This window comes from Niallia yueguangensis (assembly GCF_052663115.1).
The window spans coordinates 115343-230685 of sequence record NZ_JBQTCX010000002.1; the positions used below are offsets into that span (position 1 = coordinate 115343).

The window sequence follows — 115343 nt, forward strand, 5'->3', positions numbered from 1 at the left end:
TTGAGATAAATAATACAATGTTTACGATTTATAACGATATTGATTTAAAGCAAGACATTGACACAGAAGATGTTAAAATTGAAATCAGCTATGACAATTGGAATTTTGACAAAGTGATTGAACAGCCTTGGACTTTTCATGTTGAAGTTTCACAGGCAAAGATATTAGCAGAGAAAAAAACGTTTGAAATGAATAAACCAATAAAGTTAAGTAATGGAGAAACGGTTATCATTCAAAAAGTAGTGACAACGCCAATTTCAACAACTGTTTATTATGATTTATCACAAAGTAAGAGTGAAGATATTTATTTTAACATCCAATCTGAGGAAGGAAAGGAAGAGGGACATAGGTCAGGTTTTACTTCTAATGATGTAGGTGCTGTGTCGGTCGTACGTTTTAATGGACTTTCACTTAAAGATAACAACTATTATTTAGTTCCTTTTGATTCTAACGGTAACAAGCTGAGCGAAGTATCTATTCCAATTAAGTAAATGATGAAGGCTATTGTATTTTATACCGTAGCCGAGGAAGAGAAAACTGTTATGATAATTAGGATTCTTTATAGCAGAAGAGATGGGCAGAATTTATTATAATATGAGTGCCTGAACCCGGTGCGGTAACACTTTAATAAGTTAATGTACTGGGACAGGCACTAGATTAAGGCACCCAATGGGTAGCTCTTTTTTCTTAAATCTCGTTAAAAACCTCTCTCATGAATATGTTAATAAGTGGAGCATTGAATGGATCTTCCACTTAAATCCTGAATACACATCCACGTTCGATACATTTGTTTTTCTAGGATGAAGGTGGATTCTGTTCTTAGGAGTTCCTGGCCGTTTTTAAAAACAATGATGGAGTGGTATTCTCTTGGTGTGGGTTTCGTTGGTTTTTGGATATGTTTTACATGGTGGTAGAAAATCCAACAGCAGTTAATCTGGCTTGGCGACTTGGTTGGGAAGGCGTAAATCTGCTTTGCTTCATCGATAGGAATAGGTAGTTTGTGTTTGGCTCCAAGGAGGTAGATGACATATACTCTGCGGCCTCTGTAGTCAGAGCCGCCTCTAATTGCTGCTTTTTGGATCAACTGCAGAGCTGTCTTTTTTACATACAGTTTTCGGTTTGTTTCGATTACGATTGTGTCGTATGCATGGTGGAACGCGGGAATTAGTGCCATTGTTTTTTCATTAATTTCATAATCGGATAAACTAGCGCTCATTGAATCATGCTCCTTTGTTTTATTTAATTTTTTCTTGTTGATATTTGTAGAATGTATGCCTGAAATGGATGGCGATCTTGAGGTGTAGTAAGTCCGTATAGATTCTCAGTTTTGAAAATTCAGAAAATAAAAGATGGATTAGTCCTCATTGTCATCTGATTTTTTCTTTCTTTTTAGTAAACTTTCAATAGGATCCAGCCGAAGTTCTATGCATAAAACAATAATCGTCAGAAAATATGGATTTGCTTGTCCCCGTTCAATTTTTCCTAAGTGGTTTGGTGTAATATTCACCCTTTCTGCAAGCTTTGTCAACGATAAATTTCTTTTCTTTCTAGCTGATCTCAGTGGATCCCCTGTGAATACATATTTTTTCACTATATCCTCCTCCTTTACCAATATTATCTAATGATAAAGTCATAATTTCTACATTCTAGTGGATTGAAATTGTTGACAATTTGTGAACAATTATACAAAAACAGGTCTTGAGACATAGTGATTTATTCTTAGTCAACCGTTGTCCCGATTTTAAGCAGAGAATTTTCTCGGTTTCTTGCAGTTTCTTGAGGGTTTTTTGGTTGTTGGCAGGGAGTTTTGGCTTTTTTCAGTACATTGATGGTACCTAGTAATAACAAGAAAAGCGCTTTTCTAGAAGGATAAGACAATGGAACTTGTTAGTTTTGAAAGTTTAGTAGAACAGTATACTCCGATAAGAAAAAAACTTCACCCTGCTCATGAAAGTCTTCTTTTCGTTTATTATGTTGCATATAGTGTAAAAAGGATAGAATCACAATCAAAGTGAACATTTCGCCATTTTCATTCTAGAGATGCTGCCATATGTGGATTTATTTTATGGGGTTGAAAAATGGTTAATTATTTAGGAAAGGATGTGTAGCAGCTAAATGGATTTAAATAAATTTATAAAAATATATCAAGAATTTTTACATGAATGTGAGCAAAAGGGATATATGAACGAGGTTCTAATTGAAGAATTTGGAAATTATCTCGTATCGATCAAAAATATGGATGGCATAGAAGTACAATTCTTTATTGAGTTGGATGTAGAAAATTCTGTGCAGCTTTATGATACAACTTATCAAACTAGGCTGAAGTATGGCGTGATAAGGAAAAAAGGTGAAGAAGAATCATTTTCGAAAAAAGTATTAGAGGCATTCCACCAGTGTTGGGCAAAACATTCACCGAAACGGAAATCGATCTTTATTCTTGGCTCTGTTAAACGATAAGGTTGTTTATAGGAAGGGAATCTGCGAGACTCCTGCGGAAAAACAGGCTGACAAGACCCCGAAGTGAGGTACGAACGAGGAGGCTTGCCAGTCTTTAAAACACTCCAAAATCAAAATCAGACAGACATTGTCTTCTTTTGCAGGGCATCAGAAAGGGCGCTGTAGGCGACAATCTTTCTTTTATATTGTTTAACGATATCTACACGGTCATTGTAGCGGAACACTAATACTATTATGTTTTTTCTGCCTTGTTTTGTGTTGATCATGATTGGAGTTCCGCCATTCTCAGGATGTAAATAGACATCTTCATTATAGCCTTTAAAGATCATATATTTTTCTAAAAAGGAAGCTTCGTTAAAGGAGTGGATCAGATTCCTTTTTTCTTCGCCTTTCAACTGTTTTCCATCAATGCTTATCGTACAATTTTCTTCGGTTAGTGTAGCATGTATGGCATATTTGCGGAGCAGCTTCTCCACAATACCTGTTGGTAGGCAGGTCATTAATACTTTAATTATGCATACAATCATGGTTGCAATAAAAACCGTCCAAGTCATTTTTCTTCATCCCCTATGATATATTAACATGTTATTAATATATCATAGGGGATGATACAGTAACAGGGATTTTACTAATTTTTGGTTACAGTGATGCCCAAAAATGCCTCAGAATTTGTTGAACATTAACAGCAACTTGATAAAATAAGTCTACTTTGTCTATAAGTATATTTTTTGCAAGAAAAAAAGGCTTTATATACAAGATTTCCATAATTTGTATATAAAGCCTTTTTTAAATACTTCTGTAAAAAGTCGATTTGTCACAAAAGCTCTTTCATTTCCTTCGTTAGCTCATTAAACCTCTTATCTAATTCTGCATACCTCTTGTCATTTGGCGTCATAAAGCTAAGTTATTAATTGGTTTCGTTATTTCTTTTTTATAAAATAAAAAGCAGTAATCGCTAGATATATAACTAGTGTTATGCTGGTGATGATTATTTTGGTTGTCATAATAACACCAACCAAAATGGCTAATAGGAAAATAATCGCGATAAGTGTCGTGATTGGAAATTTTCTTTTTTCCGTACTATGCTGTTTTATCCTTGATTTAAAATGAGCAGAAGCAATGATTAACCAAATGAAAAGAACAGTATATCCTAATGAACCCATTAAGTAATTAAATGTATTTTCCCCTGCAATAATAGAAATAAGTACACCGATATAAAGGGAAGAAGTACATAGTAAAATGGCATACGTTGGTACTTTTCTTATCGATAGTTTGCTGAATATCTTTGCAATGCTGCCATCTATTGCTTGTGTGTAAATAACGCGAGACGATGCATACAAACCTGAATTCATGGATGAAATAAGTGCTAATAAGATAACACCATTCATGATGTCAGCAGCGTAAGGAATGCCTAATAAATGAAAGACCGTAACAAATGGGCTTTCTGCTGCCTTATTTACTTGATTCCAAGGAATAAGGCTGACAATGATAAAAAATGGCAGTAGATAGAAAGTAACGATGCGTGTTAATGTACCGCGGGCAGCTTTCGGTATGACCTTTTCAGGGTTTTTCGTTTCTCCTAATGTCACGCCAATTAATTCTGTTCCACCATAAGAATAAATAACCACTAACATAGCTGTAACTAAACCGCCTATTCCATTAGGGAAGAAACCACCATGTTTGGTTAAATTAGATACACCAACTGCTTCATGGCTGCCGGTAGTAACAAACATTAAAAATAAACCTGCAATAATAAAAATAATAATGACACTGATTTTAAGAAGAGCTAGCCAATACTCTGTTTCTGCAAATATTTTTACAGATAATAAATTTACTACTGTAACAGCAACGGAAATAATTAAAGCCAATGCCCAAATAGGGTACTGTGGAAACCAGTATTGTAAAAAGATAGCAGCAACGATCGCTTCTGCAGCAATGTTTAATACCCACATTTTCCAATAAATCCAGTCTAAGAAATAAGCTGGGTACGATCCAATAGCAGGTTTGATCAGATCATGAAATGTTCTTGCTTGTCTATTTTTAATTGTCATATCAGAGATGCCCTGCATAATAAATAGCAAGATGAGGCCACCTAAGAGATAGGCAATTAATACAGCAGGACCAGCCATATCGACTGCTACACTGCTCCCTTTAAATAATCCTGCTCCGATTGCGCCGCCCAATGCCATCATCATAATATGTCGTGTTGTCATGGTACGGTTTAATGATTTGTTTTGTTCTGTACTCATTTTTTTCTCCTTCCAAATAAGAAAAGCGCAGGCGCCTTGCTCAGCCCCGAAGAAAAATGTTCATTTGACTCGAAAAGTGCTTTTTACTTTTAGATGCAAAGGGGTATTTTTCACAGGGGATAGGCGCCGGAGCTAGACATTCATCTAACTTCAGATATAAATTCTGATATTAAAATAAAAAAACACCGTCTCTTATCTTATATATAAATATATAAGATAAGAGACGATGAGATTTGACTTACCGCGGTACCACTCTTATTAATTCTAACGTATTAGAATTCAGCTTTGCTAGTACATGTAATTGTACTAAAACCTAGTAACGAAGGTTAATCGTTAAAGTAGTAAAAGATAAACAAAGCCTTTTATTTATCTTTTACTACTTTACCGCTCCTGAACAAGTTCAAAGTGTCATTGGACTGCGTTTCACCATCCCGCAGCTCTCTAAACCTAATGAATCAATCTTTTACTACTCCCACTCAACGCGTATCAATTATAATATTAAAATAATATTTTATTTATTGAGCCTTGTCAAGGTCACAGTTAACAAAAGGGTAAGGAAGTCTCTAACAAGAGAACAATCTTACCCTTAAGCTGCTTTAGCATCTATTTTTTTAAAGGTTGTTTTCCAAAATTTTGTTGTTTATAGTTGCGAAGAGACATGGTGGAATTGGCAGAACCAAGGGTAACGGTTGGAAAGCAACCATTCCAGATGGGAAAAAACATAGCTATACTGTCAGAGCAATGAATAAAGGTTCAGGTGGTAGAAGTAAGGCATACTATAAAGTTAGCCATACTAAATGGGGATCCTTTGATAGATATGGTAACATGATTAATGATAAAAGACGCACCCATGTAAATCAATCTAGAAAATCGTATAAGCAAATTAAACACATTCTTAGAGGAAGGAGATAAAATATTGGAACAGCGCGTTTTAAATGACTTTTGGGGTTGTGTATTAAGCGAGATACAATTTGATGTGTTAAATCACAAAATAACTTTAAAGCTAAAGGATGATAATATAATTAATGAAATTATATTTAAAGGAGTAGCAGCTTTTTTCTTCTTAAATGAAGAAGGAGAAAATCGTTTTTCATTTGGTGAATATGGAGGGTATTTAGAGTTAACCGAAATTAGTTATTTACCTAAAGGCATTGGAAAATTAGCTCTTGTGGATGTTAAAGAAGATAAAGAATGGGCACAAAACCAATATGCTAATGCTAATTTTTATATTTTAATTTGGAATTCCTCTCTATTTATTGAAGCAACAACAATAATAATAAATAATATTAAATATGACCTAAAAAAAATTAATACTAATTTCTCAGATGAGAATATGGGAAATACGGTTTCTAGCTTTAAAAAGTTTATAGAAAAATTTAATAAATAAAAAAAGGGCTGTCCGATAAGCTCCTAAAAAGTAAAAACAGCTAAAGAAAATTGATCCATTTTTCTTTTGTAGTTTTTTCATGAAAGTACCGAGGCGAATGCCTGCTACTTTCAGTAGATTGTGTGCTAATGCCACAGGAGGATATATAAATGGGTAAAACAGTTACTTTTTCAGTTGGTACAAAATATAAAGATTCAATGGAAACAGAAACATTCACTTTTGAGAAATTAGGTATTGACGAGGCTATGGATGATACAAAAGTAAAGAAAGTAATAGACGAGATTTTTCAAGCTTGGGTTTGGGATAAACTTAATGTTTCTTATAGTATAGTTATAGTGGAGAAAAACGCACAGAGTACAGATGATATTCAGTAACAAAAGAGAAAGTACTTATTTGATTAACGGGTGCCCATTACTTGAACAAGGCATCAAAAAATGATCATACCTTTGTAAACCAATATTTACATTGAATACATGTAAATAATGTGAGAATCATTGATATTCCAATAGTTCTCACATCGAAGTTAAGATAAACGCGGATTTACAACGCTTAGGAAATTACAATATCAAAAAGCCAAATTTCTCAGTATTAAAATTGAGAAATTTGGCTTTTTCGTTAATACAGAAAAGCGCTCGATTGCGGAATATGGCAAACCAAAACCTACTATTTCTGGACAAGCCAACGCGGTGATGTGACAAGCATTGTAGATAACACAGGAGTAGAAGTAGGTTCCTATACTTATGATGCATTCGGGAATGTCTTAAGTGAAGGTGGAACGATTGAGAAAGAGAATTCGATTCGGTATGCTAGTTATTATTATGACCAAGAAACGAAACATTATTTTTAAAAAGCTAGGTACTATGATCCAGCGAATGGTGATTTCCTAGCGTTAGACCCGCGAATAATTTTAAGAAGATGTCCTTAAATGCTCGTTATTCATATCACAAATACCAAGCAAATGGATGGAAAAGGTTGCCTGGATATGCCGAAGTGGGAAAATATAAGAACGGGTCAAAACTTTACCTTCCTAGAATAAGAAAAAATTATAGAAAATATGATGCTGCCGCATATAGTAAGGGGAAAAAAGGTAAAGAGCGTTATGTAGTACACCAAGGAAGATTTGATAAGAAGAGAATCTACTATTCGTCAACTAATTATAATTCATGGAAACGTATAAAGTGAGGTGGAATGAATGAAGTGGGTTGAGCTTACTGACCGAGAAGAAATAAAACTTTGGAAGAGTATCAATAAAAAATTAGGAGTAAATTATAAATATCGTGAATTTCATATTACTAACCCTACTATTCGGTGTCAAAAATATAAAATGATTCTTCCCCAAAATTTTGAAGCAATAGATAATTTTATAGAAGAGTATGAATCTATTATAAAACGTTTATTTTTACAGTTGACAGCACCAGACGAAAATATTTATGCATTAGAATTAAATAGCTCATGCTATCAATTGAACATGTATTCTAGTAACACATATGAAGGGGAAGAAGAATGGGTCGTACCTGTATATCTTGATGGAGAATTTTATATTTTCATTTCTAGTGAGATGGATTGGGGGATTGTTATTCATCCTGAGGAGCAATTTTTTGCATTTTTTGGTTCTCGTTTGATTGAGCAACTAGAACCTCTAGGATTAGTTCCTACCTATCTACAATTAATCAACGAGGAAATTAAATAATTCCCTTTCTTTTACCAAAACAAATAAGTTGCTCACAGGGATCCCCTTCTATGGTTTGATTTTTTTCGAAAAACAAATTTATAATCATTTCACATGAAAAATTGGAGAAGAAGTACTCAGCAGACTGAATACACGTAGACTCCTGTGGGAATTCGAGAAAGACGAGATTTAAGCAGAGCGAATGCGACGAGGAGGCTCGACGCTCGCCCACCGGAAAGCTAAGTGTATTCAGTCTGCGGGTTAAATAACAACAATCTATACGAAAACAGTCTTTTCTAAATATTATTTGTCAATTCTCCAAACGCCTCTTTGAGATATAAATTAAATTGGTCTAAGGTATTTGTTATATCGTAATGACGACTTTTAATACTTCCGCCTTTTGCAGTTATTTCATCAATCTTCACACGTTTAAAATTATAAACATCTTCTTTCCAAACATTTATTTGTGTAAGCTCTAAATCTAAGATTAACGATCCGTGTCCAACTACTGTGAATTCTAGACGATTGGAATCGAAACTAATGAAAATATGATCTGTTGCTCTTGCTATTTCTGATAATTCTTCTTCCAAATTTTTTATTATTTGCTTAAAATCTAAAAAAGCATTCTTGATTGCAGATTCATCTCTATAGATATTTTTTAAATTTAATACTAAATTACGAGAAGCCGACATATATATCCCCCTTTTTCTATGACTAATCCAATAAAAGGATAAATTTACTTCTGCTCTTATAAAACGGTTGATCATTCTCCCGTTTTACACTGTTCGCTTTATCTTTTTTCTTCACTATTTTCATTATGATTAAAAACAAGCAATCCAGCTCTTGTTAATTCATCCATATGAATTTCAGATAACTCTTCTAACAAACCCATTCCATATGCGGTCAATCTTATAAAAATACTGCGTTTGTCCTCCGGGTTTGGGAAACGGCTTACTAAATTCAGGTCCTCACACCGTCTGATAAGTTCCACACATGCATGAGACGTGATTTGCAAGCGCTCTGCAAGTTCTTTTGGCGTTGCGTACTCACGATCGGGAAATCCCATTATTGATAGCATAAGCTGATGATGCTGAGGGGTAAGCCCCTTTGCCCTTGCTGCATCCTCGCTGAATCGAATAAATTTGCGAATTCGATATCGAAAGAAAGCAAGTTGCTCATAAACCTCTTTAGGTAAGTTTTCCTTTTTCATGTCCAGTTCCTTTCGAATAACTAAATATTCCTAACTTCTAAATATCCTGCACTTTTTTATGTTAACTTATCTAACATTATATAATAATTTAAGTCGTAATACGATATATATTTTTTGCAAATTTAATAATATTTTGAACTCAAGTCCTGACCCCGGTATGATATACTTTTTTGAATGTTAATCAAACGTTTGTTTAAGAAATGGTCAATCCCGTTACTGGATAACGGAACAATCCGTTATATAAAGGGCCAACCATAACAAAAAATAAGGGAGAAAGTTATAATAAAACTTATTGTAACAATTTTCTGGATAAAAATGGAGAGGTTAATAGGTGTTTAGGAATATTCATAGAATGATAGCAGTACTTAGTAGTTTTTAAAATAGGCTATGTTAAAGCTCATTGTTGATTTTGGCACGATGTTGATTGGAGTGGAAGGCGTGAGACTCCTGCGGGAAAAGCGAGTCAGAGGGAGACCCCACAGGTGCACAGCGCCGAGGAGGCTCCCGGACCGCCCGCGGAAAGCGAACGCCTGGAACGGAAATCAACAGGCAAGTTTAACAGAGCCTTAAAATAAAGGAGATATAAAGCGATGACAGAAATCACATTTTTAGCTTCATCCAAACCATTTAAAATGCCTGATGAAATCGAAGAATACAATAATCGAACAGTATTTGAACGTGAGGAAGATTTTATATTCTTTACTGTTCATAAAATGGACGATTATTGGAAGAGAGAGGTGGAAGGTCTGTTTTCTTTTCCTTATATTTACGAGGTAAATGGAGTGGGGAACCGCTTATTTCTTACATATATTGAAAAGTATATGGAAATAGGAGATGTGTTTGAAATTTACAGTGTACCGAATCAACACGCATTCGAATATTACATGGAAACAATGCTAGCCAAACCAGAACCAATTGAAGTAAATGTGGGGAGTTATACGTACCGAGATATTTACGGTACATACCAATTAAATGCTAAAAAGTGGTTGGAGGAATTAAGCCATCGTAGGTATATTACGCATCATGGTATCACCACATTTGTAAAATATTGAAGGTAGGATAATAAATGGGTGCAATCTAAAGGGACGCCCTGAATTTTGTCGATGTTTGATAGGGTGTATGGGTAGTTGTTAGCAAATCATTATCGATCTTAATAAAATAAGCCTACTTTTTCTATAGAACTTGTTTATAGCATTCCATTTTTTGCATAAAAAAGCCTTTATATACAAGTTTTGTCTAAAACCTTGTATATAAAGGCTCAGAAATTAATAAAAATAATTTTTAACTTCCACAATGCTTTCCGTTAATATAATAAGATGACTCCGAGAATACAGTAAATACAACCTCTACTTCTGTAAGCCCAAAGTCCATTATGTATGTTGTAATCGCCTGAGCAAATTGATCACGAATTTCTTGTCCTCTTTCGAACCATTTAACCTCTATAAGAGGAAAAGCCTCTATTTCTTTCTCATCAAATACAAAAGTAGAATGTTGTAATTCCAACGTGAAGTTATCCGTACCGCATTCACAAATCGCTGCGAGTTCTTCTACTAATGGTCTACTAATATTTTTTAATTGTTGGGTAGTAATTCCACGAAACATAATATGTGGCAAGTTCATTCCTCCATTTTCTTCCTTTTAGTTTTCGTAAATTAATAAATTGTGCCTCATTTGACAGTTCTATTGTATGTTTTTTCGTATAGCAAAACAAACACTTTTAACGCACTGGGGGTCAGGGGGTCAGACCCAATGTCATCAATCTAAACTTCAAAAAACAGGAAAATAAGCAACTAAATAGGAAGTAAGGGTTTCCGTTCTGTTCTCCGAGGCTTACCGCTCGCTTTCCACGGGGCGAGCGCCGAGCCTCCTCGTCGCTTTGCTCCTGTGGGGTCTCGTCTGTCTCGCTAATCCCGTAGGAGTCGAGCGGACACCTCTCCAAACAAATGAGGTATTTCTTTTTAAAAAAGGGTATCCCATAATAGGATCATAAAAAATCAAATAATGAAAAAAATCAAGTATCTTTATGCTTGAATTCTAACTATTTCATGACATTTTTACAGTTTGCAATTTATGGAATATTAAGTTGATGACATTGGGGTTAGACCCTAAATTTATCGATTACTTATGCCCTATTGACATCATATATGACATATTTGAAAATAACCCGTATATAGCAGCTATTTGTTAAACATCATCAGACTAGAAGGTAGGAATAAAACGTGGGAAGAATAGAAAGAAGGCAGCAGCGAAATTCATCCAAGAGGATTTGGAGCAAGTTGAACTCAAAAAGTATGAAGATGAGGATTTTAGTGGCAGGTTCAGCCCTGGCTTTATGTTGTTTTCTCATACTTAATATATTAATTTGGACAAGTGATGTCAGTAAACTAGAAGATCCGGCTCCACAGCCAACTATTATTTATGATCAAAATGGTGCTGTGGCTAGTAAGATTGCTGTTTCTAATATAGAGGGAGTTAGTATAAAACAGATTCCAAAAGACATGATTCACGCTGTTATCGCAACAGAAGATCAGCGGTTTTACAAGCACGGAGGAATTAATTATATTGCAATTGCTCGGGCATTTACTCAAAACATAATAAGCAGTGATATTGTCGCAGGTGGAAGTACTATTACCCAGCAGTTGGCAAAAAATGCTTTCTTAACACAAGAACGTACGTATACACGAAAGTTTAAAGAACTTATTTTAACGAAAAAAATAGAACAAAGCTATTCTAAAGATGAAATTATGGAGCGGTATTTAAATCAGATTTATTTTGGCGAAGGAGCGTGGGGTATACAGCGTGCTGCACAAACGTATTTTGGCAAGGATGTGAGCGAATTAACGTTAGGTGAGTCGGCAATGCTCACAGGGTTGATTAAAGCACCTTCCATTCTGTCTCCATTTAAAGATATGGATAGATCAGTTGAACGGAGAGATCTTGTATTATCCTTAATGAAAAAGGAAGGCTATATCAGTCAAAATGATATGGAAAAGGCAAAGGAACAGTCTATTGTCTTAGAGGGAAAAAAGATAGATGACTATAGAGGCAAATACCCTTATTATGTAGACCATATTATAGAGGAAGCGATAAAAAAATATGGTCTTACAGAAAATGAGGTTCTTTCAGGTGGACTTCATATTTTTACAGAATTAAATCCTACCATACAAAATGTAGTGGAACAGGTGTATAAGGATGATGAGATGTTTCCTAAAGGCCAATCAGACCAGTTGATTCAAAGTGGGGCAATTTTCATGAACCCTGCAACAGGCGGAATCAATGCGCTTGTTGGAGGGAGAGGGGAACATAGTTTCCGAGGATTTAATCGTGCCACTCAACTAAAACGACAACCTGGGTCTACGATGAAACCGTTGGCAGTATATACTCCTGCTTTAGAACAAGGATACGAAATTTTTGATAGGCTGCAAGATTCACCTATTGATATTAACGGTTATCAACCAATGAACTATGATAGACAATTTCGTGGAGAAGTTACAATGTATGATGCTTTAATCCACTCCTATAACGTCCCGCCAGTATGGTTATTGCAGAGAATGGGATTAAATTACGGTACGAATGCAGTGGAGCGTTTCGGTATTCAATTAAAGGAAGAGGATTATACTCCAGGTTTAGCACTTGGTGGTTTGAGCGAAGGAGTATCGCCGTTATTAATGGCTCAAGCGTATTCTACATTCCCTAATAAAGGTGTAAGGGTAGAAGCACACGCTATTCAAAAAATGGAAGATGCAGATGGAGAGGTCATTGGAAAATGGCATAGTAATGCTACTAGAGTAACGGATCCTTCAGTCGCCCAGAAAATAACCTATATGCTTAAAGGTGTTGTGGAAGAAGGTACAGGGATGAACGCTCAAGTAAATGGCTTGGAAGTAGCCGGTAAAACAGGTTCAACAGAGCTTCCTTTTGCTAATGAAGCAGGATCAAAGGATCATTGGTTTGTCGGATATACTCCACAAATTGTTGGGGCAGTTTGGATGGGATATGATAAAACAGATGAAAATAATTATTTAGTGGGATCCAGCGGCTCTACTGTCACGAAAGTTTTTAAAGAAATTCTCACTAAGTCAATTACGGAATTATCCCAAAAAGAATTTGATTTATCGTCGCTAGAAAAACAGGTTAGAAACGAGTATAAGGAAGAGGAGAAAAAGAGGAAGGTAGAGGAAGAAGAAACCCAGCGTCAAGATCAAGAAGAAGATAAGAGTCAAAAAGAAGAAAAGAAAAAGAGAGAAGAAGATAAAAAGAGAGAGAAAGAAGATAAGAAAAAACAGAAGGAAGATAAAAAGATAGAGAAAGAAGATTAATTTGCTTGAACTGTATGGTGTATTCGATTACGTGGATAACGGGCTTGAATTAGATATTACTGCTAAACTTTCAAAAGGTAAGACAATCAACGGAGATATTACTACGCTATTAATGTCTCCTGGCAAAAAACTTGAATTTGTTTATGAAAACTTTGCTATGGAAAACTCTATCACCTTTACAGGTAAAAACTAAACAGCCCCTTCTTAGTATACTCAAGATTTTGGTACAGTGACGCCTCGAGATTGCCGAAGGATGTTCATCTGGAATTATAATTGTAATAAAGAGCTATTCTAGAATGAATGGAGACAAAAAGCACTCTCAAAGGGAATTACAACTTATAAAACCTTTAAAACGCCTAAGTGCCCCTACAAAAATACAATTGTTTTTTTGTGGCGCCTGACTCCAAAATCAAAATCAGACAGACATTGTCTTCTTTTGCAGGGCATCAGAATGGGCACTGTAGGCGATAATTTTACTTTTATATTGTTTAACGATATCTTAAGACAGTCTATTCCGTCACAAAAGCTCTTTAATTTGCCTCGTTAGCTCGTTAAAGCGCTTATCTAATTCTGCATAATCCTTGTCATTTGGCGTCATAAAGCTAAGCTTTCCTAACACTTCTTGTCTTTCTGTTTCCAGCTTTAAGCGTAATTCATCCTGGTTATCTCTTTTTAAGGATGCTTCGTTAGCCTGTTTTTGGATGCTATTGTTTGAAATAACGAGTTTGCTGCTTGTTGTTTTTTCGAGAAAATAGCGATCGTGGGAAACAACGATTAGTGTTCCGTTATATTGTGCTAACGTATCTTCCAATTGTTCACGTGACGGCAAGTCAAGGTGATTGGTCGGTTCGTCTAAAATGAGTACCTCTTTTTCTTCTAATATATACTCCATTAATTTACATTTTACTCGCTCGCCCATGCTCATATTTTGAATGGGTTGTGTCCAATGGGTTGCTGTAAATCCTAAATGCTTCATTAAAGTCTGGACTTTGCCTCGCGCCTCGAATGTTTCTTGATAAAAAAGCTGTTCAGGCTTTTGCTCAAGTGGCAGATCAAATACTTCTTGCGTTAAGTAGCCAACGTTTGCAGATGGTGACATCCAAACATCGCCTTCCGCTGTTTCCTGACCAACGATGATTTTTAATAGTGTCGTCTTGCCGCTGCCATTTGGCCCGATGATGGCAGCCTTCTCCCCGTGTTGAATCGTAAAATGGACATTTTTAAACAGTGTTCGTCCGTTAAAAGATTTTGCTAATTTTTTCACTTCTAAAAACCGTTTTCCTACTTTGTTTTTCGCTGTAATCGAAAATTGTACCGTATATTCTGACTCTACACGGTCCACCTTTGCTTTTTCCAGCTCTTTTTCCAGTCGCTTTTGTTTGGATTTTACTTGTGCATCCATACGCTTTGCTTTGACGCGGTAGTATTCTTTAACTCCTTCCTTTTTCGTCGATTGGGCATGGGCTTTTTTTGACCAGGAAGTAAGCTCCTTCATTTGGTTTTCGATCCGCTCCACCATTTTTTGCTGTTTTTCATATTCTCGCTGCTGAGAAAGTCGTTTCTGCTTGCGAACCTCCATATAACTAGAATAATTTCCTTTGTGTTCGATCAGCTTTTTATCTTCAATCGACCATATTTTCGTTGCAGCCATATCTAAAAAATAACGATCGTGGGAAACAAAAATAATCGTTCCTTGATAATTTTTCATATGTTGATGAAGGAGTTCGATGCTTTGCTCATCAAGATGATTGGTCGGTTCATCTAATAGTAAAAGGTCTGACTCTTGTGAAAAGCCTTTTGCAAGTCGTGCCTTCAGCTTTTCTCCACCGCTTAATTGTGAAAAATGATTCGTTGGGACATGCCATTTCTCCAATAATTGTGCTTCTAAAGGAGTCTTATTTTCGGAAGAATAAGATTCCGTTTCTTGTTCTACCATCACAACTTTTAAGTCTTGCTGCAGCGATTGTATTTGTCCTTGTGTGGGCTCTAAGTCCTTACTTATTAATTGCAGCAATGTCGATTTTCCAGCACCATTTTTGCCAATAACACCGATGATATCCCCTTGCTGAACACGAGCATTTACCTCTTCAAAAACACTATAGTCCATTATGTCATAGCTAATATTAGATAATTTTAAAAGTTCTTTCATATAAACAATCCCTCTCTTCAAGGGAGAATAAAAAATCCTCCCAATTTATTTGGAAGGATTAGCCGTACCTGTGCATCATCAAATAAGCTATTAATAACTCCAGACTGTCGACAAACGTTTTCGATCTGCCTAAAAAGTGTCATTTTTAGACATTGCCGACAATCCAACGCTATTTTAATAACTCCATCATTTACAGAAAATGGGCAGACTAATCCTATTTTGTATGATTTGAAATATGCCATTCCAAATTTAAAAAATAAGATTAGTTAATCATCGTCCACCCATCATCCCTTCTGCGTTTATTAACATTAGTATAACATGAATGCATCTGTAAAATAAAGGGTATAAGGGAGTATAAAAAGACAATATCGTCATTGCTATTAGTTATTACGCTCCATCAAAGTAAAGATATCTTTTTCAAAAGATAAGAAAGTATAAAATTTTCAACTTAGACGAGTGTCTAGCTCCAGCGCCCTATCGACTTCAACGCTTCCCTCACCTCGTCTACGATAAGTCAACATCGAATCGCTATGCTCTTCGTGTTTCCTTTATCTCTGTAAGGTACACAATCTAAAACCGCCACGTCCTGTGGCAACGATTGTGTGATCCACATCCTGTGGAACTCACCTTTTTTTGTCGATGAGCAAGGGCGCTTCCGCTTTTCTTAAAAGATAAGAAAGTATAAAATTTCGAACCTAGTTTAGTGTCTAGCTCCGGCGCATAGCTCTTGTGAAAAATAACCCCATGCCTCTAAAAGTAAAAAACACTTTTTGAGTCATGTGAACATTTTTCTTCAGAGCTGATCAAGGCGCCTGCGCTTTTCTTATTTTCCCATGTTTTCTTAGCAATAAACTTCACATTTTCTTCAATCCTCTGAACTCGTTCATCAAGCATATCAAAACGCTCTCTCATTTCCTGTTTCATTATGTCTTGGTTTTCACTAATTCTGCATGGCGATTCTTCATTTCAGTTTGTAATTCTTCACGGTTTTTCTTTATTTCTAATTGTAATTCGTTATAGTTTTTCTTCATTTCCAATTGTAACTCTTCATGGCTTTTCCTAAATTCCAATTGTAATTCTTTAATAGCTTGAAAAATTTGTTCCATTTTTATCAGCCTTTCTTATGGATATTTTACAATAGTTAGATGAAAAAAGAGTAATGTTTATGGTAGAGAAATATGAGGTACCTTCGAAGTATACAATTGATTATAAAACAACTGGCGTGTGTTTTGTAGTAAAAGATAAATTTGACAGTGGTCATAGGAACGCCACTGGGTTTTCCTCGAATATGCTAGAATATTAGAGACTAACGACTATAAATGATAAAAGAAAAAAGGAAGTGTAATATTTGTTATACCTATTAAAATTTATTTATGGCTTTTTACTTCCTCCGGGTTTATTTACTACATTGTTGCTATTGTTTAGTATTTGGTTATTTTATAAGAAAGTTTCCTACTATAAAATAATGCTGCTCATTACTTTCATCGTATATACTCTTTCCATTCCATTAACAGGTGATCTTTTAATAAGATCCTTAGAAAAAAAATATGAACAACCTAATGAAATGAATGGTGATGTCATTATCATGTTAGGTGCTGGTGCAGTTAGTGGAACACCAGATATGGACGGGATAGGACAGCTATCGGGATCTGCTGCTAACCGCTTAATAACCACAGCAAGGCTTTATCAATTGACGGGGTTGCCGATCATTGTTTCTGGTGGACAAGTTTTCGAAGATTCAGGCAATGAAGCAGAAATTGCCAAACGACAATTAGTAGGGTTAGGAGTGCCGTCAGAAAAGATTTATTTGGAGAATAAAAGCTTAAATACTACGGAAAATGCACAAAACTCCAAAAAAATATTGTTGGAAAAAGACTTCAAACGTCCTGTTTTAGTAACTTCAGCATTTCATATGGATAGGTCCGTTAAGAATTTTTCACAAATAGGAATAACCGTTCAACCGTATCCAACTGATTATTTAGCTAGTTCAACTATCAAATTATATGCAAACAAATTTGTTCCTTCTAACTTAACTAATGTTAATCTTGCTCTTAAAGAATATCTAGGTAAGTTAGCAATCGATACGAAGAGTTTTTTTTATTAGATAGAAAAGAGGTGGATGTTGGCGCCTAACTCCCAGTGTGTGACCATTAGATTAAATGATACGACATTACTGGGAATTGATTTATATCAATTGGAGCCTCTGCGAACATGAATCGTTCGTAATGGCGATTAGCTGAAGGTCGTTTAAGTCAACAAAAATAATCGTTGAAATCATAGTTTTAATCAAACGTTTGTTTAAATTCCATTGTTATTGGGAGTAATATTTATGGTAAAGACGTAATTTGCTGTTTTTTTTATGTTTTCTTTAGCCGTTTTTTAAGTTTGGACCGAAATTTGGGCATATTGGTCTTTTTTTCGCTTCAAGCATTCAGTTTTTGCTTTCGCTCCGCTTTTCTTTTTCCTGTAAGTTAAGTGTTACCTAGGAATAACAAGAAAAGCGCTTTTCGAGAAGGAAAAGACAATGGAACTTGCTAGTTTTGAAAGTTTAGTAGAACAGTATACTCCAATGATCCATCATATGATAAAAAACCTCTCCATTTATAAAAATAAGGAAGAATTTGTGCAGCTTGGCTTAATTAGTATTTGGGAAGCATCCCATACCTTTCAGCCAGAGAAAGGCAAATACAGCAGCTATCTTTACCGGCATATGTGGGGAAGATTTGTCGATGAATTAAAGAAACGGACAAAAGAGCAAGAACGATACGTTCATCCAGAAGAAGAATTTTGGTCCGTAATAGAAAGCCCCAGCCTGTATACAGAAGATGAATATATGATTAGACAACTATGCAAGCCATTAACAGACTGCCAAACCAAATGGGTCATCTATACGATTATCCATCAGATGACCATTAAAGAAATTGCCGAAAAAGAAAACGTCTCTCCCTCTGCAGTGAAATGGTGGAAGAAAGGGGCGGTTGAGAAGTTGAGGGTGATTTTGTAGAGAGGAAAACCTGTTGCAAGTTAAATGGTTCATACAAATCAAGTTTAAAAAGCCTGTTTTTCTATTTAAATATAGGAAAATAGGCTTTTTCGTTTTTATTTTACAAAACGAATCTAAGTGTAAAGGAAAGTGTGAAACTTTCTCAGCCGAGTGCAAATAGAACAAGTCCCGTGAATACGCTATAAGATAGACTAATAGAGGATGGGATGAGAGATGGATTTTCCAACACAAATAGCGATACAAAGAATAAAGCAGCCGCGATTGGACGTATATGTTCCAGTTGTACATGGTCTTAAGAATCAATCTGCTCAAACAGCGATCAATCAACAAATCATAAAAACGGTAAGGGAATTAATTCAAAAGCAAGGATATTACGAAAATCCACAAACCGAAATAACCGGTTTTTTTGAACTGAAAACGAATGAAAGAGGCATTTTGAGTTTAACCATCGAGCATTATTCTTATTCTGGTGGAGCACATGGAATGACGTATATTGTAGGATTAACTTTTAATGTACACACCGGTGAGAAATATAAACTCTCTGATTTGTTTAAACCGAACAGCCCGTATGTTGAGGTGCTTTCTAAAATAGTCGGCCAACAAATAAAGGAGCGTGACATTTTCATATTTGAGCCATTTAAAGCGATTAGTCCCAGTCAAGATTTTTATATTGCCGACAAGTCCCTCGTTCTTTATTACCAGCTATATGAATTAACGGCATATGCATATGGATTTCCTTACTTTCCTATTTCCATTTATGAGATTCAAGATATCGTTAGCGAAGAGGGACCATTGGGGAAAATGTTTTAATGGAGAAGTTGTCTTTTGGAGAAGGGCATTCTGTTAATAAACGTAAAGCAACTATTGAATTGATTGTCCAGGTAATCCTGCGCAGTCAATTGCTGATTCTGAGAAGATTTGAAGAGAGTATGATCAGCTTTTTTGTCGTAATTTGTCATAAAAGAAATACTTTTTATTGTAAAATATATAGTAAAATAGTTCTATAGGGGTATTTAATAAATATTCAAGGAAGTCGGGAGGAGGTTAGTGACAGATTAATCAAAAGATTGTTGCTTTTAGATAAACTGGATGGATGAGGGTAGAAGAGTTTGAGGAATTGCAATAGGAATATTTTGAGTAAAGGGATCAAACCCTTTATAAGATTTTTTATGAATAAACTAATGGGAGATGTTGATCAAATTGAATAATATTTTTAGAAAAGTATTTTTTACAATCATTACTTTGTTCATTTTCTTTATAATCAAACAAAATCATTTTGTTTATGCAGATGCTGCAGATGCAGCATTAATAAATGTTAACCAGAGGTATTCTGGAGAATTAACAAGCTTTGACGATACCGATTATTATAAAGTGATTTTAGAAGAAGATGGCAATGTTACTTTATCAATAAAACAAAAATCTGATACAACTTGGTATGGCAGCATTGAAAATAGCAATGGAGATGTTTACGAAGATATAAAAACTGATAGTAGTGGAATGGTATCTGAAGATGCTGTTACACAAGTAGGGTTGCCAAAAGGAACCTATTACATAAAAATAAATAATTATTATAATGCAGATGGTATACCATATGAATTTTCTGTGAATTTCACAAAAAGTAGTACATATGAAAAAGAAATGAACAATGATGTAACAAGTGCAAATGATATCCAAACATATCAAACGTATATTGGTAGTATCAATAATTATAATGATATGGACTTTTATAAATTTACTATTCCAAAGGATGGCAATGTTTCATTAGCTATTAAGAACAAGTTAGAATCGAGATGGGAGGGGCATATTCAAGATAGTCAAGGAAATATTTATGAGGAACTTAGTACAGATAACAGTGGATCAGTTGATGGAAATACGACTACCGAAGTAGGCTTGCCGCAAGGAACTTATTATATTAAAGTAGATTACTATTACTCAGCTGAGAACATTCCATATGAAATGAGTGTAGGTTATACCGAAAGCAATAATTATGAAAAAGAGAATAATAATAATGTTACAGCTGCAAATACTATTAACTTAAATCAATTATATAATGGCAGAATTAATAAATATAATGATAAGGATTTTTATACATTTACATTGCCGAGCGACGGAAATGTAGCATTATCACTAAAAAATATGCCTGGATCAAGTTGGACTGCTACTATTCAAAATAGTAAAGGAGAAACTTATCAAAACCTTAATTCAGATGATAGTGAGTTAGTAAAAGGAAATTCTGTCGTAAATACAGGACTTGCCAAAGGAACATACTATATTAGGGTAGAGGGAGATTATCATTCAGAAGATAAAACATATGATTTAAAAGCTAAATTTACGAAAAGCAATAATTATGAAAAAGAATTTAATAATAGTTTATCTGCTGCTAATAAAATGAAACTAAATCAAAAATATTATGGCAGTGAAAATGATTACGAAGATAAAGATATTTATAAATTTACTTTACCTAGTGATGGAAAAGTAACGATAAAAATGAAACAAAAAGCAGGAATAAAATGGGATGCGAATATACAAAATAGGTCAGGTCATACTTATAGTACATTAACAACAGATGATAGGGAAATAGTTTCAGGTTACGCAACTTCCAATAAAAAGATGAAAAAAGGAACCTATTATTTAGTTGTAAATAATTACAATTATAATGCAGTAAATGTACCATATGAAGTTAGCGTTTCATTGAAGTCTAACCCTTTAAAAACATCTCAAATAAAAGCAGCAAATAATAAAGGGAAAAAAGATAAGATTACAGTAAAGAGCCTATCTAAAGGGGATACAGTAAAAGTATATAATGCAAGTAAAAAAGGAACTGTATTAGCAACCAAAAAAGCGAGTGGTTCATCTGTAAATTTATCGATCAAACAGCTCGGAAAAAAAGCAGGCAAAGTATATGTAACCGTTACTCGTTCTGGAATGACAGAAAGTTCACGAACAGCGGTAAGTTATAAAGCAGAGAAATAGTCTGATTTAGTTGCATGTAAACATATGAACTTTTTTAGAATCAAAAGTATCCTCACCTAGTAGGGTGGGGGTATTTTTATATGGTGTAGGTCATGGTTAACATGAGGGGGTCAGCGTATAATAGCAAATAAGTCAAAGTCAAGGGTTGATAGGAGGACCTTTTAAAAGTTCTTATTCCTGAAAAGTTCGGTGGATGGGGAGAAACGTAGATAGATGTTGTTTCTATTGTAAGAACTTTGGCTAAATATGATAGTTCCCTAGCTCATGTCTATGGTTATCATTTCGTAAATTTAATCACATCACATTTATGGGGAAATGCTGAACAACAAGAATATTTTTATCGAGAAACAGCAAAGAACAATTGGTTTTGGCGCAATACATTGAATCCTGTTGATATTCAAGTGCTTGCACGTAACGATGGTCATGCCCACTGCCTGTAAAGATTTTGTAAAAATAATAAGTGGAAATTATGAAGTTTGTAAAATATACCAATTATTAGGTGAAAAATAGTTAGAAAAATGTAAAATGGTTATGAACAGGACTATATGTCTAGAGTGGTAATTAAAAAAGATAATAATCTCTTTCATCGTGGACAGACAATTCAATAATAAGAGGAAAAGATTTAGCCCGTATTTTTGACGAAAGCAAGAATAGACCGTTGTACATAGTAAACGAATCGATAAATTTTAGTAAAAGAATTGGAGAAGCAATAGAATATGAACGAAGTAAATAATATATTGAAAAAAATAGTATGGTTTCTTGAAAAATATTACTTTCTATTTTTTTCTATCATTTTATTGGTTGCCATCATCAATCTATTTTTCCATTTAAATATTGCACCTATAAAGGATTGGGATGAATCAAGGCATGGTATTAGCGCATATGAAATGCTCCAAACAGGAAATTATATTGTAAATACCTTTAGATATGAGCCGGATTATTGGAATCTAAAGCCGCCTATCAGCTTTTGGTCGATTATGCTAGGCTACAAAATAGTTGGATTTAATCCTTTGGGACTGCGGTTGGTATCTGCAATTAGTACACTTGTATTAATAATCGTTTTATCGCTTTTTGTCAAATACAAGCATGGAGGCCTGGCTTCCTTCGTTACAGCTGCTGTTCTTATAACAAGCAAACCGTTTATTCTTGAACATTCAGCGAGAACAGGAGATGCTGATTCCCTGTTTAATCTATTTTTTGCTTCTTCCATCATATGTTTACTCTTAATGGAAAAGAATATCAAATGGCTTTATTTATCAGGATTTCTGTTCTCCCTAGCTTTTCTTACAAAGAGCTGGCATGCTGGCAGTATTGCTATTATTGTAGGAATGTACTTACTATTTACAAAAAACATTTTAAAATGGAACATAAAAACCTGGTTTATGTTTCTATTTTCTATTTTTTTTCCGATCTTAACTTGGGTTATGATTAGATACCAATCTGATGGTGTAAGGTTTTTTAAAACGATGATTGAATATGATCTATTAAAGCGGTCTTCAGAGCCGCTTGAAGGTCATACAGGTGATATTTGGTATTATGTTAACATATTTCAAGTAGAGTATTTCTTTTGGCTCCTATTGCTAGTTGGAGGATTCTTCTCTTTCTTAAGTTTGAGTTCACATAATAAGATAGAAAGAGCAGATAAAAAATATACTTTTGGAATACTGTTATGGGTTATCATTCCATTTTCTGTTTTTACCATTGCTGAAACAAAGCTAAGATGGTATATACTGCCTCTTTATCCTGTAATGGCGTTGTTGATAGGTATATTTGTTAGCAAAATGATAAAAACGAGCAAAAATGGTATTTTAAACATTATGGTCGTTTTTATAATTATTTTTACCTTTTGTAAATATGAAATGGAAATTCTAAATAACATACAAAATATGCGCTTACCCGATGTCCAAGAGGTACTAAAAAAGCTAGAATCTAAAGAGAACTATCATGGGTATGATATATATATTTATGAAAAAGGTTGGTCTCAGAGCAAAATCTTAGCGGCGGAATTATTTGGAGACCTTCATGTAAAAAACGGTAATTACAAAGAATTTATGACAAGACAAGATGGGCTGCTGCTGCTCCCGAAAAACAAAGAAACTACTGAATTAATAAAAACAAAAAAATTAACAATAATTGTGGAGGGTCCTAAAGATTATATAGTGGCACGTCGCAGTGACGCCCCGTAATATTAATAGTATAGGGATTTGAAGCAATAGGGTGCGGTTTTTTTTCTATTTATAGAAAAGTTTAAATAGTAGGAGATTAAAGAAACGGACAAAAGAACAAGAACGATACGTTCATCCAGAAGAAGAATTTTGGTCCGTGATAGCAAGCGATTGGATCAAATCCCTTATAGAATCACACCAAAATAAATGGCAAAATCAAACGGCTGTTTTCTCAAAGTTTGTTGTTTTTTACATAAAAAAATGGGGGAAGAAGTATTCAGCAGACGGAATACACGTAGACTCCTGTGGGAATGCGAGAAAGACGAGACCCCACAGGAGCGTATGCGATGAGGAGGCTCGACGCTCGCCCACGGAAAGCGAAGTGTATTCGGGCTGCGGGTTTAAAAGCAACAATCTATACGGAAACAGCCAATCAAAAAGATTCCTCCACAGGTCTAACCGCTTCATTTTAAAGACTGGACGAGAAAAATGAAGAACTGTTATTCTTAGATATAAGCTAACGAAAAAAGCATCTTTCCAAACAGTTGTTAGCAATATGAAAAGAAGAGGTGTTCTATGAGCCAGTATTGGAATGAACTTGTCAAAAAACTAGAACCGTACGTTCCTGGAGAACAGCCGAAGGATAAATCATATGTAAAATTAAACACAAATGAAAATCCGTATCCTCCTTCTCCTTATGTACTAGAAGCCATTAAGCAAGCTGCTGATGAACAATTACGCTTGTATCCTGACCCAAACTGTGATCGATTGAGAGAAACAATCGCAAAGCATTATAACCTCTCGAGCAATCAAGTTTTTGTTGGCAACGGATCTGATGAGGTGCTTGGTTTTAGCTTCATGTCTTTCTTTTCACCTGATCAACCTGTATTATTTGCCGATATTACATATAGTTTTTATAAGGTCTACGCGAACTTATGCGGTTTACAAGTAAATCTCATTCCTCTTGAAGAAGACTTTAGTATTCCCATTGCTTCTTTTTGCGAGCCAAATGGAGGAGTGGTAATTCCGAATCCAAACGCACCAACCGGACAGCTTCTTTCATTATCTGACATCAAAACCATTCTTGATGCGAATCCAGAAAGCGTTGTGATTATTGATGAAGCTTATGTTGATTTTGGAGGGGAATCTGCCATCCCACTTATACAGGATTATCCAAATTTACTTGTCGTCCAAACACTCTCAAAATTCAGTTCCCTTGCTGGAATACGAGTTGGCTTTGCCCTTGGTAACGCTGAGTTAATTGATGGTCTTAATCGATTAAAAAATTCTTTTAATTCCTACACACTGGATCGTCTAGCGCTGGCAGGTGCTGTTGCAGCGATTGAAGATCACGATTATTTTCAACAAATGGCACAAAAAATCATAACAACAAGAGAGCAGACAGTTGCTGAATTAAAAGAGCTTGGATTTTCGATCGTCCCGTCAAAAGCAAATTTCCTTTTTATCACGCATCCAGAAATAAATGCTGAAACAATTTTTCAACAATTAAAAAGCATGGGCATTCTTGTCCGTTACTTTAACAAACCAAGAATCTCAAACTATTTAAGAGTCACTATCGGCACTGATGATGAAATGAAGCAGTTTTTAGATGGAGTTAAAACGATTTTACAAGGGAAATGAGGTATTGGGGTCTGACCCAATAGCTATCAAAAAAAGTCGAATTCCTTACTATGCTGAGGATTCGACTTTTTTTAAAGAGGGTTCTTAACAAATAGTATCTATCTTAGTGGAATCTTTCCCTTAACCTGCTTTAATGTTGCTACTATAAGAAAGCTAACAATCACTAATAAGAGCCATGAACTCACCTTTCCTAGATGAACGAGACTCCATGTATCGGTTTGGTTTGGATATTCCCAAGCTCCAAAGAACGTTGCGATATTTTCGGCTATCCATATAAAAAATCCGATGAGTACAAAAGAAAGGGCGAGTGGCATACGGTAACGAGTTCCATCAACCTCGTATGTAACCCATGATTGCCAAAAGACGATCATTACAAGTCCAGATAACCACCAACGAACGTCCATCCAATAATGGTGGGTGAAAAAATTCAAATAAATCGCAGCTGCAAGAGGTACAACTACCAAAAACGGTGGCCACTTAATGAGTTCAACCTTTAACCTCCTCCACGCCTGGCAAAGATAACTCGCTACACTTGCGTACATGAATCCGCTATACAAAGGCACTCCAAAAATTTTGAAATATCCTTCCTCTGGATAAGACCAGGAGCCCATATGTACCTTAAAAAGTTCAAGCGCAAGTCCAATAAGGTGGAACAAGGTAATCACTTTAAGTTCATCCCGTGTTTCAAGGCCAGAACGCACCATCCAGCCCTGCATCAGAAGGCAGATGAGAAGCAGCCAGTCATACCGTGGCAGGAATGGAAGTGGCATGATTTTTGTAAAAGCCAAAGAGGCAAAAATAACGACAGGAAACAAACATGATAGGGCCTGCTCCCAACCAAAACGAACGAGTTGTCTTAGTGCTCTCATGATTTATGCCTCCAAAGTTTTTTTCTCCATATCTGCCTGAATTGTATAGTAGCTAAATAGATTTAGGGTTAAGTGCATCGGTTCACCGCCGAATAACTTTCATTCCTTCTACATGTTAAATATTTAATCTTCGGCGTCTTCATCACTTCGGTATTCTAAAATATCTCCAGGTTGACATTCTAAAGCCTTGCAAATCGCCTCTAAAGTGGATAAACGAATCGCTTTTGCCTTTCCATTTTTTAATATAGAAAGATTAGCCATTGTTATTCCAACCCTCTCTGAAAGTTCTGTTACACTCATTTTCCTTTTCGCCAGCATCACATCAATATTGATTATAATCGCCATTGTTTTCACCTCAGACCGTTAAATCATTTTCGGATTTTATATCAATTGCCTCTTTTAACAGCATTTGAAGAACAGCAGCAAAGACGGCAATAACCGTTGAAGCGAAAATAATGACCAATCCGATTAAGATGATACCTGGAGCATCATCTCTCTCTGCCACAAGATAAAAGAGGGGCATGCCTACTACAAACAAACTACTGATAATGATTGCACAGTATTTTATTTTCTTTAAAGCCTTTACAGAAATTTGCGAGAACGCATTGTTCTTGTCAATATAGTGTAAAAGTTTAAAAGCCTGATACAGAGCAAAATAAAAAGGTATCGCCGCTGCATACAAATCGATAAAAACAAGATATTTTATAGAAGCAATATTTGGATACAATTCTGCTGCAAACTTTGCTATTTCCGGCACCAAAAAGATGCACAAAGCAAGAATTGGGATTCCAATAAGAATAACAGCTATTTTTAAAAAGAGTGTTGATCCTCGTTTCATAAAAAGCACCTCACTTAGTTATTTTCAATCTGAATTTAACATAATATTTATCGTTTTACAATAAAAAAATATTGAATATAGTTATATTATTGTTGTTATATAATGATTCTTTTTGATTTTAGACAAGAAAAAAAGCATTTCTCATTACGGGGAATGCTTGTTTAACTTTTATTTCTAATAATGGAAATTTAGTTTTTGATAATTTGTTAGAAAAAGCATTTTTTGAACAAATCTATAAAAAATATTTATAGGTTGTTTTATTTATTTCCTATTGTAATTACATTTCCGCGTGATAATATATAACATATATTTACCGATTTAATAATGAAGATACTTAAATAACACATTATTAATGAATATGTGTTAGAAAAAGTGACACGAGCGAAAGCGGGTGGCTTATGGTTGAAATTCGAAATATAAGAACTTTTTATTATGCAGCGACGACATTGAATTTTTCGGAAGCAGCAAAGCAAATGAATTATACGCAACCGGCAGTTACCTTGCAAATAAAAAAATGGAAGAGGAGTTTGGTTGTGAACTTTTCAAACAGGTTGGTAAGTATAAAGAGTTAACCGAAAGTGGAGTGATTGTTTTTGAGGCTGCGAAAAAGATACTGAATATTCTTTCTTCAATGGAAGATGACCTGAAGCACTCGGGCAAAAATGAAACACATGTGTCGATAGCGTCAGACATTAACTTTTTAAAAAATCATTTATTAAAAAAACTCGAAGACATTTACTTAAATGATCAAGACATAACGGTTGAACTAAATGTTGTAGAGGATTCTACGGATATTCTTTTGGGTGTACAGAATAAGAAATACGATATAGGAGTGGTTCACGGGAAGTATGAAGAATGGAATATGAAATGTCTTGAAGTACAGAACGATTACCATGAAGTTCCTGTTGGAGATGCTTTAAAGATTGATGTAGAGGATTATATTTCTCTTCCATATGCTGTCGTTATCGTCAATCCCAACGCCCCTTCTGGTCATTATCTACCTGTTAAAGATATAGAGCGATTGGTTAAGAGTGATTTGAATCGCTTAGTGATTATCGATGAAGCGTATATTGATTACGGTGGTGTTTCAGTGGCGCCTCTGGTGAAAAAATACAATAATCTTTTAGTAGTACAAACTTTTTCGAAATCACGGAATTTAGCGGGTGCGAGAATTGGTTTTGTATTGGGAGATGCTTCGCTCATTCATGATTTGAACGGGGTTCGCGGAACGACGAATCCATTCATGATGAGTATGATTCAAGAAAAAATTGCTTGTGCATCATTAGATGATAATGAATATTTTTCAAATTGTGTGCAAGAGGTTATCGCAATTAGAAGCTACTTTACAAAAGAACTTCGCCGTATGGGTTATACAGTGCTGGACAGTTTGACAAACTTTGTGTTGATTCAGCCAAGATATATAACAGCGGAGGAGTTGTATGAAGGATTAAAGAAACAAAAGATTTTGACAAGATTTTATAAAATGCCACGTATTGAGCAGTATCTACGTATTTCAATCGGGACTAAGGAGGACATGGATAAAGTTCTCGCCGCAATACAACAAATAGATGTACATCAGTCAAAATGTATAAAGATTTAATGATTTTATCGAGTAAAAAAGGCGATTTTTGAAAAAGAAGATGACATTGGGTCAGACCCAATGTCATCAACTTAAGATTCCATAAAATGTTATTAGATTAAACTGTCATAAAATTGTTATATTAAAACTAACAAATTACTTGACTTTTTAGGTTCAACGTCAAATGTTGGGGTGAAGTAAATTTATCTTCATCCTTCATCCAACGTGCACACCCATTTTTTTATACCTATCCGTTATTATATGTCCACCATTAAACAAACGGAAACAGATCAAATCATTGAACTGAAACAGCGTGGAAAAAAACAAGGAGAAGTCATCCGTTTACGTGCCATTAAATTCACTTTGGATTCCGGTGAGGAAGAACTTCTCCTCACCAATATAGAAGAAAAGCTGGGAATAGACGATTTTAAGGTCCTTTATTTTAAACGTTGGGGAATTGAAACAAAATATGATGAGTTGAAAAATAAGGTTTATATCCAAAAATTCACTGGTGATACGGCTTTATCTATTAAACAGGATTTTTATGCTACCATGTTTCTCGCAAACATAGCCGCCCTTGTAAAACAAGAAGCAGATGAAATAATTTCCAAAGAACAGAATGGAAAAGAGTTGAAATATGAATATGCCGCCAATCAACGACTTTTAAAAGGAAAGCTGAAAGATAATTTTATTCAATTAATGTTAGAAAAAAGCGCCAGAAAGCGTAATAAGCTGTATAAAAAATACTGAATGAAATTCAAAGGAATAGAGTTCCTAAAAGACCAGGTAGGAGTTTTAACCGTGTGAAAGGATTACGAGCTAATAGAAATGGATTGATTCAAAAGTCCGCTTTTTAAAGGTTTAATTCATGAAAATAGGATGTCAAGGGAGGGTGAAAAATTACATTTCATACGCCCGGGCATCCTATTGCCTTTTTTATAATCCTATTTATGGGATACCCTTTATGTAAAAGAAATACCCCATTTGTTTGGAGAGGCGTCCGCTCCACTCCTACGGGATTAGCGAGAAAGACGAGACCCCACAGGAGCAAAACGAGGCCACTGAAAAAGTCCAATTTTTTATTAGGCAGTTGAAAGTTTTATTTAATCGAACTTTCAACTGCCTTTTTGTTTTATAATTATGATATTAAAAAGTATGTAGGTGGTATAAAAATGATTTCTAATCAAGAATCTTTCACGTTTAGTCCGTTCTAGCTATTTATGATTTCGTTGTCCCAAAAGATAATATGCTTCGCCAGATCAATGATTTAGTGGACTTTTCCTTTATTCTTGAAGAATTGAAAACAAAATATTGTCTGGATAACGGTCGTAATGCAGTGCCGCCGATTCGTATGTTCAAATATCTCTTGCTTAAATCGATTTATGATTTGTCAGATGTAGATGTAGTAGAACGTTCCAAATATGATATGTGATTTAAATATTTCCTCGATATGGCACCAGAAGAGGCCGTCATTGATCCAAGTTCCTTAACGAAATTTCGTAAGCTCCGTCTTCAAGATGTGGGTTTATTAGATATGCTTATCGGCAAAACAGTGGAGATTGCACTTGATAAAAAAATCATAAAGAGTAAAACCATTATTGTAGATTCTACTCATACAAAAGCACGTTATAACCAAAAGTCACCGAAAGAATTTTTACAAGAGAAATCTAAAAATGTTCGAAAAGCTGTCTACCAAATTGACGATTCAATGAAAGAAAAATTCCCACCAAAAACAACTTCTAATGAAGTAAATGAAGAATTGGATTATTGCCGTCAACTCCTTTCAGTTGTTGAATCAGAACCACAAATCGCTGCCATCCCTGCCGTGAAGGAGAAAGTAAATGTTTTAAAAGAAGTGGTAGAAGACTACACCGAACAATTGAGCTTTTCAGAGGATCCAGATGCACGTGTGGGGTATAAATCAGAGGATTCTTCTTTCTTTGGATATAAAACACATTACACGATGTGTGATGAACGAATTATAACTGCAGCAGTTGTGACAACAGGAGAAAAAAGTGATGGAAAGTATCTTCCAGAGTTAACTGAAAAAAGCCAAAAAACAGGAATGAAAATTGAAACAATCATTGGGGATACTGCCTACTCGGAAAATGAAAATATTTGCTATACAAAAGAAGAGAAACTAGAACTTATTTCTAAATTACATCCACTTATTACAAATGGGAGACGGACAAAAGAAGAAGAATTTGAATTTAATAAAGATGCAGGGATGTATATTTGTAAGGCAGGACACATGGCCATTCAAAAGAAAATAGATGAAAGAAAGGGGCAAGATAAAAACCCTAGAATCAAATATCTTTTTGATATTGAGAAATGTAAAGTTTGTCCTTTCCGAGAAGGATGTTATAAAGAAGGAGCGAAAAGTAAATCCTATTCTGTAACCATCAAATCAACGGAACATAAAGATCAAGAAGCATTTCATAATACAGAAAGATTTAAAAACCTAGCGAAAACCCGCTATAAAATTGAAGCGAAAAAAAGTGAACTTAAACACAGACACGGCTATGATACAGCATCATCCTCGGGTCTATTCGGCATGGAAATTCAAGGCGCTACAGCGATATTCGCCGTCAATCTCAAGCGGATTCTAAAACTCCTCCAAGAAAAAGAGGAAAAATAGACAAGGAAAAAGGCAACTTGCTGTCTAAATTTTGGAGACAAGTTGCCTTTTACTGCCACTACTACTTTTACTTATCTCGAGATTGAAAAAAGGGAATCATGAAGTAAAGTCATAAAAAGAATTGTTTCCAAATTCTAAGGGGAAATCATGATGTGATTATATGGTAATCCTTTGTAATTTTGAAATAAAATATTATAAAAATAAATCGCAATAAAGCCTGTTTTTGATTAATCTTTTATACATAAACTGAATCTTTTATTAACGGTAAATCAACTTTCCGAGTAATGTTTTGGTCAAACTTTATTTCAAAGCTACACTTAATATGAGGAGAAAGACACTTGTTTTATAGTAACAAAAACGGTCTATTTAGATACAAATCCCTAATGAGCATATATAAATCTTGGCAACCTCAAGTGGGAATACATCAACCTTTTTCTTCTTATTCACAAGTAAATCAACAAGGTGGCAAAATTAACAATGAGCTTTAACATAGCCCACCTTTTAAAAAATCATGTTAGAAAACCTTACAAAAATATACAAATATTACTATAAAAAAATTATAATTGCATTAAGGTTTTAAAACTTTCATATCGTATCATTTTTTCATTCTAAACTCATTTTTTATGAATTTGAGTGGCAAAGAGTTTCTAAAGGACTGTGTTTCTTTATTTATTTGCCCCTCCTGTCTTCTTAAAAGAAGACAGGAGGGGCTTTTGTTTTTACTTATTATGTACGAAAAGGAGGTATTTTAAATTGTTATGTTCATGCTGTGAAGAAAGTACTTTCATTATTTATAGAGAAAACAGTACATAAAAGAAATATTCTTCAGCCATTTAAGTGAAAAATATAAAATTCTATACGTTTTTGCTTACCAAGAATAATAAAGGAAATCTCAGTTTTATATCATTGGTAAAATACTCGGGCACAATGAAGGATTAGATGATAACCATCTTATACATCTTATCTAGTTTAACGGAATTATAAGAAAGGGCTGATTCAATTGAAAAGCGAGAAATTAAGTATTGGTCAATTAATTATTCTAGGGTTTCAGCATATGTGTGTGATGTATGGTGGTGCAATTGCAGTTCCATTAATTATTGCACCAGCAATTGGCTTAACGCAAGAGCAACTTATCTATTTAGTATCCTTTGATTTATTTACTTGTGGAATTGCCACATTAATTCAAGTAATAGGAGGAAAAGGCGTAGGTATACAATTACCTGTAATGATGAGAATTTCGTTTACAGTCGTAGAATCAATTATTGCGATTGGACAAATTCATAGTATTCAAGGTGTATTTGGGGCTGTCATTGTTTCAGGCATTGTCGTCACTATATTAAGTCGCTTTTTCAGTAAGATTATTCCATACTTTCCTCCTGTAGTTACTGGATCAATTGTATTAATTATTGGTGCTTCATTAATGTCTGTAGCCATGAATTATGTTGCTGGCGGTGTAGGCTCAGAGGATTTTGGATCCTTAGAAAATTTAACATTAGCTATAGTGACTTTGTTCACCTTTCTCGTTTGCAATACATTATTAAAAGGCTTTTTACAGGTAATTTCCGTATTGATCTCTATGTTGGCAGGAACATTCATAGCTTATTTGGTTGGAAAAGTAAATTTATCAGCTGTTAGTGATGCAGAGTGGTTTGTGCCAATTACATCTTTTTATTTTGGAATGCCTACATTTGATCTTTCTTCTATCCTTATTATGAGTTTGATAGCTATTATTATTATGATTGAGAGTGTAGGGGTATTCACAGCATTAGGTGAGGTTTGTTATACAAAAATTGGAGAAGAACAAATAAAGAAGGGGGTACATGCAGAAGGGATAGCCGTTATTTTCAGTGGAATTTTTAATTCCTTTAACCATACTTCCTTTACTCAAAATGTTGGACTAGTTTCATTGACGAGGGTAACAAATCGATATGTAGTTGCTGTTGCAGGTATCATGTTAATCCTTATAGGTATTTTTCCTAAAATTGCAGCATTAGCGATCGTCATTCCTGCACCTGTTCTAGGTGGTGCAATGATTCCTATGTTTGGCATGCTTATAACCGTTTCGATTCAAACCCTGTCAAAAGCAGATTTATTAAAAGCTTCAAACCAAATTATTGTGGCAGTTGGCTTAGGGATTAGTTTAGGTATTAATGCCATTCCTCATGCATTTGATGCTTTTCCTGAAACGATAAGACTTGTTTTAGGTAACGGAATCGTGATGGGTACTTTAACTCTATTATTTTTAAATATCATCTTGAATAAGAAAGAGAGAGTTGAACAAAAAATGAAAATGGCTGAACTCTCACATTATTAAAAAACGATCCATTAAAATGGTGAAAACAGTATTTTATATTAAATAGAAAAGGAAATTTATTGTTCTTTTAGATAAAGTAACATAAATAGAAGGTGATTTGATGAAAAAAACATTATTAATAAAAAATGCGAGAAACATTATAACAATGGATGATAATAAAAACCTTTATCCAGGTGGGAGTATTTATGTAGAAGGTCAAGAGATTAGGGCTATTGGAATAGATATTCCATATGAAACTGCTGATACAGTAATTGATGCAAGAGGAAAAATAATTTTTCCAGGCTTAATAAATACACATCATCATTTATATCAAACTTTTACACGAAATATCCCGAGAGCTCAAAATGTCGAATTGTTTGACTGGTTAATCACTCTTTATGATATATGGCGTCATATTACACCAGAGGATGTTTATTTAAGTGCTATGGTAGGATTAGGAGAATTATTAAAAAGTGGTTGTACAACAGCTTCAGATCATTTCTACGTATTTCCTAATTCGATAAGTGGAGAATTAATTGATGAAGAAATACATGCAGCAAATGATTTGGGCATACGTTTTTTCCCTACGCGAGGATCGATGAGTCTTGGTAGGTCAAATGGAGGTTTGCCACCAGATGAAGTCGTACAGGATGAAGAAACAATATTAAGAGATACTAGAAGAGTTATTGAGACCTATCATGATTCGAGTAAATTTTCAATGTTACGTGTTGGAGTTGCTCCTTGCTCACCATTCTCAGTTAGTAAAGACTTATTAAAAGAATCAGCAGCTCTCGCAAGAAGCTACGGTGTAAGGATGCATACGCATTTAGCGGAAACTGTGGATGAAGATCAATTTTGTATAGAAAAATTAGGGCTACGACCGTTAGAGTTGATGGAGGAAACTGGATGGGTAGGGAATGATGTTTGGTATGCACACGGCATTTGGTTTAATAATCATGAGATTATAAAAATTGGGCAATGTGGATGTGGAATAGCTCACTGTCCAAGTAGTAACATGAAATTATCGTCAGGAACATTCCCAATTGAGAAGATGTTAAAAGCAGGTGTCAAAGTGGGGTTAGGAGTCGACGGTTCCGCTTCAAACGATGCCTCTAGTATGCTTTTGGAGTTAAAGGTGCTGAACTTACTTCATAAACTACAACATGGATCGACTGCTTTAAGTGCAGAGGATTGTTTGTATGTAGCAACACGAGGCTCATCTCGGATTCTAGGCTGGGAAGACGGAATCGGCTCATTAGAAGTTGGGAAAGCAGCGGACTTATTTATGATTGATACTAATCGATTGGAATTTGCAGGTGCTTTATTTGATGATATTTCTTTACCTATATTAACTGGAACTTCACAAGTTGATACTACCATTGTCGGGGGAAAAGTAGTAGTGAAAGAAGGAAGGCTTGTAAATATTAATGAAGAACAATTGGCTATTAAAGCTCAGGTAGCAGCAACGAGAATGTTGGAGCTTGCTGAAAGACATACAAAAATAAACTATAGAAAAAGTCAACCTAGAAAATCATTAATATAAGTGTGAAAACACTGTTGCATAATATATGGTAGACTTAGGTAATCTCATATTTTTTGCGATATCCACCTACAAACCTAAAAGAATAAGAAGAATCTTTGTAAAAAAGTTTAACAAATGTTCGAATAATATGAAATTTAGAGAGGACTTCCTTACTTAAGAAATAAAAAACATTAATAATAAAAACAAATGATTGAGGGTAACAGTTATTTAAGATAGATTGTTTAATATTCATTGCCCTCACTCCTTCCGATCAGTAATAGATCAAAATTTTAAACGGTGAATAATAGTATGATAATACAAAAAAATCAGATTTATTAATCTTTTTTATCATTCTTTTTCGTTACTTTTATTTGGGGTACCGCAACATGCCCATCAAGCTAACGGTGAGAAACCCTAGCTACACCTTGATTTTTGTACTGTGACTAATGAGTTTTGGAAAAATAAACATGCCAAATAAACCTATGAAAATGTGATTTTTTCGCTAGGCAGCTTGTCTGTTATTCAACGTCGTTTCATAGACAACACCAAGAATATCGAAGACGGTCATTTTTTTGTAACGATGACATTTACGACCATTCTTTTTAAGCAATTGATAGAGGCGATGCAGAATCGCCAAGAGTTCATCTGTGTCAACTGCCGTTGCTTGGAACAGTAACGGAAAGTAATCCTTAATCATATAAATGGCTTTGTATTCGCTCAGTTCTTGCTTCTGCTTTTCGAGTAGAAACTGTCGCATTTGAAACATCGTAGAGGAACAGATGAGAATGCCAATGAGTTGGCCATACAAATGACATTCAAGACGTTCTTTTTTGATGTTTTCATCAATTTCAAAGAACGACTTCCATGTTTTAAACAAAATCTCTATTTGCCAACGTAGTGAATACAAGGCATGCACGAAGTTAGTCGGCACTTCTTCTGGCGATGTGTTCGTGATGATACATTCATGCCCATCAAACGCTTACTTTTATCCTTCATGACAATACCCTTTTTCTTTTCACGTATTGCTTGATTTTTCAAACGCGTTAGCGTTTGATCGTCGGTTAAACGATGAATAATGACACGCGTTGGCAGCTTTTGATTTTGCCCAATGTACGCCTCAGGAATTTCAATCGTTTCACCTGGTAGTAGTTCAGACATCATCTGGTCCATATCAAGCTGAATATATTCCGTATGTTTCTTCAGTGTGCCATTTTTGAAGTATTCTGGTTCGGGATTTTTGATATAAATGCGTGTATTCAGCTTCAACCGCGAGATATAGTAAGCCTTTTTATCGTGAATCGCTTGTAGATCACTTAAATCGAAGTAACCGAGATCTCGCAAACATAGGTCTCCTTTTTCAACGGTTTCAAGACAAATGGTACCGTATGTTTTATCATTGTTCTTTCCCGGCCCAAGCTGCACATTTAAAAATTGACTACTGAGTAAATCGTATTCAAGTTGAATCTTCACTCCCGCAGTATGACTACTTCCGCCTGAACCTTGATAGTCAGTGGCGAAGGTATCTGGTAACTGAAACACCGTCGCATCTAAAATACGAATCCGATTGAAAATAGACATCATGTGTGCAGAAAGCGATTGATTGGAACAGAGTTTTTTTGTGAGAAGAGAAGTAAAGACTTCTCGAAGAAATGCGACAGCTGCTGGATTAAAGCGTTGATTCAATCCTTCTGGGCTCATGAGCACGCCCGTCGAAGCCTCTAATCGACTACATAGTTGCGTAAGCGATGTGCTAGCGACTTCTTGTAGGACGATTGGAGATAGAAAACGTTGTAATTCTTGTGAGAATAGATATAGTTCTTCAGAAAGCGAGAGGTTCATAAAAAAACGTCATCCTTTTCAAGTATTTTACTGAAAGAATAACGTTTTTTTCATTTTGGGGGAAATTCGTTTCGTTAGCTTGATGGGCATGTGGGTCAGACCCCCAATAAAGACAAATTGCATGATTTTTCTTTATTGGGAGGACATTGTTACTTCTTTTGTTACAATATTTTTAGGTATAGTTAGTAAAAAGAAGAAGGATTTCAATATTTTGTGTAGCAGGTATGTAGTGTAAGTGAGTGTTGTTGTCCATTCAACATGACTTCCCTGCAATCGATAGTTTGATGCAATCAACTCCTCAGTAATTCTCCATTTTCATTTCCATCTCACTGCACATGAAGTATCTAATTTAATCATGGCTAAGCACTGTGACCACTGTCCGCACTTATATTTGTAGAAGATGAAGAAAGTTGTAATAATAATTTTTTATTCTTTCACAAGTAGATCAATAGAGAGTGAAGTGTAGGCGGAATGAATCACATTACAAGTAAAATACCATTCTATATGTCTATGATGGTTTTGGCTGAAACCTGACAATCGTGATTCACTATGATTACGATGCTTCTTTTAAAGGGGGGGCGTGTAAGAATATATTACACGAATTGTAAATCCTTTGTTTAAAATGTACAAAAATTCAAAAAATAAATAGATATATAAGCTGATGAATATTTAACTTCTATTTATTATCATTAATAACGTGATGATGTTAGAAAAAATAACTTAATATGTTATGCGTAAGGTGCTTTATTAAAATTTTGGAAAAATAAAAACGTTTTCGGGAGGAATGAGGAAAGAATGCTACACAATCGTTATTCTGGACATGCTTTTGAAAAAAGATTTTTACCAAGATTATCTACAAAAGAAGTAGAGGTTTTAGAAAAGGAAGATGTAGTAGTTGTCCTACCAGTTGGTGCTATCGAACAGCATGGTCCCCATTTACCTATTTATACAGATACTTTAATAGGGGAGGGACTTCTAGTTCAAGCATTAGAGATGCTTCCAGAAGAGGAAAATATCTGGGTGCTTCCGCCTCTTGCATATGGAAAAAGCACAGAGCATTTAGGAATGCCAGGTACGATTACATTGTCTGCTTCCACATTGCAAGCGGTTATTACTGATATTGCGAAGAGTGTGCAGCAAAGTGGTTTTAAGAAATTGTTGCTTTTTAATACACACGGTGGCAATCACGATTTATTAAATATGATTTCAAGAGATATTCGGATTGAAACAGGGTTAACGGTTTTTCGTTTAAATCCTGACTACTCCGTTATTGATTCACTTATTTCTGAAAAAGAGCAAAAATTTGGCATACATGCAGGGGAAGTAGAAACTTCCATGATTTTGGCATTAAAAGAATCTTGGGTAAATATGGATTTAAGTCCAACTGAATTTGTACACTTGCCGGAGGATACAAAGCATCTATATTTAAAAGGGTCAAGCTATTTTGCCTGGGTAATGAATGATATTTCCAATACAGGTGTAGCAGGAGATGCAGCAAGCGCTACAATTGAAAAAGGAAGGAAAATCAATGCTCTTGTTAGTCAGCAAGTAGCTAGTGCATTAAAAGAAATGATTCGGTTTAACATTTCAACCGTTAAAAGTACTTTGCAACTATTTTAAATGCTCTTTTAAACGATAATGTTGTTTTTGGGAAGGGAATTTACGAGACTCCTGCTTAAAAAACGGGCTGGCAAGACCTCAGCTCAGACGGGTACGAGCGAGGAGGCTTGCCGGTTCGTCCGCAGAAAGCGAGTAGATTCCCCTGACCATTCAAAAATCAACAATGAAATTTAACAGAGACATTTTAAAAAGGAGGAGAATTCATTGAAACCAAGTTCAAACCTTTCCGTGTTAGACGTCGAACAGATAAGTAATAGGAATATTGTTCATTTGAAAAATGTCAATAAAGTGTATTTAAATGGAAAAACAGCTGTGCAAAATGTTAACTTAAATATTCAGCAAGGAGAGTTTGTATCATTTGTTGGTCCTTCAGGATGTGGAAAGTCCACGATTTTTAAAATGATTTCAGGATTAATTGAGCATACAGAAGGAGAGCTACAAATTTTGGGGACAAGCCCACGTCTTGCGCAAAAGGAAAGTACCGATGTTTCCTTTGTTTTTCAAGATGCAACCTTGCTTCCTTGGAGAAATGTGATGGATAATGTGATGCTTCCGTTAGAATTTCGTCCCATTCCGAAAGCGGAAAAGCGTGAAATGGCTGAAAAAGTATTAAAAATGGTAGGACTCGAAGATTACAGGAAAGCACTTCCAAGAGAACTGTCCGGTGGAATGAAAATGAGGGTTTCGATAGCAAGAGCTCTGATTGCTAAACCAAAATTATTACTAATGGATGAGCCTTTTGGTGCGCTAGATGAAATTACGAGACAAAAATTACAAGCAGAATTATTAAAAATTTGGGAGCAAGAAAAAATGACTGTTTTATTTATTACCCATAATGTATTTGAAGCGGTTTATTTATCTACAAAAATAGCAGTAATGACACCTAGTCCTGGAAAAGTAGAAAATATGGTAGCTGTAGATCTTCCTTTTCCAAGGGAAGCAGAACTAAGAACAGATCATAAGTTTAGTGATATTGCAGCAAAAGTTTCGCATTATTTAAAATTTTAGGTGGTGGTGGTTAAATATGTGGCTGGAAAAATTAATGGAATTAATGGGAGAAGATAAAGTAATTGTCAGTCAAAATGTAAAGGAACGTTTATCAAAAGACTATTATTGGTATTCACCAGTTCTTTATGAAGAGTTAAAAGAAAAGATTGCTGATTGCATTATGAAGCCAACGACTATGGATGAAGTGAAAGAAATTGTAGCTTTTGCGGTAGATCATAAAGTTCCGGTCACTATTCGTGGAGCAGGTACAGGGAACTATGGACAAGCTATCCCTCTTAAAGGCGGAATTGTACTTGACTTAACGATGCTAAACCGTTTATTGGAGGTTACTGATCAAACAGTTCGTGTACAAGCCGGAATGAAGCTAGGTGTGTTAGAAAAGAATCTGCGTGCACAAGGAAAAGAATTGCGGATTTTTCCTAGTACATTTATGACTGCAACAGTTGGAGGATTTCTTTGTGGGGGATCCGGAGGTATCGGCTCCATAAGATGGGGCAATTTATGGGATCAAAACATTTTAGGTGTAACGGTAATGACCGTTGAAGAAGAACCGCAAATATTTGATGTAGCTGGAGAAGAAATAGAACAATATATACATAACTATGGTACAACTGGCATCGTATTGGAAGCAGTTTTGCCAATAGAGAATCGAACAGAATGGGAACAGCATATTGTGTCATTTCATACTTTTAAGGAAGCAATTAAATTTGCAGACGAGTTAGCACATATAGAAGAAGCAACGAAACGTCTTGTATCTGTATGTGAATGGCCAATTCCAACTCATTTTCAAGGTTTAAAAGAATATTTACAGCCCAATAAGTCGATTGTCATGTTGGAATTAGAAGAAAAATCAAGGGAATTACTGAAGCAATTGATACAGAAATATGCTGGGACAATTGATTTTACAATTCCTGCTAGTAAATATCATAGAGGGTTGAAAGTATCTGATTTTACGTGGAATCATGCGACATTATGGGCGCATAAACATGGTGAAAACATGACTTATTTACAAGCACGCTTTAAAGTAGATCAAATTTTTGAACAAATGGATGCGATACGCGAGAAATATGGGAATGAAGTACAATTTCATTTTGAATATATAAAGATAAAAGGTGAAATTACGGCAGCTTCCTTACCTGTATTAATTTATCAGTCAAAAGAAAGATTATATGAAATAATTGATTACTTCAGAAGTGTTGGAGTAGAAATAAACGATCCCCATACTTATTTGCTAGGCTTTGGTGGATATAATTTAAGAATGGAAGAAATTTTGCAGAAGAAAAAAGAAAATGATCCTTATGATTTGTTAAACCCAGGGAAAATTCCGGTAAAACAGGAAACAGAGGCTTATTAAAAAAAAGGAGGGAGCTAAATGGAACAAGCCCGACAAGGATTGACGAAATTTCAAGCTGTTAAAATTAAAAGTAATAAAAATTCACTGAAAATTTTAAATGTTTGGACACCACCTGTTCTTGTGTTTATTTTGTTTATGTTTATTTGGCAATATGGTACGGTGTGGTTTCAAATCCCACCATATTTGCTTCCAAAACCAACCGATATTTTAACAGCAGCAATAGAAAATGGCGAGAATTTAAGAAATGCGGTTTTTAGAACAATCTCCGAATCTATCATTGGTTTTCTTTTAAGTGTTATTGGTGGAATTGTTGGTGCGATTTTAATGGCTAGCTCCAAAATTTTAGAAAGAAGCTTATATCCGTATGCTATTCTACTGCAAACAATTCCGATTGTTGCAATAGCACCCATCATCGTTATTTGGTTCGGATCCGGTGCAAATGCAATTGTTATTATTGCATTTACAATTGGGTTTTTCCCGATGCTTTCCAATACATTGGTTGGCTTGAATGCCACTGATAGAGGGATGATTAATCTTTTACATTTATATCAAGCTTCCAATTGGAAAATTATGTGGAAGGTCCGTATACCCTTTGCCCTTCCCTATATAATGGCAGGTTTGAAAATATCCTGTACGCTAGCGGTTGTTGGTGCTATCGTTGGGGAATATATTGCAGGAATAGGCGGAGGAGATGGGGGCTTAGGCTATGCCATAACTGTTGCTTCTACTAAAATGGAAACACCCTTTTTATTTGCTTGTGGGATTTCTGCTAGTATTTTAGGTATATTGTTTTTCCTAGTAGTAAATTTGTTTTCGAAATGGGTGCTTGGATCTTGGCATGAATCAGAAATGAAACGTGATAATTAAAAGATGAAGGTATTTTTAAGTAGAGAAATAGAAAAGACGCATTAATTCGAAAATTACCAAAAAAGTTTGGGGGAAAAGCTGATGGATAGATGGAAAGCGGGAAAACGAATTGGGATGGTATTAATAGCTTCTGCGATACTGATGCTTGCAGCTTGCGGAAATAGTGATAAGACAAGTGGAACAAAGACCAGCGACGGATTGGAAAAAGCAAAGTTAGTTACAAACTGGTTTGCTCAGCCGGAGCATGGGGGAAATTATGCAGCGTTGAAAAAAGGCTTTTATAAAGAAGAAGGAATTGATATGACGGTAGAGCCAGGAGGCCCGCAAATATCTTCCACTCAAATTGTAGCATCTGGAAAAGCGGAGTTTGGCTATACGCAAGCGGAAGATATTTTAATTGCTAGAGAGAAAGGAATACCATTAGTTGCAATCGGTGCGATCTTCCAAAAAAGCCCACAAGTTCTTATTTCTCATAAAGGAGCTGTAAAAGATTTTTCAGATTTAGCAGGAAAAACGGTTTATACTGCTCCAGGAAGCGGCTATTGGGAATATATTAAGAAAAAGTATCATTTAAATGTAAAAGATATGGCATATACAGGTTCTTTATCTACATTTATTGATAACAAAAATTCGGTGACACAAGGATATGCAACTTCTGAACCTTTTGTATTGGATCAAAAAGGTGTGAAAACAAATTACCTATATATTCATGATTCTGGTTTTGAAACATATGCGAACGTTATATTTACGACAGAAGATGTTTTGAAAAACAAACCGAAGCTTGTTGAATCCTTTATGAAAGCGACTGTTAAAGGATGGAATTATTATCGTGATAATTCGGATGAAATTAATCCATTTTTAAAAGAAAAAAATCCAGATTTATCCTTAGATGTAATGGAATATGGAGCAAAAACCGAAAAAGACTTAATCTTCGGCGGTGATGCAAAAGAACATGGATTTGGATATATGTCTAAAGAACGTTGGACAAAACTTCAAGAGGAACTAATAGATTTAGGAATCATTAAAAAGAAGGAAGATGTGTCAAAACTATATACAACTAAATATCTAGGGGAATAATTATGGAAGAAATCCAATTATATAATGTTAGCGTTCCAATATTAGACAGTCAACATTTCTATACACTCACCATCCAGGATGGAGTTTTTTCTAAAGTAAAGAAACAAGGGGAAAAAAGGATATTAAATATCCCGAAATTTTCTAAAGGCTTTACGATGGATTGGAAGAGTCAAAAAAAGGTAGATTTGGAGGGGAGGGTAATTCTACCCTCTTTTGTTGATATCCATACCCATTTAGATAAAGCGTTTTCTCTCAAAATGGTTCCTAATAAATCAGGGACCTTGCAAGAGGCTATTTTAAACTATAGTCAAAAAGCTGCTGCTTTTACTTATGAAGAAATAAAAAATAGAGTGATAAAATCAGCGCTTCAATCCTTATCCTATGGAACTACTCGTATTCGTACACATGTGAATTTTGAATTGGATGTTTCGCCGAAGGTTGCGTTGAGCAATTTACAGGCAGTTCTCGAAGCGAAAGAATTGATGAAACCATTTATTGACTTGCAAATTGTCCCAATGTTTTCAGAGATTTCATCCAAAAGCCGAGAGGACCTAGAAATTATCGAGGAAGCAATATCTTACGGGATTGATGGTATTGGCGGTGCACCTCATTTGTCGCCAAAGGCAAAAGAAGATATTGACTATTTATTCCAACTTGCTGTAAAGCACCATAAATTTATTGATTTGCATGTGGATGAACAGGATAATCCTAATGTTTGTACAATTGAACAGATAATTCAAAATACAAAAAGATGGGATTTTCAAGGAAGAGTAATGACAGGACATTTGTGTTCTTTAGCGGCAATGGAAGAGATGAAAGCATTTAAAATAATAGAAGATATGGCAATTCAGCAAATCGGTGCAGCTACATTGCCTGGAGCAAATATGTATTTGCAGGGAAGAGGGGATAAAGGGCTAATTCGCAGAGGAATTACAAGGGTGCAAGAGATGCTTCAACGAGGTGTTATGCTTGCAACAGCCTCCGATAATGTCAATGATCCTTTTCATCCATTTGGGAGAGGCGATTTGCTGCAGATTGGACTTTTGACTGCATATACCGCTCACTTAGCAAGTGAAAAAGAGCTCTTAGCCGTTTTGAAAATGATGACAAGTACACCGGCATTTTTATTTAATGAGCAAAGATACGGAATAAAGGAAGGAAATGCAGCTAGCTTTGTTATTTTTGACGCAAAAGATATGTATGATCTTTTTGCAAATCTGTCTCCTACTCGCGTGGTTTTTCATAATGGTGAATGGATAAGCTGCATGTTTTCTGATCATCGGTTTGAAAATGAACGTTTACACCATTTATCAAGTGTAATAGGGAAAGACTAGGTTTTTGCTTGAAAACAGATATATTTCAGAAAGGTTCGGTGTAATATATGTTTGAGAAAGTAATAAAAAATGCTCAGCTGCCATTTCAAAAGGATCTTTTGAATATCGGTATTATAGATGGTGTCATTGCATCTATTTCAACAGAGCAGCTTATTGGAAAGGAAGAATTTGATTTAGACGGAAATTTACTCATGCCTCCTTTCATAGAAATGCATACACATTTAGATACAGTGCTGACAGCCGGGGAGTCAACTTCTAATAATAGCGGCACCTTAAGTGAAGCAATTGAAATTTGGTTAAAGCTAAAGCAATCTTTAAGGGAGGATGATGTAAAAAAAAGAGCCACTGCGGCTATAAAAATGCTTATGGAATATGGTGTATTGCATATTAGAGCTGCTGTTGATATTTCTGATCCCAATTTAACGGCATTAACTGCACTATTGGATTTGAAAAAACAACTTCAGCCTTTTGTTGATTTGCAAGTCATTGCCTTTCCTCAAGATGGGTTGATTTCCTGTTCTGCTAATAGAGAAAGACTTATCGAAGCAGTAAAAAGAGGCGCTGATGCTGTAAGTGCTGTTCCACATCTTGAGTATACAAGAGAGGATGGAGTAAAATCTTTGGAATTTGCATTTTCAGTGGCAAAGGAATATGGGAAGGACGTACATATTTTCTGTGACGAGACTGATGATGAACATTCTCGTTTTTTAGAAGTAGTTGCAAGTATAACGATAAAAGAGCAGATGGAGGGAAGAGTTGCCGCTAGCCATGCAAATGCCCTGCTTTATTATTCAGATGCGTATGCGCAAAAAGTTATGTCACTAGTGAAAAAAGCAAAGCTTACTATTGTATGCTGCCCTTTGATTAATAGTACTATGCAAGCAAGGATGGATGCCCATCCGAAGGGAAGAGGTATTACAAGAATTAAAGAGTTAACAGAAGAAGGAATAAATGTCTGCATCGCCCATGATGACATACAAACGCCTTTTTATCCTTTTGGAAATGGGAATATACTACAGGCAGCCCATATGGCGATTCATTTAGCCCATATGACAGGAAGTGAAGAATTAACTCATATCTATCATATGATAACGTCTAATGGCGCGGATGCATTTTCTATTAAAGAGACATATGGAATAAAAATAGGATTACCAGCTACATTCGTTTCCTTCCCTGTAAAGAATATTAGGGATCTTTTCTTTCGTCAGCCTAAATGCAGATATGTATTTAAGAACGGGGAAGTTCTGATCGAAACAGAGCCTGAAAAAACAAAATGGACACAATCAATGATATAAAGAAAAAAGAAGTGATGAAAAATATTAAACAAAAATTAAAGAAGGGGAAATAAAAAGTTTGTATCAAAGGCAAGTAGAAAGTGGCCGAATTAAAATGGAGCAGCAGATTGACTTTTGGAATTCGCAGTATCAGTGGAAGTGGATAAATATGTGGTGACTTGTGTTCGTTTAAGCACGGAGAATAAAGGTTTTTCCAAATTTAGATGGAAACGATAGCATAAAGAAAGCTATTAAGTGCATAATTATTAAGTTTATTTTAAGTGAAATTATCAGGAGGCTTTATTTTATGACATCACAGAATAAACCATCACCATTACCACAAGCTGCACCACAGGCAGTACAGCAAGCTCAACAAGCAGTCGAACAAGCATCAAGACAGCAGCAAAAGCAGCAAGGACAACAGGCAATAGGTCAAGCAAGAAATGCAGCAGGCACAGTAGGCAGTACAACATGCCCAAAAGCAGCTGTAAAGCGTCCAAACTTCGGAACTTCAAGAATTGCAGCAGGATGTTCAGCAGGCACAACAGAAATTGCAGCAAGCACAGGATTTCGTAATGGATTTTCAGAATCATGAGCAATAGTGAAAAGAAGATTAGGAAAGGAGCTGACAATGGATCTTGTTGGCTTCTTTAAACTTTAGGTCACAGTGATGCCCCCGAAGTACCTCGAGATTTGTCGAAGATTGATAGGTTAGAAGTGCAACTGCTAGTTTATTAAGCTTCCTTCTTTTCTATATTCATTTTTTTGTGATGACCTAATTAATACTTCACGCACATTTAAAAATCAAGGATTCAAATATTTATTTCCAACGTACACTAATGGAAAATTTACTACGTCTTATTAAGATAAAAAATCCCGAGATAATTATTTATCTCGGGATTTTTTATCTAGTGTATATCTTAAGGCTTCATCTACTAAAAAGAATACACACGAAATTCCTATAGAATAAAAAGTTAGAAACCATAAAAATAAAACTGGTGCTATCCCCAATATCAAATGGAATGCAAAGGCAAAAAATAATCTTGCTTCTTTAAATTTTTTTGTAATAATTTCTACTAATAAAGAGCCAGGTAGACCGTATAATATAACAGCAAGACCTACATACAACATAGAAATTAAAATATTACTAAAAAAATCACTTTCATCAGCCAAAAAAGAACTTGGAGGTGTAAAAATTGCAATAAAAAAGGTGGAAATAACAAATGTAATACATGTTGTTAAAATCTTTCTTTTTATCATATAACAATCTTTTTGGAAATAGTGAATCACAATTAAGTATAATATATAACTCTACGTCACATTACGATCCGAAGTTTGTGTTTTGCGACGATGATAGAGTAAAAGAATTTTTGGGTAAACTTTCGGAGCCTCGCTGTGGGAATACTTTAAAGCATTAGGGGCCCACTGCCTGTTAAGATTTTGTAAAAATAATAAGTAAAAATTATGAAGTTTGTAAAAAATACCAATTATTGGGTGACGAATAGTTAGAAAAATGTAAAATGGTTATGAACACGACTATATGTCTAGATTGGTAAATAAAAAGTTAATAATCTCTTTCATCGTGGATAGACAAATCAAAAATAGGTGGAAAAGATTTAGCCCTTATTTTTGACGAAAGCAAGAATAGAACGGTGTACATAGTAAACGAATGGATAAATTTTGGTAAAAGAAATTGGAGAAGTAATAGAAAATGAACGAAGTAAATAATATATTGAATAAAATAGTATGTTTTCTTGAAAAATATTACTTTATATTTTTTTCTATCATTTTATTGGTTGCCAGCATCAATCTATTTTTCCATTTAAATATTGCTCCTATCAAGGATTGGGATGAATCTAGGCATGGTATTAGCGCTTATGAAATGCTCCAAACAGGAAATTATATCGTAAATACCTTTAGATATGAGCCAGATTATTGGAGTCTAAAGCCGCCTATCAACTTTTGGTCCATTATGCTAGGCTACAAAATAGTTGGATTTAACCCTTTGGGACTGCGGCTGGAATCCGCAATTAGTGCTCTTTTATTAATAATCGTTATATCGCTTTTTGTAAAATACAAGCATGGAGGCCTGGCTTCCTTCGTTACAGCTGCTGTTCTTATGACCAGCAAACCGTTTATTCTTGAACATTCATCGAGAACAGGAGATGCCGATTCCCTGTTTAATCTATTTTTTGCTTCTTCCATCATCTGTTTACTCTTGATAGAAAAGAATGGTAAGTGGCTTTATTTATCTGGATTTCTGTTCTCCCTCGCTTTTCTTACAAAAAGCTGGCATGCTGGCAGTATAGCTATTATTGTAGGAATGTACTTACTATTTACAAAAAACATTTTAAAATGGAACATTAAAACCTGGTTTATATTTTTATTTTCTATTTTTTTCCGATCTTAACTTGGGTTATTATTAGATACCACTATGATGGTGTAAGATTTTTTAAAACGATGGTTGAATATGATCTGTTAAGACGGTCTTCAGAGTCGCTTGAAGGTCATACAGGTGATATTTGGTATTATGTTAATATATTTCAAGTAGAGTATTTCTTTTGGCTTCTATTGCTAGTTGCAGGATTCTTCTTTTTTTTAGTTTGAGTTCCCATAATAAGTTAGAAAGAGCAGATAAAGAATATACTTTTGGTATTCTTTTATGGGTTATCATTCCATTTTCTGTTTTTACCATTGCTGAAACAAAGCTAAGATGGTATATACTGCCTCTTTATCCTGTAATGGCGTTGTTGATAGGTATATTTGTTAGTAAAATAATAAAAACGAGCAAAAATGGTTTTTTAAACATTATGGTCGTGTTTATGATTATTTTTACCTTTTGTAAATATGAAATGGAAATTCTACATAACATACGAAATATGCGCTTACCCGATGTCCAAGAGGTACTAAAAGAGTTAGAATCTAAAGAAAAATATTATGGGTATGATATATATATTTATGAAAATGGTTGGTCTCAAAGTAAAATCTTGGCGGCAGAATTATTTGGAGACCTTCACGTAAAGAATGGTAATTACAAAGAATTTATAACAAGACAAGATGCGCTGCTGCTGCTCCCGAAAAACAAAGAAACTACTGAATTAATAAAAACAAAAAAATTAACAATAGTTGTGGAGGGTCCTAAAGATTATATAGTGGGTCGATAAATTAGTTTAGCCTGGCTCCTGTCGCTTTAAAGCGTCGGGGGCCAGGCACCTTGTTATTATCTCGTTATTATTTCTTTTTCCTAAAATAAAAAGCAGTAATCACTAAATAAATTACGAGTGTAATCAAGGTGATGATTATTTTTGTTGTCATAATAACCCCAACCAAAATAGCCAATAGGAAAATAATGGCGATAAGTGTCGTGATTGGAAATCTCCCTTTTTCACTACTATTCTGCTTCATCCTTGATTTAAAATGGGCCGAAGCAATAATTAACCAAATGAAAAGAACGGTGTAGCCTAATGAACCATTAAGTAATTAAATGTATTTTCCCCTGCGATAATAGAAATAAGTACACCGATATAAAGGGAAGAAGTACATAGTAAAATGGCATAGGTTGGTACTTTTCTTATTGATAATTTGCTGAATATCTTTGCAATGCTGCCATCAGTTGCTTGTGTATAAATAACGCGAGATGATGCATATAATCCAGAATTCATAGATGAAATCAGTGCTAATAAAATAACACCATTCATCATATCAGCTGCGTAAGGGATGCCTAATAAATCAAAAACCGTAACAAAAGGGCTTTCTGCTGCCTTATTTACCTGATTCCAAGGAATAAGGCTGACAATGATAAAGAATGGCAGTAGATAGAAAGCGACGATGCGTGTTAGTGTACCGCGGGCAGCTTTTGGTATGACCTTTTCCGGGTTTTTCGTTTCTCCTAATGTCACGCCAATTAATTCTGTTCCGCCATAAGAATAAATAACGACTAACATAGCTGTAACTAAACCGCCTACACTAACGGGGCAGTTTAGTAAAATAAGGAACTTTATACATAGATGTTCGTAGTATTTATATGTAGATAGATTCGGAGGGACATATATGTTTAAAATTAAACCCCAATGTTCTTATTGTGATAAAGAAATAAAAGGGAATGAAGTCATTTTTGTTAAAATGCGGTATCCAGAGAGAAAAGGAATGACCGAGATAAAGGCCTTTATACAATATGAAGGGCAATTAATTTGTGAAGAATGCTTTAATAAGAAATCTACCTAACAAACATTCTTCTTATTGTAGTAAAGGAGCAGGTTAGTTCAATATATTTAAAAGTAAAGAATAAAGAAAGTAGTCCATAGGACTACTTCTTTATTTACCAATATTAAACCAACCTGGCATTGCTTGAATAACATTCCATAGTTTTTCTGGAATATTAAGCTGGTCTAGTTTCGTAACATTCAACTCAGAAGCGATCTCGGCTTCACGTCCATTTGCGACCTTTTCAACCCAATCAGGGTTCATAATTAACGAATGCCCAATGGCGACTAACGGCAATCCTAATTCCATAGTTTTAAGAGCATCATCTGGTGTTACTATCGAACCAGCAGCCAACACAGGTACCTTACCGTTTGCTTTTTCAAGAATCAATTCAAGCCGTGTTTTTTCATCTTGACTATCTACTGGTTTTGAAGACACATTATCTAATGAAGCATGTATATAATCTAAATCCTGTTCAACAAGGAAATTAATTAATTCATACGTGTCTTTCATACGTAATCCGTCCTCTTTGGAGGATTCTTCAGGTGAAAATCGGTATCCTAAAATGAATGGTTTTGTAGCATGTTTTTCAATTACGTTTTTAATTTCTTCAATAATCGCCAATGGAAAATGCAAACGATTTTCAAGTGATCCTCCCCATTGGTCCGTCCGCTGGTTGGTAGCTGGTGACCAGAAATTTTGAATTAAAAATCCATGAGCCCCATGAATTTCAACGCCATCAAATCCAGCTTCAATCGCTCTTTTTGTTGTGTCGCCAAAAGCACGTATAATCGACAAGATCTCCTCATGTGAAAGTTCTCTTGTTTCTGAAGTTGAACCTAAATTAGTAACTTCGGGTTGCAATGCACTCGCACTAACTGCATCCAATCCAGGCAGGGCTTTATTACCTGCATGAAAAATCTGAAGTACCGCAGGTGAGCCTCCACTTTTCGCTGCATCAGCTAATTTTCGTAAACTTGGAGTAAATTCATCATTGTATCCAGCAAATTCATTCGTAAAACCTTGCCCATTAGGAGTAACATGAGTACACCCTGTAATGACGAGTCCTACTCCATTCACTCTTTGTTTGTAATACTTTACTTCCTCATCCGAAATGGTAAGATCGTCATTACTTGACCAGGTTGTCATAGGTGCCATAACGATTCTATTCTTAATTGTTATTCCACTTCTGAATGTGAAGGATTCAAATAACCTACTGTATTTTTGATTCATTTCTTTAACCTCTCTATCGAATATTCTTCTAATGTTGAGTTAATCTGACTGAGCCGTTACAACTATCCCTATTAGAAGTTCTACTTTAGTGTAATTGGTTAACGCAAGGGTAAGTCAAGTGTTAATTTTTATATGATTATATAAAGGATTTTTGTTTTTATTTCTCCTTTATGATATATTTTTAGTTACAGTAACTGTAACTAAAGGTGGGATAAGTAATGTTGTATTCAATGAAATATGTAGTGGAGAACTTAAATATATCTGCAAAGACACTTAGATTTTATGAAGAGCAAGGGATACTGCCAAATGTAACTCGTGATGAAAAAGGTCGTAGAGTTTATAGCGAACAACATATCGATTGGATTTCTTTTATTCGTTGTCTTAGAGAGACAGGAATGCCTCTTTCTAAAATAAAAGAATATAAGGAACTTTATGAAGTAGGAAATCATACCTTCTTGCAAAGAGAAGAAATGTTGATACAGCATAAATTGGAAGTGCAGAAGAAAATTGAAGAAAGTTTAAAACACTTGGAAGAAATAAACTATAAAATAGCCATGTATGAACTTCAGAAAGAAGAGGTTAGGAAAAATCCTAATTATAACTTTAAATGTCATGGTCTGGAAAATAAGATTGTGAATTAATGTACTTACGCTAACGGGGGCGTTTGTTCAAGAAGTAACCAAAAAAGGACCTAACGGTCCTTTTTAAATATATTACTAAATCTATTTTCCATTTTAGAAAGGCTTGTATTTTTTTCAGCCGTATTAGATTCTTCCGGTTCAAAAAGGGTTTCCAAATTTTCCAAGCTTGTATGTTTCTTGTTCTTGTGATCAAACTGAATCAAATTAACTTTCACCTGGTTTTGTGACTGAAGATGAGAAAAGGCACTTGAAACCATTTGCTGATTGTACAATTGTTCATAATGTTTTACTTTTTCCTGCAATTGTCGGATCTCTTCGTTTTTCTTTTTTAGTTCCTCGACGTCATCTTTTCTCCGATTGAGCTCCTCTTTTAAGCTCTTAGCCTCTTTATAAAGCTCAATGAAAGTTGGGTGTTATCGTATTTGGCATCATTGCTTCTGTATTAGGAATTGCCTAAGTTTTGGATTAGGAGGCAGGGACGAGAAGTTTCTGTCTTCATTCTTCTGTACAACTCAGATTGTTTAGGAATATAAGTCTTTTATTTAACAATTGGAGGAAATCATGACCATCAAGATGAATAAAGAAAAACGAATCTTTCATTTACAAACCAATAATACTAGTTATCTTCTGCAAGCGAACGAACAAGGGCATCTTCTCCATCTATATTGGGGAGAAAGACTGGAAACTACCTTCTTGGATTATTATGTGTCTGAGATTCAACGTGCCAGTTACATAGCGGACGCGGATGGGATTCCTGAATATAAACTGGAACGTTTGCCAGTTGAATACCCATCTTTCGGGAACCCAGATTTACGAAGTCCAAGCATGACTTTGAAACATAGGGACGGAGCACGTATTAGTGATTTTCGCTATGTAGATTATGAGGAAATGAAAGGGCATGTGGCGATTTCTGGACAGCCTTGTTTAACCGATGAGAAAGCAGAAACCTTAGTAATTACCTTAATTGATGCCTATCAAAAGCTTACTATGAGACAATATTACACTGTCTTTGTAGAAAGCGATGTGATTACACGAAAAGTCGAGTTAGTAAATGAGGGCAGTAAAACGGTTCTTATTCAGCAATTGAATTCTGCGTGCGTGGAACTTCCACACATGAATTATGACCTTGTGCACTTAAGTGGAAAATGGGCGCGTGAACGCCATTTGCATCGCACCCCATTAACGCAAAATCGTCAAACTGTAGCGACTCGCCGTGGTCAAAGCAGTCATGAACATGATCCATTTATCGCGCTTGTTACTCCAGAAACAACGGAAACAACTGGGGAAGTATATGCGATGAGTTTGGTTTATAGTGGCGACTTTGCAGCAACCGTAGATGTCGATATGCAAGAAGCAGCGCGCCTTCAAATTGGCTTGAATCCGGAACAATTCGAGTGGAACCTAAAAGCAGAGCAAAGCTTTGTCACACCTGAAGCTGTACTTGTTTACACGAACGGTGGACTTGGGAAGATGGGACAAATCTTCCAGAATGCTGCGCAAAAGCATGTAGTACGAGGGAATTTTCAATACAAGGAACGTCCGGTCTTAATTAACAGTTGGGAAGCTTTCTATTTTGGATTAAAGGAACAAGAGCTGCTTGAATTTGCTAAAGAGGCAAAAGATTTAGGTGTTGAGCTTTTCGTTTTAGATGATGGCTGGTTTGGTAAACGGGATGATGATTCCTCTTCGCTTGGGGATTGGTTTGTCGATAAACGAAAATTCCCGAATGGTCTACGTCCATTCCGTGATCAAATCAAAGGGTTGGGCTTACAGTTTGGGTTATGGGTAGAGCCGGAAATGATTTCTCCAGATAGTGAATTATTCCGTGTGCATCCAGATTGGGCACTTGAGGTGAAAGGACGCCTTTGCTCGCTCTCACGGAAGCAATATGTGCTTGACTTAACAAATCCTGAAGTACGCGACTATCTTATAAACACATTTATCAATTTGTTTAAAGAAGTGGGCGTAGATTATGTGAAATGGGACTTCAACCGCAGCCTAACAGAAGTGGGTTCAAACTACTTGCCGGAAGAGCAGCAAGGAGAAGTCTATCACCGTTACATGCTAGGTCTTTACGAAATAGTGGAGAAGATTACCTCAGCCTTTCCAGATGTCTTATTTGAAAATTGCGCAGGTGGTGGTGGTCGCTTCGATCTTGGAATGACGTATTACATGCCGCAAACCTGGACGAGTGATGATACGGATGCGATTGAGCGTCTAGCAATCCAACAAGGTACGAGTTATCTTTACCCAAATGCGTCGATGGGTTGCCACGTGTCTGCGAGTCCAAACCATCAAAATGGACGAGCAACCTCCCTTAAAACTCGTGGGATTGTCGCGATGCAAGGAAACTTCGGCTATGAGTTAGATATTACAAAATTAACGGAAGAAGAGAAAAGTGAAGTCAAGGAGCAAATTACGCTTTATAAAGAAATTCGCCTGACTGTGCAATTTGGGACATTTACCCATTTGTCAACGATTGAACAGGATAATGCCTTTGCTTGGCAACATGTAGATGATGGGCGTGTCGTAGTTGGCTACACTCAAATTTTATCGAAGGCGAATTCACCAAGTAAACGACTTCGTTTAGCTGGTCTCTCAAAACAGGGACAATACAAACTAAAAGGAACAGATAAAGTGTATGATGGGGATGAACTGATGCGCGTCGGTCTTCAAATCGAACGCGTAACACATGATTTTTATGCACAGCAATGGATTTTTGAAAAACAATAACAATGATCGAAAAGAGGAAGAGAAATGGAACTCAATAAATGGTGGAAAGATGCGGTTATTTACCAAATCTATCCGAAGAGCTTTAAAGATACAAATGGTGACGGAATTGGAGATTTAGCAGGCATCAAAGAAAAACTCCCATATCTTAATGAGTTGGGTGTGGATGGAATCTGGATTAGTCCAGTCTACCTTTCTCCACAGGTGGATAATGGGTATGATATTACGGATTATCGCATAATTGACCCAATGTTTGGTACCAACGAAGAAATGTATGAATTAATTGACCTCGCTCATGAACGTGGGATGAAGATTATTATGGACTTTGTGGCGAACCATACGAGTGACCATTGCGTTTGGTTTAAAGAAAGCTGCAAAGGAAAAGACAATTTCTTCAGCGACTTCTATATCTAGAAGGATGCAAAAGAAGACGGCAGCGAGCCGAATAACTGGGGAAGCAGCTTCGGTGGCTCTGCTTGGACGTGGAATGAAGAACGTGGACAATATTATCTTCACTACTATGCAGCAGAACAGCCCGACTTGAATTGGGAAAATCCAAATGTGCGTCAATACATCTATGACATGATACGGTTCTGGAAATCCAAAGGGGTTGATGGTTGGAGAATGGACGTCATTACGTCTATTTCGAAAGACCAAAGCTTCCCGGATAACGAGCGTCCCTATTCAACAAGCAATCAGCAAAATGGTCCTCGCATGCATGAATTCATTCACGAAATGAACCAGGAAGTGTTAACGCCTCTAAATATGATGACAGTTGGAGAATCTCCGGCAGCGAAATCTTATGATGCACACCTGCTAGTTGATCCAAAACGCGAAGAGCTTGACATGATTTTCACGTTTGAACACATGCATGTTGACCGGGTTCATGGCGACGTGAATGGACGTTGGGCAACGAAGAAACGTGATTTGCCAGCATTGAAGAAGATTTTAGCAAGCTGGCAAATAGAGCTTCGCGGCAGAGGTTGGAACGCCCTTTATTTCGAAAATCATGATCGAGCGCGTGTCATTTCTCGCTGGGGTAATGATACAAACTACCGCTATGAATGTGCGACTGCTTTTGCAACAGTACTTCATGGTCTTCAAGGAACAGCGTATGTCTACCAAGGCGAAGAAATTGGGATGACCAATCCAAAATTTGAGCTAGAAGAATATGAAGATATTGAACTACGCGGGAATTATGAGCATTTCGTATTAAATCAAAAAACGATGAGCCATGATGACTTCTTAGCAGCGGTGCATAAAATCAGCCGTGACAATGCACGTACACCGATGCAATGGAATGACTCCGTTCATGCGGGATTTTCAACCGCTGAACCGTGGTTTAAGGTAAATCCAAACTATCCAGAAATCAATGTAGAAAAAGATCGTGCAAGCGAAAAATCTATTTTTAAATACTATCAAGACTTGATCAAACTTCGTCATACAACGACTATTTTACGAGATGGAGAGTTTGAATTATTCCTTGCTGATGATGAAGAGCTTTTCGTTTACAAACGTTTTGAAGGAGAAAAAACTTGGTTTGTTGTGGCCAACTTCTCGGAACAATCAAGAAGCATCGAAGAAGTTTGCTCCCTTGTTGGCAATAGGGAAATAAACTTCATCATTAAAAACAATACCGAACGTAAGGATTTAGCTAGTGATTTAAATCCTTGCGAAGCGTTTATCGTAGAGATTGGATAATTCTGGTCAAAGGGATCCTCGAAGGTTGATAACTTGTTTCTAAAGTTTATGTAAAAATCGGATGCTGCTTTCTATCGTTTAGAGAAGTGGCATCCGTTTTTTCTATTGATTTCTAAATTATTCTGCTTTTCCTTCAACAACGATATCATCTGCACTAATATCTGCGCCAAAGAAAGGTTTCAATTGTTCATCGTAATCTTTGTGGAAGAATTGTTCTTTACCTAAAGTGGCAAGTTCATCATTCACCCAGTTAAGTAAGCTCGTATTGCCTTTTTTTACTGCTGGGGCAATGTAATCTGATTTACCTAATTCCTTAATCGCTACCGTATAATCAGGGTTGTTTTTAACCCATGCATATAGGTAGGAGTTATCATCAGCAAGTGCTAGAGCTCTGCCATCTTTTAAAGCTTGGAATTGTTGGGTCTTTGAATCATATTTTTCAAGTGAAACATCTGGCTCGTTTTGAGTGAAATAAATTTCTGCTGTCGTTCCTTTGTTTACAATTAATTTTTTTCCTTTTAATTGGCTTACATCAGTGATCAGACTAGATTTAGGTGATACTACGCCAATACCGACTTTCATATATGGATTCGCAAAATCCACTTGTTCTTTTCTTTCAGGCGTTACGGTAAAGTTAGCCAAGACAAGGTCAACTTTATTCGATTTTAATGCATCTACGCGTTCTTCCGCATTAACGATGACAAACTCCACTTTTGATTCATCCCCTAATAAATCTTTGGCGATTCTTTTTGCTAGATAGACGTCATAACCTTGATTTTTCCCATCCTTATCAATGTATCCATATGGCGAAAGGTCACCGAAAACTGCAATTTTAATTTTGCCTCGTTTTTTAATCGCCTCAACCGAGGATGGGTTGTTTGATTCTGAATTTTTTGAGTCATTATTTTTTCCGCATCCTACAAGTACGAAAGCGAATAAACTAAAAGCCAATAATCCTAAAATTGTTTTTTTGAAATTGCGCATGATATTTCCTCCTAGTTGTTTTAAAAGTTTAAACTACTTAAGAATTGTTTCGCGCGATCTGTAGTCGGATCTTCAAAGAAAGTTTTTCCATCTGTTCGTTCAATAATTTTTCCGTTTTCCATAAAGAGTATTTGATCGGCTATTTTTTCTGCGAAACTCATTTCATGGGTGACTACGACCATCGTCATATCCTGGCTTGCGAGCTGAAGCATTACTTCAAGCACTTCTCGCACCATTTCAGGGTCAAGTGATGCCGTTACTTCGTCAAATAGCATTAGCTCCGGGTTGAGGCATAGTGCTCTGACAATTGCAACGCGTTGTTTTTGTCCCCCTGAAAGCTGACGCGGATAGTCATTCTTTCGGTCAGCTAAACCGACACGTGTTAACAGTTCGATCGCTTGCTTTTTCACTTCCTGTTTTTTTCTTTTCTGGACTTTAACAGGTCCGAGCAGAATATTTTCCATAATGGTACGGTTGGGGAATAAATCATAACTCTGAAAAACCATCCCGATTTTCTGGCGCATCTTCTGCCAGCTCTTTTCATTCTGAGCAACTTCGCTCCCGTCAAAAATAATTTTGCCGGCTTGAATGTTTTCAAGACCATTCAAACAGCGCAGCAATGTACTTTTCCCGCAGCCGGAAGGTCCTAAAATAACGACCACATTGCCTTTATTAATCGATAAGTTCACATCATTTAAAACTTGTTTCTCACCAAAACTTTTGCTTAATCCTTGAACTTCCAATAATGCTTCTTGCTTACTCATTGCACTCATCCTTGTGAATATTTCTTTTCTAATTGTCTTGAAAGCTTTGATAACGGGTAACTTAGGGCAAAGTATAGAATAAAAATAAATCCATAAATCCAAAAAGGTGCACTTGGGTCTTTTATACTGCTGAATTCAATAATTTGCTGTCCAACCTTAATCAGCTCAATTAAACCGATCATGACTAGTAAAGAAGTCGTTTTAATAACCCGTGTTGTCAGGTTAATGGTTGCCGGAATGGTATACCGCACGGCTTGAGGGACGAGCACATATGTATACACTTGTACAATGTTTAAACCAATCGCTTTACCTGCCTCGATTTGGTGCTTCGGAACGGAAGAGATGGCGGATCTTACAATGTCGCTCATTTCGGCAGCGATCCACAAACTAAAGACAAGAATAGAAACTTCTTCAGCATTCAAATCGAGATTGTAGTCCTGTGGCAGGATATAGTAAAAAACAAATAACCAAACTAAAATTGGAATAATACGAAAAAGTTCTAAATAAAGCCGAAAAATAAATTGAATGACCTTTATTTTAGTTGTACGGATCGCACCAATGATTAACCCGAGTACACCGCCAATGATCATCGAAATGATAGCAACGCGAGCAGTCACCCAAAGCCCATCTAATAGTCTTATAAGGTTTTTCCCCTCAAAAATAACGTTAATACCCAAATGTTCCATGGCGGACCTTCCTTTCTAACCATGTCAGAACAAGTGAAAGTGGCAATAAAATAATGGCATACGCAATAACTAGGACAAGTAGATATTCATCTGTTCGATAGTACATCCCAATAAGGTCGCGCGTTGTATTCATTAATTCCAAAATGGCAATACCACTGAAAATAGATGTTTCTTTTAATAAAAAAATACAGTTCGCACCAATCATCGGTACACTAATAGATAGCGCTTGAGGGAAGACAACATATCTTGCCAGCTGAAAAGTCGACAAGCCAATTGCTTTTCCCGATTCAACTTGAATCTTCGGCACTCCTTCTAATCCACCGCGAAATGCTTCTGCCATGTAACTGCCCCCCAAAAAAGCTAATCCAATAATCGCACAGCTTTCTTTTGACATCGTAACCCCCATCTTAGGAAGGCCATAATAAAGAAAGAACAGTTGTACGAGCAAAGGGGTGTTTCTTGACAATTCAATATAAATGGCAGCTATTCGTTTAAGTATAGGGATGCGAAAGTACTGACAGAAACTACAAATGATTCCAATAATAAATGATATAAGAATGCCCCAAAATGCTAGCCAAAGTGTTATACCGAGTGCTTTTTCATACAAAGGTAAACAATCGACTATTGCTTGCCAATTCACAATCTATCAACCTCTTCTTTCTCAAATATTGTCTTGTTAAAATGGATCTCCTCCTCTTCGTTATTAAAAGTAAATAAATCTATTAGTAAAAAGTTGTTAAAGCAAGAAGATTATACCACCTGGGAATCTACTAATCAACTACATTCTTATATGTTTTATCGGAATTTACTTTTAGTGGTGACATAGACTTTGGTTTATGTTTTAAATTTCTAAACTATTGCATTAGTATTTCTGATTATACTTTTGTAAATATTTACTTTATATTATTTTTATAAGAAACTAATCCGATTTGTTTAGGTAGAATTTTGAAAGGAGAATCTTAACGTAAAAGTTAATGTTCATTTTGCAAAAAAAGATAATGCCTGCATCTAACTATGAATTTTTCTGGCTTTTAAAACCGACTAAATACATGTGATAAATATGATATATGAAAGGAAATTAACGTCATGATGATGAATAAAGTGGTCGTGAAGAAGGACATTATCCGTCAACAAAATGTACCAGTCAGTATGCGAGATGGTACAAAATTGTATGCCGATATTTATCGGCCGAATGATAAAACTGATTATCCGATTCTACTATTAAGAACACCCTACAACAAAGAAGATGCACAAACAATGAATTATGCACATCCAATTTGGTATGCACAGCAAGGTTATGTTGTTATTGTTCAAGATACACGTGGACGGTGGTCGTCTGAAGGGGAATTTCATCCACTGGTTCACGAAGGAACAGATGGTTACGATACAATAGAATGGGCAGTTACGTTGCCTTATACCATTCCAAAGGTGGGAATGTATGGATTTTCATATATCGGGTTTTCACAACTTTTGACAGCGGCAGAGCAGCCTCCACATCTTGCATGTATTGCACCATTTATGTGTGGATCCAATTCAATAAAGGTTTCTGAGAATGGCGCCTTTCCATTAGCTCAAAATTTGTCTTGGGCGATCTTTGTTAGTCAAAATGAAGCAATCAGAAAAAAAGATGTGAAATGGCTTCAACAGCTTGCGACAACGAATATTCAAGAATTATATAGATATTTGCCATTGCAAGATGCACCGCTTATCAAAAATGAGCTTGCTCCATTCTATCAAAAGTGGATTCAACAACCACATGAAAAACAAGCAGATTCTTCATCATTATACGAAAATATTTTGGTTCCTGGTTTACATCTAGGTGGATGGTATGACATGTATGTGGACAAAACGATTGGAAATTACAAAGGAATAAAAGAAAAAAGCAAAAATGAGAATGCAAGAGAAAATCAATACTTAATTTTAACACCTTGGTATCATATGCCATGGTCTCGATATGTAGGGCAAATTGATTATGGCAAAAATGCAGAAAATCGGGTTAACGAAATACAAATTAAATGGTTTGACAGGTGGCTGAAAGATAGTCGAACGGCGTGGGGAGAAGACCCTGTTCGTTATTTTGTTACAGGAGAAAATAAATGGCATATGTCGAAACACTGGCCTTTGCCTGAGAGTGAAAGTAAAGTTCTTTACTTATCAAGTGAAGATCGAGCAAATTCAATTAATGGTACTGGAAAACTGGCAGAGGAAATATCAAAACAAAATAGTGAAAAAGATATTTATGTATATCATCCGTCCATCTATGTACCTGCAATTGGCGGCCGCTCTGGACCAGATCCCGTACAGACACCGATGGGACCACAAAATCAACAGCCTATTGAAATCCGTAATGATGTACTTGTGTATACATCTGAAATTCTAGCAGAAGATTTAGATGTAATAGGTGAGGTGAACGCAGAATTATATATTTCCACTACAGTAGAAGATACAGATTTTGCTGTTAAATTAATAGACGTTTATCCTGATGGCCGCTCTATCAATGTTGCAGAAGGACTGCTTCGTGCAAGTGCACGAAATGGAATAGATCAGCGCCAAGCTTTAATCCCTAATAAGGTATATCAATTGGACATTTCAGCGGGTTCCATTGCACATCGTTTTAAAAAGGGTCATGCTATCCGACTAAACATAACAAGCACATTGTTCCCAACATTTGATCGACATTGCAATCAGTTTTTGCCATTGGATGAAGTCACTGAACTAACGTTTAAAACAGCTACCCAAACGGTATACCATAGCGAACAATACCCATCCAATATACGGTTTACCATTAAAAATTCACATGGAGACTCGTCCTTACCATCTAAGAAAGAAAAGGGCCAGACTCAAACCTAATAAAGGTGGCGTGAGCGCAGCTCCGACCCCTTTTCTATAAACAAACAGGAGGATAGTAGATCTTGAAACATACATATATATGGTTTGATATCGGATATACCTTGTTATATCAACAGCGAGAAAAGATATATGATCAATATTTGAAAGAACAGAACATTCATCTACCTATCCAAAAAATTGAAGAAGCCTATCACTATGCTGATAAATTATTTATGCGTGAGTACCCGGGCATTCTTGGAACAAAAACAGACCATTTTTTTCCATGGTATTTGGGCGTGGTAAATCATTATTTACAACTTGCATTCCATCTAGAATCCCAAAACCGCTTTATGCAAAAAGAAATTAAGGAAACAAAACCATATTGGCTGCCTTTTTCCTTCACAAAAGACGTGCTTCATACGTTAAAGCAGGATGGGTATCGACTTGGTGTAATTAGTAATTGGGATAAGAGTGCACGCCCTTTATTAGATTACCATGGGTTAATTGACTATTTCGACCATATTATTATTTCCTCAGAAGTTGGCATCGAAAAACCAAGTAAACAGATATTCGAACTTGCTCTTAAGCAAGGGAAAACGAAAAGCGAGGAAAGTATTTATATTGGTGATAATTACTATGACGATGTTGTTGGCAGCGCAAAAGCGGGGATTAAAACATATTTGATTAATCGATTTGAAAATAAAGGAATTGAAGAGCTTCACTATCCGCATACCCTAGAGTCTATTAATGAACTGCCATCATTATTAAAAGCCATACGTGTATAAATGAGGAAATTAGAGGAGGATGAATGATGACTTTATATACAAGAAAAAGAACATGGTTACCTGCGTTACTATTGTTTGTTTTAAGCCTAGCTTTGTTATCGGGATGCAGTAATAGTAGTAACGTGGATAGCGATGCTTCCGAGGATAGTAAAGAATCAAAACCGAAATCAGGTGGGAGCATTGTCGTTGCAATACCTCAAGATTTGGATTATTTAGATCCACATTTAGCAGAAGCTGCTGGTACAAGAGAAGTAACGTTTAATATTTTTGAGGGATTATTAAAAGCAACTACAGATGGAGGCTTAGATTCTGCCATTGCAAAATCATACGAAATTTCCAAGGATGGCTTAACCTATACATTTGCTCTTCGTGATGGAGTCAAGTTCCATAACGGCCAAGACTTAACTTCAAAAGATGTTGTTTATTCTTATTCTAAGCTAGCTGGTTTAGATTCAGGGAAACCATTATCCGCTGGCTTTGCCAACGTTAAAAAGATTGAAGCACCAGATGATAAAACAGTTGTGGTTGGATTAAAAGAAAATGAAGCGGCAGTTATTACAGCTTTTACGGCGCCTATTATTCCAGCCGATTACAAAGACAGCAATAAAACTCCAATCGGAACGGGACCGTTCAAATTCGTAGAATATAAAGCAGGCCAGCATTTAATTGTGGAGAAAAATAAAGATTACTATATTAAAGGAGTTCCTTATTTAGATAAAGTAGAATTCCGCATTCTGCCAGACCCAGAAGCAGCATTCTTAGCTTTACAATCTGGTGAAATTGATATTTATCCACGGATTGCTACGGAAAAAGCAGAACAATTAACCACTGGTTTTAAAACAATCAGCAACGAGCAAAACTTAGTTCAGCTATTAGCCTTTAATAATAAAGTGAAACCATTTAATGATATTAAAGTTCGTCAAGCAATTAATTATGCAGTGGATATAGATGAAATTATCAAAGGAGTGGCTCTAGGGAAAGGGACAAAAATTGGTTCCAACTTAAGCCCTAAATTAAGCAAATACTATAACGATAGCTTAGAAGACTTATACCCAACAGATATAGAAAAAGCGAAGAAATTAATAGCTGAAGCTGGGCTGCCAGATGGATTCCAACTTACCATTACAGTTCCTTCCGTATATCCATTCCATGTTGATACAGCACAAGTAATCGCCAATCAATTAGAGAAGGTAGGAATTAAAACGAAGATTGAAACGGTTGAGTGGGGAGTTTGGTTAGAACGAGTTTATCAAGGGCGCGATTATGAAACAACTATTATTGGATTAGACGGAAAGCTTGACCCGTTTGAAATATTAAGTCGTTATATTTCAACAGCTGATAATAATTTCTTAAACTACAAGAATCCTAAGCTAGATAAAGTATTAAATCAAGCCAAAATTGAAACGGATGAAAATAAACGAATTTCTTTCATTAAAGAAGCTCAAAAAATTATTGCAGAGGATGCAGCAGCTGTTTTCATTATGGATCCTTATACAAATGTCACCTTTAAAGATACGATTAAGGGATACAAAACATATCCAATCTATGTTCAAGATTTATCATCAGTTTATATTGAAGAATAATAATCGGAGGGCATGGTATGGATTATGTACTAAAAAAAACATTAAGCTCCTTATTAACATTATTTCTTGTCGTCGTGCTCGTTTTTTTAGCTTTTCGAATCATTCCGGGTAATCCAGCTAATATTATTTTGGGAGTAGAGGCAACGCCTGCACAAATTGAAGCATTGGAACAAAAGCTTGGAATCGATAAGACACCAGTTGAACAATTTATTTATTGGGTTAAGGGAGTTTTTCTATTAGATTTTGGAGAGTCACTGCGTTTTTCAGAACCTGTTCTTTCACTTATTGGTGAAAGAATAGGTGTAACCTTTTCATTAGCTTGCATCGCCATTATTATTACGATTCTAGTATCTATTCCACTAGGGATAATTGCTGCCAATTATAAAGGGAAATTTCTAGATATATTCATTTCTATTAGCACCCAAATTGGTCTTGCCATTCCATCCTTTTGGATGGGGATATTATTAATTATGATCTTTGGTGTATTTTTTCATTTGATTAAAGTAGGCGGTTATGTGCCGTGGTCTGAAAATCCTTTATTAGCTTTTAAATCATTGCTATTTCCAGCTATTGCAATATCCATTCCTCAAATAGCAGTGCTTGTTAGGTACTTACGGACAACGATGATAGAACAATTAAATTTTGACTATGTGCGGACAGCTAAAAGCAAAGGCTTAAAAGATTCAGCTGTATTGTTTAGGCACGTATTAAAAAATGCTTTGATACCAGTTATTACGATCGCTGGCTTGAACTTTGGAGAAATTCTTGCTGGGAGTCTTGTGATTGAGCAAGTATATGCCTTGCCAGGTTTCGGAAGAATGCTTATTTCGGCAATTGGAGATCGCGATTTTCCACTTGTTCAAGGGATGGTTATTATGATTGCAATGATTGCAGTAATCGTAAATTTATTAGTCGACCTCTCCTACCGCTATCTAGATCCAAAAATAAAATGGAAGTAAGGAAGTGAGATGAAATGTTCAAAAAATTTAATCTAATAGCTGGAGGTGCGATTGTACTTTTCTTACTATTTATTTTTCTTATTAGCTTCTTTTATGTGCCATATGATGTTAATCAAATGAATATTGAAGATAGGCTTATGGAGCCAAACAGCCATTATTTAATGGGAACGGACAATTTTGGACGCGATGTATTAAGTCGAGTGATGAAAGGTTCTCAAACTGCGTTTATCGTTGGCGGTGGAGCAGTATTAATTGGGCTGTCGTTCGGGATTTTAATAGGTGCTGCGGCTGGTTATTTTGGCGGTTGGATTGATGAATTGCTCATGAGAATCATTGATGCATTATTGGCATTCCCAGGCATTCTATTAGCACTTATTTTAGTAGCAATTTTTCAACCTACTTTAGAGATTACGGTAATTGCAATTGGTATTATGACGATTCCAAGCTTTTCTCGCGTGATTAGAAGTGGATTTATTAAGTTTAAACAGATGGATTTCATTAGGGCTGCTCGAAATTTTGGATCTAGTAATTTTCGTGTCATCCTTCATCACATTTTACCAAACATTGTTTCTTCCATTATCGTAACTGCTTCTCTTAGTTTTTCCACTGCGATACTGGTAGAAGCTGCATTAAGTTATCTAGGATTAGGTGTACAACCCCCTGATCCGAGCTGGGGAAGAATGTTAAATGAGGCGCAAGGGTTTGCTAAGTTAGCTCCTTGGTATACTTTAGCGCCAGGTTTTATGTTAACGCTAACCATTCTTGGATTTAATTTGCTAGGTGACGGGATAAGAGATTTACATGATTTTTCGGAGTAAAGATTATTTTGGAGGATGGAGAGGATGAAAAAATGCCAGAAATATTATCAATTCAAAACCTGACCATTCAACTTGAACAAAATAGGAATATACTCCCTGTTCTTTTCGGACTTTCCTTAACGGTTCAAAAAGGGGAAATTTTTGGTATTGTTGGGGAATCAGGATGTGGAAAAAGCGTATTATCAAATTCCATTATCGGTTTACAGCCTGAAAAAATGTTCGCGTCAAAGGGAGATATCGTATTTGAAGGACAGTCCTTGTTAAACAAGTCAAAGCATCAATTGCAAAAAATGAGAGGAAATGAAATCTCAATGGTTTTTCAAAATCCGATGTCCTCTTTAAATCCATCCTTAACAATAGGGTATCAGATTATAGAAATCATTCGTACGCATCAAAAAGTTTCCAAAAAGGAAGCTAAAGAAATAGCGATTGAGGTTATGAAGAAAGTAGGTTTACCGCGTGCTGATCAATTGCTTTATGAGTACCCTCACCAACTATCAGGTGGAATGCAGCAACGTGTGATGATTGCTATTGCCATTGCTTGTCAGCCAATGCTGCTGATAGCGGATGAACCAACAACTGCTTTAGATGTTACGATACAAGCACAAATTTTAACATTATTAAAAGAAATACGGCGTGAGCAAGGCACGACAATATTACTCATTTCCCACGATTTAGGTGTAATGGGTGAAATATGTGATCGGATAGCGGTTATGTATGCTGGGGAAATAGTAGAGATTGGCACGACAGAACAACTTTTTGAAAACCCTAGTCATCCATATACGAAGGGTTTAATGCAATCCATCCCTTCACCGGATAAAAAGGGAAAACCGCTCTATTCCATCGCAGGAACTGTACCGCCGCTTCATGAACGAAAAGGCGGATGTCCCTTTGCTAGTCGCTGTCAACTATCAATCGAAAAATGCTTTGAATCAAAGCCACAACTTACAAAAGTTTCTGATGCTCATGATGTCAGATGCTACTTTAGTGAAATTGCGGAGGGAAATGATGAGTACGCAAGATCTTCTAGTTAAAGTGGAGAACATAAAAAAAACATATACACAGAGAAGGTTATATAAAACCAAAGAGTTGCATGCAGTTTCCAATGTAAGTCTTAGGTTAAGAAGAGGAGAAACGCTAGGGCTGGTCGGGGAAAGTGGAAGTGGCAAGTCCACTTTAGGCCAGGTGATTGGCCAATTGTTAGAACCTACCGAAGGAAATTTGATATTTGAAGGCCAAGTAATTGGAGATATGACCATCCAACAGAAAAGGCTGCTAAAAAAAGATATACAATATGTTTTTCAAGATGCATTTTCCGCATTAAATCCACAACATAAAGTCTCAAAACTAATGGAAGAGCCATTAATTATTCAAAAAATCGGAACACCAGCAGAGAGAAAAGCAAGGGTAAACGAGATGATGCATGATATTGGATTGGATGAGAGCTATCGTGATGCCTACATACACGAACTAAGCGGAGGACAAAGGCAGCGTGTCGGTATTGCAAGATCTCTTATATTACAACCCAAATTGCTGATTCTAGATGAACCCGTTTCTGCATTAGATGTCTCCGTTCAATCACAAATTTTGAATTTATTAAAAAGCTTGCAGCAAAAATATCAACTAACTTATTTGTTTATTTCACATGATTTGAATGTTGTACATTATATGAGTGATCGAATAGCAGTAATGTATTTAGGAAAAATGATCGAAATTGCCAATGTACATCATTTATATGAGACTCCCCTTCATCCATATACGAGAGCACTTGTTTCGGCTATTCCAACTTACAAAAGGCAAGGAGAACCACTATTGCTAGAAGGAGAGATTTCAAGTGCAATAGATAAGTTGAGCGGCTGCCCGCTATATAATCGTTGTCCTTTTGCAAAAGAAATATGTAAACAGAAAGAACCTATACTTGAGGAATTTAGTACAGATCAATACGTTTCATGCCATTTATATTAGACACAACAAAGACAAGGGAGAGGGTTTCATGAACCAATTTGTCACAAATACTATTTATAGGTCTATTCCGATTTATCAACGGACTTATTCAATTAAATGAAAACATACTAATATTAGTAGCGTTGTATGTGAATCTCTTTTAATAAAGGAATCGTAACTTTTTTGTCATGGCTGTTTTCTAAAAGTTTGTTGTTTTTGAAAAAAATAATAAACATAGCTGAAGCACTGAGCAGCCTGAATACACGTAGAATCCTGCTTAGAAAAGCGAGAAAGACGAGACCCCACAGGAGCATAGCGACGAGGAGGCTCGGCACTCGTCCGCGGAAAGCGAAGTGTATTCAGGCTGCGGGTTAAATAACAACAATCTATACGAAAAGAGCCTTCGTCATTTAAATTGGCCGAAGAAAAAAGGGATTAAAAAATATATATTAACTAAAATTTTGCAACAGCCAAATGAGCTTTAAACCCATATCAAAAAACGTTATGAAATTTTTGTGCTAATGATCATGAAGATGTAAAAATCTTCATTGAGGAGGATATTAGATGGTTATCGAGCAAAAACGAAAAAATAAAAAATTTATTGATAGTTTGAAAGATGGTAGACAGGTATGGATAGACGGAGAGAAAGTCAAAGAATTGTATGCACATCCTGCATTCGAAGGCACTTTAAATACCATTCAAGCGCTTTTTAATCAATTAGAAGATGTTAATGTACGTGACAAAATTGGATTCATTAGCCCCATTACAAAACAATATGTGCATAATGCATTCTTAGTTCCTAAAACGTTCGATGATTTGCATGCTAGAAAAGAAACTTTTACTTTTTGGGCGAATCAAACGCTAGGGAATATGTCTAGATTAGCAGAATCCGGAAGATCCTATCTAACAGGTTGGTATGCATCAAGAGAACTATTTAATCAGTATGACCCTGAATTTTCAAAAAAGATTACTCGTATTTATGAACAAGCGAGAGATGAAAATCGCTTAGCCATTTCGGTAGTAGCTGATCCACAAGTAAATCGAGCCAAGTCTCAACTAGAACAGGAAGATCCCGATTTATTGCTGAGAATTGTAAAGGAAACAGAAGAAGGTATCATTATTCGTGGTGCGAAAGTGATGGCCACAGCTGTTCCTTATGCCCATGATATTATAGTTCAATCGTCATTCAAATTTAATGAAGAAGAATGCAAGTATGCAAATCTATTGGTTGTTCCGGTCAATACACCAGGTATTCATATTATTTGCCGAGATTCCTTTTCTTCTTTAAATAAAGAGTTACATCCATTAAGCTCTCGTTATGAAGAAATGGATGCAACAATTGTTTTTGACGATGTTCTCGTGCCATGGGATCGAGTCCTTTTCCATCAAAATCCTCAAGGGGCTTGGAAAGCTCTTAAGCATAAAAGAGACAATAGTTTAGCGAATCATCAAAGTGTCATTAGGCTCATTGCAAAAATGGAATTTGTAGCTGGATTGGCATTTTCACTAACAGAGGCGATTGGTGTTCATGAATATCTAAATGTTCAAGAAAAGCTAGGAGAACTAGTTATTCAAATTGAAACGGTCAAAGCGCTAGTATCAGCTGCTGAAGCTGAAGCCCAATATGATGACTATGGAACTTTATGGCCTGATCCACTAAAACTGCGCATTGCCATCGATTTAGGGGCAAGCTATTATCCAAGAGCTATTGAAATTTTACAACAAGTTGTTGGCGGTGGATTACTGCAAGTGCCATCTATAGATCTTGAAAAAAATAAAGAGATACAAGGGTTTATTGATAAATATTACAGTGGAGCAAATGTTACTGCTGAAAGAAAGATCAAATTATTCAGATTAGCATGGGATTTGATTGGAAGCCCATTAGGTGCCCGCCATGAATTATACGATCGGTTTTTCTCAGGGGATCCGGTTAGAAATAATGCGGTTCGATATAAGGAATACAATAAAGATGCTTTAATTAAACGTGTAGAAAACTTTCTTAAATCATGATGATAGAATATCTTTCACTATAAAAAATCCGACTAAACCCATGTGATAAATATAAAACAGGCGAAATATCGCTAATATAAGCGGTTATATCATCAAATAATCCAATTTCATCAAACTAATTTAATGATTCCAGGAGGAGTGTAAAAATGTCTAAGATACACATTATTCATGAAAATGATGAGTGGACTGCACCTCTTATTCAACATTTAAAGGAGCTTAATTTACCATATGAAAGTTGGCATTTAAGTAAAGGTAGTTTAGATTTGACGCAGGAGCCTCCCAAAGGAATATTTTATAATCGAATGAGTGCATCATCTCATACACGTTCACACCGTTTCTCCCCAGAATATACAGGAGTTGTTTTAGATTGGTTACAAGCTTATGGACGAAAAGTTTTTAATGATCGTAATGCCCTTCGGCTTGAAATTAGTAAAGTAGCACAATACACAGCTTTGGAAGTCGAGGGGATTAAGGTTCCACATACAATTGCTGCAATGGGGAATGAGGAAATAATTAAGGCAAGTAAAAGTTTTGAAGGAAGAAGTTTTATTATAAAACATAATCGTGCAGGTAAAGGGTTAGGGGTACGATTATTTAAAAATTCGGAAGCGTTGAGGGTTGCTATTGAGTCAAATGAGCTTGAACCTTCAGTAGATGGTATTTACTTATTACAAGAATATATCGAATCTCCAACTTCCACAATTACACGTTGTGAATTTATTGGCGGAAAATTCGTTTACGCTGTTGAAGTCAGCACTTTGGACGGATTTGAGCTTTGTCCTGCAGATGCCTGTAACATTGATGATGTATTCTGCCCTACTACTGAACAAAAACAGTCAAAATTTACGATAATAGAAAATTTTAATCATCCCATTATTGAAAAGTATGAACGATTTTTAAGCAAAAATGGTATTTCAATTGCTGGTATAGAATTCATAAAAAATTCAGAGGGTGAAATTTTTACATATGATGTAAATACGAATACAAACTATAATAGTACAGCAGAAGAAGCAGCAGGTATTTATGGTATGAAGGAAATAGCAGTATTTTTGGGTAAACAACTAAAAGAGTTGTATTCTCTGAGATAACTAGTATTAGCAATATTTAATTCTGGAGCCTGACACCTGACGCTAATTCTGACGATTAAATACTGAAAAAGGGTTCAAATGTTAATAACTCTCAAGGAAGATGAAAAAGATAGTCTTCCCATAAAAATACTATGTTTTCAGTTGGGATAATTCTTATAGGTTTAATATGATTTAATAATATTAAGTTATTTTATTAGAAAATTCAACCTTTTTTAGCACTTTTTAACATGTTGAGATAAAGGAGTCAGACGCCCTAGAAAGACAAAATATAGTAATAAAAAGAAGTAACCGTCCCTAAATCGTAGGATGACGGTTATTTTTTATGTTTTTAAGTTTGTTTTTTTATAATAAGATGTGAAATAAAAAGCTCTGAATTCCAAGGAAGGAAGGTATGTTAGTATCGGAGCTGCATCAGGATGCTTTTTATTTCGGTATCGTTCATTAATAAATCGTAGTGTTTTTCATTGATTTTAGCTAAAGCAGCATCATGATAAAAGAATTCAGAAAAAAACTTTACAAATGGTTTGGACATTGTCTTTAATGCATGCCATGAATCATTTTCGACGCCGGCAAACATGGCTACTCGATCGTCTATAATAAGTAATCGAAATGGTTCTAATACGACATGTTCTTGTGCCGGTATGAGCGTATGTACCTTCGATAAATCAGTCTCCAAATCCCCTGTCACAAGGATTTCAACATCTATCCCATTTTCCTCTTTTTCCTTTAGAAGGGGCAAGTATTCTTGGAAATCATCTTTCCAGGCAGACATTCGAATAGACGTTTTTGCTTCTTGAATAAGCTGCTTACTTTGTGCACGAATGGAGGCATCTACTTTTAAGCTCCAGACACGATCATCGGTGTATAATTTTTTATCTGTATTTATCTTTAATTGTTTAATATTTTCTTGAAATTCTGCTGTTAATTTTTCGATTGCAAGTGATATCGGTAAAGCAGTATATAATTTTTTCTTTTCCGAAACGGAATTCATTATCATGCCCTTTTCAATCATACGTAATATCACTTCATATATTTTTGCTTTTGGGACGCCGGAATATTTCACTATTTTAGCAGCATCCATTGGCTCCTCGCTCGATGCAAGAACTTCGTAAACTTTATTTTCATATTGTGAAAAACCGAATTTCTCTAACATATATTCCACCTACCTGCCTTGTATGTCTGGCTTGCGATCTTTTCCTCTAAAGTAAGATGAGACTCGACTAACAGCCTCAAAACAGGAGAAACAAATCTATCACTATTTTAAATCAAAGCTAATAGAATGCAAATTATATATAGGTTAAAACTCTATTCTAGTAAGGAATTCTAGTTTATTCATTCTTTTGTTTGAATTTTCAAAAATTTAGTTTGACAAATTAAACCAAAATAAAGTAATCTAATATAGGTTACTTATTTAGTAGTAATCTTTTATAGTAGTTAACTAGATTATATTTAGAACTATTGAAATGGGTAGCCTAATTTATTGATCATGGGGGAAATTATTTTGTGGAAAAAAACGCTTCTTACTAGTTTTCTAGCTTTACAGTTTACTTTACCTTCCGTTTATGCGGAGGAATCTTCACCTAAACAACAATCTGAAACGATTGATTTTCAGATGTTGTCGATAAATGATTTTCATGGAAACCTTGATACAACAAGTACATTAGATGGTAAAGAGGTTGGAGGTGCTGCTTATTTAGCCACACATTTAAATGAACATCAAAAAGAGATGGAAGCCCAGACGGAAAAGGATGGGAAAAAATCTTATACACTTCGTTTGCATGCAGGAGATGCGGTTGGGGCAAGCCCTTCTATTTCCTCTTTGCTTCAAGACGAACCTACCATGAAAGCAATAAATAAAATGGGCTTTAAGCTCGGCACCCTTGGAAATCATGAATTTGACGAAGGAATTCCAGAATTTAAACGTCTTATCAGCGGATCATCTGTTCATCCAAAGGTAGCGAAATTAACAGAAGGAATGAACTATAAATATCATGGGATTGATAGTGACTTTAAATACATAGCAGCGAATGTTGTCGATAAATCTTCAGGGCAGCCTATTTTTGATCCATATATGGTAAAAGATATTGGTGGTGTAAAGGTTGGTTTTATCGGGATTGTAACAACAGAAACAAAAACATCTGTTATACCAACAAGTACTAAACCGTTCAATTTCCTTGATGAGGCAGGAACGATTAATAAGTATACAAAAGAGTTAAAAGGGCAAGGAGTAAAAGCGATCGTTGTTATTGCTCATGAGGGTGCTGCTACAAGCAATGGAGAAACGACGGGCATTATGGAGAAAGTAGCAAATAGTATAGATGATGAAGTGGATATTATCTTTGCGGCTCATAGTCACGAATATGCAAATGGCATTGTGGATGGAAAAGTTATTATTCAGGATTATAATTACGCAAAAGCTTTCGGTGATGTTCGAACAGAACTTGATCCAAAGACAAAAGACTTTGTTAAGAGTTCCATTAAAGCGGAAGTGGTGCCGAATACACGTGATGTAAACCCAGACCCGGAAATTCAATCGATCATTGATGAAGCAAAAAAAGTGACAGAAAAAGCAGAAAAACAGCCAATTGGACAAGCAGTCAGCGGTGACCCTATAGGAGAACGAAAGCCGGAGAATGGTGAAAATGCGCTTGGCAACCTAGTTACAGATGCACAGCGTTCTATGACGCAAGGTGCGGATTTTGCCATTACAAACTCTGGCGGTATTCGTGAAGCGCTGATTCCTGCAACAAATGACAAAGGGGAGCATATTATTACGTGGGGAGCAGCTTACAGTGTTCAGCCATTTAATAATTATATCCAGCTAATTGAGTTGACCGGACAACAAATTAAAGATGGATTAAATCAGCAATGGCAAAATCCTGAACATATTATGTTTTTGCAGATTTCTGGTTTTACATACACGTATGTGGATGGAAGCAAGGTAAAGAATTGCCCAAATAAATATTGTGTCCAAGATGTTTTTTTAGAAGATGGAAAAACAAAAATGGATATGAATAAAACATATAAAGTAGCAATGAATGAATTTCTGACAGCTGGCGGCGACGGATTTACCGCATTTGCTAATAAAAAACTGGTAAGAAATGATAGTGTAGATTCGGAAATGTTTGCCAACTATATTGAAAAGCTGTCCGCTGATGGAAAAAAGGTGGAGGCGAAAGTAGAAGGAAGGCAAAAACTTGTTGAACCAGCTGTAGGTACAAGAGAAAAACAAGTTTTGCAAGATGAAAACAGTGATAAAGAGAAAGAATCTGCCGGAAAAACAGTAGATAAGGAACAGACAAGCGGTACCACTCATAATGATAAAAATAACAGTAATGACAGTAATGCAGAAGGCAACAGCGATAATGATAAGGCGAGCAAAGGAGAGAAATTGCCAAATACAGCAACAAATATGTATAACTACTTGCTAATAGGTGTCATCATGATTGGGATTAGTATTATTTTCCTGAAAAAAGGTAAGAAAAATCATGCTTAGTTTTTATTAAATGAGGACAATGATGAGAAAATGGATAGGTTTCATTCTTTTACTAGCGGGAATTAGTTTTGTCGCAGTTAGTGGTAATCAAATTTGGAACCAACAAAAAGCACAAAAACAATCAGCAGAAAAAGCAAAGCTTGTTACTGCACAGATTAAACCGATAGAGAAGGAATTTAAACCGAAGAAAAGTGAGGTATTTGGCAAGCTTGTCATTCCAAAGATTGATGCTGATCTTCCTATTATTGAAGGTACAGATGCAGAGGAATTGGAAAAAGGAGTGGGACATTATATTACTACCGCCTTTCCTGGAGAAAGGGACCAGATTCTATTATCCGGCCATCGTGATACGGTGTTTCGCCGTTTTGATGAGTTAAAGCTTGGTGATCGTTTAGTGGTTGAAATGCCATACGGGAAATATGAGTATGAAATCAAAAAAACGAAAATCGTACATGCGGATGATACGACGATTATCCGATCAACCGCACCAGATGAAGTGTTAACACTATCCACTTGCTATCCATTTCGATATATCGGAGATGCCCCCGATCGTTTTATTTTTTATGCCTATCCTGTAAAGCAAGTATCGGTAAGATAAAACTAGGATGGAATGAGATGACTTTTTTTGTTTAACTAAAAAGGCATGTATAGTGCAAATAAGGTAAATAGTAAGTTTTAATTCTATAAAGATTAAACATGAGCAAACCTTATAGAGAGAAATTGAATGTGCTTTGATTCCAATTGAAGTAAAGGAGGTAAATCACTCATAGGAAAAATATAGGAATGTCTATAGTAAAGATTGGCTCAACTAACTATTAGGTAGAAGAATATCTTCTGATGGTTAGTTGAGCCTTATCTCAGTCGAAACTCATTCAGTCCATAAGGTAATGACAAAGGCACCTTTCACTTTATTTTATTACTTTAAACTACTATATAATTCTTTTAATGACTCTTTCGTCATTGTTACTGGATTGTTTAACATATTAGGTGCAAAGCTGTTTTCAACAAGTTTATCTAAATCTTCTTCTGTTTTGACACCTGCATCTTCTAACGTCATTTTTAATCCCATTGCTTTTTTCATTTCGTCAATACGGTCCGCTAATGCTTCCGCGTTTTTAAATCCAAGACGTTGACTAAAAGCATTTAAACGTTCTGATTCATTTTCTAATTGGCTGTTCAATTTCCAAAAGGAAGGAAGTGTCATCGCACATGCTTCACCATGTGGAACGCCAAAATCTTGGGTTAGTGGGTAAGAACAAGCGTGTGCAGCTGCTGTTTGAGTTAGGTTAAAAGCCATGCCTGCTGTAACGGATGCTTCACTCATTTTCGCTCTTGCTTCTATGTTGTCTGGTTCATGATAGGCAGTCAGCAAGTGCTGGAATACAAGAGATGCCGCTCGTTCAGCTGCCATATCAGTAAAGGGCTGATGCTTCTTTCCATAATAGGCTTCAAGCGAATGGGCAAGCACATCAATGCCGCTTACAGCCGTAACAGATGGTGGACAAGTTATCGTTAATTCTGGGTCAATTAAAGCATACACAGGGTAGAAAAAATCACTGGCAATTGGAGCTTTTATATCGTTTTCTGTGTCCGTTAATACAGACACTGTTGTGACTTCACTAGCTGTTCCAGATGTTGTTGGAACGGCAATCATTGGAATTCCAGACGCTGTAATAGGACGCTTTTTGGAAAAGAAATCAGCCGTTCCATAAGGAGTGCTGGCGACGAAACAAGCAACTTTAGCGCAATCCAAAATGCTGCCGCCACCAAGTGCCACCGCAAATTCACATTCATATTCACGAATCATTTTTGCGCAAGCGTCTGTATTGTTTACTGTTGGATTTGGCTGGATATCAGAAAAAATGGTGACAATGCGTCCTTCTGATTGTTCCATGACTTCTTGTGCAATCCCGCTGCGGACCATGGAGGGTGCACTAATTAAAATTCCTTTTTTCATATTCATTTTTTCTAAAATTTTTGGCAATATTTTAAGTTTTCCTGCCCCAAAATCAATAGGTACAGGCTGTTTATAAAAAAAATTCTCCATTAGTTAAAATTCCCCTTTTTTATTGTGGCTGAATTTGTATCTACGCCGACAAAGGGATATGCTTTATACCCTTATCGGCTGGAAAATACTCTGTAAGAAGGATTCCTTCAAGTAATTATCTTTAAGGTTTAATTAAGATATTTCTTATTTCGTGATTAGTGTTTTGTCAGAAAATAAGAACTCATTTTCGAAAATATTTACTACTTTTTCAAAGATATCCATTGCTTCGTTTAATTCTTGCTCTGTAATAACTAATGGTGGCGCAATAATGACACTAGATTCATGTGAATACGTATAAAAGCCATTTTCGCTCAATAAGCTGACAAACTTGTTCATTAGTCCAACTTTATCTTTTCCATAGTCCATACCATAAGCTATGACAGGCTCTTTTGTTTCTTTATTTTTTACAAGCTCTACTGCAGCAAATAATCCAATATGACGGACTTCACCTATAGAGTTATATTGATAGAGTTTTTCTAAGCGTTCTGCCAACACTTTTCCAACTGTTTCTGCGTTTTCAAACATTTTTTCTTCCTTATAAACATCTAATGTTGCATTGCCAATTTGTGTGGAAACGGTATGTCCACTGTAAGTTAAACCAGTCATCAGTACGTTGTTATCGAAGTAGTTTGCTATTGCTTCGCTAACAATGATCCCGCCAAGAGGTGCATATCCACTAGTAACTCCTTTTGCAAAAGTCATCATGTCCGGTTGGAAATCAAAATGATCTACAGCAAATGTTTTTCCTGTACGTCCAAACCCAGTCATCACTTCATCACAAATCATCAGGATTCCGAATTCATCACATAATTTACGTACACCTTCTAGATATCCTTTAGGTGGGATGAGCACGCCGTTGCTTCCGGGAATAGGTTCCATAAAGATTGCAGCAATCGTTTCGGGTCCCTCATATAACAGTTGGTTCTTTAAACGGTCTAAATAAAATTTAGTAGCAGCTTCTTCAGTATCAAAATCAATCACTTCCCGATATAAATAAGGAGTATCAAATTTAATAAAGCCAGGCAGTCCTGGTTCTACTGTAAAGCGGCGACCTTCACCAGTTAGATTTCCAGCTCCAAAAGTGGCGCCATGATAGGAACGGTAGCGGGAGAAAATTTTATAGCGTCCTGTTGCCATACGTGCAATTTTCACTGCATGATCATTGGATTCTGCCCCTCCGCAAGTGAAGAACACTTTTGCCATGTTATCTGGAGCAATTTCGATAATTTTGCGGGCTAATTCTGCTTTCGAAGCTGTGGCAAAGCCTGGTGCTGCCATCGGTATCTCGCCAATATGCTGGAATTCTTCCAGAACCTTTGGGTGTTGATGCCCTATATTTAAATAAACGAGCTGTGAACACATATCAAAATATCTCTTATCTGTGTCATCCCAGAAATAAACCCCCTTAGCCTTTGAGATTGTCTTTGGATTAATATTTTTTTGTTTTGCCCAAGATTGCAAAACATATTGTTTCGTATCTTTTTTGACTTGTGATACCTCGATTGTTTTCATCTGAAATACACTCCATTCTCTAATAAAAATTAATTATATTCATCATAAACTAATTAATTATCAGAAAATAGTGACAATTTTAACGAAAAACATTGTGCATTTGCACAATTGCTTTACCTAACACTACTAAATGACGTCCTCAATCATAAATGCTAATGAGATGTTTGTTTTAGTAAATGAACTATTTAAATTAATATCTAAAATAGATTCGATTTTTTTAATTTTATAGAGGACAGTGTTCCGATGAATAAACACTCTTCGTCCAATGTTGGCTGAATGTCCATCTTCTTCAAGAAAAATACGGAGGAAATGAACAAAATCCGTTCCATTCAATTTGTCGTAGCGATAGAGATGCCCTAATATACCTTGATGGAATGCCTCCAAAATTTGTCGATCATGTACACCCATAAGTATTTTATAAGCACCAATCTCTTTATACCTGCAAAGAAATGGATTATCGTGGCGTTGGGTGAGATGAATAACTGTTACTGCTTCGTGATAGCTTTTGGAAATATCTGCTATACTTTTATAAAAATTGCCCTTACCAATATGTAATTTTGCTTTGTCCCTCTTTTTTTTACTTTTGGTATAGATACTTTCAACTGTTTTTGAAAATGGAATTTCTGGCGTTTGTATCTCAGAGTGTTCAACCATGTAGATGAGTTGATTTTCGTAAACGACAGAAAGAAGCTGTTTATATCTTTTATTAAAAGTATGTTCTATTTGATCGATAAATGTTGTGATAGACACATCTGAATGGCTGACCGCACAAACAATAATGCTGAATGTTGCATCCGATTTGTAGCCTAAGTGAGAAAGTTCATTGGAAATATTCTCGTAAGGGGGATCTGGATTGAATAGGAGATTTGTTAGTATTTTCTCCGTTCTAGTTTGAGCATTTTGTGCTGTTGCCAAAAATTGAACCGTAATTTTTAAAAAGTCAGCTACTCGATAATCCCATGGCATTTGAAAGACTGGGAAATGATGAGCATCAGCGAAAGTCAAAATTTGTTTTGGGATACTTGGGATATATGGACCTGTATTCAAAACAATGCCAGCAGCTTTGCGATGGAATGCAATCTCAACCATATCCACTAACTTTTCTGGATTGTTTTCCATATTAATGCCCGTCGTAATAATTAATTCATTTGGTCTGTAAAATTCAGCTAGATCACTGCTCTCTGTTACATTAACACCAGTAATAGGGCGATCTAGACCCTTTTCACCAGCTACTATGCTGATCACATTAAATTCGGATGATGCTGTAAATTGTTTTAGAGTCACCATTGAGTAAATCTCCTTTCGATGCTTGAAGTTACATGAAGTTATCTCATCGCATGTGTTTAAAAAAGGATGAGATGCCTTTTAGTTATTTTCATATGTTCATAAACTTAAAATCTCCTATACAAAAGATCATTGTTCTTTTTTTATAATAGAATAAGCGTTATTTAATTCTTAAGATTTACAGTTGGGAAATTCATCAGTTTATGGACACGTAAAGCGAGTTCAATACAGATTCTTTTTTCGGATAGCAGGTAGTTATCGCCGAGTATTTCATTTAATTTATCCAGTCTATGGTAGAGTGTTTGGCGATGTATAAACAAACTACTAGCTGTTTCTTTTTTTGATCCCATACACTTTAAGTATTCATCAAGAGTTTCTAACAAATTTGTATTATTTTGCTTATCATAATCTAAAACATCGCCTAAATGGAATTCTATAAATGACGTAAGTAGATGACGGTCAGGAATCCCTTTTAATATTCTATATACACCAATATTTTCATAAAAAGGATTGATAGTGGCCGAAGGTATTGCGAGTGAAACATCTATTACATCATAAGCCTCTTTAAAACTGATGCTTACATTTTCAATTTTGTCTTTTATTTGGCCGAACCCAATATGAACAGATAGTTTTTCGGAATAAAATTCAGAAAGAGTATGACTAAATTGTTCCATGACATTTGTCAGTCCTTTTTTTAGTTGTTTTAGGACGAGAGAGTCACCAAACGATTCTCGAATACACAAGATTAATATTTGGTTGTTTTTTATGGTAAGTAAACTATATAATCCATTCTTTTTTAATAAAGACCTCAGTAGTACTAATATATCTTGGTTCCTTGACTCCACTTCCTCTCCCGTATTCTCTAAATTTGACTCTAAATAAAATACACCAGCCATGTAAAGGTATTTTCCATTTGGCAAGGTACGTAATCCAATCTTGGCCCATGTTTGTTTCTCGTTTGTCACTTTATTATGAAGAATATCATTTATAAGTTGATTATGATGTTCCATTGTTTTTTCTTCTAAAAACAATTTTCTTAGTAGGATGTGAGCAATTGATTTTGCTACATAATCAAGCATCAAATAAAGAATTTCTGTTTCGTTCCTATGATGAAGGATGATACCCACATAAGCTAATGTTTGTCCTAAACAAATAACAGGAAGAGAAATAAGAGAATAATCTTCATCTATTGTTATCACTTGCTTCTCTTGTGTAAATTCTCTTGGTTGATCACCTATATTCTTAAAAATATTATTTATGGTTTCTTGCATCATTGATGAAAGGGAAGGATGACTGTAGTTTCGATCAATTAAAGAATAATAAACGACTTGAGATGATGAATGATTATGCATTAGTCGCAATATGGGCTGAATATCTGTAGATTGTAAAGAAGTATGTTGGAGTACCCTAGAAAAGGCCTCCAGATTTTTTAATATTTGGTGTTGTTTGTTTATCAATAAGGAATGGATGTCTTGTGTAATATCCACAAAACGAACAGGCTTTTTGAAAACAATTAATGGAAAGTCATTTTGATCTGCAATTTCCACAATATCCTTGGGTATATCTTTCAGGTGCTCTCCTAATTCAACACAGATTCCAGCTGCCTGCTGTTTAATTAATTCTTTCATATATTGTGTTCGATCTGCCTTGTTTTGAAGTAAAGCAAGCCCTGTTGTTAAGATAAGGTCATTATTATTTGTAAATGAGGAAGGTGGAGTTATTTCTAATATATGTACCCACGCTACTTTTCGAGAAATTCCTTTTTTGCCAGCTATTAATTGAGCGTGTTTAAATAAAGAACGGTTTAATATTTCATTTACTTTTAATGAATTTTCCATTGTCACCTGTATATACCTCCTTAAATGTTGCGTCTTATAACTTAAATGCGTGTTTCATAGAACGATACTTCTTGTTCAAATTATTTATTTAATTTATCGTAAACTCGACTTTTGTGTAAGAGTTTATAAATGTATTTTGCTGCTATTATGATAATTATAATAGGTTTTTATCGTTCTTAATAGTTTGATGTTACATATTGTAACATCGTTTCTGCTAAACTCCGACAGGATGTATGATGAAAATTAAATGGTTTAAGTTTAGTATTCTTAATATAAATTAAATTCTAACTTTTTAGATAATTTAAAAATTCTGTTAAACAAGGGGGATATAAGATGAATAATAATTTAGTCGACGAAACGAATGTTTTGGAAGTAAGGGATCCATCTTTATACAATGAAGACCTTGCACCCGTTCCAAAGGAGAAAAGAAATTGGAATTGGCTGAATTACACGACAGTATGGATGGGAATGGTTCATAATATTGTAGCTTATGAGACAGCAGGAAGTTTGCTTGGCCTAGGAATGAATGTTTGGCAAGCACTAGGAACGGTGATTTTTGCCAATATTATTTTGATTATTGCGATGTGGTTGAATAGTTCATCGGGAGCAAAATATGGTCTGCCCTTCCCTGTTTTAGTTCGTGCCTCTTTTGGATATAATGGCGCACAATTCCCTATTATTATTCGAGGGTTTGTTGCAATTTTTTGGTTTGCCGTACAAGCGTATGCAGGAAGCAAGGCAGTTGGAGCTGTCTTAGGTGTGTTGATACCCGGATGGAACAGCTTATCGGATATTCATGTTATTGGAATGGGTTTAAATGATGCTATCGCAGTAGCATTATTTTGGATATTGCATGCAGTTATCATCTCTCATGGGATGGAACGTGTGAAATTCTTTGAACTATGGGCAGGTCCCCTTGTTATTGTCCTGGGACTAGGACTTGTCATTTGGGCAATTATTGTTTCAAAGGGGGTTGGGCCTTTATTTTCTGAACCTTCCACATTATCAGGAGGAGAATTTTGGAATGTATTTTGGATTTCCGTTACAGGACTTGTTGGAACCTGGGCTACCTTAATCTTGAATGTTCCAGATTTTACTCGTTTTTCTCGTAGTCAAAAGGATCAGGTTATCGGCCAAGGTATAGGGCTGCCAGGAACAGCTATTATTTTTTCGATTATGAGTATTATTACTACCTCAGGAACGATTATTGCTTTTGGCAGACCGATTTGGAATCCAGTTGAACTTCTGCAAACATTTGATAATCCAATTGTCCTTATTTTAGGAGCATTTACGTTGCTGATTGCGACATTATCGGTAAATGTTGCAGCAAACGTTGTATCTTCAGCATATGATTTAGTCAATTTGTTTCCTAAGAAACTAACCTTTGTTAAAGCAGGAATTATCTCTATCGTATTAGCTGTGTTATTTATGCCATGGCTTTGGTTCAACAATGCAGGAACCATTTTTAACGTACTTGGCGCAATTGGAGGGGCGCTTGGTCCGGTAGCAGGAATCATGATTGCAGATTATTATATTGTGAAACGCAAGAAGTATGATTTGGCAAGCTTTTATAAAAAGACTGGAGATTATGCTTATAAAAAAGGCTATAATCCAAAAGCGTTCATCGCATTAGTGATTGGATTAATCGCTTCCTTTATAGGGTTGATGGTTCCAGCGCTTAAAGATCTCTACACCTATTCCTGGTTTTTAGGAATTGGCTTTGGCTTTATTTCTTATATTGTTTTAATGCAGCCATCGATCAAGGAAAAAAGAGTAGACATTGAAAATACTTCATCTTCTACCAATTAAGGCTTTGATGTAGTATCAAGCGATCTTTTTCGTAATATTTAATCCGTAATATTAATAGACTAAAAAGGTTGATGTTAAAGGGTTTCACAACTCTTTAACATCAACCTTTTTTAGTATGATTTTTGTTAAATGATGAAGTAGTTGGAGTTTAATGTTTTTTTAAATTGCTCCTCTTCAAACGTATACAGGGTATAGTCAACAATCTATTATTTTTTTGATTTTTTGTTTATGATAAAATGTTGTTAATGATAGGTCGCATGTTAGAAGAAACAATTAATTAAGCTAATAATAAAATTGGAAGCCTTGAAGCAGTCCGTTGATAGATATATCCAATAACTTAGGATAATAAAGTCACATACAAAGAATATTTAAAGAAGTGAAAGAAGTGACACCATGAAAAAAGAAGAACTTGAAGCCAAAATTAAATCTATAGAGGAAAAAATTGAAAGCTATCAAAATTTTTTAATAAATTTAAATGAGGAGTTGAAGGAGTTAATTAAACAGGAAGAGGAAAGGAAAAGATATATTTCTTCAAAAGAAATTATAGATTTAATTTATGAACATACTGGTAAAAATACAAACATGTCAACCATAAAAAGATGGGCTGATGAGGGGTATATAGGTAATATTATCAATGAAAAAGACAAGTTTTGGGCTTTAAAATCAAAGCAAGGAAAAAAGAGATTTTTATATCCAAAAGAGGATGTATACAACTTTTTATATCAAAAAGGATATCTTTGGCCAAAATACGAGGTATTAGATCGGGTATTAATAAGTGAGAATAATCATGAATTACTAACAGGAATAATCGTTAACTCTTATTTGAAAAAAGATGAATTCCATTATACGATTCAGGTGGAAGGCAATATGAAAATTATTAAGGAGATAAAAGAGACCTTGCTAAAGAAGTTAACATAGGAGAGTAGGTATAGAATGAAAGCCAAAATCAAGATGAAAAATACAACAAAAAATCAAGAAATAGGACGTAAGATTAGAGATTCAAATCATAAAGATGGTAACCTTATTGAAATCTCTTTCAATAGCGATTTATCTGAAATTTTTTTTGAAGGAGAAGAAATATCAATTACCCAAAAAGAGTGGTTCAGCAATGATATGTTAGTTGAAGGACAATTAAAAGAAAAAGAAAATGGATATATTATTCTGCCGAAAGATAAAGGCAAAACGATTAACCTTTATCTTGATTCTGAACTTGTGAAGGAATTGAACGAAATTAGGCGGCACGTTATAAGCAAAACGCAGCATGATATTGTGCTTGAGGTATTTAAAAAAGGACTCGACCATTATAAAAAAGAGTGAATTTTGTGAAAGTCTTGATAAACAATTTCAAGAAATAGATATATGAAATTGTGGTTTTGGCTATTCAGCTTGTAATCATATAATTGTCTAAACTTGAGTTGTTTATAATTTTAATTTGAAATTATCCTCTACGAATTCCCCTTTTTAATTATTTAGCTTCTGTCTACTATTCTAGAAATAGAGCGTATTTGATGAGTAGCTTTCTTTTCCTATGTTGTATCAACAGTAAGGGAATATACGTGCTCGTCTCATAGAAAAGAGCCTGAAAAGTTTCACAGGCTCTCTAAATCAATATATATTGCTAGATTAATTAACAATATTATTATTATCCACTATAGTTGGTCGTTTGGGGATCATCTTATGTGTCTATACATTTTCATATTTGGGTGAGAGTAAATTTATTTAATGGTTAAATAGATAACATCGTTAAAACAGTTTCCAGCAATACGTTTACTCCTTTTTCACAGTCTTCCCAGGAGGTGCTCTCTTCTTCACAATGACTCTTTCCATTTATACTTGGTACAAAAAGCATAGCTGTTGGAATAAAACTAGCTATGAATTGGGCATCATGACCAGCACCGCTAGCCATTCTTTTAGAAGAATAACCTAATAATTTTGTAGATTGTTCCATTAAATCACAAATTTCTTTGTCAAACCAAACAGTGTCACGATTCCAAAGTTTTTTTGTTGTTATTTTGCAGCCCTCACTTAATGTTGAATGTGGCAACTCTTGTATGATTTCCTCAACCATTCTTATAATCTCTGGATTTTTGTGCCTTGCTTCTAGAGAAAATACAACTTTATTAGGAATTACGGTGTGTATATTAGGGAGAACGTTGACTCTTCCTATTGTGTATACTAATTCATGGTCTATAGCACTCAATTTATCACGAATCTCCGTTATTAAATTATTTGTCGCAAATAGGGCATCTTTTCTCATATCCATGGGAGTAGTCCCTGCATGATCAGACTCTCCTGTAACTTCTATCTCATAACAAACCATTCCTAGTACGCATTCAACAATACCAATAGAAAGAGATTCCCTTTCGAGAATTGGTCCTTGTTCTATATGTAATTCTAAAAAGGCGGCAGCTTCTTTTAAACGATTACCTGCTTCACCAACGTAACCTATGGAAGATAAGGCTTCCTTAAACGTAATCCCATCTGTATCCACTTTATTTAACATAACTGACTGTTCGAATTTCCCTGAAATAACACCCGATGCCATCATTGATGGCTCAAATCTAGCTCCTTCTTCGTTTGTAAAATTAACAATGGTTATTGGGATCCTAGGTTTAATCTTATTCTCTACCAATGTTCTAACAACTTCTAAACCAGCTACAACTCCAAACACTCCATCAAATCGCCCGCCTTTTTTGACGGTATCTAAATGTGATCCCATTACGATAGGAGGTTTATTTTCAATACCCTCAAGTGTGGAATAAATACATCCAAGATCATCAATCTTAACAGTCATACCTAAATCTTTACAACAAGAACAAAAGTAGTCTCTAACTAAACGATCCTCCTCGGATAATGAAAGTCTTGTTACTCCATTGTTTTCTGTCCTTCCAAAGTTTGCGAAACGTTCAAGTTCAATCTTTAATCGTTCTCCATTAATAGATAATTTTTGTTTTTGCATAGTATCACTCCTGTTTAAAAGTCTAAAGTTTAATTAGAGTTTTTTTTTCAATAAAATCCAGATCTCTAATTATTTAATTTTTAGAGAAGGAATTTTCTAAAAATTCATAATATGATAATAGTCATTTAATAATCTTATGTCAATTGTATTTGTTCGTTTAATCATATATTTTTATATGCAATAAATAGATGAAAACATAATAATTTAATTTATCGGAAACGATTTTTAGTGCATAAACAAAAATTGAATGCCAAGAAACATGCAATTGCATTGGATATAAATCTGTAGAATGCCTTATTAGTTAAGACTAAATTCCACCTTAAGTATACTTATTTTTAAAAAGGTATTACCTAAATCTTAAATTTAGGATGAAAGAATCGAGTGAAAAGGATGTCTAATTTTCATAGAGAATTCATTTTTGGGAAATATAAAAATTGTTTGCGGAATAATTATATATTATTTATGCAATTAATCATGTTGACAATGAATTAATAATACAATATTATAATATTTATATTTTTCGAAAAATTTAGCTTATTATATATTTTAGTAATTTTATAATTTCATATTTAGAATTTTAAGGAGGTGAGAGTGAAAATTTATTGGGGAAATTTCAGAGATTAAAAAAGTTTTATAATTTTTGGGCAGCTTAAGCGGACAGGAATTGTGGATAAAAAAGAAAATAACATGTTATATAAAATTAAATTTGTAAGGAGGGTCTCATTATGCATATGAATAGAATTAAAAACAGAACGATTTCACTAGATGATTTGACAAAAAACTTTTCTGAAATGGAGCCTGATTTAACGGAGAAAGAAACGTTGGAGGAAGCGAATCGGTGCCTTTATTGTTATGATGCACCTTGCATTAAAGCATGTCCAACAGGCATTGATATCCCTTCTTTTATTAAAAAGATTGCTTCAGGGAATTTAAAAGGCTCTGCACGAGTAATTATGGAGGCAAATCCTGTTGGTGCTACGTGTTCGAGAGTATGTCCTACAGAAGAGTTATGTGAAGGAGCTTGTGTACTAAATGATGCATCTCTTCCAATTATGATTGGAAATCTCCAACGCCATGCAACAAATTGGGCTATTAAAAATAACGAACTACTGTTTAAACCAGGTAAATTAAACGGAAAAACCGTAGCTGTTATAGGCGGAGGTCCTGCGGGATTATCAGCAGCTCGAGAGCTTGCGCGTTTAGGATATAAAGTTACCATTTTTGAAGCGAAAGAAAAAGCAGGAGGATTAGATACATATGGCATAGTTTCCTTTCGATTGCCACAAGAAATTTCCCTTTGGGAAGTAGAACAAGTGGAAAAGCTTGGCGTTGAAATCCAAACAAATGTAAAAGTTGGTCAAGATATACAGGTTGATGAAATTGTAAATCGTTACGATGCTGTCGTTTTAGCAATTGGCATGTCAAAAGTTCCAATGCTTGGACTTGAAGGAGAGGAATTAGAAGGGGTATATGATGCTATTCAATTTGTAGAAAGCACGAAAGTCCCACCACTTAGCGAGCAATTTATCAGCAAAAAAATTGCAGTAATTGGAGCTGGCAATACAGCTATTGATGCAGCGACATGTTCGGTGCGATTAGGTGCAGAAAAAGTACAGATGGTCTATAGACGTACAGAGGAAGAAATGACAGCATACGATTTTGAATTTGAATTTGCCAAGCAGGATGGTATTGAATTTAGATGGTTGACACAGCCAATAAAAATTATTGGAGATGAAAGCGGCACGGTGAAACAGCTAGAATGCATCAAAATGGTGCTTGGAGAACCAGATAGTTCTGGTCGCCGTCGTCCTGTGCCTGTAGAAGGATCCGAATTTGTAATGGAAGTTGACGCGGTGATTAAAGCTGTCGGACAAAATCGTTATATAGAGTTAATTGAATCATTGGGCCTTAAGCATAACAGAGGGATTGTGAAAATCGATACAGAAACCTTTCAAACTTCTAATCCTAAGGTATACGCTGCTGGAGATGTTATCTTTGGAGATGGACAAGGGGAAGCAATGGTTGTCACAGCCGCACAACAAGGTAAAAAGGCTGCTCATGCTATTCATATGAATTTCTTTGGTTCCGTTATCGCAACAGTTTAAATAAATATTGTTTCATAAATAAAGGAGGAAGTAATATGGCAGATTTACGTGTTAATTTTGCTGGCATTAAAGCACCAAATCCATTTTGGCTTGCATCTGCACCGCCTACAAATTCGGGTTATCAAGTGCAAAGAGCATTTGAGGCAGGCTGGGGAGGAGCTGTTTGGAAAACACTGGGTGATCCTATTATCAATGTGTCTTCTCGTTTTTCCGCGATGCATTTTAATGGACAGCGTGTAGCCGGATTCAACAATATTGAATTAATTACAGACAGACCACTTGAAGTGAATTTACAAGAAATATATGAAACAAAAAAGAAATACCCGAACCATGCAGTTATCGCTTCCTTAATGGTTGAACCAAATCAAGAGAAATGGCATGAAATTGTGAAAAAAGTCGAAGCAGTAGGCGTCGATGGACTAGAATTGAACTTTGGCTGCCCTCATGGCATGGCGGAACGTGGAATGGGAGCTGCATCTGGTCAAGTGCCAGAGTTAGTGGAAAAACAAACATACTGGGTAAAAGAAGTGGCAACGACCCCTGTTATTGTTAAGTTGACGCCTAATATTACTGATATTACGGCAACTGCATATGCGGCTGTACAAGGTGGAGCAGATGCTATTAGTATGATTAATACGATTAACAGTTTAATGGGTGTAGATATTGATACATGGAATACTGTTCCAAATGTAGGTGGAAAAGGAGCACACGGAGGATATTGTGGACCTGCTGTAAAACCAATTGCATTAAATATGGTGGGAGAATGCGCAAGAGATAACAGGATTAATGTACCAATATCTGGTATTGGAGGTATCTCTAACTGGAAGGATACAGTTGAATTTATGCTGATGGGGTCAGGAAGTGTACAAGTTTGTACAGCAGCTATGCATCACGGCTTTAGAATTGTAGAAGATATGATTGATGGTTTGAATAATTACTTAGATACAAAAGGAATTTCATCTGTTGAAGAGATCGTTGGGAAATCGGTGGAGAAATATTCTGATTGGGGGAACCTGAACTTAAATTATAAAGTGGTTGCTCGAATTAATAATGATGTTTGTATTAACTGCAATAAGTGTCATATTGCATGCGAAGACACATCGCATCAGTGTATTGATATGCTGACTTCAGAAAATGGAAACTCCTATCTGGAAGTTCGTGAAGAGGATTGCGTCGGATGTAACCTTTGTTCCATTGTGTGTCCAGCTGAAGGAGCAATTAACATGATTGAAGTTCCAAACGGAAAACCTATGACTTGGAACGAACGTCAAACAGCTATTCAAAAACTTAACCAAAATATAGTGCATTTGGGCTGATAGTAGGAAGAACAAGCAAGGAATGGAGCATTTTTGGGAGGAGTTGAAATAGATGAAGAAAGTGATAAAAAATGGAACTATTGTAACAGCAGCTGATATATATGAAGCAGATGTTTTAATTGAAGAGGAGAAAATTACTGCGATTGGCTATAACTTGAATGAAGCTGACGCCGAAATAATTGATGCAAAAGGGTCCTATTTATTCCCAGGTGGAATTGATCCTCATACACACCTGGATATGCCATTTGGTGGAACGGTCACAGCTGACGATTTTGAAACAGGAACGATTGCAGCTGCTTATGGCGGAACGACGACAGTTATTGATTTTTGCTTAACGAGTAAAGGAGAGCCATTAAAAAATTCTATTCAGAAATGGCGGAATAAATCAGAGAACAAAGCGGTTATTGATTATGGATTCCATCTAATGATCAGCGAAGTAAACGATAATGTATTACGTGAAATTCCAGAAATCATTGAAGAAGAAGGGATCACTTCTTTTAAAGTTTTTATGGCATATAAAAATGTATTTCAGGCTAGTGATGCAACTTTATTCCGAACACTTATCACAGCGAAAGAGCATGGGGCGCTCGTTATGGTTCATGCAGAAAATGGTGATGTAATTGACTATTTAGTAAACAAAGCGTTGGAGGAAGGCAATACAGAGCCAATCTATCATGCTTTAACAAGACCACCGGAGTTAGAAGGAGAAGCAACGGGACGGGCAGCAGAATTAACAGGGCTTATTGATTCCCAATTGTATGTTGTTCACGTATCATGCGCAAATGCTGTCGAAAAAATTGCAGAAGCCCGACAAAAGGGATATCAAGTATGGGGGGAGACTTGTCCGCAATATTTAGTGCTTGATCAATCGTACTTAGAAAAGCCAGATTTTGAAGGAGCCAAATATGTATGGTCGCCGCCACTTCGTGAAAAATGGAATCAAGAAGTTTTGTGGAATGCATTAAAGAGTGGACAACTGCAAACACTGGGATCTGATCAATGTTCCTTTCATTTTAAAGGTCAAAAAGAGTTAGGCCGAGGAGATTTTTCCAAAATTCCGAATGGAGGTCCGATTATCGAAGATCGCTTTAGCCTATTCTTCTCAGAAGGTGTTAAAAAAGGCCGTATTTCCCTCAATCAATTTGTAGATATAACCTCAACACGAGCTGCAAAACTATTTGGGTTATTTCCTAAAAAAGGAACGATTGCAGTGGGAAGTGATGCAGATATCGTTATCTTTGATCCGAATAAGAAGCGTATACTTTCAGTTGAAACACATCATATGAATGTTGACTACAACCCATTTGAAGGAATGGAAATTACAGGTGAACCAATCTCGGTTTTATCGAGGGGAGAATTTGTAATCCGGGAAAAAGTGTATGTTGGAAATCCGGGAGCAGGAAAATATTTAAAACGAAAGCGATTTGAAGGCAGAAATCAAGAAGAAAATAAATCCGTTCAAAATGTATGAAAATAACTTACTTGAATCAATAGAATTACAGTTGGACGAAATTTGGAAATTGCTTAATCACGTAATATTAAAAGAAATAGTATAAAAAATAAATAATAATCTAAGTTTGAAATATTCGTTAATCGTTAGAGGAGGAAGCGGATGTCTGCATATAAAGAATTTCTAGAGGAGAAAGAGAAACTAGATAAATTGGTTTCCGAGGGGTATCGAATTTCAGGAATAAACGAAAATTTAAGTGGTGCTTTTCTGAAGTTTGAACGTTTGGATAGTAAAGGAACAGAAAAGAAAGAGATTAGTATATTTACAGCAGATGCAAGAAAGCATTTTTCAGCTATCCTTATCGAACAGCAAAGAGAGAGTTAACACGCAGGATTATTTCGATCAAGAGATGGTTTGTCTAATATAAAAAATGACGATCCAATTTTGTAATAAGCATATTATTATAACCGCAGTTTCGGAGTCTTTAAGCAAATTAGGCTTGGATTTTTCGTTAGGGATGTTGCGTATTTCTAGATGAAATATGGATGAAGGCATCCCTTTTTATCTCTTTCAATCTTTAAAAGCGAATACATCTAAGGGGTGAGTGTCTGATGTTATCAAAAGAACAAGTGTTAAATGTATTAGACAAGGTGAAAGATCCGGTTTTACAGAATAGCATAACGGTTCAAGAGGTGAAAATTAAAGAAAATCATGTAAGTATAAAAGTCTTGCTGACAAAAGCCAACTCTTCCGCCCATATAAAAGTTCAACAAGAGATTGTGCGCTTATTAAAGGAAGTTGGTGCTGAAACAGTTGGCCTGCGCTTTGAAGAGTTGAATAAAGAAGATCCTACTTTAGCAGAGAAAAAACAGGTGAAATCTAGTATTCCATCTCTTCTTTCTTCTAACAGTCAGACTTCCTTTATTACCGTAGCAAGTGGAAAAGGAGGTGTTGGCAAATCAACGGTTTCCGCTAACCTTGCTGTAGCGCTCAGCCGTCTTGGCAAGAGAGTTGGTTTAATAGATGCTGATATTTACGGATTCAGTATTCCGAATATGATGGGAATAGAAACAAGACCTGAAATAAAAGAAGGAAAAATAGTTCCTCCTGAACGATTCGGTGTCAAAGTCATGTCAATGGATTATTTTATTGAAGATAATTCTCCTGTGATCTGGCGTGGTCCTATGCTAGGAAAAATGTTAAACAGCTTTTTCAGTGAAGTTGAGTGGGGAGAGCTAGATTATTTGCTGCTTGATTTGCCTCCGGGAACGGGTGATGTTGCTCTTGATGTCCATTCACTGCTTCCAACTTCTAAAGAGATCATTGTAACGACTCCACATCCAACCGCTGCGTTTGTTGCTGTCCGTGCCGGAGTGATGGCTAGGAAATCAAATCATGAAATATTAGGTGTAGTAGAGAATATGGCTTACTTTGAAAGTAACATGACAGGTGAGAGGGAGTATGTTTTTGGTCGTGGTGGAGGAGAAAAGCTGGTAGAAGAATTATCAACTGATTTACTTGGGAAATTGCCGCTTTCTCCACCTAATGATTCCACCGATTTTGCCCCTTCCATTTATGGAACGGAACATCCATTAGCTGAATTATACAAATTGATGGCCGAAAAGGTAACGAAAAAAGCAAAAGATGTCCAGCTTATATAAAGTAGTTATTAAGAATGTATTGATGAGTTCGATAACACGTGAAAAAATAACGGTATTGGTAGTAAGAAGTGATTAGAATGCTGGTGAAAAGATAAGGTAACAGTGTATAATTCGTATATATTTATAAGGGGCTTGGATGAATACTGTAAACTCAAAGGAGGAACTGTCTCAGGAACGTTTCATGTGATCAAAATGGTTGTTCCTCGATAGACAAACGTTTTCAATCAGCATGGAAGTTTGTAGTCTTATTTTTTGATACTATGAGAAGTCAATTGGAACAATTGGCTTCTTTTTTCAGTGTGACAAGACCAATCCAGCGCATATACTAGAAGGGTCCTGCATAATGACTAGCACTTGGAATTTTGGGCATTGTATCTTGACTTTATGTAAAATTCAACTGATAAACTTTCTTTATTCTTTTCTATTTTTGCTGTCTGATGTCATAAGGAGTTGTTGTCCCTTGTTCTTGTTAAGTCCTTGATATTAAAGTGAAAATTAATTTCAATATCACTAATTTGCTGTTCTGGATAATAGGACACATAATAAACTAATTTATCGTCAACATAATAAACAATGCTATCATAATGGTGAAATAAAACATATTCTTTTATTATATTTTTCATTTGCTCCTTTAACTGCAGAGAACCCTGTTTGGATTTTAGGTCTGGAAAATTGTCGTTATGATATTTCCACTCAAAAGCATCCTTTCTCAAGTTCTTTTCAGTATATCTATAATTTAAAATTAAAGGATTTTTCATGGTTAATTGTTGTTTAAGAATGGCTGCTTGTCCAGTTTTTCTTTCAGCTTCTGCATGGCAAAAAGCATACTGGATTGCTAGTTCAATGTCACTTACTAAGTAAATTCCCGACCCAAAAACCGACTTTGCAGCGATTCCTTTCTGAAAACATCTGAACTCAGCACGGTCATATTTTTGCTTATGAATAACTTCTCTTGCTTCTTCAGATCCAATTCCTCGGTATACGATTCTTTTCAAAGATAACACCTCTTTATGCATGTTGTAGATAGAATTACTTATTAGCCTTAAGTATTTGCGGAAAATTTTTAATAAGAGAAAATGACAACTAAATCAATAAGTTACCCCATAATTTATTAATCAAGAAAGTAGTATAATACTCAATAATACTACATTTCTAAATGGAATACATCTCGTATGTTATATTTTCTGACATGGAATATTTAACAATTAAAAGCACAGATATATTAAACTTTATATAGAAGTCTAAGGAAGTTTTGTACAAAAATAAACAATTTCGGATTAATTATAAAGATTAATAATTATTTTATAATATTGAAAATCCTCGCAATTAAAAGTTTTCTTATGTAACAGCTGCCTTCAAGGAGGTAACAATATATGTAAACCAACATTTCTGTTCATATTCTTTTGGTGTTTTGTTGGCTTAGCTACTTCTAGTTTCCTAAAAAGAAGACCTTATACTAGTATCTTCTAGCAGGATCCAATGACAGCCTCTAATTAAAAGGAGGACGAATTGTTGTTCTAGAAGAGGAAGAATTTCATATGAAAGAAGGAGACAGCATTCATTTTCTAAGTACGACACCCCACCGCTACATCAACCGAGGAAATCTATTTGGGTAATGACTACTCCTTAGAAGGGATTAGACTCTAATGTCTCATAATAGAGGAGATATAAAGCAATGACAGAAATCACATTTTTAGCTTCATCAAAACCATTTGAAATACCAGATGAAATCGACAATAATCAAAAAGTTTTGAACGTTTAGAAGATGTTATCTTTTTCACTGTTCATCTAACAAATTACACAAAAACCATGTTAGATTATCTTACGTGGTTTTGGATTTGAAAAATTTTTTGTGATATATTATATCAAATGATTGATAATATTTGTTGGAAACTACATAAAATTCCTCAGAATCTAAGAGAGGACACAGAAGCATCATGAATGGTATTTTAAATATAAATAAAGTGACTAGTCTTTCTAAAGAACAGTGTGATTGTATTGAAAATCTCTCCCGGAATCTTCAAATAATTGCGGATGTTTCTCAAGCTGACATCTTTATTGATTGTCTCTCGCCAGAAGGGAATGCTGCTATTGTTGTTGCGGAGGCACATCCAACTACAACACAGTCGTTGTATAAAAATAGTGTCCTAGGGCAAATTGCGTATGAAGAATCGGAACCAGGTGTTTTATTTAGCTTAAGAACAGGTAAGCCTGTTATTGGTTCAAGAGGTATATCCCAAGAATATGTTGTCATTCAGCAGGATATTGTTCCTATTACTGATTCATCAGGAGGGACTTTTGCTGTCTTAATTAAAGAGCGTGATATTTCATCAGCTGTTCAGACTCAGCAAAAAGTAAAAAAATTGATGAAGGCCGCAAATAGTGTAGAAAAGAAACAGGTTATTCAATCAATTGTGATTCAAGAGATTCATCATAGAGTAAAAAATAATTTGCAGGTTATTTCTAGTTTGCTTCGCTTGCAAATGCGGCGTTCTTCTTCAAAGGATGTCGCAGAGGTCTTTCAGGATAGCATATCTCGAATTTCCAGCATGGCAATGGTTCATGACTATCTAGCACAAAATGGGATCGAAGAAGTAGATGCAAAATTTGTTATAGAGCAAATTGCTTCATTATTAATCTCTTCATCTAGTATCCCAGGACAGGATATTCATGTTTCCGTTTATGGAGATTCTCTACTATTGCCTTCGAATCGGGCTACCTCTGTTGCATTAATTGTCAATGAATTAATCCAAAATAGTATCAAACATGCTTTTGGTTCGCGCAGTAAAGGAATGATTGACATATATGTTAATTGCCGAAAGCAAATGGCAACCATAACTGTTAATGATGATGGCTGTGGAATGGACGAGGCAGTTAGATCTCGTAAAAAGTCTTCTTTAGGATTAAAGCTTGTCGAGCTTCTGGTAGAAGAAGAGTTAGAGGGAATACTGTCCTATTTTCATTCTAATCAAGGAACAAAGGTGTCCATTACTTTTCCAATTATAGACAAGGTGATGTAATGAAACACAAAATTATGATAGTAGATGATGAGCTGATTACAAGGCTCGATATGAAAGAGATGCTTGAAGGTCATAATTATGATGTGGTCGGCGAAGGAAAAAATGGGGAAGAAGCGATAGAAAAAGCATATTCATTGAAACCAGATTTAATTATTATGGATGTTAAAATGCCGCGTGTAGATGGCATTAAAGCCTCTTCTATTATTAAAGGATTTTCGGATTGTGCTATTTTGCTTCTTACCGCTTACAGCCACTTTGATCTAGTAGAAGAAGCGAAAAAAGCAAATATTAATGCTTTTCTAGTCAAGCCAATTAAGGAAAGAGAGTTGCTTCCAGCTGTTGAAATTGCCTTAAATCAACGTGAGCAATTTCTTCTTTTACAAGATAAAATTGATAATCTTGAACAGAAAATGGCTGAACGAAAACTAATTGAAAAAGCAAAAGGCTTGCTTATGCAGCAGCGGAATTGCAGTGAGAAACAAGCATACCATCTCATGCAGAAAGCAAGTATGAAAAAGCAAATTCCTTTAGTAAAGATCGCGAAGGAGATTATAAAACAAGTTCATAAAGCATAAAGCAATGGCGCTTTGCAGCAGCTCTATTCTAATAAATAGAATAGGGTTGGTTCAAGGTGCTTTTTTGTGTTTTAGGAGGGCAGTTATGAGTGATAGATGGATAACAAGTATTGGAATTGATATTGGAACAAGCACAACTAAATTTATTGTAAGCCACTTGCTTATTGGGGAACAGGGTGATCGATTCAGCCTTCCAACATGTCAAATCGTTGACCGCAAAATTATGTATACTAGTCCTATTTATACAACTCCATTAAAGAATGAATATGAAATTGATATGGATCACTTAGCTTCGTTATTAGCCGAGGAGTATGAAGTGTCCCATACAAGCTTGACGGATGTAAAAGCGGGAGCCGTTATTATAACGGGTGAAACGGCTCAAAAAGAGAACGCTCAAACGCTTATTCACTATTTAGCGGACCGTGCAGGTGATTTTGTTGTTGCCACAGCAGGCGCTGATTTAGAAGGGATTTTAGCGGGAAAAGGATCAGGAGCAATGCAGCGTTCCCAAGAAATTGAAGGGGTTGTGGCTAATGTCGATATAGGTGGAGGCACCGCAAATGTTGCGTTATTTCAATATGGAAGAGCCATTCAGTCATTTACTTTTCATATTGGAGGCAGGCTCATACGGCTAAGTGATGATGGGGAAATCCAATACATTTCACCACATATAAAGCCTTGGCTTAAAGCCAATCATTTTAACCTGGAAGTTGGGGGAGTTGCTGATTTTGAAAAGCTTAAACAATTGACCATTTGCATGAACGAAAGTATGCTTTCCTATCTAACTGGTTCACCAAAATTTGAGGCGCAGTTATTGTTGCTAGAGCCGCCTTCTAGAGCGATTTATCCAATCAATGAAATCTTTGTTTCAGGTGGAATTGGTCAAATGATGGATGAACAAATCAGTCAACTAAAAGAAGTGACAAAGCATGGAGATATGGGACCATTACTTGCTACTGTGTTAAAGGCTGTTGCTCCAAAATATGTGGTGCCAATCAAAAAAGCAGCTGAAACGACACGAGCTACTGTCATTGGAGCTGGAATGCAAAATACGGAGGTAAGCGGTGCAACCGTGTTTGTTGAGGATTCTCTTTTGCCGCTTAAAAATATTCCGATGGTAAAGGTGCCTGTCGCAGAAAACGGAAAATGGCATAGCGAATCCTTTCAAATCCGTTTACAAGATGCCGTAGTCCAAGCAAAGAAACTATATGATGAGAAGCAGGATCCTCCATTTGCGATTGCTTTATCATCCGTTCCATATTGCACATATAAAATGCTGCAGTGCTTGGCTCAATCGCTCTATGAACAGTTTACCACTAATTTTCCAGATGCAGGAAAGCTGGTGGTCATTTGTGAAAATGATATGGCTAAGGCGTTAGGACAAGCTTTGGCGAAAAGGGGGAAACAGAAGCTTCACGTTATTTGCATAGATCAAATTGATTTCACTTACGGAGACTACATTGACTTAGGGCTGCCCGTAGCCAAAGAGGCAATTTCGATTTCGATTAAAACGTTGGCTTTTTAATGGAAAAGGGGACGGAGCTACGTCAATTTAATGGGAACAAAACGACCGATAGTGCTTAGTAGCTTGTTTTTTACCCTTATTAAGGTTGGAAGCCGCCTTTATTAGGTTAGAATCTGCCTTTTCCATGTTAGAAGGTGAAGACGAGGAACGCGTCTTCATGTGAATTTTGTAAAATGAAAATAACCTGAGGTGATATTAATGTATAAAAAAACGAATCTATTAGGCAACACCTATCAGTTTCGTAGTTTAAAAGAAATCATGGCGAAAGCGAATGAAGAGCGTTCGGGCGACCAGCTAGCAGGCATTAGCGCTGAAAATATGAAAGAACGGATGGCAGCAAAGATCGTATTAGCAAACATCACGTTGGCAGAAATTCGAATTCATCCATTGCTTCCTCCAGAACAGGATGAGGTTTCAAGAATCATTGAGGAAAATGTCGATGAAAAAGTTTATGAGACTGTTAAAAATTGGACAGTGGCTGACTTGAGAGAGTATATCCTAAATGATCAAAAGAGCGGCAGCGACCTTTTGTATCTCAGCAAGGGATTAACAAGTGAAATGATTGCCGCTGCGGCAAAAATTATGTCCAATTTGGATTTAATTCAAGCCGCTTCCAAAATAAAGGTCATTACCCATTGTCAAACAAAAATTGGCCAAAAAGGAGTATTGGCTTCACGAGCACAGCCAAATCATCCATCTGATCATTTACATGGGATGCGTGCATCCCTGTATGAAGCGTTGAGTTATGGAGTAGGGGACGCTGTGATTGGCATTAATCCGGTGATTGATACGACGGATAATATTTATGGTCTATTATGTGAAACGAAGGATGTGATCAACCAGTTTGCGATTCCAACCCAAAACTGTGTGTTGTCCCATGTTACAAGCCAAATGAGAGCGATTGAAAAAGGAGCTCCTGCTGATCTTATTTTTCAAAGCTTAGCTGGCACACAGGCTGGCAATGAATCATTTGGAATCTCTGGTTCTATGCTAAATGAAGCATCAGAGCTGATTCGTGAAAAAGGATCTGCAGTTGGTCCAAACCGGTGGTATTTTGAAACTGGCCAAGGTTCTGAATTATCCGCTGAAGCACATTTTGACATTGATCAAGTCACGCTAGAGGCAAGGTGCTACGGACTTGCAAAACATTATCAGCCCTTTATGGTAAACACAGTTGTTGGGTTTATTGGGCCGGAATATTTGTATAACAGCAAGCAAGTAATTCGTGCAGGGCTGGAAGACCATTTTATGGGAAAAATGCATGGTTTGCCGATGGGGGTGGATGTTTGCTACACGAATCATATGAAAGCAGATCAAAATGATATGGACAATCTTAGCATGCTATTGACCTCAGCTGGGGTCAACTTTGTCATCGGTGTGCCAATGGCAGACGATTGTATGCTGAATTACCAATCGTTAAGCTACCATGATATTGCGACACTACGCAGTGTTGCTCGTTTAAGTCCAACTCCAGAATTTTCACGATGGCTTGAAAAACAAGGAATTACAGAAGGAGGAAAGTTAACCAAGATTGCTGGTGATCCTACTTTATTTTTAAAAAAAGCATAAGTTTAGGAGGGGAAAGGTATGAGAAAGTTTGAAGAAATGGATCCTTTGTTAAATTTGAAGAAATTTACTCCAGCTCGAATTGGAGTTGGAAGAACAGGGACAAGGCCTTTAACAAAAGACTATTTATCATTTCGAGTTGATCATGCAGCAGCTGTTGATACGGTATATGGGGAAGTTTCAAACGAGTTGCTGGAACAGTTAAACCTCTTTTCCATTGAAACTTGCTATGAAACGAAAGAAAGATATCTACAACGTCCTGATCAAGGGAGAATTTTATCAGAAGAAGGGAAAAAGACGATTCAAGCGCGTTGTTTGCAGCATCCTCAAGTCCAAATTGTCGTCTCAGATGGATTAAGTGCCAATGCAATTGAAGAAAATATCATGGATGTCTATCCAGCATTGCTTGATTCACTAGATTCCTATGAATTAAAAGCAGGAACTCCTTTCTTTGTTAAAGGTGGAAGAGTTGGGTGTATGGATGCAATTGGAGAAATAGTAAAACCAGAAGCTTTTATTCTATTAATTGGCGAGCGTCCTGGATTAGTCTGCGCCCATTCTCTTAGTGCTTATATGTGCTACAAGCCGCGAAAAGGAACGAAAGAGTCTGACAGAATGGTGATCTCCAATATTCATCGAAGAGGGACTCCGCCTATTGAGGCAGCTGCTCATATGGGGACGATTATTAGTCAAATGTTGAAACAAAAAACAAGTGGCGTAGGCCTAGTTATTTAAGGGGGAAGAAAGTATATGCAAACAAATGAGCTGAAAAAACATTTAAAACCGATTCATTTATGGGCGATTGCGGTAGGGATGGTTATTTCTGGACAATATTTTGGCTGGAATTATGGATTTGAACAAGGTGGAATTATTGGCTTAGCCATTGCAGTTGTTATTGTTACAGTTTTCTATACGACGTTTATTTTTAGCTATTCAGAGCTGTCCACTTCTATTCCAAATGCTGGCGGACCGTCTGCGTATGCGAGGCGTGCATTAGGGCCTTTCGGTGGATTTATAGCAGGGATCGCTTGTTTATTAGAATTTGTTTTTGCTCCTCCAGCTATTGCGGTTTCAACAGGAGCCTATCTTCACTTTTTAATTCCTGCCATTAATCCAGTTTATGCGACAGTTGGCGTGTTTATCTTTTTCATTTTAATTAATTTAATCGGAGTGAAAGAAGCAGCAGTAATTGAATTAGTTGCAACGATTGTAGCTTTAATTGGTTTGGCTATTTATTATGTAATGGGATTGCCTCATGTTAAAATGAACAATATTTTTAATGATGCTTCCTTTGTAAACGGGGGAACAGGCATCTTTGCAGCGATACCATTTGCTGTTTGGTTTTATTTAGCGATTGAAGGCGGTGCTATGGCAGCGGAAGAGGTAGAAAATCCAAAAAAAGATATTCCAAAAGGATTTATTAGCGGGATTTTAACATTAGCGATAGCGACGTTGTTTACGTTATTTGTAACAGCAGGTTTAGGAGGCGGAAGCGGAAAGCCAGCCGATTATCCATTGCCACAAGCATTATCATCTGTATATGGAGAGGGCAGTGTGATTCCAACCGTTGTAGCGATTATTGGCTTATTTGGATTAATTGCCAGTCTGCATGGGATTATTTTAGGCTACTCAAGACAAACTTACGCGTTGGCAAGGGACGGTTATTTCCCACGTGTGCTAGCTAAAGTCAATAAAAAGGGCGTACCTGTTTGGGGTCTATTATTGCCGGGAGCTATTGCTGTCATTTGTGCAGGTTCTGCAACATTTGCCAATGCTTTAATTATTTTATCTGTCTTTGGTGCTGTCATGATGTATTGCATCAGTATGATATCACTCTTTATTTTGCGTAAAAAAGAACCGAATCTGGAACGTCCATTTAAAGTAACCTATCCAATTGTTCCAGGAATAGCTCTAATACTTGGTTTAATCTGTCTATATAGTATAGTAAGATACAGTGTCTTTACCACTTCAATGTCCATTTTTGGAATGGATGTTTCCTTAACGAATGTAATTGGCATTATTTTTATCGCATCTATTTTGTATTATTTTGTTTATGGTGCAAAACAAATAGAACCATTATCCATCACCGAATCGTATATGATTTCAAGAGATGAACCAGCGGAAAAATAAAGATAACTTTCTTTAATATGAAATAAATTAGACGAAAAAATAACCGTCCCTAAATTGAGGTGATGGTTATTTTTTTATATTTTTATAGTTAAGATTATTTTTCGCTCAAATACGCTGAGGATAGAATTGAACTTCGCTATTTGAATTCTTCCACTTTTTTCTTGAACTATTTTGAATAAAGGAGTATGACATAAATAGGTAGTAGAAAAAGATGAAAGGAAGTTAGTTTAGATGCCACTAATTGATATTCCTTTAGAAGAATTAAAAAGATACGAGGGCAGAAATCCTCGACCAGCAGATTTTGATGACTACTGGGATCGAGCTCTTGCAGAAATGAGATTGGATGATGCAAATGTTGAACTTATTCCTAGTGAGTTTCAGGTTCCTTTTGCTGATTGTTATGATCTATATTTTACAGGTGTACGAGGAGCGCGGATTCATGTTAAATATGTGAAACCAAAGGAATTGCCTAAACCTCATCCAGCTGTTATTCAATTTCATGGCTATTCTGGCAACTCTGGCGATTGGTCTGAAAAATTAGTATACGCTGCTCTTGGATTTTCGGTATTTGCGATGGATTGTCGAGGACAAGGCGGGAACTCAACTGATTCAGGAGGTGTCAAAGGAAATACTTTTCAAGGCCATATTATTAGAGGGTTGGATGACGAACCTGATCATTTATTATTTCGTCATATATTTCTAGATGCTGCACAGCTTGCTTCCATTGTCATGAATTTGCCCGAAGTTGACCCTGATCGTGTTGCCGCTACAGGATGGTCACAAGGCGGGGCTTTAACGATTGCGTGTGCAGCGCTTGAACCACGAATTAAAAGGTTAGCGCCAGTCTATCCCTTTTTAAGTGATTATAAGCGGGTATGGGAGATGGATTTGGCAGAAAATGCTTATGAAGAGCTTCGTACTTATTTTCGCAAGTTTGATCCTCAGCATAAAAGGGAAAAGGAGATATTTACAAAGCTTGGTTATATTGATATCCAACATTTATCTTCAAGAATTCAGGGAGAGGTTTTAATGGGAACGGGATTGATGGATACGATTTGTCCTCCATCTACGCAGTTTGCTGCCTATAACAAAATAAATTCTCCGAAGCGCCTAGAGATATTTCCCGATTTTGGACACGAAAATCTTCCTGGACTTAATGATATCATCCTGCAATTTTTGAAAGAGATTTAAATAGAAGTAAACGCATGTATAACACATGTATTTCAGACTGTAGACAACCCTCTTATTAAGGTGAGTTTTCCTACAGTCTTTTTTGGCTCTTTTAAACTTAGCTGTTAATTTCGACTCCAGGCGTACGCTTTCCGTGGGCGGTTCGAGAGCCTCCTCTGTTGGGTCTCCCTTTGACTCGTTTATACCATAGGAGCTGTATACGACGAGGAGGAGGCTCGACGCTTGCTAAACGGACAAAGTGTATACAGGCTGCGCGTTTAAAAGCAACAATCTATACGAAAAAAGCATTTTTTTAAAAAAAATTTTCAAAAGGATTGACTTTATATAATCTCTGTAATATTATTATCTCATATTCAAGATAATTTAATTCGAGATAAATTGCTAGGGGGGCTGAGATGAATGAAGAATTAGCGCTTAAAACTTCTGCGATGCTTTTTAAAGCAGCAAGGTCCATTCAGAATAAGATGAAAATCAATTTACAAAAATACGGTTTAACATTAACAGAGTTTTCAGTATTAGAAATACTGTATCAAAAAGGGAAACAAACGGTTCAGCAAATTTCAAAAGGCGCTTTCCTTGCAAGTAGTTCGATGACCTATGTCATTGATAAGCTGCAGGAAAGAGAGTTATTAGAACGAACTGATTGTCGCAAGGATCGAAGAACTGTTCATGTGTCTATTACGGTTAAAGGGAAAGCCTTAATGGATCGATGTATTCCTGATCATGGAAAATGTATTCAGGCGCTTTTTCGAGAAATAAATCTTGAAGAGAAAAAAATAATCATTAGCTTACTTGAAAAAATGGGATAAAAAACATATTATTTAGGAGGAAAAAAAGATGATGGATTTAGGATTATTAGTTATTCGATTGGTGATTGGATTATTATTTATTGGTCATGGTGCTCAAAAGCTGTTTGGATGGTTTGGCGGCTATGGTTTAAAAGGAACAGGCGGATGGTTTGAATCCATTGGGATGAAACCTGGTTACACAGTAGCATTATTCGCTGGATTATCAGAGTTAATTGGTGGAATTTTATTTGCAGCAGGGTTGCTGACACCTATTGGAGGAATTCTTATAGCAGCAACAATGGTAATGGCAATTGCAAAGGTTCACGGTGCAAATGGGCTTTGGGCAACTCAAAATGGATATGAGTATAACTTAACATTAATAGCAGCAGCGATTGGGATTGCGCTTATCGGTCCAGGTCAATATGCAATAGATGCTTTTTTATTCTAAAATATCTCGAAATGAAGATACTTTAATTTGAAATAAAAAAGGGGTCAGACCCCTCAAAAAGAAAGGATGAAACAAAATGTCAAAACAATCAATGGGTATTCACCATATTACAGCTATTGTCGGCCACCCTCAGGAAAATGTCGATTTTTATGCAGGAGTGTTAGGGTTGCGTTTAGTAAAGCAAACCGTGAATTTTGATGATCCGAAAACATATCACCTTTATTTTGGAAATGATGGAGGAAAGCCAGGAACGATTATTACGTTTTTCCCATGGCCAGGCGCGCATCGCGGAAAAATTGGAGATGGGCAAGTAGGAGTGACATCTTATGTCGTTCCAAAAGGCGCCTTAGCATTTTGGGAAAAAAGACTCGATCAGTTTCATATTTCATATAGCAAAATGCAGCGGTTTGGAGAGGAATATTTAGAGTTTGATGATCCACACGGATTGCATTTGGAATTAGTGGAAAGAGAAGAAGGGGAAAACAATACTTGGAGCTTTGGAGGGGTGACACCTGACGTAGCGATTAAAGGATTCGGAGGAGCGGTGCTTTTGTCAGCAAAACCAGAACAAACAGCTGAACTGCTAGAAAGCGTCATGGGTCTTACAAAAGTTGGTGAAGAAGGAGATTTTGTTCGCTTCAGAGCCTCTGGTGATATTGGGAATATCATTGACTTGAAATTAACTTCCATTGGCCATGGAAATATGGGGGCCGGTACGGTTCATCATATTGCATGGCGTGCAAAAGATGATCAGGATCAATTAGACTGGAAGAAACACGTAGAAAAAAACGGGTATGACGTTACACCTGTTAAAGATCGAAATTATTTCAATGCCATATACTTTAGAGAGCATGGCGAGATTTTATTTGAAATCGCTACAGATCCTCCAGGATTTGCCCATGATGAATCAGAAGAAACAATGGGGACGGCATTAATGCTGCCATCGCAATATGAACCTTATAGAGAAAGAATTGAACATGCTTTGATTCCAATTGAAGTGAAGGGGTCAAAGTAATAGGAAAGGGGTCAGGGCTCGTACGCCTGACCCTTGTTGCTTTAATGTAAAAGTGAATAATTAAAGTAGCCTTTGGCGGTTGTTTCTGCAAGGCTATTCGTATGTGTTTGGATTGTTATAGTGTAGGATATATGTGAACCTTCAGCCGAAGAGGTTACTTGGTGCCTTAGGTTTGCTACCTGAGGTTCTTGAAAGGAGGACAATTTATTGCTTTTCATTTAAGTAGTCTAATACACTTTGATGTTGTTTTTGAATAGTAGAAACTTGTTTGATTTCGCTGCTTAATTCTGTTTTTGTTTCATCAAGTTTTTTCATCATGCTTCCGTAATAGAATCCAACTTCTTTTCGCATTTCATTCTGATCTGCAATTAGAGCTTTTTGACCTTCCTCCAATGATCCCATTCTATTGTCTAATGAATCAAATCTATTTTCTAATGAACCAAATCTATTTTCCAACGAATTTAATTGGTTTACAATTTGCTTTAAAAATTCTTCCACGATATACACCTACTTTTTTAAGAGTTTATTATAGCCTCCGAGTTTATTTATGTCTAAGTTGTCATTGAGACAACTACTAGACTAGTGAAATTATTGCCATACTTAACGCAAATCAATCTAAGTGCTGCTATGGTAAAAAGTTTACTTTTATACCACAGTAGCACCTTGGTTTATTTGTTTGACATTTTCTTATAAATGTCTTTTTGAGTAATCTCCATAAATAAATGTTGGTTTTCAATGAAGTTAAAGTTGTATTGCTTATATAAGCCATGGGCATCTTTAGTAGCTAATAAGATTCTTCGTACTTGTTGAATCTCTGGATAGTTTACCATGGTATGTACTAGCCATTTCCCTAAACCAAAACCTCTAAATTCTGGCAATATAAATACATCCGCTAAATAGGCGAAAGTGGATAAATCTGTAATAATTCTTCCGAATCCTACTTGCCTTATTAACTGCTTTGAAGGAACTTCCTCTTCGAATACACCAAAAGCAATGGAATTTTCAATCGATTTATTTACTAGATGTCTAGGTATTCCTTTTGACCAATAAGCCTCATTATGTAAGTAATTAAAAATCATTTCTTTGTCCAAAGAATTTTTATTAGTCTCTATTTTAAATCCTTCTCTACTGTATTGACTCATAAATTCTCCTCCTCAAGTAAAGTGTCATCCCCCTCATATAAATACAATCCTACCATACTTATATTGAAATAAGCTCGTCCGTCCCTTTATAGCGGGACGATTCTCACCATATCTAGTTTTTCAGCCGTGCGGCAAATCCGTTGACATACCTTTTCTTTTTCTTAAAGAATGGCTTCATCCTTCGTTCTGCCGAATCTACCTGTACTTCAAACCTCATAGTCTGTCAGTCATGACGTATGCAGGAGTATTGACGGGATGGTTTCAGGAAACATGGTTCCGTCATTCCCATCCTCCGTTGCTTCTCCATTAGTAATAAATTTAAAAACATAACATTAATTCGCTTCTAGTTTTTCAAGTTTTTGCTTATGAAAGCCCTTCACAATTAACCAGATTGCCAAACTCATCTCATAAATGCCCACGGGTAGAGCAAGGAGTCCTTTTACTGCAGAGAAAGGCTCTACAATGCCAAACATTTCTAGTAAGCCAGCTATGAATACTAAAACAGCTGTAATCATACCAAATAGCGCTAACTGTTTGGGCACTAAACCTGTTCTAAAGAGTAAATAACTATACATGATTGTATTTATGCCCAACATGAAATTCGGACCTAACATAAAAGTCCAACGATGAAAACCTTGCAACACTAAACCTAGAGTGAGAAGATTTTCTTCACTCGCTAAACCCTCTGCTGCATAATATATACTTAAATGCAATAATCCTAGTATACTTACCACACCTATTGCAATAAAAACAGCTTCCATAAATCGAAAACAAAGGTACCCTAATGCAATATGTTCATTCCAACGTCGAATATAAGGAAACAGCATAACCGCTGTCCCAATTGCCGTCACTACGAGCAAAAGATCATTTATTACACCGACCAAAACCTTCGTTTTAAATCCATTCGCCACAGTCTTATACCATTGCTCTGACAATACGGGTTCATAAAAGACAACAGCTATGATTGAAGCAACCGCAGCTACTATATAAAAAATACCTATTATAATTCCATTTCTTCTGTCTTGTGTCATTATTTTACCTCCTAGAAATAATTACTTACCAAAGTTCATATGTTAAACTAGTTATAAAATATTTTGAAAAACACTTGATATAGGGTGATATCATGGAACACTATGAAGTAATAGAAGATGCTTTAATATATATTGAGAAAAATATACAACAGCCTTTATCACTGGAGTCTGTTGCCAATACCTTCAACATGTCCAAATACTATTTTCATAGACTTTTTTCTGCCATGATGGGTTGTTCATTAAACAATTACATACTATCCAGAAGATTGAATACATCACTAACATTTATTCAGAACGATAACTTATCTCTAACAGAGATTGCTTATCAGCTCAACTTTGGAACTCCATCATCATTCACCCGCGCTTTCAAACGCCAATACGGTATAGCTCCAAGCACGTTAAGGGCAAAAGGTCAGACCATATCTCAGGTGCCTATACCAGCAGTCGTGAATAGATCCATTAAAAACATCAATGGTGATGTTGTTACCGACTTCACCTTGACGGAATTCGAAACAATTACAATATGTGGCGTAGCCTTTGAAGTTGATCTAGCTACTGACGATTACAAAACGAAGATTCGTTCTTATTCAAACATGCTCTTGAATGACATTGATGCAACAATAAATGGTTCATGTTATGTCATCTATTCAAACTGTCAACCAAATTCAACCCGTTTTAAGGTTTTGTTCGGGATTCCGCATGATATACAAATAGATAAACCCCATTATTTTACCGTTGATGTCCCGAAACTCTTTTGTGCCAAATTCAAATATTTTGGTGATCTTCTTGAGATAGGAGATGTTTTCATTACCGATTTTGCAAGGTTTTTAAAAATTTCAAAGCATGAAACGGAGAATTCACATATCGAACTTATACAAGTTTTTGATAACCTTCATAATCTTAATTCAGCCTATCACATCTATGTACCTATCAAAAAACTGCCTATTGATTCAGAATTTTAATTTCGCTTTACTCCTTCATTCTATTTCTTTTATTTATTTTGATATTAATAAATTAACAAAATATTGTTCGATAGACTTTCCAAATCTTGCTGTAATAAGTTAGAATCAGAATAATTTTCTGTAACGAAAAAAGGCACCTCTTTTGAGATGCCTATAAGTCGACTATTATAGCTATTTTCTTGTTCAGCAAAATAAAGTGTCCATCCTACCAATCTCCTCTTCACCAATTATAATGTCACTAAATATTCACATAAGAAAATAGAAACATAAATAGTAATTAGTACTCAGCAGACTGAATACACGTAGACTCCTGTGGGAATGCGAGAAAGACTGAGCGTATGCGACGAGGAGGCTCGACGCTCGCTAAACGGACGAAGTGTATTCAGGCTGCGCGTCTAAAAGCAACAATCTATAATATAAAGAATGGAGTATCATGTTTAAAATATATTTACAAACCGCTGGTCGGTTTGTATAATGCAATTAAGCTTATGATCATTTATAAAGAAAGGAGTAAAAATGAAGAGGGAACAAAAACGACAGCAGACAAAAAAATTATTGTTGGATACGACTGAAGCGCTCATTCGGGAGAAGGGATGCAGTCAAACAACATTAAATGACATTATGGAGCGCTCAGGGCTTTCCAAAGGAGCGATCTTTCATTATGTCAAAGGGAAAGACGAATTATTTGCCCTCGTTCTTGAAGCTAGTCTTAAGGAGACAAATAGCCGTTTTTTTGATGCGATTCTGGAAAAAGGAAGGCAGTTTGAAGCTCCAATGCAGGTGATTGCCAATCAATTGTCGACCCTAGCTGATCCTAATAATGTTACGAATCGAATCTTCGTTTATCTGCTTGGAAAGAGTGATCAACCAGCAGTAAGTGAAGTGATTCAGCAATTTTACGAGCAAGCGGTGCAAACGTCTAAGCAATGGATCGTGATTGGACAAGAAAATGACGTTATTTCCCAAAATATAAATGCCGAGAAAACAGCGGAGTTATTTGTATTGTTATCGTATGGATACCGTATGCGGACATCATTCCAATCGGATCTTACTACATTTGGAATTTCTGATTTTGCCGGTTTTATCGTCGATATGCTAAAGCCAAAAAATAAATAGAAAGGCAGGCGAAATAGCAGCTACCTTGCTGCCGATCGTTGTCTTATACTTAATGATTTATACACCTTATTAGTAAAGGAGAGAGGATGAATGGCTCCATTTTTCGTGCTTGTTGGCTCGTTCTTATTGTTTCGTGTATTGGGAATCGTCGGATTGTCTTATTTTGATCATTGGGTCATAGCCTTAAAATTTGCGGTCGCATGTATGTTTCTTTTAACAGCATCTGCCCATTGGGGGAAAAGGCGTCCTGATTTAATCAAGATGGTTCCACCGTTGCTTCCGAAACCTGATTTATTGGTTACACTGACCGGTTGTATTGAATTGATTGGGGCAATTGGTATTATTCTTCCTGCTGCATCAAAGTTTGCTTCTATCAGTCTTTCGCTTTTGCTTTTGGCGATGTTTCCAGCGAATATACGTGCCGCAAAAGAAGGGCTTGCGATTGCAGGAAAGCCCGCAACACCGATCGTGCTTCGGACCATCCTGCAAATCATTTTCTTAGCCGCTGTATTACTTGCAGGATTTGCGGATTAATGAGGTCAGAATCACTAGTGTTCGAAAAAGAAAAAATGAATAAGAAAAGTATAGGTCAAGAAATGGTTTTTCATCAATGTCTTTCTTTTTCTAACTTTACTAGTGCTTGAATGGTTTCTTCAATACCTTTTTTATACGGAGTAGCCGGAATCGGTCCGACAAGCCGTTCGTATTTGCTTCCATCTAAAATGACTGGCTCCTCTGTTAAATACAGCATTTCGACAATCTCGCGAATAATCGGGTTAAACATGCCGATAAAAGTTAACGATGCTTTTCGTAATGGAATGATGGGCTTCGCGATCCCTCTTGCTTTTTGAGCAAGTTGAACAAACTCTCTACCTGATATAACACCAGCACTCGGAATGTTCCAATTATGACCGTAGGCCTCATCCTTGCTCGCTAGTTGGACAATCATAACAGCAGCATCAGGCAAATAGACGTATTCACGCGGTACGGTCATATTTCCAATGAACATTGCTGTTTTGCCTTCTGCAATAGCTTCCATTGTCATTCCCAAATAGGAGCTTTTGTTTGCGGTAGGGCCGTAATAATCTGGCAGCCTTACAATGAGACGCTTCGACTGATTCCAACGGGAATGAAAGATTAGCTTTTCGAATTCGAGCTTCACTTTCCCTTTTTTCGTATGGGGATTTTTAGGATGTTCTTCATTAACATATTTTGTCTCAGCACGCCCATAAGGATAGATGCCATCTACAAATACAACTTTCGTCCTCAGTTTGCTGGCTGCTTCAAGAACAGTCTTTCCTAAAGGGAGCTGCTGGTCTTCCATTTTGTTGTACGGAACCGCTGCACATTGAAAAATCACATCTGCTTCCAATGCTGCTTTATAAACATCCTCTACTTGAAAAACATCTCCAGTCTGAAGAGTCAGATGCTCTGGATTCCCGTAAGACTCTTTTAGCTTAATGAGTTTATCCAATGAACGTCCAAAAGCAATGGTAGGGATGTCTCTTTTCATTAATTCCCCAACAATTGCCGACCCTGTTCCGCCTGTCGCTCCTAATACGATTGCTTTTTCCATCGTTATTTGCACACTCCTTATTTTTATAGTTAGTGATTAATCAATCACTATTTTTGATTAAAAAATAGACGCTTTTATTCGTCTATTTTCATTAGCTCTGGCAAATGCAGCGACATGGATATATTGCACAGCATGCCTTTCGCCAGAAACAGCAAAGTTCGTTCTCCAGGATTTGTGATGCCAGCATCATGGAAAGCCTTATATACCATTTGCCTGATTTCTCTGAATCCCTCCTGCATTACCTGCATAATCGAGTTCTCTTGAATAGACTGTGCCTGCATTTGTAAGAGAATTTCATTGCGATGAGCATTCATGATCTGTTCATAAGAGGCAATTAGTTCACCTTCTAACCGGTTGGCTGGAGCTGAATCAATGACTTTACGGAAAGAATCCATGATCCGTTTCCATGATACTTTTAACGCTTCGATCAGCAGCTCCTCTTTAGTAGAAAAAAACTTGAACACATATGGCTGAGAAATTTCGGCTCTCTCAGCAACTTTTGCTGTAGTAGCCCTGTAGTAGCCCATTTCGGCAAAAATCTCAATCGCTGCCGAAATGATTTGTGATTGACGATTGGCTGAAGTTGCAGATGGTTTCGGCATGGTCGTTCATCCTCTATTTTTTAGATTAATAATTAGTGATTGATCAATCACTAATTGTAGTATAGTTTATTTTTCTCTGGTATACAAGAGGAAACGCAAAAATTTATTAATTGTCTTCTCAAACTTCGCAGTTATAAATTCCTCTTCATGTATTGCCATAACTTGGTTTAGAGCAATTAGAAAAGGGTGATTGATTAGTCTTTTAGGGTGTTTTTTTTGCAAACATTATTCCTTACAAATAGGGGCTTACTTTCCGTTTCAGGTACTCGCTTTCCGTGGGGCGTGCGATGAGCCTCCTCGGCGCTTGCGCCTGCGGGGTCTCATCTAACCCGCTAATCCCACAGGAGTCTCGCACCTTCCACTTCAATTAAGCCGTTTTATCAATTAGTTGTTGTCGCTGAACTGGTGAAAACACCCACCTTATAGAAATAGACTCAAGCGGCACTTTTTGGTAGAACAACGTTGAATAATAACATGAAAAAAATCAACGCTACTATTGTTTAGCAATAATACCTTGCAATGAAATTCGAAAACAAGAACTTATTTTAAAACAAGTTGCTTGTAACGGAGGGTGCGAAGACTCCTGCGGGAAATGTGGGAAGGCTGAGACCCCGCAAGGCAAAGCCGAGGAGGCTCAGCTCCCACCCCGCGGAAAGCGAAGCAACCCGTAGTGGAAAGCAACCTCAACAATAAAAAACAAGCTTCCCTTTTTATTGTTCTAAACCGAGTCATATCAAGATTTGCAAACGAATTTAAAGGTACGAAGTTTGAGTTGTCTTTCATTGAACTCTCTATAAAATTTGTTTATGGTGAATATAGTTGAAAAAATTATAAAGGAATAGAGGAGTGTGGATAGTATGATTCATCATTTTGATGAAATAGTAAATCGTCGAAATACCTATTCTGTAAAATGGGATGGCGGCAAAATCATTAAGGCAATGAAGCTGACAGAAAGATTTGATGACGACACAATCCCATTATTTATTGCCGATATGGATTTGCCTGTTCCGCAAGGCTTAGTAGATGCTTTGCATAAAACCGTTGATAACAGGATATACGGTTATTCTCTTTTTCCTGATGAATATTATCATGCTATCCAAAACTGGTTTAAAAAAAGGCATGATTGGGATATAAAAAAAGAAGAGATTGTCTACAGTCCTGGAACAGTTCATGCAATTAATATGGCAGTACGGGCATTCACAGAAGAGGGGGATGGTATTATTATTCAGCGTCCTGTGTATCCTCCATTTACGTTTGCTATTGAAAATAATAATCGAAAGCTGTTAAATAATTCACTTGTATGTAATAGTGAAGGTTATTACACCATCGATTTTGATGATTTTGAAGAAAAGGCAAAAGAAAGTACGACGAAAATGTTTATAATGTGCAATCCTCATAATCCTACGGGAAGAATTTTTAACGAGGAAGAGTTGAAAAAATTATCTAAAATTTGCACAGAGAACAATGTGTTAATTGTGGCAGATGAAATACACGGTGATTTAATTAGAAGGGATCAAACATTTATTCCAATAGCAAAAATTGCAGAAAATAATGATCATATTATCACTTGTACAGCGATTAATAAAACCTTTAATGTAGCGGGACTTCATTGTACTAATATGGTCATTCCAAATCTTAAGCTGCGAAATAGATTGAAGAAAACAATGGGGCATCAAATGGCATCTCCTTTTACCATTGCAGCGCTTATCGCTGTATACAATGATGGGGAAGAATGGCTGGAAGATGTAAAAGAGTATATTGACGGTACGATGGTAATGGTAAAAGAGTTTTTAGCTGAAAAAATGCCAAAGGTAAAAGTGGCTATTCCAGAAGGAACATATATTATGTGGCTGGATTTCAGCGGATACGGCATTTCACCAGAAGAAGTACATGATCGCATCTACAACAAAGCCAACGTTTTATTAGAAGATGGCAGCATGTTTGGCGAAGAAGGGATTTCTCACCAAAGAATTTGCATTCCATCTCCTAGACCGATAGTAAAAGAGGCGTTGGAGAGGATCTCCAGAGAGTTTGAGGATTTAGCATAGGGGTCTGACCCCTAAAAAAGATCGCTCCAGTTCATAAACTGGAGCGATCTTTTATACTATCTTATCGCATATGCAGTTCGTTTGGATGTGGTCCTTTGCGTCTATCTTTATTTAATGCATTAATTTGGCTCATTTCTTCTGCAGTTAGTTCGAAGTCAAACACGTTAAAGTTTTCTTCGATTCTTGATGGGGTTACAGATTTAGGGATGACAATCGAATTATTTTGCAAATGCCAGCGAAGTACTGCTTGAGCTGGAGTTTTGCCATGGGACTCCGCAATCTTTTTAATCACTTCGTCTTGCAGCACTTCTCCACCTTGGTCAAGAGGACTCCATGCTTCCACAAAGATATCATATTTTGCACAAAATTCCTTCAGCTCATTTTGCGATAGATATGGATGACATTCAACTTGGTTTAATACAGGCTTTACTTCACATTCTTTTAAAATTCGTTCTAAGTGTTCGATTTCGAAGTTGCAAACGCCAATTGCTTTTACTCGTCCATCTTTATAAAGCTTTTCTAATGCTTTATATGTATCTACATATTCATCAAATTCAGGAGTAGGCCAGTGAATTAAATATAAATCAACATAATCAAGGCCTAATCTTTCTAAGCTTTCATCAAATGCGCGCAGTGTATTTTCATAGCCTTGATCACTATTCCAAACTTTTGTCGTAATAAATAATTCTTCATGAGGAACGGAAGCTTCTTTAATTGCTTTCCCAACGCCTGCTTCATTTTTATAAATCATGGCTGTATCAATGGATGTATAACCGACTTCGATTGCTTTTGCAACTGCAGTGGTCGCTTGTTCATCTTCCACTTGCCAAACTCCAAATCCAAGCTGAGGCATTTTTAAACCGTTGTTTAATGTAACAAAATTCATTTTACACTCTCCTTTTGCATTTGAGTTCACTTACAGTCTATCTTTCACCGATATAAATTTCAAATATAAGGTTCTCATTATTTGTAAAATTTCAGTCAACATTAAAATGGGGACTAGAATACTAATTTTAATCCATGACAACGATCTTCAGCTGTTGTACCAATTGGCGATGTAAAAATTAAAATGACCACAGTACTCAAGAATACTATGGCCATTGAATAATCTATTAACTATTTCTTTGTATAAACGAAAGTATACTATCCATCGGCCTCTCCAGTACGCAACTTAATTGCAGATCTTGCATACCCTGATTTACTTTTAATTTTTCCGTAAACTGTAGAGTACTGTGTTAATGTACCTGTCGATTTTCTTTTATATGGTTTAAAAACTATATAACCAGCCTGACCTTTATTAATTGTAAATGAATATGTACTTGAAGAAGACTTTGCCGAAGTTAAAGAAAAACTAGCACCTGTATCTATAGCTTTAATTTCTGATGATGCACTTACACTATAAGATTTAGAAACAGTTGCTTGCCATTGTTTATCAACTCTACAACTTGAAGTAGTACAATCTATACTTGCTGAAACTTTGATAGGGTTGCCATAATACTTTGTTGCTGAACTCTCTTTATAAACCCAAGTTCTTAAATCAACATCAGCATAAGGAGTTATTGTAGGATCTTGTGGAGTTTTGTCTGTACTAATAAACTCGTTCGCTAAATCCTCTTTTTCTGTTAAATTAGTAGATTCTTTGTACTCTTCTTCAGAAACAGGAACAAGTCCATTTTCAGTTGTTTTAAAAGGTGTTATTTCAGCACCTAATTCCTCATCATAGAATTTTTCAACATTTGGTTGGCTAAGATTGATATTTTGTTCTTCTTCTGCTGCATACCCTTTTGACGCAGTTCCAAATGAAAGGCTTATTCCCAAAGCAAGTGCAGTTAAAAGAACAGCAAACTTCTTAGATTTCAATATAAAATTCCCCCTTCAAAGTTAATATATAAAAAAATTAACAAAAAAGGTTTTATATGTAAAAGCATTTTTTGATAGCATTATTCTAAACTAGGAACTAATAGATAATATATTTTTGATTTTTTATTAATATGAGGAACTATATTTTCATCAGTTTCAGTCTCGATTATAATGTTTTTTGAGTCTGCGATTCCAGCATATAATTTATATTTATTACCAGAAGGAGTCTTAACGTCACCTGAGATAGTAGTGGAAGTTTTATCAGCAGTGTTATAAATAACAGTATCATCACCATTTTTGTTCCAAATAAATTTTTTATCTTTCCAAGTTAAAGTACCAGTACCTACACCTATTTCCTCGTTCTTTTTAAATTTATATACTACAACTTTTTCATTATCGACTAACTTTGTTTCATCTATGATCTCTACAATATTAGGTGTTTGCTTTTTGGCATACTCTAAAGCTTCTTGTTCAGTATCAAACTGTTTTCCTGTTTCTTTTAAGGAATCTACATTTGTTTTCTCTAATCTATTATTATTAGTAATAATAAATATTCCCGAAACTATAACCAAAGCAATTAAAATGAAAGAGATAATAAACTTCTTCTGCATAAAAATCCCCCAATTTATAAAAATTTGCAATATTAGTAATTTTAACAAGTCAGAGTGTCGAATTAAAGGGTAATTGGAAAAAGTAATCATATCTTTAAAATACTGTTGCTTTTATGTAACATTTAAGCCTTCAGGCTCTAACGTAAAATACTTAAAATTAGACTTGCAATTCTATCAAGTAAATGTATATCATATACACTTCTAGTTGGCAGCAAAGAAAAAAGTAAAAGGCAGAATTCATCCATCTTCGGGCAAATTCTGCCTTTTTCAGTTTGGGAAATAGTAAAAAAGCAGTATATAAAATCAGTCAATTTCTGTTTAGGATTATTGTTATTTCTTACATTCATTTTACCAACGCATTTAATGT

The 115343-nt window shown here is 35.9% G+C and carries 102 protein-coding genes, 6 pseudogenes and 1 other annotated feature (1 of these 109 cut by a window edge); of the genes and pseudogenes, 71 read left to right on the top strand and 37 right to left on the bottom strand.

The genetic code is table 11. From position 1 onward, the window contains the following. Window positions 1-491: the 3' portion of a DUF4179 domain-containing protein gene (locus ACTYA4_RS02200; protein ID WP_445505454.1), read on the top strand. 487 nt of this gene lie to the left of the window's left edge; the window shows 491 of its 978 coding nt (coding positions 488-978); its start codon lies off the left edge, out of view; its stop codon occupies window positions 489-491. A 230-nt stretch (window positions 492-721) separates the two neighbouring features. On the opposite strand, the gene ACTYA4_RS02205 is transcribed toward ACTYA4_RS02200, so the two are convergent. Together ACTYA4_RS02205 and ACTYA4_RS02210 are read right to left on the bottom strand one after the other, a co-directional pair. Continuing rightward, on the bottom strand, window positions 722-1216 hold the full coding sequence (locus ACTYA4_RS02205) for a competence protein ComK (RefSeq protein ID WP_443482651.1): 495 nt from the start codon (window positions 1214-1216) through the stop codon (window positions 722-724). A gap of 138 nt (window positions 1217-1354) precedes the next feature. Continuing rightward, a complete protein-coding gene (locus tag ACTYA4_RS02210; protein ID WP_443482652.1) occupies window positions 1355-1591 on the bottom strand; it encodes a helix-turn-helix domain-containing protein in 237 nt (78 codons plus the stop codon). 286 nt (window positions 1592-1877) lie between these two features. Here ACTYA4_RS02210 and ACTYA4_RS02215 point away from each other — a divergent pair, with 286 nt between their 5' ends. Further along, entirely contained in the window at window positions 1878-2015 is a 138-nt protein-coding gene (locus ACTYA4_RS02215; RefSeq protein ID WP_443482653.1) for a hypothetical protein, read from the top strand. 100 nt (window positions 2016-2115) lie between these two features. Continuing rightward, window positions 2116-2457 (top strand): hypothetical protein, encoded by a 342-nt coding sequence (locus ACTYA4_RS02220; RefSeq protein WP_443482654.1) that lies wholly within the window; start codon window positions 2116-2118, stop codon window positions 2455-2457. Between the two features lie 116 nt (window positions 2458-2573). On the opposite strand, the gene ACTYA4_RS02225 is transcribed toward ACTYA4_RS02220, so the two are convergent. From ACTYA4_RS02225 to ACTYA4_RS02235, 3 genes and pseudogenes are all read right to left on the bottom strand, one after another. Next, a complete protein-coding gene (locus tag ACTYA4_RS02225) occupies window positions 2574-3011 on the bottom strand; it encodes a YfmQ family protein (RefSeq protein ID WP_443482655.1) in 438 nt (145 codons plus the stop codon). Window positions 3012-3271: 260 nt separating this feature from the next. Beyond that, window positions 3272-3361, bottom strand: a pseudogene (locus ACTYA4_RS02230) (hypothetical protein); the annotation flags it as partial. 16 nt (window positions 3362-3377) lie between these two features. Further along, window positions 3378-4706 (bottom strand): amino acid permease, encoded by a 1329-nt coding sequence (locus tag ACTYA4_RS02235; protein WP_443482656.1) that lies wholly within the window; start codon window positions 4704-4706, stop codon window positions 3378-3380. A gap of 216 nt (window positions 4707-4922) precedes the next feature. Continuing rightward, window positions 4923-5195 (bottom strand) — a binding site (T-box leader). A gap of 427 nt (window positions 5196-5622) precedes the next feature. On the opposite strand from ACTYA4_RS02235, the gene ACTYA4_RS02240 reads away from it, so the two are divergent. The 4 genes from ACTYA4_RS02240 to ACTYA4_RS02255 all read left to right on the top strand — a co-directional run bounded on the left by ACTYA4_RS02240 (window position 5623) and on the right by ACTYA4_RS02255 (window position 7783). Next, the gene (locus tag ACTYA4_RS02240; RefSeq protein ID WP_443482657.1) at window positions 5623-6093 is read left to right on the top strand and encodes a YxiG family protein; all 471 of its coding nucleotides are present in this window, start codon (window positions 5623-5625) and stop codon (window positions 6091-6093) included. Between the two features lie 149 nt (window positions 6094-6242). Further along, complete coding sequence (locus tag ACTYA4_RS02245) at window positions 6243-6467, top strand: hypothetical protein (RefSeq protein WP_443482658.1); 225 nt, start codon at window positions 6243-6245, stop codon at window positions 6465-6467. 317 nt (window positions 6468-6784) lie between these two features. Continuing rightward, window positions 6785-6940, top strand: a complete 156-nt coding sequence (locus ACTYA4_RS02250) for an RHS repeat-associated core domain-containing protein (protein WP_443482659.1) — start codon at window positions 6785-6787, stop codon at window positions 6938-6940. Between the two features lie 345 nt (window positions 6941-7285). Further along, window positions 7286-7783 (top strand): DUF2716 domain-containing protein, encoded by a 498-nt coding sequence (locus tag ACTYA4_RS02255; RefSeq protein ID WP_443482660.1) that lies wholly within the window; start codon window positions 7286-7288, stop codon window positions 7781-7783. Window positions 7784-8058: 275 nt separating this feature from the next. Here the strand turns inward: ACTYA4_RS02255 and ACTYA4_RS02260 are convergent, their stop codons facing one another. Together ACTYA4_RS02260 and ACTYA4_RS02265 are read right to left on the bottom strand one after the other, a co-directional pair. Next, window positions 8059-8454, bottom strand: coding sequence for a hypothetical protein (locus ACTYA4_RS02260; RefSeq protein ID WP_443482661.1), 396 nt, complete (start codon window positions 8452-8454; stop codon window positions 8059-8061). A gap of 98 nt (window positions 8455-8552) precedes the next feature. After that, on the bottom strand, window positions 8553-8972 hold the full coding sequence (locus ACTYA4_RS02265) for a MarR family winged helix-turn-helix transcriptional regulator (RefSeq protein ID WP_443482662.1): 420 nt from the start codon (window positions 8970-8972) through the stop codon (window positions 8553-8555). Window positions 8973-9562: 590 nt separating this feature from the next. Here ACTYA4_RS02265 and ACTYA4_RS02270 point away from each other — a divergent pair. Then, a complete protein-coding gene (locus ACTYA4_RS02270; RefSeq protein WP_443483693.1) occupies window positions 9563-10024 on the top strand; it encodes a hypothetical protein in 462 nt (153 codons plus the stop codon). Between the two features lie 229 nt (window positions 10025-10253). Here ACTYA4_RS02270 and ACTYA4_RS02275 read toward each other — a convergent pair whose 3' ends face one another. Beyond that, window positions 10254-10586 carry a DUF1904 family protein gene (locus ACTYA4_RS02275; protein ID WP_443483692.1) on the bottom strand — a complete coding sequence of 111 codons (333 nt, stop codon included), beginning with the start codon at window positions 10584-10586 and terminating at the stop codon, window positions 10254-10256. Window positions 10587-11263: 677 nt separating this feature from the next. On the opposite strand from ACTYA4_RS02275, the gene ACTYA4_RS02280 reads away from it, so the two are divergent. Together ACTYA4_RS02280 and ACTYA4_RS02285 are read left to right on the top strand one after the other, a co-directional pair. After that, window positions 11264-13291, top strand: a complete 2028-nt coding sequence (locus tag ACTYA4_RS02280) for a transglycosylase domain-containing protein (protein ID WP_443482138.1) — start codon at window positions 11264-11266, stop codon at window positions 13289-13291. Between the two features lie 31 nt (window positions 13292-13322). Beyond that, window positions 13323-13484, top strand: a complete 162-nt coding sequence (locus ACTYA4_RS02285; RefSeq protein ID WP_443482017.1) for a hypothetical protein — start codon at window positions 13323-13325, stop codon at window positions 13482-13484. Window positions 13485-13808: 324 nt separating this feature from the next. Here the strand turns inward: ACTYA4_RS02285 and abc-f are convergent, their stop codons facing one another. Together abc-f and ACTYA4_RS02300 are read right to left on the bottom strand one after the other, a co-directional pair. Beyond that, window positions 13809-15440 carry a ribosomal protection-like ABC-F family protein gene (abc-f, locus tag ACTYA4_RS02295; RefSeq protein ID WP_445505455.1) on the bottom strand — a complete coding sequence of 544 codons (1632 nt, stop codon included), beginning with the start codon at window positions 15438-15440 and terminating at the stop codon, window positions 13809-13811. Between the two features lie 923 nt (window positions 15441-16363). Continuing rightward, on the bottom strand, window positions 16364-16546 hold the full coding sequence (locus ACTYA4_RS02300; protein ID WP_443482020.1) for a hypothetical protein: 183 nt from the start codon (window positions 16544-16546) through the stop codon (window positions 16364-16366). Between the two features lie 242 nt (window positions 16547-16788). Here ACTYA4_RS02300 and ACTYA4_RS02305 point away from each other — a divergent pair, with 242 nt between their 5' ends. From ACTYA4_RS02305 to hisC, 7 genes are all read left to right on the top strand, one after another. Next, the gene (locus tag ACTYA4_RS02305) at window positions 16789-17544 is read left to right on the top strand and encodes a YdcF family protein (protein ID WP_443482021.1); all 756 of its coding nucleotides are present in this window, start codon (window positions 16789-16791) and stop codon (window positions 17542-17544) included. A gap of 420 nt (window positions 17545-17964) precedes the next feature. After that, on the top strand, window positions 17965-18444 hold the full coding sequence (locus ACTYA4_RS02310; RefSeq protein ID WP_443482022.1) for a sigma-70 family RNA polymerase sigma factor: 480 nt from the start codon (window positions 17965-17967) through the stop codon (window positions 18442-18444). Between the two features lie 213 nt (window positions 18445-18657). Continuing rightward, window positions 18658-19254 carry a DUF3298 and DUF4163 domain-containing protein gene (locus tag ACTYA4_RS02315; protein WP_443482023.1) on the top strand — a complete coding sequence of 199 codons (597 nt, stop codon included), beginning with the start codon at window positions 18658-18660 and terminating at the stop codon, window positions 19252-19254. Beyond that, window positions 19254-19451, top strand: coding sequence for a hypothetical protein (locus tag ACTYA4_RS02320; protein WP_443482024.1), 198 nt, complete (start codon window positions 19254-19256; stop codon window positions 19449-19451). The genes ACTYA4_RS02315 and ACTYA4_RS02320 overlap by 1 nt, the downstream gene beginning before the upstream one ends. Window positions 19452-19644: 193 nt before the next feature. After that, window positions 19645-21417, top strand: a complete 1773-nt coding sequence (locus ACTYA4_RS02325; RefSeq protein WP_443482025.1) for a pre-peptidase C-terminal domain-containing protein — start codon at window positions 19645-19647, stop codon at window positions 21415-21417. 716 nt (window positions 21418-22133) lie between these two features. Next, on the top strand, window positions 22134-23603 hold the full coding sequence (locus tag ACTYA4_RS02330) for an ArnT family glycosyltransferase (protein WP_445505456.1): 1470 nt from the start codon (window positions 22134-22136) through the stop codon (window positions 23601-23603). A 555-nt stretch (window positions 23604-24158) separates the two neighbouring features. Beyond that, window positions 24159-25223 carry a histidinol-phosphate transaminase gene (hisC, locus tag ACTYA4_RS02335; protein WP_443482027.1) on the top strand — a complete coding sequence of 355 codons (1065 nt, stop codon included), beginning with the start codon at window positions 24159-24161 and terminating at the stop codon, window positions 25221-25223. Between the two features lie 98 nt (window positions 25224-25321). On the opposite strand, the gene ACTYA4_RS02340 is transcribed toward hisC, so the two are convergent. The 3 genes from ACTYA4_RS02340 to ACTYA4_RS02350 all read right to left on the bottom strand — a co-directional run bounded on the left by ACTYA4_RS02340 (window position 25322) and on the right by ACTYA4_RS02350 (window position 26930). Further along, the gene (locus tag ACTYA4_RS02340; protein ID WP_443482028.1) at window positions 25322-26092 is read right to left on the bottom strand and encodes a DUF817 domain-containing protein; all 771 of its coding nucleotides are present in this window, start codon (window positions 26090-26092) and stop codon (window positions 25322-25324) included. A gap of 123 nt (window positions 26093-26215) precedes the next feature. Then, window positions 26216-26437 (bottom strand): helix-turn-helix domain-containing protein, encoded by a 222-nt coding sequence (locus ACTYA4_RS02345; RefSeq protein ID WP_443482029.1) that lies wholly within the window; start codon window positions 26435-26437, stop codon window positions 26216-26218. A gap of 10 nt (window positions 26438-26447) precedes the next feature. Then, window positions 26448-26930, bottom strand: coding sequence for a DUF2975 domain-containing protein (locus ACTYA4_RS02350; protein WP_443482030.1), 483 nt, complete (start codon window positions 26928-26930; stop codon window positions 26448-26450). Window positions 26931-27328: 398 nt separating this feature from the next. Between ACTYA4_RS02350 and ACTYA4_RS02355 the strand changes: the two genes are divergently transcribed. The 6 genes and pseudogenes from ACTYA4_RS02355 (at window position 27329) to ACTYA4_RS02380 (ending at window position 34983) form a co-directional block, all read left to right on the top strand. Continuing rightward, window positions 27329-27502, top strand: a complete 174-nt coding sequence (locus ACTYA4_RS02355) for a helix-turn-helix domain-containing protein (RefSeq protein WP_443482031.1) — start codon at window positions 27329-27331, stop codon at window positions 27500-27502. Next, window positions 27445-28530 (top strand): aminotransferase class I/II-fold pyridoxal phosphate-dependent enzyme, encoded by a 1086-nt coding sequence (locus ACTYA4_RS02360; RefSeq protein ID WP_443482032.1) that lies wholly within the window; start codon window positions 27445-27447, stop codon window positions 28528-28530. The genes ACTYA4_RS02355 and ACTYA4_RS02360 overlap by 58 nt, the downstream gene beginning before the upstream one ends. Before the next feature lie 240 nt (window positions 28531-28770). Further along, window positions 28771-29259 carry a hypothetical protein gene (locus tag ACTYA4_RS02365; RefSeq protein ID WP_443482033.1) on the top strand — a complete coding sequence of 163 codons (489 nt, stop codon included), beginning with the start codon at window positions 28771-28773 and terminating at the stop codon, window positions 29257-29259. 422 nt (window positions 29260-29681) lie between these two features. Beyond that, window positions 29682-31147, top strand: a pseudogene (locus tag ACTYA4_RS02370) (IS1182 family transposase). 1000 nt (window positions 31148-32147) lie between these two features. Beyond that, a complete protein-coding gene (locus ACTYA4_RS02375) occupies window positions 32148-33461 on the top strand; it encodes a nucleobase:cation symporter-2 family protein (RefSeq protein WP_445505457.1) in 1314 nt (437 codons plus the stop codon). Window positions 33462-33561: 100 nt separating this feature from the next. Further along, entirely contained in the window at window positions 33562-34983 is a 1422-nt protein-coding gene (locus ACTYA4_RS02380) for an 8-oxoguanine deaminase (RefSeq protein WP_443482036.1), read from the top strand. Between the two features lie 481 nt (window positions 34984-35464). Here the strand turns inward: ACTYA4_RS02380 and ACTYA4_RS02385 are convergent. After that, a pseudogene (locus ACTYA4_RS02385) lies at window positions 35465-36801 on the bottom strand (IS4 family transposase). 795 nt (window positions 36802-37596) lie between these two features. On the opposite strand from ACTYA4_RS02385, the gene ACTYA4_RS02390 reads away from it, so the two are divergent. From ACTYA4_RS02390 to ACTYA4_RS02425, 8 genes are all read left to right on the top strand, one after another. Further along, window positions 37597-38421 (top strand): creatininase family protein, encoded by an 825-nt coding sequence (locus tag ACTYA4_RS02390; RefSeq protein WP_443482037.1) that lies wholly within the window; start codon window positions 37597-37599, stop codon window positions 38419-38421. A gap of 204 nt (window positions 38422-38625) precedes the next feature. Further along, window positions 38626-39429, top strand: a complete 804-nt coding sequence (locus tag ACTYA4_RS02395; RefSeq protein ID WP_443482038.1) for an ABC transporter ATP-binding protein — start codon at window positions 38626-38628, stop codon at window positions 39427-39429. A gap of 16 nt (window positions 39430-39445) precedes the next feature. After that, on the top strand, window positions 39446-40783 hold the full coding sequence (locus tag ACTYA4_RS02400; protein ID WP_445505458.1) for an FAD-binding oxidoreductase: 1338 nt from the start codon (window positions 39446-39448) through the stop codon (window positions 40781-40783). A gap of 18 nt (window positions 40784-40801) precedes the next feature. Beyond that, entirely contained in the window at window positions 40802-41650 is an 849-nt protein-coding gene (locus tag ACTYA4_RS02405; protein ID WP_445505459.1) for an ABC transporter permease, read from the top strand. An 81-nt stretch (window positions 41651-41731) separates the two neighbouring features. After that, complete coding sequence (locus ACTYA4_RS02410; protein WP_445505460.1) at window positions 41732-42727, top strand: ABC transporter substrate-binding protein; 996 nt, start codon at window positions 41732-41734, stop codon at window positions 42725-42727. A gap of 2 nt (window positions 42728-42729) precedes the next feature. After that, a complete protein-coding gene (locus ACTYA4_RS02415) occupies window positions 42730-44061 on the top strand; it encodes an amidohydrolase family protein (protein ID WP_445505461.1) in 1332 nt (443 codons plus the stop codon). A 47-nt stretch (window positions 44062-44108) separates the two neighbouring features. Then, window positions 44109-45356 carry an amidohydrolase family protein gene (locus ACTYA4_RS02420; protein ID WP_445505462.1) on the top strand — a complete coding sequence of 416 codons (1248 nt, stop codon included), beginning with the start codon at window positions 44109-44111 and terminating at the stop codon, window positions 45354-45356. Between the two features lie 286 nt (window positions 45357-45642). After that, window positions 45643-45930, top strand: coding sequence for a hypothetical protein (locus ACTYA4_RS02425; protein ID WP_443482044.1), 288 nt, complete (start codon window positions 45643-45645; stop codon window positions 45928-45930). Between the two features lie 290 nt (window positions 45931-46220). Here the strand turns inward: ACTYA4_RS02425 and ACTYA4_RS02430 are convergent, their stop codons facing one another. Further along, window positions 46221-46595, bottom strand: a complete 375-nt coding sequence (locus tag ACTYA4_RS02430) for a hypothetical protein (protein WP_443482045.1) — start codon at window positions 46593-46595, stop codon at window positions 46221-46223. Between the two features lie 451 nt (window positions 46596-47046). Between ACTYA4_RS02430 and ACTYA4_RS02435 the strand changes: the two genes are divergently transcribed. After that, the gene (locus tag ACTYA4_RS02435) at window positions 47047-47745 is read left to right on the top strand and encodes an ArnT family glycosyltransferase (RefSeq protein WP_443482046.1); all 699 of its coding nucleotides are present in this window, start codon (window positions 47047-47049) and stop codon (window positions 47743-47745) included. A 151-nt stretch (window positions 47746-47896) separates the two neighbouring features. Continuing rightward, window positions 47897-48499 carry a hypothetical protein gene (locus ACTYA4_RS02440; protein WP_445505463.1) on the top strand — a complete coding sequence of 201 codons (603 nt, stop codon included), beginning with the start codon at window positions 47897-47899 and terminating at the stop codon, window positions 48497-48499. Window positions 48500-48566: 67 nt separating this feature from the next. Here ACTYA4_RS02440 and ACTYA4_RS02445 read toward each other — a convergent pair. Then, window positions 48567-49294 (bottom strand): annotated as a pseudogene (locus ACTYA4_RS02445) (amino acid permease); the annotation flags it as partial. A gap of 91 nt (window positions 49295-49385) precedes the next feature. Between ACTYA4_RS02445 and ACTYA4_RS02450 the strand changes: the two are divergent. Next, window positions 49386-49559 (top strand): Fe3+ hydroxamate ABC transporter substrate-binding protein, encoded by a 174-nt coding sequence (locus tag ACTYA4_RS02450; protein ID WP_443482048.1) that lies wholly within the window; start codon window positions 49386-49388, stop codon window positions 49557-49559. A gap of 90 nt (window positions 49560-49649) precedes the next feature. On the opposite strand, the gene ACTYA4_RS02455 is transcribed toward ACTYA4_RS02450, so the two are convergent. Next, window positions 49650-50771, bottom strand: coding sequence for an NADH-dependent flavin oxidoreductase (locus ACTYA4_RS02455; RefSeq protein WP_445505464.1), 1122 nt, complete (start codon window positions 50769-50771; stop codon window positions 49650-49652). A 218-nt stretch (window positions 50772-50989) separates the two neighbouring features. On the opposite strand from ACTYA4_RS02455, the gene ACTYA4_RS02460 reads away from it, so the two are divergent. Beyond that, window positions 50990-51412: a MerR family transcriptional regulator gene (locus ACTYA4_RS02460; protein ID WP_443482050.1), complete on the top strand. Its 423-nt coding sequence runs from the start codon at window positions 50990-50992 to the stop codon at window positions 51410-51412. 50 nt (window positions 51413-51462) lie between these two features. Here the strand turns inward: ACTYA4_RS02460 and ACTYA4_RS02465 are convergent, their stop codons facing one another. After that, complete coding sequence (locus ACTYA4_RS02465; RefSeq protein ID WP_443482051.1) at window positions 51463-51714, bottom strand: hypothetical protein; 252 nt, start codon at window positions 51712-51714, stop codon at window positions 51463-51465. A 259-nt stretch (window positions 51715-51973) separates the two neighbouring features. On the opposite strand from ACTYA4_RS02465, the gene ACTYA4_RS02470 reads away from it, so the two are divergent. Together ACTYA4_RS02470 and ACTYA4_RS02475 are read left to right on the top strand one after the other, a co-directional pair. Further along, entirely contained in the window at window positions 51974-54145 is a 2172-nt protein-coding gene (locus tag ACTYA4_RS02470) for an alpha-galactosidase (RefSeq protein ID WP_445505465.1), read from the top strand. 24 nt (window positions 54146-54169) lie between these two features. Further along, a pseudogene (locus ACTYA4_RS02475) lies at window positions 54170-55843 on the top strand (alpha-glucosidase). Window positions 55844-55960: 117 nt separating this feature from the next. On the opposite strand, the gene ACTYA4_RS02480 reads toward ACTYA4_RS02475, so the two are convergent. The 4 genes from ACTYA4_RS02480 to ACTYA4_RS02495 are packed head-to-tail and all read right to left on the bottom strand — an operon-like array spanning window position 55961 to window position 58917. Continuing rightward, window positions 55961-56827, bottom strand: coding sequence for a cysteine ABC transporter substrate-binding protein (locus ACTYA4_RS02480; RefSeq protein WP_443482054.1), 867 nt, complete (start codon window positions 56825-56827; stop codon window positions 55961-55963). A gap of 20 nt (window positions 56828-56847) precedes the next feature. Beyond that, window positions 56848-57591: an amino acid ABC transporter ATP-binding protein gene (locus ACTYA4_RS02485; protein ID WP_443482055.1), complete on the bottom strand. Its 744-nt coding sequence runs from the start codon at window positions 57589-57591 to the stop codon at window positions 56848-56850. Window positions 57592-57596: 5 nt separating this feature from the next. After that, entirely contained in the window at window positions 57597-58277 is a 681-nt protein-coding gene (locus ACTYA4_RS02490) for an amino acid ABC transporter permease (protein ID WP_443482056.1), read from the bottom strand. Further along, window positions 58258-58917, bottom strand: a complete 660-nt coding sequence (locus ACTYA4_RS02495) for an amino acid ABC transporter permease (protein ID WP_445505466.1) — start codon at window positions 58915-58917, stop codon at window positions 58258-58260. The genes ACTYA4_RS02490 and ACTYA4_RS02495 overlap by 20 nt, the downstream gene beginning before the upstream one ends. A 446-nt stretch (window positions 58918-59363) precedes the next feature. Between ACTYA4_RS02495 and ACTYA4_RS02500 the strand changes: the two genes are divergently transcribed. The 9 genes from ACTYA4_RS02500 (at window position 59364) to ACTYA4_RS02540 (ending at window position 70293) form a co-directional block, all read left to right on the top strand. After that, window positions 59364-61127, top strand: a complete 1764-nt coding sequence (locus ACTYA4_RS02500; protein ID WP_443482058.1) for a CocE/NonD family hydrolase — start codon at window positions 59364-59366, stop codon at window positions 61125-61127. A 62-nt stretch (window positions 61128-61189) separates the two neighbouring features. After that, on the top strand, window positions 61190-61891 hold the full coding sequence (locus ACTYA4_RS02505; protein ID WP_443482059.1) for an HAD family hydrolase: 702 nt from the start codon (window positions 61190-61192) through the stop codon (window positions 61889-61891). Window positions 61892-61914: 23 nt separating this feature from the next. Next, complete coding sequence (locus tag ACTYA4_RS02510) at window positions 61915-63474, top strand: ABC transporter substrate-binding protein (RefSeq protein ID WP_445505467.1); 1560 nt, start codon at window positions 61915-61917, stop codon at window positions 63472-63474. A 17-nt stretch (window positions 63475-63491) separates the two neighbouring features. Next, entirely contained in the window at window positions 63492-64433 is a 942-nt protein-coding gene (locus ACTYA4_RS02515; RefSeq protein WP_445505468.1) for an ABC transporter permease, read from the top strand. 14 nt (window positions 64434-64447) lie between these two features. After that, window positions 64448-65251: an ABC transporter permease gene (locus tag ACTYA4_RS02520; RefSeq protein WP_443482062.1), complete on the top strand. Its 804-nt coding sequence runs from the start codon at window positions 64448-64450 to the stop codon at window positions 65249-65251. A 32-nt stretch (window positions 65252-65283) separates the two neighbouring features. After that, window positions 65284-66285 carry an ABC transporter ATP-binding protein gene (locus ACTYA4_RS02525; RefSeq protein ID WP_445505469.1) on the top strand — a complete coding sequence of 334 codons (1002 nt, stop codon included), beginning with the start codon at window positions 65284-65286 and terminating at the stop codon, window positions 66283-66285. Further along, window positions 66260-67216 (top strand): ABC transporter ATP-binding protein, encoded by a 957-nt coding sequence (locus ACTYA4_RS02530; RefSeq protein ID WP_445505470.1) that lies wholly within the window; start codon window positions 66260-66262, stop codon window positions 67214-67216. The genes ACTYA4_RS02525 and ACTYA4_RS02530 overlap by 26 nt, the downstream gene beginning before the upstream one ends. 543 nt (window positions 67217-67759) lie before the next feature. Beyond that, entirely contained in the window at window positions 67760-69205 is a 1446-nt protein-coding gene (locus ACTYA4_RS02535) for a 4-hydroxyphenylacetate 3-hydroxylase family protein (protein WP_445505471.1), read from the top strand. A gap of 146 nt (window positions 69206-69351) precedes the next feature. Further along, window positions 69352-70293 carry an ATP-grasp domain-containing protein gene (locus ACTYA4_RS02540; RefSeq protein WP_443482066.1) on the top strand — a complete coding sequence of 314 codons (942 nt, stop codon included), beginning with the start codon at window positions 69352-69354 and terminating at the stop codon, window positions 70291-70293. A gap of 394 nt (window positions 70294-70687) precedes the next feature. Here ACTYA4_RS02540 and ACTYA4_RS02545 read toward each other — a convergent pair whose 3' ends face one another. Continuing rightward, entirely contained in the window at window positions 70688-71446 is a 759-nt protein-coding gene (locus ACTYA4_RS02545) for a TrmB family transcriptional regulator (RefSeq protein ID WP_445505472.1), read from the bottom strand. Between the two features lie 348 nt (window positions 71447-71794). Here ACTYA4_RS02545 and ACTYA4_RS02550 point away from each other — a divergent pair, with 348 nt between their 5' ends. Together ACTYA4_RS02550 and srtD are read left to right on the top strand one after the other, a co-directional pair. Continuing rightward, a complete protein-coding gene (locus ACTYA4_RS02550; RefSeq protein WP_445505473.1) occupies window positions 71795-73789 on the top strand; it encodes a 5'-nucleotidase C-terminal domain-containing protein in 1995 nt (664 codons plus the stop codon). 22 nt (window positions 73790-73811) lie between these two features. Then, window positions 73812-74387, top strand: a complete 576-nt coding sequence (srtD, locus tag ACTYA4_RS02555; RefSeq protein WP_443482069.1) for a class D sortase, LPxTATN-specific — start codon at window positions 73812-73814, stop codon at window positions 74385-74387. Between the two features lie 318 nt (window positions 74388-74705). Here srtD and ACTYA4_RS02560 read toward each other — a convergent pair whose 3' ends face one another. The 4 genes from ACTYA4_RS02560 to ACTYA4_RS02575 form a co-directional block, all read right to left on the bottom strand. Continuing rightward, complete coding sequence (locus tag ACTYA4_RS02560) at window positions 74706-75836, bottom strand: iron-containing alcohol dehydrogenase family protein (RefSeq protein WP_445505474.1); 1131 nt, start codon at window positions 75834-75836, stop codon at window positions 74706-74708. Between the two features lie 144 nt (window positions 75837-75980). Beyond that, on the bottom strand, window positions 75981-77348 hold the full coding sequence (locus tag ACTYA4_RS02565; RefSeq protein WP_443482071.1) for an aminotransferase class III-fold pyridoxal phosphate-dependent enzyme: 1368 nt from the start codon (window positions 77346-77348) through the stop codon (window positions 75981-75983). 126 nt (window positions 77349-77474) lie between these two features. After that, window positions 77475-78635 (bottom strand): PucR family transcriptional regulator, encoded by a 1161-nt coding sequence (locus ACTYA4_RS02570; RefSeq protein ID WP_443482072.1) that lies wholly within the window; start codon window positions 78633-78635, stop codon window positions 77475-77477. Window positions 78636-78796: 161 nt separating this feature from the next. After that, window positions 78797-80470: a PucR family transcriptional regulator gene (locus ACTYA4_RS02575; protein WP_445505513.1), complete on the bottom strand. Its 1674-nt coding sequence runs from the start codon at window positions 80468-80470 to the stop codon at window positions 78797-78799. Between the two features lie 333 nt (window positions 80471-80803). On the opposite strand from ACTYA4_RS02575, the gene ACTYA4_RS02580 reads away from it, so the two are divergent. The 3 genes from ACTYA4_RS02580 (at window position 80804) to ACTYA4_RS02590 (ending at window position 83596) form a co-directional block, all read left to right on the top strand. Beyond that, window positions 80804-82279: an NCS1 family nucleobase:cation symporter-1 gene (locus ACTYA4_RS02580; RefSeq protein ID WP_445505475.1), complete on the top strand. Its 1476-nt coding sequence runs from the start codon at window positions 80804-80806 to the stop codon at window positions 82277-82279. A gap of 393 nt (window positions 82280-82672) precedes the next feature. Then, on the top strand, window positions 82673-83197 hold the full coding sequence (locus ACTYA4_RS02585) for a hypothetical protein (protein WP_443482074.1): 525 nt from the start codon (window positions 82673-82675) through the stop codon (window positions 83195-83197). A gap of 15 nt (window positions 83198-83212) precedes the next feature. Next, window positions 83213-83596, top strand: coding sequence for a hypothetical protein (locus ACTYA4_RS02590; RefSeq protein WP_443482075.1), 384 nt, complete (start codon window positions 83213-83215; stop codon window positions 83594-83596). Window positions 83597-84005: 409 nt separating this feature from the next. Here ACTYA4_RS02590 and ACTYA4_RS02595 read toward each other — a convergent pair whose 3' ends face one another. Beyond that, window positions 84006-85238, bottom strand: coding sequence for a Zn-dependent hydrolase (locus ACTYA4_RS02595; protein WP_443482076.1), 1233 nt, complete (start codon window positions 85236-85238; stop codon window positions 84006-84008). Between the two features lie 731 nt (window positions 85239-85969). Here ACTYA4_RS02595 and ACTYA4_RS02600 point away from each other — a divergent pair. The 5 genes from ACTYA4_RS02600 to salA all read left to right on the top strand — a co-directional run bounded on the left by ACTYA4_RS02600 (window position 85970) and on the right by salA (window position 91770). Next, window positions 85970-87343: an NAD(P)-dependent oxidoreductase gene (locus ACTYA4_RS02600; protein ID WP_443482141.1), complete on the top strand. Its 1374-nt coding sequence runs from the start codon at window positions 85970-85972 to the stop codon at window positions 87341-87343. A gap of 35 nt (window positions 87344-87378) precedes the next feature. Beyond that, window positions 87379-88659, top strand: coding sequence for an NAD-dependent dihydropyrimidine dehydrogenase subunit PreA (gene preA / locus ACTYA4_RS02605; protein ID WP_443482077.1), 1281 nt, complete (start codon window positions 87379-87381; stop codon window positions 88657-88659). Between the two features lie 52 nt (window positions 88660-88711). Then, the gene (hydA, locus tag ACTYA4_RS02610) at window positions 88712-90130 is read left to right on the top strand and encodes a dihydropyrimidinase (protein ID WP_443482078.1); all 1419 of its coding nucleotides are present in this window, start codon (window positions 88712-88714) and stop codon (window positions 90128-90130) included. 141 nt (window positions 90131-90271) lie between these two features. After that, window positions 90272-90493, top strand: a complete 222-nt coding sequence (locus ACTYA4_RS02615) for a hypothetical protein (protein ID WP_443482079.1) — start codon at window positions 90272-90274, stop codon at window positions 90491-90493. A 227-nt stretch (window positions 90494-90720) separates the two neighbouring features. Further along, on the top strand, window positions 90721-91770 hold the full coding sequence (salA, locus tag ACTYA4_RS02620) for an iron-sulfur carrier protein/transcriptional regulator SalA (protein ID WP_443482080.1): 1050 nt from the start codon (window positions 90721-90723) through the stop codon (window positions 91768-91770). Between the two features lie 440 nt (window positions 91771-92210). Here salA and ACTYA4_RS02625 read toward each other — a convergent pair whose 3' ends face one another. Next, window positions 92211-92765, bottom strand: coding sequence for a hypothetical protein (locus ACTYA4_RS02625; RefSeq protein ID WP_443482081.1), 555 nt, complete (start codon window positions 92763-92765; stop codon window positions 92211-92213). A gap of 510 nt (window positions 92766-93275) precedes the next feature. On the opposite strand from ACTYA4_RS02625, the pseudogene ACTYA4_RS02630 reads away from it, so the two are divergent. The 11 genes and pseudogenes from ACTYA4_RS02630 to ACTYA4_RS02680 form a co-directional block, all read left to right on the top strand. Then, a pseudogene (locus tag ACTYA4_RS02630) lies at window positions 93276-93386 on the top strand (cupin domain-containing protein); the annotation flags it as partial. Between the two features lie 321 nt (window positions 93387-93707). After that, window positions 93708-94790 (top strand): sensor histidine kinase, encoded by a 1083-nt coding sequence (locus tag ACTYA4_RS02635; RefSeq protein ID WP_443482082.1) that lies wholly within the window; start codon window positions 93708-93710, stop codon window positions 94788-94790. Beyond that, window positions 94790-95365: an ANTAR domain-containing response regulator gene (locus ACTYA4_RS02640; RefSeq protein ID WP_443482083.1), complete on the top strand. Its 576-nt coding sequence runs from the start codon at window positions 94790-94792 to the stop codon at window positions 95363-95365. The genes ACTYA4_RS02635 and ACTYA4_RS02640 overlap by 1 nt, the downstream gene beginning before the upstream one ends. Before the next feature lie 85 nt (window positions 95366-95450). Then, window positions 95451-96890, top strand: a complete 1440-nt coding sequence (locus ACTYA4_RS02645) for an ethanolamine ammonia-lyase reactivating factor EutA (protein ID WP_443482084.1) — start codon at window positions 95451-95453, stop codon at window positions 96888-96890. A gap of 198 nt (window positions 96891-97088) precedes the next feature. Beyond that, the gene (locus tag ACTYA4_RS02650; RefSeq protein WP_443482085.1) at window positions 97089-98459 is read left to right on the top strand and encodes an ethanolamine ammonia-lyase subunit EutB; all 1371 of its coding nucleotides are present in this window, start codon (window positions 97089-97091) and stop codon (window positions 98457-98459) included. Between the two features lie 18 nt (window positions 98460-98477). Continuing rightward, a complete protein-coding gene (gene eutC / locus ACTYA4_RS02655; RefSeq protein WP_443482086.1) occupies window positions 98478-99191 on the top strand; it encodes an ethanolamine ammonia-lyase subunit EutC in 714 nt (237 codons plus the stop codon). Between the two features lie 15 nt (window positions 99192-99206). Beyond that, window positions 99207-100586: an ethanolamine permease gene (gene eat, locus ACTYA4_RS02660; protein ID WP_443482087.1), complete on the top strand. Its 1380-nt coding sequence runs from the start codon at window positions 99207-99209 to the stop codon at window positions 100584-100586. A 231-nt stretch (window positions 100587-100817) separates the two neighbouring features. Then, window positions 100818-101777, top strand: a complete 960-nt coding sequence (locus tag ACTYA4_RS02665; protein WP_445505476.1) for an alpha/beta fold hydrolase — start codon at window positions 100818-100820, stop codon at window positions 101775-101777. 395 nt (window positions 101778-102172) lie between these two features. Continuing rightward, window positions 102173-102586, top strand: coding sequence for a MarR family winged helix-turn-helix transcriptional regulator (locus ACTYA4_RS02670; protein ID WP_443482089.1), 414 nt, complete (start codon window positions 102173-102175; stop codon window positions 102584-102586). Window positions 102587-102614: 28 nt separating this feature from the next. Next, the gene (locus ACTYA4_RS02675; protein WP_443482090.1) at window positions 102615-103013 is read left to right on the top strand and encodes a DoxX family protein; all 399 of its coding nucleotides are present in this window, start codon (window positions 102615-102617) and stop codon (window positions 103011-103013) included. Between the two features lie 76 nt (window positions 103014-103089). Further along, window positions 103090-104028, top strand: coding sequence for a ring-cleaving dioxygenase (locus tag ACTYA4_RS02680; protein WP_443482091.1), 939 nt, complete (start codon window positions 103090-103092; stop codon window positions 104026-104028). A 204-nt stretch (window positions 104029-104232) separates the two neighbouring features. Here ACTYA4_RS02680 and ACTYA4_RS02685 read toward each other — a convergent pair whose 3' ends face one another. The 3 genes from ACTYA4_RS02685 to ACTYA4_RS02695 form a co-directional block, all read right to left on the bottom strand. Then, entirely contained in the window at window positions 104233-104526 is a 294-nt protein-coding gene (locus tag ACTYA4_RS02685; protein ID WP_443482092.1) for a hypothetical protein, read from the bottom strand. A gap of 170 nt (window positions 104527-104696) precedes the next feature. Next, entirely contained in the window at window positions 104697-105170 is a 474-nt protein-coding gene (locus tag ACTYA4_RS02690; RefSeq protein WP_443482093.1) for a GNAT family N-acetyltransferase, read from the bottom strand. 332 nt (window positions 105171-105502) lie between these two features. Then, on the bottom strand, window positions 105503-106201 hold the full coding sequence (locus ACTYA4_RS02695) for a DUF4386 domain-containing protein (RefSeq protein WP_443482094.1): 699 nt from the start codon (window positions 106199-106201) through the stop codon (window positions 105503-105505). 92 nt (window positions 106202-106293) lie between these two features. Between ACTYA4_RS02695 and ACTYA4_RS02700 the strand changes: the two genes are divergently transcribed. The 3 genes from ACTYA4_RS02700 to ACTYA4_RS02710 all read left to right on the top strand — a co-directional run bounded on the left by ACTYA4_RS02700 (window position 106294) and on the right by ACTYA4_RS02710 (window position 108813). Continuing rightward, window positions 106294-107163 carry a helix-turn-helix domain-containing protein gene (locus tag ACTYA4_RS02700; RefSeq protein ID WP_443482095.1) on the top strand — a complete coding sequence of 290 codons (870 nt, stop codon included), beginning with the start codon at window positions 106294-106296 and terminating at the stop codon, window positions 107161-107163. Window positions 107164-107679: 516 nt separating this feature from the next. Then, complete coding sequence (locus ACTYA4_RS02705; RefSeq protein ID WP_445505477.1) at window positions 107680-108279, top strand: TetR/AcrR family transcriptional regulator; 600 nt, start codon at window positions 107680-107682, stop codon at window positions 108277-108279. A 90-nt stretch (window positions 108280-108369) separates the two neighbouring features. Beyond that, window positions 108370-108813: a DoxX-related protein gene (locus tag ACTYA4_RS02710; protein WP_443482098.1), complete on the top strand. Its 444-nt coding sequence runs from the start codon at window positions 108370-108372 to the stop codon at window positions 108811-108813. 73 nt (window positions 108814-108886) lie between these two features. Here the strand turns inward: ACTYA4_RS02710 and ACTYA4_RS02715 are convergent, their stop codons facing one another. Beyond that, window positions 108887-109855: an NAD-dependent epimerase/dehydratase family protein gene (locus ACTYA4_RS02715; RefSeq protein ID WP_443482099.1), complete on the bottom strand. Its 969-nt coding sequence runs from the start codon at window positions 109853-109855 to the stop codon at window positions 108887-108889. A 74-nt stretch (window positions 109856-109929) separates the two neighbouring features. Then, window positions 109930-110457 carry a TetR/AcrR family transcriptional regulator gene (locus tag ACTYA4_RS02720; protein WP_443482100.1) on the bottom strand — a complete coding sequence of 176 codons (528 nt, stop codon included), beginning with the start codon at window positions 110455-110457 and terminating at the stop codon, window positions 109930-109932. Between the two features lie 857 nt (window positions 110458-111314). On the opposite strand from ACTYA4_RS02720, the gene ACTYA4_RS02725 reads away from it, so the two are divergent. After that, window positions 111315-112505, top strand: a complete 1191-nt coding sequence (locus ACTYA4_RS02725; RefSeq protein ID WP_445505478.1) for a MalY/PatB family protein — start codon at window positions 111315-111317, stop codon at window positions 112503-112505. A gap of 61 nt (window positions 112506-112566) precedes the next feature. Here the strand turns inward: ACTYA4_RS02725 and ACTYA4_RS02730 are convergent, their stop codons facing one another. The 3 genes from ACTYA4_RS02730 to ACTYA4_RS02740 form a co-directional block, all read right to left on the bottom strand. Then, window positions 112567-113391, bottom strand: a complete 825-nt coding sequence (locus tag ACTYA4_RS02730; protein ID WP_443482102.1) for an aldo/keto reductase — start codon at window positions 113389-113391, stop codon at window positions 112567-112569. A 257-nt stretch (window positions 113392-113648) separates the two neighbouring features. Then, window positions 113649-114365 (bottom strand): DUF6060 domain-containing protein, encoded by a 717-nt coding sequence (locus ACTYA4_RS02735; protein ID WP_443482103.1) that lies wholly within the window; start codon window positions 114363-114365, stop codon window positions 113649-113651. An 80-nt stretch (window positions 114366-114445) separates the two neighbouring features. After that, window positions 114446-114976 carry a hypothetical protein gene (locus ACTYA4_RS02740; protein WP_443482104.1) on the bottom strand — a complete coding sequence of 177 codons (531 nt, stop codon included), beginning with the start codon at window positions 114974-114976 and terminating at the stop codon, window positions 114446-114448. Window positions 114977-115343: the final 367 nt, after the last annotated feature.

Excerpts from the sequence above, each read along its gene's own strand:
- ACTYA4_RS02205 (WP_443482651.1), bottom strand. The coding sequence starts at position 1,216 with ATGAGCGCTAGTTTATCCGATTATGAAATTAATGAAAAAACAATGGCA.
- ACTYA4_RS02215 (WP_443482653.1), top strand. The coding sequence starts at position 1,878 with ATGGAACTTGTTAGTTTTGAAAGTTTAGTAGAACAGTATACTCCGATA.
- ACTYA4_RS02220 (WP_443482654.1), top strand. The coding sequence starts at position 2,116 with ATGGATTTAAATAAATTTATAAAAATATATCAAGAATTTTTACATGAA.
- ACTYA4_RS02225 (WP_443482655.1), bottom strand. The coding sequence starts at position 3,011 with ATGACTTGGACGGTTTTTATTGCAACCATGATTGTATGCATAATTAAA.
- ACTYA4_RS02235 (WP_443482656.1), bottom strand. The coding sequence starts at position 4,706 with ATGAGTACAGAACAAAACAAATCATTAAACCGTACCATGACAACACGA.
- ACTYA4_RS02245 (WP_443482658.1), top strand. The coding sequence starts at position 6,243 with ATGGGTAAAACAGTTACTTTTTCAGTTGGTACAAAATATAAAGATTCA.
- ACTYA4_RS02255 (WP_443482660.1), top strand. The coding sequence starts at position 7,286 with ATGAAGTGGGTTGAGCTTACTGACCGAGAAGAAATAAAACTTTGGAAG.
- ACTYA4_RS02260 (WP_443482661.1), bottom strand. The coding sequence starts at position 8,454 with ATGTCGGCTTCTCGTAATTTAGTATTAAATTTAAAAAATATCTATAGA.
- ACTYA4_RS02265 (WP_443482662.1), bottom strand. The coding sequence starts at position 8,972 with ATGAAAAAGGAAAACTTACCTAAAGAGGTTTATGAGCAACTTGCTTTC.
- ACTYA4_RS02270 (WP_443483693.1), top strand. The coding sequence starts at position 9,563 with ATGACAGAAATCACATTTTTAGCTTCATCCAAACCATTTAAAATGCCT.
- ACTYA4_RS02280 (WP_443482138.1), top strand. The coding sequence starts at position 11,264 with ATGAAGATGAGGATTTTAGTGGCAGGTTCAGCCCTGGCTTTATGTTGT.
- abc-f (WP_445505455.1), bottom strand. The coding sequence starts at position 15,440 with ATGAAAGAACTTTTAAAATTATCTAATATTAGCTATGACATAATGGAC.
- ACTYA4_RS02300 (WP_443482020.1), bottom strand. The coding sequence starts at position 16,546 with ATGGAACAAATTTTTCAAGCTATTAAAGAATTACAATTGGAATTTAGG.
- ACTYA4_RS02310 (WP_443482022.1), top strand. The coding sequence starts at position 17,965 with ATGGAACTTGCTAGTTTTGAAAGTTTAGTAGAACAGTATACTCCAATG.
- ACTYA4_RS02315 (WP_443482023.1), top strand. The coding sequence starts at position 18,658 with ATGGATTTTCCAACACAAATAGCGATACAAAGAATAAAGCAGCCGCGA.
- ACTYA4_RS02320 (WP_443482024.1), top strand. The coding sequence starts at position 19,254 with ATGGAGAAGTTGTCTTTTGGAGAAGGGCATTCTGTTAATAAACGTAAA.
- ACTYA4_RS02330 (WP_445505456.1), top strand. The coding sequence starts at position 22,134 with ATGAACGAAGTAAATAATATATTGAAAAAAATAGTATGGTTTCTTGAA.
- hisC (WP_443482027.1), top strand. The coding sequence starts at position 24,159 with ATGAGCCAGTATTGGAATGAACTTGTCAAAAAACTAGAACCGTACGTT.
- ACTYA4_RS02340 (WP_443482028.1), bottom strand. The coding sequence starts at position 26,092 with ATGAGAGCACTAAGACAACTCGTTCGTTTTGGTTGGGAGCAGGCCCTA.
- ACTYA4_RS02345 (WP_443482029.1), bottom strand. The coding sequence starts at position 26,437 with ATGGCGATTATAATCAATATTGATGTGATGCTGGCGAAAAGGAAAATG.
- ACTYA4_RS02350 (WP_443482030.1), bottom strand. The coding sequence starts at position 26,930 with ATGAAACGAGGATCAACACTCTTTTTAAAAATAGCTGTTATTCTTATT.
- ACTYA4_RS02355 (WP_443482031.1), top strand. The coding sequence starts at position 27,329 with ATGGTTGAAATTCGAAATATAAGAACTTTTTATTATGCAGCGACGACA.
- ACTYA4_RS02360 (WP_443482032.1), top strand. The coding sequence starts at position 27,445 with ATGGAAGAGGAGTTTGGTTGTGAACTTTTCAAACAGGTTGGTAAGTAT.
- ACTYA4_RS02365 (WP_443482033.1), top strand. The coding sequence starts at position 28,771 with ATGTCCACCATTAAACAAACGGAAACAGATCAAATCATTGAACTGAAA.
- ACTYA4_RS02380 (WP_443482036.1), top strand. The coding sequence starts at position 33,562 with ATGAAAAAAACATTATTAATAAAAAATGCGAGAAACATTATAACAATG.
- ACTYA4_RS02390 (WP_443482037.1), top strand. The coding sequence starts at position 37,597 with ATGCTACACAATCGTTATTCTGGACATGCTTTTGAAAAAAGATTTTTA.
- ACTYA4_RS02400 (WP_445505458.1), top strand. The coding sequence starts at position 39,446 with ATGTGGCTGGAAAAATTAATGGAATTAATGGGAGAAGATAAAGTAATT.
- ACTYA4_RS02405 (WP_445505459.1), top strand. The coding sequence starts at position 40,802 with ATGGAACAAGCCCGACAAGGATTGACGAAATTTCAAGCTGTTAAAATT.
- ACTYA4_RS02410 (WP_445505460.1), top strand. The coding sequence starts at position 41,732 with ATGGATAGATGGAAAGCGGGAAAACGAATTGGGATGGTATTAATAGCT.
- ACTYA4_RS02415 (WP_445505461.1), top strand. The coding sequence starts at position 42,730 with ATGGAAGAAATCCAATTATATAATGTTAGCGTTCCAATATTAGACAGT.
- ACTYA4_RS02420 (WP_445505462.1), top strand. The coding sequence starts at position 44,109 with ATGTTTGAGAAAGTAATAAAAAATGCTCAGCTGCCATTTCAAAAGGAT.
- ACTYA4_RS02425 (WP_443482044.1), top strand. The coding sequence starts at position 45,643 with ATGACATCACAGAATAAACCATCACCATTACCACAAGCTGCACCACAG.
- ACTYA4_RS02430 (WP_443482045.1), bottom strand. The coding sequence starts at position 46,595 with ATGATAAAAAGAAAGATTTTAACAACATGTATTACATTTGTTATTTCC.
- ACTYA4_RS02435 (WP_443482046.1), top strand. The coding sequence starts at position 47,047 with ATGAACGAAGTAAATAATATATTGAATAAAATAGTATGTTTTCTTGAA.
- ACTYA4_RS02450 (WP_443482048.1), top strand. The coding sequence starts at position 49,386 with ATGTTTAAAATTAAACCCCAATGTTCTTATTGTGATAAAGAAATAAAA.
- ACTYA4_RS02455 (WP_445505464.1), bottom strand. The coding sequence starts at position 50,771 with ATGAATCAAAAATACAGTAGGTTATTTGAATCCTTCACATTCAGAAGT.
- ACTYA4_RS02460 (WP_443482050.1), top strand. The coding sequence starts at position 50,990 with ATGTTGTATTCAATGAAATATGTAGTGGAGAACTTAAATATATCTGCA.
- ACTYA4_RS02470 (WP_445505465.1), top strand. The coding sequence starts at position 51,974 with ATGACCATCAAGATGAATAAAGAAAAACGAATCTTTCATTTACAAACC.
- ACTYA4_RS02480 (WP_443482054.1), bottom strand. The coding sequence starts at position 56,827 with ATGCGCAATTTCAAAAAAACAATTTTAGGATTATTGGCTTTTAGTTTA.
- ACTYA4_RS02485 (WP_443482055.1), bottom strand. The coding sequence starts at position 57,591 with ATGAGTAAGCAAGAAGCATTATTGGAAGTTCAAGGATTAAGCAAAAGT.
- ACTYA4_RS02490 (WP_443482056.1), bottom strand. The coding sequence starts at position 58,277 with ATGGAACATTTGGGTATTAACGTTATTTTTGAGGGGAAAAACCTTATA.
- ACTYA4_RS02500 (WP_443482058.1), top strand. The coding sequence starts at position 59,364 with ATGATGATGAATAAAGTGGTCGTGAAGAAGGACATTATCCGTCAACAA.
- ACTYA4_RS02510 (WP_445505467.1), top strand. The coding sequence starts at position 61,915 with ATGATGACTTTATATACAAGAAAAAGAACATGGTTACCTGCGTTACTA.
- ACTYA4_RS02515 (WP_445505468.1), top strand. The coding sequence starts at position 63,492 with ATGGATTATGTACTAAAAAAAACATTAAGCTCCTTATTAACATTATTT.
- ACTYA4_RS02520 (WP_443482062.1), top strand. The coding sequence starts at position 64,448 with ATGTTCAAAAAATTTAATCTAATAGCTGGAGGTGCGATTGTACTTTTC.
- ACTYA4_RS02525 (WP_445505469.1), top strand. The coding sequence starts at position 65,284 with ATGCCAGAAATATTATCAATTCAAAACCTGACCATTCAACTTGAACAA.
- ACTYA4_RS02530 (WP_445505470.1), top strand. The coding sequence starts at position 66,260 with ATGAGTACGCAAGATCTTCTAGTTAAAGTGGAGAACATAAAAAAAACA.
- ACTYA4_RS02535 (WP_445505471.1), top strand. The coding sequence starts at position 67,760 with ATGGTTATCGAGCAAAAACGAAAAAATAAAAAATTTATTGATAGTTTG.
- ACTYA4_RS02540 (WP_443482066.1), top strand. The coding sequence starts at position 69,352 with ATGTCTAAGATACACATTATTCATGAAAATGATGAGTGGACTGCACCT.
- ACTYA4_RS02545 (WP_445505472.1), bottom strand. The coding sequence starts at position 71,446 with ATGTTAGAGAAATTCGGTTTTTCACAATATGAAAATAAAGTTTACGAA.
- srtD (WP_443482069.1), top strand. The coding sequence starts at position 73,812 with ATGAGAAAATGGATAGGTTTCATTCTTTTACTAGCGGGAATTAGTTTT.
- ACTYA4_RS02560 (WP_445505474.1), bottom strand. The coding sequence starts at position 75,836 with ATGGAGAATTTTTTTTATAAACAGCCTGTACCTATTGATTTTGGGGCA.
- ACTYA4_RS02565 (WP_443482071.1), bottom strand. The coding sequence starts at position 77,348 with ATGAAAACAATCGAGGTATCACAAGTCAAAAAAGATACGAAACAATAT.
- ACTYA4_RS02570 (WP_443482072.1), bottom strand. The coding sequence starts at position 78,635 with ATGGTGACTCTAAAACAATTTACAGCATCATCCGAATTTAATGTGATC.
- ACTYA4_RS02575 (WP_445505513.1), bottom strand. The coding sequence starts at position 80,470 with ATGGAAAATTCATTAAAAGTAAATGAAATATTAAACCGTTCTTTATTT.
- ACTYA4_RS02580 (WP_445505475.1), top strand. The coding sequence starts at position 80,804 with ATGAATAATAATTTAGTCGACGAAACGAATGTTTTGGAAGTAAGGGAT.
- ACTYA4_RS02585 (WP_443482074.1), top strand. The coding sequence starts at position 82,673 with ATGAAAAAAGAAGAACTTGAAGCCAAAATTAAATCTATAGAGGAAAAA.
- ACTYA4_RS02590 (WP_443482075.1), top strand. The coding sequence starts at position 83,213 with ATGAAAGCCAAAATCAAGATGAAAAATACAACAAAAAATCAAGAAATA.
- ACTYA4_RS02595 (WP_443482076.1), bottom strand. The coding sequence starts at position 85,238 with ATGCAAAAACAAAAATTATCTATTAATGGAGAACGATTAAAGATTGAA.
- ACTYA4_RS02600 (WP_443482141.1), top strand. The coding sequence starts at position 85,970 with ATGAATAGAATTAAAAACAGAACGATTTCACTAGATGATTTGACAAAA.
- preA (WP_443482077.1), top strand. The coding sequence starts at position 87,379 with ATGGCAGATTTACGTGTTAATTTTGCTGGCATTAAAGCACCAAATCCA.
- hydA (WP_443482078.1), top strand. The coding sequence starts at position 88,712 with ATGAAGAAAGTGATAAAAAATGGAACTATTGTAACAGCAGCTGATATA.
- ACTYA4_RS02615 (WP_443482079.1), top strand. The coding sequence starts at position 90,272 with ATGTCTGCATATAAAGAATTTCTAGAGGAGAAAGAGAAACTAGATAAA.
- salA (WP_443482080.1), top strand. The coding sequence starts at position 90,721 with ATGTTATCAAAAGAACAAGTGTTAAATGTATTAGACAAGGTGAAAGAT.
- ACTYA4_RS02635 (WP_443482082.1), top strand. The coding sequence starts at position 93,708 with ATGAATGGTATTTTAAATATAAATAAAGTGACTAGTCTTTCTAAAGAA.
- ACTYA4_RS02640 (WP_443482083.1), top strand. The coding sequence starts at position 94,790 with ATGAAACACAAAATTATGATAGTAGATGATGAGCTGATTACAAGGCTC.
- ACTYA4_RS02645 (WP_443482084.1), top strand. The coding sequence starts at position 95,451 with ATGAGTGATAGATGGATAACAAGTATTGGAATTGATATTGGAACAAGC.
- ACTYA4_RS02650 (WP_443482085.1), top strand. The coding sequence starts at position 97,089 with ATGTATAAAAAAACGAATCTATTAGGCAACACCTATCAGTTTCGTAGT.
- eutC (WP_443482086.1), top strand. The coding sequence starts at position 98,478 with ATGAGAAAGTTTGAAGAAATGGATCCTTTGTTAAATTTGAAGAAATTT.
- eat (WP_443482087.1), top strand. The coding sequence starts at position 99,207 with ATGCAAACAAATGAGCTGAAAAAACATTTAAAACCGATTCATTTATGG.
- ACTYA4_RS02665 (WP_445505476.1), top strand. The coding sequence starts at position 100,818 with ATGCCACTAATTGATATTCCTTTAGAAGAATTAAAAAGATACGAGGGC.
- ACTYA4_RS02670 (WP_443482089.1), top strand. The coding sequence starts at position 102,173 with ATGAATGAAGAATTAGCGCTTAAAACTTCTGCGATGCTTTTTAAAGCA.
- ACTYA4_RS02675 (WP_443482090.1), top strand. The coding sequence starts at position 102,615 with ATGATGGATTTAGGATTATTAGTTATTCGATTGGTGATTGGATTATTA.
- ACTYA4_RS02680 (WP_443482091.1), top strand. The coding sequence starts at position 103,090 with ATGTCAAAACAATCAATGGGTATTCACCATATTACAGCTATTGTCGGC.
- ACTYA4_RS02690 (WP_443482093.1), bottom strand. The coding sequence starts at position 105,170 with ATGAGTCAATACAGTAGAGAAGGATTTAAAATAGAGACTAATAAAAAT.
- ACTYA4_RS02695 (WP_443482094.1), bottom strand. The coding sequence starts at position 106,201 with ATGACACAAGACAGAAGAAATGGAATTATAATAGGTATTTTTTATATA.
- ACTYA4_RS02700 (WP_443482095.1), top strand. The coding sequence starts at position 106,294 with ATGGAACACTATGAAGTAATAGAAGATGCTTTAATATATATTGAGAAA.
- ACTYA4_RS02705 (WP_445505477.1), top strand. The coding sequence starts at position 107,680 with ATGAAGAGGGAACAAAAACGACAGCAGACAAAAAAATTATTGTTGGAT.
- ACTYA4_RS02710 (WP_443482098.1), top strand. The coding sequence starts at position 108,370 with ATGGCTCCATTTTTCGTGCTTGTTGGCTCGTTCTTATTGTTTCGTGTA.
- ACTYA4_RS02715 (WP_443482099.1), bottom strand. The coding sequence starts at position 109,855 with ATGGAAAAAGCAATCGTATTAGGAGCGACAGGCGGAACAGGGTCGGCA.
- ACTYA4_RS02720 (WP_443482100.1), bottom strand. The coding sequence starts at position 110,457 with ATGCCGAAACCATCTGCAACTTCAGCCAATCGTCAATCACAAATCATT.
- ACTYA4_RS02725 (WP_445505478.1), top strand. The coding sequence starts at position 111,315 with ATGATTCATCATTTTGATGAAATAGTAAATCGTCGAAATACCTATTCT.
- ACTYA4_RS02730 (WP_443482102.1), bottom strand. The coding sequence starts at position 113,391 with ATGAATTTTGTTACATTAAACAACGGTTTAAAAATGCCTCAGCTTGGA.
- ACTYA4_RS02740 (WP_443482104.1), bottom strand. The coding sequence starts at position 114,976 with ATGCAGAAGAAGTTTATTATCTCTTTCATTTTAATTGCTTTGGTTATA.